Raw genomic sequence first — 114,354 nt, 5'->3', positions numbered from 1 at the left:
AGGGACAAACCCTGAACGCGAGCCAGACCGCGCCGTTGCTTATGCGCATTGCCAATCTGAGCACCATGCGGGTGCGGGCCCAGGTGTCCGAGGCCGACGTTGGCAAGCTGCAACCGGGCATGCGGGTTTACTTCACCACACTCGGCGATGCCGAGCATAAGCTCTACGGAGAGTTGCAGTACATTGAGCCAACTCCCGAAGTAACCAACAACGTGGTGCTCTACAACGCCCTGTTTACGGTGGATAACCAGGAGGGACGGTTGCTGCCCCAGATGACCGCCCAGGTGTTCTTTATTCAGGATGAAGCGCTGGACGTATTGCGGGTGCCAGTCAGTGCGGTGGCGAGAAACCAGGTCAAGGTCCTGGATGCAAAGGGGCAGCCACAGATTCGGGACATCGAAACCGGCATCAGCAACCGGGTATACGTGGAGGTTCGGTCGGGATTGAATGAGGGTGATCAGGTGGTTCTCGCAAACCGGGATCCACGGGCCGCTCAGGGTGAGGGCAAGGCTGCCTTTCGGGGTATGCTGAGATGAGCCCGCGACCGTTGATTGAGCTTCAGGGCATTACCCGATCCTTTGGAGAGGGCGAACTGGCGGTTCCTGTGCTCAAGGGCATTGATCTGAAAATCTGGCCCGGTGAGTTTGTGGCCATCATGGGGCCATCGGGCTCCGGCAAGTCTACCCTGATGAACATCCTTGGCTGTCTGGATCAGCCCAGCGCTGGCCAGTACCGATTCAATGGCAGGGACGTGTCTGCCCTGGACCGGGACGAACTGGCACGGCTTCGGCGCGATGCCTTCGGTTTTGTGTTCCAGAGCTATAACCTGCTGGCCGGGATGACAGCTCGTGAGAATGTGGAGATCCCCGCCATTTACGCCGGAATGGCACCGGCCGAACGGCACGCAAGGGCGGAACGGTTGCTCACCGGGCTCGGGCTGGGCGAGCGTCTGTCGCACAGGCCGGCACAGCTATCGGGTGGTCAGCAACAGCGAGTGTCTATTGCCCGGGCCTTGATGAACGGCGGCCAGTTGATCTTCGCAGACGAACCGACTGGTGCTCTGGACAGCAAGAGCAGCCAGGAGGTGATCCGGCTGTTAACCGATCTTTCTGAGCAGGGCCACACCATTATCCTGATCACCCACGACCCCGATGTGGCAACTGTGGCTCGTCGGCAGATTCGCATTGCCGATGGCGAGATTGTTGAGGACACCGGCGCAGAAGTGCCTTCAGTCACGATTCAGCCAACCGACCAGAATGCCCGTCGTCGTTCCCGCCTTGGCGACTGGCACGAAGCCCTGAAAAGCGCGGTGCGTTCCCTGCACAGCAACCTGTTTCGGACGACGCTGACTCTGCTTGGCATCGTGATCGGGGTGGCCTCAGTGATCACCATGCTGGCGATCGGGGAGGGGGCCCGAAAGGATGTCGTCGACCGAATCAGCACCATGGGCAGTGATCTGCTGCTGGTGCGCCCGGGTGGTCCCGATCAGCGGGGTGGGCGCTGGAGCGTGACCACACTGGTACCATCTGACTTTAAAGCAATCAATGAGATAAGGGGTGTTCTTGCAGCAATACCTGAGCTGACTGGCGGACAGACGCTGCGATATTCCAACCGGGATCACTCGGCCGAGATCAATGCTACCTCCTTCCGCTTCCCGGTGGCCCGCCAGTGGCCTGTGGTTGAAGGTACCTTCTTCAGCGCCGAGGATGAAGCCAGCTACGCAGCCGTGGCGGTACTTGGCAAAACCACCGCCAACGCCCTGTTTCCCGACGAAAGCCCTCTCGGCAAACACTTGATGGTTAACAACGTGCTGTTTCAGGTGATTGGTGTGATGGATGAAAAAGGCGCCTCTCCCATGGGGCAGGACCAGGACGATGTGGTGTTTGTTCCCTACACCACGGGCAGCCTGCGCATCTTCGGGCAAACACACCTGCGCAACATCACCGTGGCTGTGGCGGATATCGATCGTATGGATGAGATCGAAGCCCTCATCCACGACACTCTGATGTCCCGCCATGGCATTGAGGACTTTACTATCCGCAACATGGCTTCATTGATTGAAACCGTTTCGGAAACCCAGAATACGCTCACCTGGCTGCTGGGCTCTATTGCAGCAATTTCCCTGCTTGTGGGTGGTATCGGGGTTATGAATATCATGCTGGTGAGCGTCACCGAACGTACCCGCGAGATCGGTATTCGCATGGCCACCGGTGCCCGTGCATGGAATATCCTGCAGCAGTTTCTGACTGAGGCCTGGCTGGTATCGGCCATTGGTGGGTTGATTGGTGTTGTCATCGGCATTGCGGCAACCCGGATTATTGGCTCACTGGGAACACCTATTCACATGACGCTGCTACCCATGGCCCTGGCCTTCGGTTGCGCTTTCGCCACAGGCCTGCTGTTCGGGTTTCTGCCCGCCCGCAAGGCTGCCCATCTGGACCCGGTTCATGCCCTGGCCTCGGAGTAATCTTATGAGCATTCGCCATATTGCACTGTTGTCGGTGTTGTTGACTGGATGCGGGAGCTTTCAGTCGCAACCCATTGAGCAGCCAGTGAATCCTCCAGCGCAGTGGCACATCGGGGCTGGCTCCGGCGAAGCTGTTGGTTCGCGTTGGTGGTATGCCTTCGGTGACGAAGAGCTCAACCGTTTGGTCGACCGGGCGCTCTCGAATAATCCAGACCTGGCCGCCACCGCTCAGGCAGTGATTCAGGCAGACTTGCAGTTGCGCAACGCCGGAGCTGCCTTGCTGCCGACCCTTGGTGCGTCGGGAAGCACGGGTAAACAGGCAAGCGAGGCCTCCGGCCAGGATCGTGTCACCAGTGGTTCGAGTAGCCTCGGGCTGTCGGTTGACTACGAGCTGGATCTCTGGGGTCGCCTGTCCGCCGCGGAAGCCGGGGCTCTCGCGGGTTTCCAGGCTTCGGAGTATGACTATGACGCCGCCCGAATGACGCTGGTGGCCTCGGTAGCCAGTACCTGGTTCGAATGGCAGGAGTTGCAGCAGCGCGTGGATATTGCGCGTCGGAATCTGGAACTGGGTGAAAAGACACTGGCCCTGGTTGAGGCCCGATATCGTAATGGCGTGGCTGATCGTTCGGAATTGTCCCGCCAGCAAACTTCCGTACTGAACCTCAAGAATGCGGTGCCGCCACTGGAGTATCAGGCCCGGCAACGGTTAGCGGCCTTGCGTCTACTGACCGGGGATTATCCGTTTACGGAAGACATTCCGGAGGCTGGGCTACTTGCGGTTCAAGTGCCGGAGATCAACCCGGAAACGCCGGCTAGCCTGGTTACCCGAAGACCGGACCTGGCGGCTGAGGAGGCTCGGCTGATGGCCGCCAGTGCGGACGTCGAGCAGGCCAGGGCGGCCTTGATGCCATCGGTGTCGCTCAGTGGTGCGGTTCGCTTCTCTACCAACAGCTTTTTAAGCCTGGCAGACCCACTGCAAACCGCCAATGGCCTGCTTGCCCTCAGCCAGACTCTGTTTGATGGAGGCCAGCGTCGCAACAATGTGGCCATTTCGGAATCCCGGCGGGTGGCTTTGTTGGAGAATTACCGTGCCAGCCTGCTCTCGGCATTCCAGGAAGTAGGGGATGCACTCGACAGAGAAGCGCTGTATCTGGACCAGGAGCAGCGGTTACAGAGTATTCTCGCTCAGGCGGAAGAGACCTTACGGTTGACCGAAGTGCGCTATCGGGAAGGGGCAGATGACTTGCTCACCCTGCTGGAAAGCCAGCGAACGGTGTTTGATGCCCGGCAGCAGCTCAGCCAGGTGCGGTTGAATCGGCTGATTGCAGCGGTGGATCTGTACAAGGCGCTGGGAGGCGGCTGGCAGACCGATCTTCAGGAGAGAGAAACGGCAGAAGCTACGGCGCCGGCTGAGGCAGTTCGCCCTCTATCAGAAACTGGTCCAGGCTGAATTCGTAAACCTGCTTGCTGCCATCCGGCTCCGACAGGCTCATGGACACCTGGCTGGGCGACGTCACGGCAATCAGTTTTTGATAACTTCTGGGGGCGGCGTCCCGGAACACACTGGCATTGAACAAAGCTACATTGACGCCTTCGACGCCGTTGTCCGGATGGACGGGGAGCTCATAGAGGCCTGCCTGCAGAGCGCGGGCTGAGAGAAACTGGAAGGCGCCCACTTGCAGGCTGCGCATGTCGGTACCCAAGGCCTGGCTTTCCCGGTAGCTGACTGGATCTGCCAGCGTATGATGCAGATCCTGCCAGTGTTCAGACTGCAGCCGAACACCTCGTTCCGTGCGGAATCGGGCGCTGAACACCGTATGCAAGGTGGTTAACGGGCGCTTGAACGGGACTTTCAGATGGCTCATGAATACAAACCGATAAAACGCGGTTTCCGCCAGAGCCGTGGGAATGCTCATGGCTCCGTAAAACAGACTGGGTTCGAAACTGCGGCCAAAACGTGAGCCGTATTTCAGGGGCGGGTAGCGGAACGGGGTGGTCAGCAGGTAATGGCGTTTTCGGGCCGTGCCGGGCACCGGTGGTTTGTTGCTTTCCAGCAGTTCCTCCAGTCGATTCTGTTCCTGCATACTGTCTACGATGCGTGCCGTCGCGATGTCTTCCTGACTTTCCACCACCCGAAACAGGTTGCCTTGCAGCGGTGTGATGGACTGGGCAATCCGTTCCCGATAGTTCAAATCCGCCCCCGCATGGCGTCCAGGTAGTGAACCACCCGAACCAGGCCTTCCGTGCTCTGGATCATTTGTCTGGGTGTATCCTCAAAATAGTGGTTGGGCGTGTTCAGCCAATGGGTCATGGCCTCCCGTTCACCGCCGGTCAGTGCATAGACGCTGCGGTAAAGCCGGATAAACAACAGTGCCAGTTCACCCGACTTACTGGCCGGATCAATGCCGTCGCGGGTCAAACCTGTGCGGTTGCGGCCAACCACGGCCGCGATTTCCGCTTGTGGCAAACCAAAGGCTTTGGCTGCGTTCAGCAGGGCTTTGGACAGCAGAGCTTTATCGCTGGTTTCCGGTGCTGCACTAACAGCTTCTGGCATGCCCTGGCCTCCGTTGATGAATTTTCATCATTATAGGCTCCTCTGAATAAAAAGTCACCAAAAGGGCTAGCGCGGATAGCCGGTAATCTCCCGGATCTTTTTGTACAGTGGTTGCAGGCGAGGATACATATCCTGATAAACCTCCCGGTAGAGACGTTGATAAAGCGCAGATGCTTCCGGGTTGGGCTCGAATACCCGGCCGGTTCTGGTCATAGCCGTGACCGCCGTGTCGAAATCCGGGTGTAATCCCAGCCCCACGGCGGCATCAATAGCCGCTCCCAGTCCGGAGGTTTCATAGGTATGCGGGCGTTCCGCCGGCAATCCAAATATATCAGCCGTCAATTGCATGGCCGCATCACTCTGGGACCCGCCGCCTGCCACTCGAAGCCGCTTGATAGCCTGGCCGCTGCGTTTCTCGATGCGTTCCTTGCCTTCCTTCAAGGCGTAGGCCAGCCCTTCCAGTATGGCCCGATAGACGTGAGCTCGTGTGTGCACGTCGCCAAAGCCGATAATGGACCCCTTGGCTTCCGGGCCAGGTTGGCGCACGCCGGGGCTCCAGTAGGGCTGTAGCATCAAACCCATGGAGCCTGGCGGCACCGCATTCACCAGTTCGTCAAACAGGGCTTCGGGTTCAATGCCTTTCTGTTCTGCCAGCTTTTGCTCACGCAGCCCGAATTCCCGCTTGAACCAGCTCACCATCCAGAAACCCCGATAGATCATGACTTCGGTGGAGTAGTGGCCGGGCAGGGCAGACGGATACGGCGGCATGAACCGGGTGGGTTCCACATAGCGGGCATTGGTGGTGTTGATGGTGGCCGTGGTTCCATAGCTCATGCAGCCGGTCTCCGGAGACAGACCGCCGGAGCCGAGAATTTCGCAGGCTTTGTCTGATGCCGCGGCGATGACGGGCAGTCCACCCGGCAGGCCAAGGTGCGCCGCCGCCTCAGGCAGCAGGGTTCCGATCTGTTCACCAGGCGGTATCAGTTCAGGCAGCATACCCGGGGTCACCGGCATCACCTGCCATTTGAAATCCCGGGGCCCCGCCCAACGCTGGCGTTTATAATCAAAGGGCAGGTAGCCCACCTGACTGCCGGTGGAATCGCGGTATTCACCGGTCAATCGGTAATTCAAATAGCCTGATAACAGCAGGTACTTGTGGGTTTTCGCCCAGATGTCCGGCTGATTCTGCGCGATCCAGTTCGCCTGGGTTTTTTCCCGGAAGCGGCCAATGGTCTCCTCCAGGCGGGCAAGCTTGAACAGCCAGCCCCAGGGGCCTTTCACCGCCCCGTCTACCCGTGCATGGCGCTGATCCAGCCAGATGATGGCGGGCCGCAGGGGCTTGCCCCCACGATCGAGGTTGACCACCGTGCCGCGTTGCGTGGTGACGGTCACGCCCACCACCTGCTCCGGGCGGGCGCTGGTGGTTTGCCAGAGTTGCTGGCAAGCAATGCCAAGGTTGTCCCAGAAGTACTCCGGGTGCTGTTCTGCCCAGCCGGGTTGCTCGGAAAAGTAAGGCTCGATTTCCTGCTTGCCCTTACCCAACAAGTTACCCTGGGTGTCAAACAGCAGGGCGCGGATGCTCTGGGTGCCGTTGTCTATCGCCAGTATCAGTGGGGTCTCAGGCATCCCGGGCATCCTCGCCCATCGGCAGTTGGTAGGCCTTACGGTAGGTTGCCAGATACCGCTCTTGCTCCTGATCCCAGCGGGCATCATTCCAGCCAAGCAGGCTCTGGCATCGGTTGCGGATTTCAGGAAGTAAGCTGGCCGCCCCGTCAGGCAGGATCAGCCCCAGGCGGGTACGCCGCAGCATCAGATCATCCAGATGCTGAACCTGTTCATGGCGACAGGCCCATTCCAATTCGGCCCAGAGCAAACCGGTGTCCGGGATTTCGGTCGCGTCACCCTGGTTCAGAATAGACTGGCGGTGCGGGCCGTAATAGCCGCCCAGCCGATGCCAGGCCAGCGTCGGAATATCATCGGGTTTACGGTCGTTTGGCGTGGCCGTGAATACCCGTTGCTCGTCGCTACGAAGCCGGTCTTCATGCTGATCACCCAGGGCCATGGCCAACGCCTGTCGTGCCATCTGGCGGAAGGTGGTGAGCTTCCCGCCGGCGATGCTGATCAGGCCCTTGTCGTACCGAATGGCGTGTTCCCGATTCTCCCGGGACGGAGCTTTACCTCCGCCGTCGGTGACCACAGGTCGAACGCCCGCCCAGGTGGACAGCACGTCGGCCCGTTCAATGGTCGCACCGGGGAATAAACGGGTGGCAATTTGCAGCAGATAATTTACTTCCCCACCGGTGATGGCCGGCTCCTCGTTCAGATCTTTGGCGTGTTCGAGATCGGTTGTTCCCAGAACCGTGGCACCTGCCCAGGGGAAGGCAAATACAGGCCTTCGGTCATCCGGGTGCATCAGAGAAACCGCGCAGGTCACCGGCAGCTTGTGCCACGGAATGACCAGGTGACTGCCTCTCAGCGGTCGGATGGTGAGCGGGTGATCTGTCGCTGATTGTTTCTGCAACCGATCGGCCCAGGCGCCGGTAGCGTTAATAACGCATCGGGTATTGACCGTGATGGCGCTCTGCTCTGCATTCTCTTCGGCAGTCAGTCTTAATCCGCAGACAGTTCCGTTATCATCCCGATCGACGGCGGTCGCGGCGACATAGTTCAGGCACATGGCGCCGTCGTGGGAGGCTTCGGCAATCAGCCTTTGGACCAGGCGGGCATCGTCTGTCACCGCATCGGTAAAACGACTGGTGGCGCGCAGGTTGGTAGTATCGAGCCCCGGGGCCCAGTTCAGGGTTTCCGCTGGCGTATATTTCTGATGGCTGCGGGTGCCGGCCAGGCGGTCGTACATGGCCAGCAGCATCTGGAACAGCCCGGGGCCCGGGAAACTGCCTTTGTAGTGGGGCATCAGGAAAGGCAGTGGATCGACCAGTCCAGGCGCTTCCAGCAACATGCGTTCGCGTTCCCGGACAGCATCGCGGGTTAACCCGATGTGTCCGCTGGCCAGATAGCGAAGTCCGCCATGGACCATCTTGGAAGAGCGGCTGGAGGTGCCCCAGGCGAAATCTTTCTGCTCCACCAGCAGCGTCTTCAATCCGCTGCCCGCGGCTTCGCGGGCAACGCCGGCGCCGGTAATGCCGCCGCCCACCACTACCACATCGAAGGTCTGCGTTTCGCCCTTCAGGTTTTCCAATATCTGTTGTCGATCCATGATCACTTCAATCCAGCAGAGTTTTGGGATTCAGGCGCTGGTCCGGATCAAAGCTCTGGGTCAGCGAACGAATTGCACGCATACCCAGCTCTCCCTTTTCGACAGGGAGGAAGGGGGCATGGTCCTTGCCTACGCCATGCTGATGGCTGATGGTGCCCCGGTTCCGCACGATCAGGTCTGAGGTGGTGTTTTTCAGATGTTGCCAGCGGCTCAGGGTCTCGTCATAGCTATCCGCAACCCGGAAAACATAGGTTGTATAGATGGAACAACCCTGGCCGTAAAAGTGGGACAGGTGGGTAAATACGTGGGTTCGCTCGTTCTTGTCTGCCAGACCTTCCCTGAGGTTGGTTTCAATCCGGTTCATCAGGGTATCAACGTTGTCCCAGTCGGTGGCGGTTTCCAGGGTGTCCACGGCATAGCCCATTTGCCACAGGGCTTCGCGCAGGTAGGGCATGGTGAAGCGCTTCTCCGCCCACTTCGCGCCAAGTTTTGTGCCGGTATAGACACCTTTGTAGTCACTGCAGAGTTTGCGGGCCTCCGTAAGTGCTCCCCGGCACTGGGCTTTGCTGCCGGTTACGCCAAAGGTCATCATGCATTTGCCGTCTTCCGCACCGCGGAAAGCCAGAAAACGTTCCAGTAGCCCGATCAGTTTCGGATGCCCGGCCAGCGCCAGCTGGGTTTCGGTTTCAATGGCGTTGCTCAGTCGTAGCATGGAAAGCTGAACCCGGTTCTGAACCAGCTTGCGAGCGGCGGTTCGGGCCTTGTCCCAGTCCGGGAAGAACACCACGTGAAAGCTTTCCTGTTCAGGCAGACGGCTGATCCGGGCTTTGACCTCGGTAATCAGGCCCAGCCGGCCCTCCGAACCGAGGATCATTTCCCTGACATCCGGGCCGGCGCTGGAGGCCGGAATGGTGGGGATTGTCAGGGTGCCTTGCAGGGTTTCAATCCGGCCGCCGGCAAACAGCTGTTCTATGCGGCCGTACCGCAGTGACTGCTGGCCACTGGAGCGGGATGCCACCCAGCCGCCAATCGTGGAGAGCTCGAACGACTGAGGGAAGTGTCCCAGGGTATAGCCATGGGCTCTTAACTGGGATTCCACCAGTGGGCCGGGGGTGCCTGCTCCGAAGGTGGCGATCTGGCTTTCCCGATCCAGGTCCATCAGGCGGTTAAGATTTGCAAGACTGACGGTCAGAACCGGTTTGCCCTGGTCTACCGGGTTGATGTGGCCAGCCACGCTGGTGCCACCCCCGTAGGGGATCAGTTGGATATCCTTGTCGTTAGCGTAATGGAGCAGGGCGCGAACATCGGTACTGGTGTTCGGGAAGGCCACGCCGTCCGGGAACTCGCCAATATCACCGCTGCGCATGGCCAGCCAGTCTGGCAGGCTTTGGCCCCGGGCGTGCCGGACCCGGGTTTCCGGGCTTCGGTCAATCAGATCGTCAACTCGGGCATCCGAGGGCAACCGGGATCCCGGAACCTGCTCACAAGCGGCATCCAGGGTGATATCCGCCAGCGGGGAGCCGCCTCCCACACGATCTGTGAGAAAGGCCTGACCTTGCTCCGGTAATTCCAGTGAGAACTGTTCGTCACCCCATCCATTCCAGCGTCGCATTCTGTACTGCTCCATCGTTTATCGAATTGCGGGCATTCTAACGGCTGGCCGGCCGTTACCAGTGTCAGAGAGCGACAAGCTCACTGTCATTTGCCGACAATCGGTATTCACAGCGCGTTCTTCTCAAGGGCGGAGGGCTTCGGTCAGCCTGTCGTTAAGATCCCGCCAATGCTCCAGCTTCCGGGCATCGCCAATTCTGGCATTGTCGCCGGATGTGCGATTCAGCCACAGGCCTTCACCGTTGAAGCTGTATACCGGTTCCAGATCGTTTCTCTGGGAAGCCGGTTTGATGTCATTGATCAGGTTGTCGAGAATCAACGGGTCGGAGCCCGGCGTTTTATACCAGGCCAGAACCATATGGGCCTGGTTCAACTCCAGTGCCTTGACGTAGATAATCCGGAGTTGGTCATCGGGGACGCCCATGGCCCTCAAGGTGAGGTACTTGGCGATGGAGAAATCTTCACAGTCACCGCCGTTGGTGGTGAGCAACTCCACCGGCGTGGCCCAGTAGTCTTCCTGGCCCCAGTGGCGGATGTCGCTGACAAACGTCACCCGGTTGAAGAAGGAATTAACCAGCCGAAGCTGGCGATCTGTCGGAGCGTTGGCAGCCAGCGCATGCAGGCGTTGCCAGTTCTCAAGCCGCTGGTGCGCGGCCTCGCCGAACTCTTCCAGCACATAGGTCATCAGGCGGCTGCTTAATTCAAGTGCGCTGACAACAGACACGGTAAGGATAAGGGGAAGCAACAGGGACTGGCGACGTGTAAGTCTGCTTGCCGCTTCCATGGCGGGCCTCAGTTGTTGTTCTGAAGCCGCTGGCGTAACTGTTCCAGCCGTTGACGGATTTCCTCTCGCCGCTGTTGCTGGTCGGCCGACGAGGCGCTGGTTTGGGGGCGTGCTCTTTGCACCTGAACCTCTTGCTGTGGGGGAGCTTCGTAGGCAGGCTCGTCATTGCTTGCGAAATCGACCCCGGAGCGATCTTCGGTCTCCGGGAAGTAGAGGTTTTCCAGTTTGCCGGATCGTTCAATGATGACCCGATTGGCAAACACAGTACGAAGCCTGGCATTTCCGGGCAGTTCATCACCCACCAGAAAGGCCTCGGTTTTGCCTTTGTCGTCTTCGATCAGGGCGCTGCCGGGGAAGTCGCCGTCTGCTGCCAGCACACCGCGCAAGGACAGGCGAAGGTTGGTTTCCGGCAGGTTCTCTGTGTTGGTGTCTTCATTTTGCGGGGTGGCAGTCGCCGAGCCGAACACTTCCAGATCCGACAACTGAACATCAGGCACGGTTCTGGCCTGATCTGCACCTGTTGAAGCTTCCCGGGTCGGTTGCGGCAGGGTACGTTGGGTTTCATTCTGCCAGAACTGATAGCCTTGCCAGCCGGTCAGCGCCAGCATGGCCGTTGCTGCTGCTATGGCCAGAAGCAGCGGAGTCCTTCGATCAATTGCAAGCATTGTCGTTCCTGAATGCATTGGGAAATCGTAAAAAGCTCACAGGTTATCAGACTGCAATGAATTAGTGGCAGTATAGTGTATAGAGTTGTTCAGTGGTTCCCATTCCTGTGGTAGCCTTTTTGCTTACGCTGACAACGTGGAGGGCCGTCGCAACGGGTGGCCCCATAAGAACAATCAGTGACCAGACGGATTTAACGAGGACGAGCTTGACCACCCAAACCGACATTCAGCCGCAGGATGCGCCGCTGGGCAGACTTCCCTTTACCTTCGCCAAGCGTAATGGAGTCATCCTTACCCGCAACGAAGAGGGCGAGCCGGTCATTCTCGTGCGCCCGGGGGCTTCCCACACCGCACTGGCCGAGGCAAACCGCGTGAGCGGTGGCCGGGCGAAGTTCTCTACCGTCGAACCGGACCGCTTCGACCAGGCCCTGAATGCCGCCTATCAGAATGATTCGGCGGAAGCCATGCAAATGGTGGAGGGGATCGGTGACGACATGGATCTGGCCTCTCTGGCTGATTCGGTTCCGGAAACGGAGGATCTGCTGGAGCAGGAGGACGACGCTCCCATTATCCGCCTCATTAACGCCATTCTTACCGAGGCGGTCAAAACCAACGCCTCGGACGTTCACATCGAAACCTATGAGAAACAGCTGATTGTCCGGTTCCGGATTGACGGCGTGTTGCGGGAAGTGGTCCAGCCCAAACGGGCGCTGGCACCATTATTGGTCTCGCGGATCAAGGTTATGGCAAAACTCGATATTGCAGAAAAACGGGTACCCCAGGACGGCCGCATTGCTTTGAGGGTGGCCGGCCGGGAAGTTGATATCCGGGTGTCGACCATGCCTTCGTCCAGTGGTGAACGGGTGGTACTGCGCCTGCTCGACAAACAGGCGGGCACCATTCGGCTGGAGTCACTCGGCATGGCCGGGCAGGATCTGAAAACCCTGCGCAAGCTGATCTATCGTCCGTACGGTATTCTGCTGGTGACCGGTCCCACAGGTTCCGGTAAATCCACCACGCTTTACGCCTCTCTGCAGGAAATCAATGATCGCAGCCGCAACATACTGACGGTCGAGGATCCGATCGAGTACAACCTGCCGGGCATTGGTCAGACCCAGGTGAACCCGAAAGTGGATATGACCTTTGCTCGGGGCCTGCGAGCCATTCTGCGCCAGGATCCGGATGTGGTGATGATCGGGGAGATCCGGGATCTGGAAACTGCGGAGATTGCCGTTCAGGCAAGTCTGACCGGGCACCTTGTGTTGTCTACCCTGCACACAAATACCGCCGTGGGTGCCATTACCCGTTTGATGGACATGGGTATCGAGCCTTTCCTGATCTCTTCCAGTCTTGTCGGTATCGTTGCGCAACGGCTGGTGCGGGTGCTCTGTACCCACTGTCGCGAGCCCTATATGCCTACCGAAGAGCATTGTGAGTTCCTGCAGCAGGACCCGGCCAATCCGCCCACCATCTTCCGCGCCAAAGGCTGTGAGCATTGTAACCAGTTGGGCTATCGAGGCCGGATTGGTATCTACGAGGTGGTCGAGATCACGGAAGAAATCAGCACCCTTATTCATAAACGCGCAGGGGAGCTGGATCTGGAACGGGAGGCCCGCCTGCACAGCCCGAGTATTCATGCCGATGGCGTTCAGAAGATTCTGGATGGCGTAACCACGGTGGAAGAAGTACTGCGTGTGACCCACCGGAGCCAGTAATCCATGCCGGCCTACGAATACAAAGCTCTGGATGCCAGAGGCAAGCAGAAACAGGGCGTGCTGGAAGCCGACGCGCCCAGAGCGGTGCGCCAGCAACTCCGGGAAAAGGGGCTGACCCCGCTGGCGGTAGAAGCGGCCGTAGAAAAACAGGCCCGTAGCAACCCACTGAGTAGCCGCGGCTCTCTGAGCGCAGCCGATCTAGCGCTGGTCACCCGACAGCTGGCCACGCTAATCCAGTCCGGGATTCCGGTCGAGCAGGCACTGAGTGCGGCCGCCCAGCAATCCACCAAGCCGCGGATTCGCAGCATGCTGATTGCTATCCGGGCCAAGGTGATGGAAGGCTACACACTGGCGGACAGCTTCGGTGAATTCCCCAAGGCCTTTCCCCGGCTCTACCGCTCCACGGTCGCTGCCGGTGAACATGCCGGGCATCTTGACCTGGTGCTGAACCGGCTGGCGGACTACACGGAAAGCCGCCAGGAAGCCCGCCAGAAGATTCAGCTGGCTGCCATTTACCCGATTATCCTGAGTGTCGTAGCTATTGCCATTGTGGTGTTCCTGCTCACCTATGTGGTGCCCGACATTATCGAAGTCTTTCTCAAGCAGGGGCAGGAGCTGCCCGCGCTGACGGTAGCTATGCTCTCGGTGTCGGAATTTCTCGGCAGTTTCGGAGTCTACCTTCTAGTGTTGCTGGTGGTGGCGATCATCGGGTTCCGTTTCGCGTTGACCAAGCCGGCGGTGCGTCTGAAGTTTCACAAGCGGCTACTTCACCTGCCGCTGTTTGCAGGCATGGTACGAGGCGTGAATACGGCTCGCTACGCCAGTACCCTGAGCATTCTGACCACCAGTGGTGTACCACTGGTTGAAGCCATGCGCATTGCAGGGGAGGTGCTTTCCAACGATTACCTCCGGCAGGAACTGCGGGAGGCTGCCCGGAAGGTCAGTGAAGGGGGATCGTTGCACCGTTCACTGGACCAGACCGGTTACTTCCCGCCAATGATGCTGCATATGATTGCCAGTGGCGAGGCCAGTGGCGAGCTGGACAGTATGCTTGAACGCACGGCCCGCATGCAGGAAAACACCCTGCAATCCAAGATCGCCGCTATTGTGGGGCTGTTTGAACCCATGATGCTGCTGTTCATGGGGGCGGTGGTGCTGATTATTGTTCTGGCGATCATGCTGCCGATTCTGAACATGAGCAACCTGGTGGGATGATGGCCCGCCGTCGGGCCAGCAAGGAAGCCAGAAAACTTTTCTGAAAGCGACGAGAAACAACGGACCCAAGATGAGTGAAACTATGAGCATGAACCAACCGAAAGCGCTGGCCCGGACCAAGGGCTTCACCCTGATCGAAATCATGGTAGTGATGGTCATTCTCGGCCTGTTGGTGGCAATTGTGGCGCCCAACATCATGGGGCGCAGTGATCAGGCCAAAGTGACGGTGGCCGAAACCCAGATCAGTAACATCGCCAACGCACTGGACCTGTATCGCCTGGACAACAGCCATTATCCCTCTACCCAGCAGGGCCTTGAAGCACTGGTCAACAAGCCCAGCGGCAGCCCTGAGCCGAAAAACTGGAACCCGGACGGCTACCTGAAAAATGTTCCCGAAGACCCCTGGGGTAACAACTACCAGTATGTCAGCCCTGGTGTAGACGGGCCGTACGATCTGTATTCCTATGGTTCTGACGGCCAGGAAGGTGGGGATGGCGATGCCGCTGATATCAGTGTCTGGGACAGCGGGAACTGATTGATTGTGGGCCGCAGGGCTGACCAAAACGGCTTTACGCTGATCGAGATTCTGGTAGTCCTGATCATCGTCGGACTGCTGGCGGCACTGGCGGTGTTCAATATGGCCGGCAGCTCCCAGCAGCGCGAGCTGGAAAGCCAGGTTCGGGAGCTTTACCTCCTGATGCAAACGGCACAGGAACAGGCGGTTCTCAATAACCTGGAAATGGGCTTGCTGCTGGAAGAAGACGGCTATCGGTTCGTGGCGTTTCAGGATAAGACAGGCGAGTGGAAATCCTCAGGTGAGCGCATATTCCACAAGCGAACCCTCCCGGAATGGTTGACCGTTACCCAGTATATCGAAAGTGACGCTCCGCGACTGGCCTCGGCCGAGGATCGGCTCAGGCCAGACGTGGTGTTCTTCTCCAGTGGTGAAACCACACCGTTTGAAATCGAATTCACCCTGGGCCGGGACACTGACCTGATGCACGTTGTTGCTTCAGATGGCGTCTCGCCGTTGGAATGGCGCAAACCTGGTTCCGGGGATGAGTCATGAGTCGGCCTCAGCGTGGTTTCACCCTGATTGAAGTCCTCGTCGCATTGCTTGTGTTCGGTCTGATTGCAACGGCCGCCGCCGAAGTGGGCGGGAATTACATCACCAGTTTTGAGCGCATACGTGACAAGACGCTGGCAGGCTGGGTGGCGGAAAACCGGATTAACGAACTACGGCTTCAGGATGAGCTGCCGGGGATTTCGGAGAATTCGGAAGATACCGACTTCGGAAATTTCCGCTGGCGGGTCACCACCGTTGTTGAGGCTACGGCAGAGCCCACGATGCGGCGGATTGAGGTAACCGTAGCCAAATACTCCGGGGCGCAATCAGAACCGTTTGCCGTTCATACCCTGGCTGCCTTCCTGGGAGAAACCTGATGGGCATGCCCGCGCGCAAGGTCAGGTTAGCCGGGGAGTCCGGTTTTACGCTGATGGAGGTACTGATTGCCGTCACTATCACAGCCGTGATCGGGCTGGGTGTTTGGCAGGTGGTGAGCAGTGTAATGAACTCCCGGGACCGGGTGGATGAGGTTGCCCAGGCGTTCGACGGCTTGCAGAAAACCATGTTGCTGCTGGAACGTGACATCACCCAGATCATCAACCGGCCCGCCCGGGATGTTTATGGTGATTATTCACCGTCCTTAACCTCAAGGGATGATGCGTTTGCGTTGATGCTGACCCGCCAGGGTTGGCGCAATCCGCTTGGTCTCCGGCGTAGCGGTCTGCAGCGCGTCGGCTGGGAATATACCGGAACTGAACTGCGCCGTCGGTATTGGCCTGTGGTGGATCAGGGGCAGGAAGACGAAAGCCTGGACATTCTGATGCTGGACGGGGTTCTGGAGTTTGAAATCCGGTTTCTGGATGAGAACGGTAACTGGCAGGAGCAATGGCCAGAAGATGATGCTCTGGCGCAGATGACGCCGGGAACCCGACCCGACATCTCTTTGCCTCGCGGGATTGAGATTACACTGGAACATGAACGCTTTGGTGAGTTGGTCCGCACGTTCAGTTTGCCGGATTTTGAACCGTCGCAGGCTCAGGCGGTGATCAATCAGCAACAGGAGACCCAGGCCGAGTCGGAAGATGACGCGACTGAAGACGGATCTGGCCAGGCCGCGGGCGGGGTGACCGGCAATGATTAAGTTTGCCGGGAGCAGGCAGCAGGGCGTCGCCCTGATCATGGTGCTGTTGGCGATGGCTCTGGTGGTATTGATGGCATCGGGCATGACCCGCCAGCAAAGCCTGCGGGTGTTCAAGGCTGGCCATTACCTGGCCCAGCAACAAGGCCAGAGTATTGCTCTGGGTGCCGAGCAATTTGCCAAGCGTATTCTGGTTCGGGACTACGAAGAGGATAAGGAAAACAGTGTGATGGTCGACAGTCCGGATGAGTTCTGGGCCATGCATGCTGCCATTCTGCCTCTGGACGACAGTGGTGTTGCCGAGGTCCAGATCGATGATCTTGGAGGTAGAATCAACCTGAACGATCTGGTTACCGCGAGCGGAGAAGTGGACCCCATCACCAAAGACCGGCTCACCCGGTTATTTCGTGCTCTGGGTATCACTGGCCTCACCGTAGACCCGCTCATTGACTGGATGGACGCCGACGACCAGGCCATCAGCGCTTATGGTGCCGAAGACGGCCAGTATCTGATGGCAGACCCTCCGTATCGCACTGGCAACCAGCCCTTTGTTTCCATTACCGAGTTGCGTCTGATTGAGGGCATGACCGAGGAAATCTATGCTGCGCTGCGGCCTCATCTGGTGGCGCTGCCAGTCTCCGGCGTCGGCATTAACGTGAATACCGCGACGGCCCAGGTTCTGATGAGTCTGCACGAGGATATGAATGAGGCTCAGGCGGAATCGATTATCGCCAAGCGCGAAGAAGAACGATTCGAAAACCTTCAGGATTTCCTGGCACTGCCGGAGTTCTCGGGGATGGGGCTGAAAGCCAACGGGTTAACGCTTCAGACCCGTTTTTTTGAAGTTGTCTCACGGATTACCTACGATAATCGTGTCGTCAATATGGTCAGCACCGTGTATAGAAACCCGGAGGGCGAAGTCCGGACGGTTCACAGGGATACCGGGCAGAAGAATCGCATTACCAAGGAACCTTACACTTTCTCAGAAGGATAACCATGTCTTACCGCCTTTTTGTCCGGCCGGTGCCTCCGTATGCGGACCCGGACCAGAGCCCCGATGCCCAGCTGTTCAGCTGGGTGCTCCAGGATGCCAGTGGCGATGCTCAGGCCAGAGGCACGGCTGATACACGGGAGCATATCGAGCAAACGCTGGCACAGAATGCGCTGGAGAAAGTGCTGCTGATCGGACTGATTCCCGGTGACGAGGCGGTTTTCTGTCTGGCGGATATACCGGCGAAACAGACCCGTTTTATTCAGCAGGCCTTGCCGTACGCCGTTGAGGAGCAGATAGCCCAGGACATTGACTCGGTTCATCTCGCGCTGGGGCCGCACACGCCTGAGGGCTACCGGGTTGCTGCCATCGATCGCGAGCAGATGGCTCGCTGGCGCCAACTGTTTTCTGGCTGGTACCACGCCCGTCTGGAGGCCGTCTATCCAGACGCTTCACTGTTGCCGGCGGCGGAATCCGGATGGGTCATCTGCCTGGATGCAGAGTCGGCACTTCTGCAGAGTCAGCGGGGAGAGTGGCTGCGCATGCAGGCAGATAATCTTCCGCTGCTTGCAGTGACACTTGCTGCGCCTTCGTCTGACGAAGTGGTGGCCGAAATTCCGGTGCAGCTATATGGCACCGAGGCAGATCTGGACGCGAGCCAGGCCCTGGTGAGCGAGCTTTCGGGAACCACCGGGCTTCTTCGTATCGAAAAGAAGCCGTTGGAATTTTCGGTAACCGAGTTCCTGGCCTGGTCGTACCACCATCACCTGAGCCAGCCCATTAATCTGTGCCAGGGGGCGTTCGCGTTCAAGGCGGAGGGCAGCAGCCCCCTGAAACCCTGGAAGCCGCTTATCGCCGTGGCATCACTCTGGTTCGTGATCCAGATGGGGCTGGAGATCGGTATGGGAATCTACCAGCAGCAGCAGGCGGAGCAGCTTGAAAGCCAGGCTATGGCGGTTTACCGGAATGCCTTTCCCTCGGACCGCCGAACCCATGCCGGAAACGTACGACGTGTTATCGAAGGCCAGTTACGGGTTGCTGGCTCCCAGGGCCCTGACGTGGATTTTATCACCCTGATGAAATACACCGGCGATCAGTACGGCCGCCTGCAGAATCCCGGAGCTGTTACCTTTAACTCGATTAACTACAGCCGGAGCCGGGGCGAACTCGTGGTGGATATCCGGGCCGACAGTTATGATCGGTTAAGCCGTCTGCGTAACGGACTCGCCAGCGAAGGGCTGCAGGCCCAGATCGGTTCCGTGGTCAACGAATCCAGCGGCGCCCGAGGCCGCCTCACGGTTTCAGGAGGATAAGCCCATGTGGTCACGCATCAAGGATCAACCGGCCGTGGGCAAACTGATTGCTCGCTATGATCAGTTACCCACCCGCGACCGTCAGGCATTGACTGCTCTGGGTATAGCCCTGTTGCTGGCATTGATTTATCTGCTGATCTGGCAGCCGGTGACTCAGTTTCATGACCGGGCTGCCTCGAGTCGTGAGAATGCCGCAGAACTCCTGGCCTGGATGCGGGCCAACGAGACGACCATTCAGCGCCTGGGCTCGGCTGGTGGCGCAGCGACAACTGCGGCAGGGGCTGACAAGCCTGAAGACGGGCGGGCATTGATGGCCCTGGTGACTCGTTCAGCCGGAGAGGCGGGGCTTTCTTTGCAACGCTTCGAGCCCAGCGGTGAGGGTGCCATCCGGGTCTGGCTTGAAAACGCCGCCTACGCTGATGTGGCAGCCTGGCTTGAGCGTTTGCACAGTAATCATGGCGTGGTGATTGACCAGGCCGCACTGGATCGGGGCAATGGGCCCGGGCAGGTATCCGTGAGGCTTACGCTGGCGATCTGACCGGCAAGCGTGACCCCACACTAGCGAGGGAGCAACACGATGGCAGACAACAACAATAATGCTGAAGCTGTTCTGGTTCGCCTGGACGAGACGGCACGAAACGAGGCCCAGTCGGTGCTTTTTCATGCCTATCGGGAGGAGCCGACATTCCAGTACCTGTTCGATCACCGGAAACCCGGTTACAGCCAGAGGGTGAGGGCGACCATCCGGGAATTGATCGACCTTTATCTGGAGCTGAATCAGGATGCCATCGGTGTGATGGTGGACGAAACACTGGTTGCTGTTGCGTTTGTGGGTGAGCCGGAACTCAGGCTGAATCTGGCAGACCAGCTTGGCTGGCGGGTGCGTATGGTTCTGACGGCGGGCTTTTCATCTACGCGCCGGTATCTGGAGTATCATCGCAGGATTCGCGACCTTTTGCCGCAGAGGCAGGCGCATCAGTTGCCGTTGATGGGAGTCAACCCAAAATACCAGCACAAGGGGTATGGTCGGATGTTGCTGCAGGCAGTGGAGCGCCTGTGTGAGGAAAACCCCCGGGGCAGTGGATTGGTGCTCGATACCGGGAACAGCCGTTACCTGCCGTTTTATGAATCCGAGGGGTTCCGAAGCCTGGGCAAGATCCGGCTTGGTGATTTTGAAGACCACGTGTTGTTCCGGGAAGTGCTCGCAGACGAAGATCAGTCGAGTGAGCCCCGGCAACAGCAATCTTGAAGTAAACAGGAGAAACAGTGTCTGAGAGCCATGATTTTGATCTGATCGTTATCGGGGCCGGTTCCGGCGGTGTCCGGCTCGCCCGCATGTCGGCCCAGCGCGGTGCGCGGGTGGCGGTGGTTGAATCCCGTTATCTGGGAGGAACCTGCGTTAACGTGGGTTGTGTTCCGAAAAAACTCTTTGTTTATGGAGCGCACGTCAGGGAAGAGCTCGAAGATGCACACGGATATGGCTGGTCTGTGCCAACAGACGATGTCTCGTTTGACTGGCCAACGCTGGTCGCCAACAAGAATGCCGAGATAGAGCGCTTGAATGGCATTTATGGCCGATTGCTCGAGAATGCCGGCGTCACCATCATTGAGGGTACGGCCAGTCTCCGCGACCCTCACACGGTGATCGTTGGTGATAGAGCTTTTTCGGCAGCGCACATCACAGTTGCCACGGGCAGCTGGCCAGTGGTTCCGGATGTTCCCGGCAAGGAATTTCTGCTCACCTCCAATGAGATGTTTTACCTGCCACAGTTACCGCGCCACGCCGTGGTCTGGGGCGGTGGTTACATTGCCGTCGAGTTCGCCGGCATTCTGGCGGGGCTTGGTGTGGAGACCACGCTGCTGTACCGGGGCGAGCTGTTCCTGCGAGGGTTTGACGAGGATATCCGCAAGTTCACGGAACAGGAGATGCGCAAGAAAGGCGTGGATCTGCGGTTCAATGTCACGATTGAATCTGTCGAGCAGTTGAATGCTCACTACCAGGTGAATCTGAGCGATGGCAGCAGCATGGAGACCGGGCTGGTTATGGCTGCAACAGGTCGCCGCGCGCTCGTAGACGGACTCGGGCTCACCGATCTGGGAGTGGAACTCAATGCTTCGGGTCATGTTGAGGTGAACGATCATTTCCAGACGGCGGTACCGTCCATCTCCGCCCTTGGTGATGTCATCGGAACGCCGCAGCTAACGCCGGTTGCGCTGGCGCAGGCCATGGTGCTGTCCCGGCGGCTGTTTGGTGATGGCCAGGGTGATATGGACTACAGCGCCATACCGACCGCTGTCTTCTGTCAGCCTAATATCGGAACGGTCGGGTTAACCGAGAAAGAAGCGCGGGACGCGGGACATTCGCTGCGGATTTACCGTTCCGAGTTTCGCCCCATGAAGTACACCCTGAGCGGCCGTGATGAGCGCTGTTTGATGAAGCTGATTGTGGATGATAGTTCAGACAAGGTACTGGGCGCCCATATGGTTGGGCCGGATGCCGGTGAAATCATCCAGGGGCTGGCGGTGGCTATTAAAGCCGGTGCCACCAAGGCCCAGTTTGACGCTACGATGGGCATTCACCCGACATCCGCTGAAGAGTTTGTCACCATGCGAGAGCCGGTGGCCTGACAGGGTGGATAGCGCCGGAGTGCAAAGCCTGCCAGCTCCGGCGCTCGTTGTTACACGCGAATCCAGCGAGAGAGTACCTCCCGGAGCGTATCCCTGCGCACGGGCTTGGTCAGATAGTCGTTCATACCTGCTTCTTTGCAGGCTTTCTCAGTATCCTCAGACACATCGGCGGTCAGTGCGATAATGGGTACGCCGCTCTGACCATTTCCCTGTTCCCAGTCGCGGATCATGCGGGTGGCATCATAGCCATCCATCACTGGCATCTGGCAGTCCATCAGAATGACATCATAACCTTCGTGGTCATTTTTGATCCTTCTAACAGCATCGGTGCCATTGGTCACGCATTCGGTCTGGAACCCGAACTTCCGCAACAGCGCTTCCGTTACTTTCTGATTCACCAGATTATCCTCGACCACCAGGGCCCGGGCGGTACCGGTGACCTGTTCCCGTGGCTCATCGGTTGGAGGATTCTGATAGGCTAGCTCGAAAGGAAGCTCGAACCGGAATGAGGAACCCTGGCCGATATCGGACTCCACCTGCACATGCCCGCCCATCAATTCGACCAGGCGCTGGACCAGCGACAGCCCAAGCCCTGTGCCACCGTGAGCCCGGTTATCGCCGGTGTCGAGCTGCTCAAAGCTGTTGAAGACACTTTGCAGTCGTTCCGCAGGAATACCAGAGCCTGAATCCTTAACCGAGCATTGGACGAGTACGCAGTGGTTTTCAAGCTCAAGCCAGTTCACCCGGATGCCGACGAATCCTTCGCTGGTGAACTTCAGTGAGTTGTCGATCAGCCCGGCAAGAATCTGCCTCACCCGCGGCGCATCTCCAAGCACGGCAGGATGCCGTGGCCATTCACCGAGGAACTGGAGATCCAGGCTCAGCCCCTGCTTTTGTGCGGCGTGACGGTAAGAGGCGACGCAGTTGGTAAACAGGCTCTGAAGATCGAAAGCCTGCTGATCCAATACCAGATTGCCATTGTCCATTCTGGCATAGTCCAGGATATCGGAGATCACGGTCAGCAGGTCTTCCGTGGATTGCCGGGCCGTGGTCAGGTAGTCGCTCTGACGCTTGGTCAATGGCTCTTCATGAATCAGGTCAACCATGCCGAGCACGCCGTTCAGAGGAGTCCGAAGTTCGTGACTCATGGTAGCGAGAAACTCTGACTTGGCCTGGCTGGCGTGTTCAGCTTTCTCCCGGGCACTTTCAGAAATCGCCAGTGTCTGGTCTCGGGCAGATCGAAGTTGTTCCAGGTGAACTGCGAGTTCGTTCAATTGTTGCTGTATCTCCGCAATTTCCCGGGCACTGCCCTTGCTCGAGACCGGTTGCGTGGTGTAGTCACCAACAATCAGCTTGCCAACGCGGCTGGATAGTTGTCGCATGGGCTGAAGGATATTGTTCAGGAAATGGTTTGCCAGCAGCAGGCTGAACACCAGCAAGGCAAAGCCCACGGTCAGTGAGCTCCAGAGAATATCCTGCCTTCGGGTTTCCAGAACGTCGGGGTTCACCCCGACTTGCACCAGTCCTACCCGAAGCGATCCGGAATTGAAGTTCCAGCCGCCGGTAAACCAGTCACCCGCTCCTCCGGAACCGATCTCTAGCGGTTCCTGAAGAATCTCGGCCTCATAGATGTCGAAGATCCCGGTTTCTGTGTGTTCCGATTCAACACCTCGGCTGACAAAACCGAGCTCTTCACCAACAACGTCGGTCACGCGAATCCAGTCTGCTTTGCTGCGTTTCAGGGACTGCCCGAGGACCTGCTCCAGAGCCGTTGAGTTACCGGAGACCACGGCATACTCAAGTGCTGGGGCGAGGCTGTCAGCAAGCATCTGACTGCTCTGGGCCAGGTCCAGACGGGCATCTTCGAGACGGGCTGAGGTAAAGAAAACCATCAATGCCACAAAAATCACAACCGCGGGCAGGGCGCCAAGCAGGAGAAGACGCCGCGAGAGCGACATGCCGGGAGTGTTGGCTGTGGTGTTCATTGGCCTGCCTCCTGGTTGTTCTCGCTAATCATGTTTTGTACCGCCTGGGCAATCCACTCCCGTTCTGGCAGCGGGATGTTCAGGGATCGCGCAACCTGCTGGTTTACTTCAACCCGATATTCGTCAGGGTAGGTTGGCGCCGGGAAGGTGCCTGAGTCGAAATAGGTTGTCAGGTGACTGGCTGCAAGCTCAGCCATCTCAATGAATGGCGCATAACTGGAGGCGAGGGCGCCGGCCTTGACATAGGCCTGGCTCGGGCCGATCAGGATCTTGTTCCTGCGATAGGCGGTCAGCAGAATGTGTTTGATATTGCGTGGGTTGTAAATGGCATCATCCTGCCCGGCAAGCAGAAAATCACCGAAGCTGAGGGCTCGAATCAGGCTTGGGATAAGTTGATCCTCGGTATCGGCAATAAACACCTTGGCTTCCAGGCCATAGGGGGCCAGTTGATCAATCAGGGGCTCATAAAGCTCCACGCTTTCGGTCGTGGCAAGCATGGCCACGCGGGTTGCCTGAGGCAAAATGACCTTGCCGGTCAGTGCTTGACGCAACAAAGGTACGTCGTAATACACCGCAGAAACCTGGCCGGCAGAGCGCGTGGCATAGCTTTCGATAAAATCCCTCTCAACCAATAATGCCAGTACTGGCAAATCCCTGTTGGCCTGTCGCACCCGTGAAAATGCGGCAGGCCCGATCGCGATAACCGGTTTATCCTTCAGGATAGCGATCTGACTTTCAATCAATGGTTCCAGTGCTATCTGGTCGCCCAGCTGTTCTGATAAAAGGCGGGTAACATGATCATCCAGCGCAGCGTTTCCCGAACCCGCGATATAGGCGAACTTTGTGCTCGCTTGCTGTGCCAGAGCGAGACCGGAATTAACGAACAACAAAGCCACCAGCCAGATCAGCGCAAAGGTCAATCTGGCAAAATCGGATACACGGCCCGTTGTACCGTTACCGTTGGAGTTGAGCATCGTCAGACAGCTGGTCCATTCCATTGACTGTTTAGTTTCCCGCCCTGCACACCGTCAAAAGCGAATACCGGCTTCAACAAAAAACTGATTATGATCTTCGATGTTGTTGTCTGAGCTTAGCTCAGGTTCCCGGTTCAGGTAGTGCTGCATGGATAGCGCGATTTCAGCCGTATACCGTGGCTGAAAAATCTGTTTCACCAGCCGGGTGTCAAAGCGTTCAAACTGGGTGTTGAATTCGTCGGCCCAGTAAAATGCGCCAGACCATTTAAACCCGGCGGGGAGGTCCTGAATAACGGCCAGACTGCCTGAGTGTCGGACTGACATTCGCGTGAGCAATTCCGCGTTATAGCGCTCGGTGCCGAAGTCCCTGTCGCCATTGGCGTCGAAAATAGGCTCCCCGTCATACCAGGTGTCCTGATCAAGGTAGCCGTAGCTGGCCCTCAAGGTCGTACCGGGATAGTCCAGAGTTGCCTCCACCTCAAATCCTTTCTGATCTACTGCAACGTTATTATCGATAGTCCATTCTTTTAACTGAATGACGCCACTGATCATATCCCTGAGTTCATCCTGGAATGCCCGGACTTCAAGAGAGAACAGGGCAGTGTTCAGGGGAAACTGACCAAAGTAACTCACTTCGCGAGAGGTAATGGTTTCCTCTTTCAGGGGTGTTCCAAGGGTAAGCAGAGCGGTTTCTTCTGCTGCATCGAAAATGTCGACGCGTCGGCCTTCAAGGTCGGAATAAATAGCGGGCCGGACATTGCGCAGCGTATAACCCAAGTCCGGGTCTTGCTCAAAACCATCCGGAGTTCGTACCGCTCTGGAGAATACGAACCTGAGGGCATGGTTGTTGTTGAGAACGAAGTTGGTTGCCACCCGTGGTGAAAAATAACTCTCGTCGGTGGTGCTGGTTCGTTCCCAGTTTCCTCCGGCATTAAAAGTAACCCACTGCCAGGGGCTGTATTCCACATTGCCGAACAGGCGGGACTGGTAATTGTTTCCTCGCCCGTTGAAGTAGGTTTCTGAGCGGAAGATATCCTTTCGGAATCCGGCCCCGGTAACAAACTTCAGGCTTTCGCTGACAATCAGAGTGTCCTGCGCTTCCAGTTCAAGCCGGGTGTCTTCGGAATCTGCATCCACCTCCGCAAAGGCGTTGGGTCCGCCTTGAGTTATGAAGCAGCGCCTTTCGCGGCCATCGTCGGTGTAAGTGTACTCGTACAAGGGTGTGTTGTTGCGCAGGCACTCCGCCGTGCTGTCCGGAAAACTGATGGCATATTCCTGGCGGCGATTAAAGTTCTCGACACTGGCCTGCAGGTGGACGAAGTGCTGGCTGGAAAAACTGTGGTTGAGCTTGCTGTGCAGATAGTAGTCCCGTACGTCGATGTCCGGATGGTCCAGAGGGTTCAGTTCTCCGCTTTTGTCCTTGTCCTGATATTTGGTGCCATCGACCACACCGGCGTGAAGCTCCAGATTGGTCTGTGGTGTAAACGTCAGACGCGAATCGTAGATAAATGAATTGATATCGTGGCCATCATTAAATGGAAAGAGTTCATCGTCATCGACCTGATAATCAAATCCGTCGAACTTGCGTTTCTCGAAACTCAGGCGCCAGTCGTAACTTGAATCGGCATTGCCGGTGGAAGCAAACGTGCGAAGGTAGCCCCGAGACCCACTGGTCACCGTGGTCTCGAGATTGGCGCTGTCAGCAGGGTCCCGGGTAATGATATTGATGGTCCCCAGAAAAGCGTTAATGCCGTAGGCGGCCGAATTTGGCCCCCGGGCCACCTCAATGCGCTCAATCAGCTCCAGAGGCACGGGCATGGTTTCCCAGTCCATGTCGGACAGGGTTGCCCGGTGAGCCGTCCGGCCGTCTACCAGCACCTGCATTCTGCGCTGTTCGTAGTGGACTGTGCCGTGGTAGGTAACTACGGGTTGATGGCTGCCAACAAAGTTCACCACCATGCCTGGCACCAGGCGGAAGACTTCATACAGGCTTCTGATACCCAGGTCCCGAATCAGGTCTCCGGCAATCACCGTCGTACTGCCGGGCACTCGGGTTTTGGGCTGCCGCAGTCTGGTGGTGGTCAGCACTTCCGGTATCGCGGCGTTCAAGCCGGGAATACTGTCCTCGAAACCGGAATCGAGAGTTTGTGCGGTGCCGGGTAATGCCGTCCCGCTCAGGGCCGCAGAGAGAGAAACCGACAACCATATGCGTCCTTGCAAGCGATGAAGAGAGCGTTGCTTTGCAAACAGGTAATTCGTAATGGCCATGTGTGTCGTTCTATAATTTGCCGAGATGAAAATATTGTTATGGTTCTCAACTAATCCTAAGTGAGAGAGCCCCGTTTGTCTCCATAAAGAATACAGATTTTCCATTATCGGAGTTGCTGTTGTATGAACTGTTGGGATCTTCTCGGAATTGAGCCGACTGGCGACCAGGATCGGATACGCCAGGCCTACGAGCGTCAGTTGAAGTTTGCGTCAGGCGATGAGGCCCGGGCCCTGGAGCGGGCCTACCGTGAAGCGACCGGTGGCGCGGAGCCCCAATCGACGGCCAATGCGCCGGACGGAGTCCCGTCATCAAGCCCGACAGACAATGATTCCGGACAACTCCGCTATGAAGACGCTGATTCCCGGGCGCTGACGTCCGAAGAGGCCCAGGTTACCCGGGAAGTCATTATCCAGATCAGGGCGTTGATGAACGATAATTACCGCCAGCAGGATGTTGCTATCTGGAAGGCCATCCTGTGTGAACCCCCGGCAGATCGTGTTGATGTTCGCCGGGAGATTGGTCGCCAGTTGGAGCCCCAGGTTCGCCCGCTGGCAGAAAACGGCGCGCTTCCGGCTCCGGTCGCGCGCTTTCTGGGGGACTGGTTCGAGTGGTTCAGCCTGAAAGATGTTGTTGAAGAGCCGGATCCACGGACTTACCCGGAGTCGGATATGCTATCTGGCCGAGGCATGGGGGAGGGGGAAAGCGATTCCGCCGACCAGCCTCCACAGATGGTGAATTTCTGGCCGGCGGTTATTGGCTGGATTGTGGGTTTAGCGATTCTGGCAACCATTTTCGGAGGCATGGGCGGGGGCTGATTTTGCCTGTTGAATTTTCTCACGATACTTCTGCGCAAGAATGGCTCCGACAATCACCTGGATCTGGTTGTAGCACATAATCGGCAACACGATCATGCCAAACCCCGGATGGCCAGAGAACAGCACTTTGGCCATCGGCAAGCCAGATGCCAGGCTCTTCTTCGAACCACAGAAAACCACCGCGGCTTCATCCTCCAGACTGAACCCCAGCTTTCGCACCATCAATCGAGCGATCAGCATAAACAGCCCCAACAAGCCGAAGCAGATTAGGATCGCCAGGACGATGGCCTGTACCGGAAGGTTCTGCCACAACCCGCTGACCACGGAGTGAGAGAAGGCGGAGTATACGATGATCCAGATCACACACTGGTCATAGCGCGCCATCAGTGACTCATTGCGTGACAGGTAGCCGCCGAGCCAGGGGCGCAGGGCATGGCCAATCGCAAATGGCAGCAGTAGCTGAAGTACGATGTCTTTCAGTGCCTCGGCAACCGAGAACTCTCCGGCGCCCGAGGTGGATACCAGGAGCAGCAACAAAAACGGTGTCAGCATCATGCCGAACACATTGGATGCGGCCGCACTGCAGATGGCAGCCGGTACGTTGCCCCGGGCCATGGCGGTGTAGGCAATCGAAGAAGATACAGCGGATGGAAGCACGCCCAGATACAGAAAACCCAGCCCCAGGTCTTTGGGCATCCACTCGGGCGCAATAGTGCTCAGTTCATTGACCGGCAGTACGGCAAGGGGGAAAAACACGAAGGTGAGGGCGGTAATCAGGATGTGCAGCCGCCAATGGGTGGCGCCGTCGATGATCTGCTGTCTGGACAGGGCTGCGCCATGAAAGAAAAACAGTAAGGCCACCGCGATGGTGCCTGCGGTGCCGAGCGCTTCTGCCGCCTGTCCCGTTACCGGCAGGAACGAGGCGAGAACAATGGCGCCAAGTAACAGCAGGGTAAAGGTGTCTATCCGGAATTTCACAGCTTACTCCTTACCACTGAGGGCATTGAGGCTTGGTGTCAGAAGCGCCCTCGATAGTGCCTCCGCTTTATCGGAATCTTTCCGGCGAATGGCTGCCAACAGCAGTTCGTGGTCTTCCTGGCTGGGTTCCGGGAGATCTGAATCCATTTCGGTTCGCTCGATGGTCTGGCTAACCGCGTGAGAGAAATAGTCGTAGAGCTCAATCAGGGCAGAATTGTGAGATGCTCGCACCAACGAGTGATGAAACCGCTCGTCGTGCCGTATACGTTCGGCAATGACCTCTCCGGCCGCCGCTCGCGCATCCAGGGCCTCGGTCATGGCTTTAAGGTCCGCTTCGTTGCGGCGTCTCGCTGCCAGGCGTGCCGCTTCCGTCTCCAGCGTAATCCGGACCTCAATCTGTTCTGCCAGTCGGCTTCGGGCAATTCTCCGAAGTGTTTCTCCGGCGTCCCTGTTTGCGCGCACGTAGGTCCCGTCTCCCTGTCGGGTTTCCAGCATGCCAACGTGCACCAGAACCCTTACGGCTTCGCGAATCGTGTTGCGACTGATACCCAAAGCCTCGGACAACTCTGCCTCGACGGGTAAGCGAGTACCTACCGGCCATTCCCCGCTCTCAATCGTTTTCCGGAGACTTTCAATGGCGGTTTCGACCAGCGAACCTTTGCGGATTGGTGTCAGCATAATGGATCATCCCTCTATATGGTGACCCAATCATCCTATGTTTAAGTGCCTGATTCAACCCTGGCTTAAAACTCATGAGAAACCTCGGCGGGGCGGTTCCGTGCTGCCGGGCTCAGGCGTTCACCGGGTCAAGAAACTGGTAGTCGGCGGTATCCACTGACCGGGTCGCAAACCGGTAACTGAAGGTGAAGCCGGGCCAGTTCACGGTGTTTCGCCCATGCTCGTCCAGATACCAGGAGCTGCAGCCAGCATCCCATACACTGCCTTCCAGGCCGCGCTGGACCACCTGGCAGTATCGGCTCTGGCGATCCTCCCGCACATCCATGGCCGCGCCGGGGTAGCGGGAGAGGGCGTCCAGGGCACTTAACACGTACCGGTACTGAGATTCGAGCATGCACAGTATCGAATTGTGGGCCAGGTTGGTATTCGGGCCATAGAGCATGAAAAGATTGGGGAATCCGCTGACTGAGATGCCTTTGAAGGCTTTGCTGCCGTTGGTCCACGCGTCATTCAGCGTCAGACCCTCACGGCCGGCAATGTGGATGGGCGAGAGAAACTCGCTGGCCCGGAAGCCAGTACCGAAGATGATGATGTCGGCAGGCCGGTGCTCGCCTGTTTCAGACACAATCCCGGTCTCATCTATTCGGGCGATGCCGCCTGTGAGCAGGTTGACGTGGGGCTGATTGACCGCTCGGTACCAGTCGTTGGAGATCAGGATTCGCTTGCAGCCAATGCGGTAATCGGGGATCAAATGGTGGAGTTTATCCGGGTCTGTTACCCAGCGGCGGGCTTCTTTTCGGGCCTGATGGGCGAACAGATCCAGAATCCACGAGAAACGGGTAAATGCCAGAGCCCGGGATTCGTTCTTCCAGTAAATGAGGCCCCGGTAGAGGCGGTCCCACAGTGGCAGCTTTTTAAACAGTGCTTGCTCAAACTGGTGAAACGGCCGGTCCGGCTTGGGCAATACCCAGGCGGCTGAGCGCTGGTAAAGGTCCAGTTGCCCGACCAGTGGCGTAATTTCGGGCACAAACTGAATCGCGCTGGCGCCGGTTCCTATTACCGCAACGCGCTTGTTGTGAAGCTCGGTATGGTGCTGCCATTGGGCGGAATGAAAGCAGGCGCCCCGGAATGTCTCGAGCCCTGGAATGTTCGGCATGGCTGGCCGGTTCAACTGGCCAGTGGCGGTGATTAACACGTCGGCGTTGAATGTGTCGCCGGTTTCGGTCACCACGCGCCACTGGTTGCTGTGATCGTCAAATGTTGCGGACGTTACCGCCTGATTGAACTGGATGTGAGGCTCCAGTTGGTATTTGGTAACACAGGCTTCCATGTATTCGAGGATTTCAGGCTGAGCTCCGAATTTCCGGCTCCAGTCGTGTTTGGGCTCGAACGAGTAGGAGTAGAGGTGGGACTGAACATCGCAGGCCGCGCCGGGGTATGTGTTGTCACGCCAGGTTCCGCCCACACCGCCGGATTTTTCCAGCAGAGTCAGGTCCGTAAATCCTGCCTGTTTGAGTTTGATGGCCATACCGATTCCGCCGAATCCGGTACCGATAATCAGAACAGAAGGTTTTCGGGTACGAGCGTGGGCCATGGATAATCCTTGTTATTGTTGTACACCAACGACTATAACGGCCCGTTTGCGTAATACATAGGCCGAATCAACCAGATTGATTGTCCGAAAAGGTCAGTAACTCCTCGGCTTTCTGAGCCATCAACTCCCGCAATACCGGCGACTCAAACTGGCGCCGGATACGAATGGCGTAAAACTCTTCGAATACGCCGGGCAGGGCGCCGTAGTCCTTCAACTCGCCGTTTCTCAGCTCATCCCGGACCACCACCGGCGGCAGTATGGCGTAGTGGCCGCTGTCCCGGGTCAGCAAACGCATCATGGCCATGTCGTCAACTTCAGCGATGATTACAGGGTGAATGTGGTGGTGATCACAGAGCTGATCGAAGGCCTGCCGGATGTTGTTGTCAGGCCCGGGCAGAATCAGAGGTCGGTCGCGCAGAATATCGGGAAACCCGGGGGCATCCTGGCTGCCCGGTGGCCCGATTACGCTGACCGACTGGCGGGCTATACGGCGTGAGCGCCAGGGCGTTTCTTCGTCACCTTGTACTGGCTGATTCGACAGAATGAGATCGAGTCGGTGCGCTGATAAACGGCGAAGAAGGTCGTCAAGGCTCCCGCTTTGCAGCTTGAGCTCCAGATCTTTTCGTCCCAGCAGGGGCCGCAGGAAGCCTTCCTGAAAGTTTCTGGAGAGGGTTGCGACCGCACCGACTTTCAGAGTTTCCCGGTTGGCCTGACGCCCGGTACGAAACAGCGCCTCCAGTTCCTCCCCCTGGCGGAAAATCTCTTCAGCGTAGGTAAAGGCTACCCGCCCGGCCTCCGATAGTCGCAGTCGCCGCCCCTCCCGGACAAAAAGATCGTAGCCAAGGCTTTCCTCCAGCTTTCGTATCTGGCCGGACAGTGCGGACTGGGAGATATGAAGTGATTCGGCCGCCCGGGTGAGGTGTCCGGTTCGAGCCACAGTCCAGAAATAGTAGAGGTGATGGTAGTTCAGACGCATGGTGGTCTCTTGTCTGTTCTTTAAAAGTGAACGATTTAATCTTTATAAACCATTTTATGTATGAGTGCATTAACGGCAAAGTAGGCGTGAACCTGAAGGAGCCCAACATGACAACACTTACCACGACTGCTTCGCTCGTGCTGTTGATGGCCTGGCTGGCCCTGCCTGTTGCCTTGCTGGCGCTGGCTGGATTCGCCAACTGGACGAAAAACCCTCTCAAACTGGCTCATTGCTGGCGCCTGGCGGAAAGCGGTTTCAGGCTGTTGCTGCTGGCAGCCGCCACGATTGGTGCAGTCCTGTTGTTTGACCGGCTGGTGTTCGATACCGGTCTGCCGGAGCTCGGCATTCGACTGGGGCTGTACCCGGACGGATTGGCGGTATGGATGGCGCTGATGGTCTGTTTCATTGCCTGGGTCATTCTTCGTTATACCCGGGACTACCTGCGTGGCGACCCGGCTTATAATTCGTTTTTGCCCTGGTTCCTCACTACAGTGGTCAGTGTACTGGTGCTGGTGTTTACCGATCACTTGCTGGTGCTGGCCGGTGCCTGGGTGGGGGTAAGCCTCTCATTGCACCAGCTGCTGACGTTGTACGCAGAACGGCCACAGGCTCGCCTCGCGGCAGCTCAGAAATTTATTGCCAGCCGGCTTGGCGATGCCGCCATTCTGGCAGCCGTACTGTTAATCTGGAATCACTACGGCAGCTTCCGCATCCCTGAAATCTATGCTTTGGGCGAACACCTGGGCCGTGAATCGCAGTCGCTGACCATCGCTTCTGTGTTGCTGGCGGTGGCTGCTGCGCTTAAATGTGCCCAGCTCCCGTTCCACGGTTGGCTGATCCGGGTGATGGAAGCTCCCACCCCTGTGTCAGCACTTCTGCATGCGGGCGTAGTTAACCTGGGCGGTTTCCTTTGGCTGCGACTGTTCCCGGTGTTTGAAGGCTTCACGGCAGGGCACATGATCCTGCTGGTTGTTGGCGGGGCAACCGCCATCGTCGCCGTGTTCACCATGATGACCCAGAATTCAGCGAAACATGGCCTGGTCTGGTCCACCAATGCCCAGATGGGCTTCATGCTGTTCGAGATTGCGCTGGGCGCCTACACGCTGGCACTACTGCACCTGCTGGCTCACTCCCTGTACAAGGCGCACTCGTTCCTGGCCGTTGGCCGTACCGTCAAAGTCTCCCGGATTGCGTTTTCAGAGCAAATCAGCAAGTCGCAAGCCGGTCTCGCTCTGCTGGCCTCTGGCCTGGCCGCCGCCCTGCTGTGGCAGGCCCCACAACTGGTGGCCCACAAGCCGGTACTAGCGGCCTTGCTGGTGTTCGCGGTTGGCGCTGCCGTTCTGGGTACACCGGGAGCAAGCCAAAAAGGCGCCCGTGTCGTCGTGTTGCTGCTGGCCGTTGCTCTGGTCCCCCTGTACGGGGTGCTTAACTGGCTGCTGAGCACCGCTTTGCCTCAGATCGCGCACACAGCCTTGCCGGTTGGCGCGGAGTGGTTCGCCTGGGTAGTTCTGGCCGTGCTGTTTATGTTGTCGCTGGTGCTATTCGCCCGCCCGCAGGGCGTGCTGGCGCAGAAGCTCCACTGGCACTTCAGCCAAGGACTCTATCTCGACAAGCCTTTCGAAAAGCTTACCAGCCGCTGGGCACAAACCTGGCTCAATGCCCACGGTAAACCGGCCGACATGCGACTGCGGCACGGGGCTCTGACTGGAGAAAGATCATGAACGCACCTGTTACGAATTCTGTTTCCTGTGAACAGGTCATTCCGGAGCTTGTTAATGAAGCCTGCGAACGAATTGCGCCCATCTGGCCGTTAGATCGCTGGATCGCAGTTAACCCCTGGTGGGGCAGCAGGACTGGACCTGTCGAAAAGGTTTCCCGAGAACTGGACAACCTGTTCGGGGCAGGGTTGTTGATGCCTTCGGCTTTCTACCGGGAAGCCTGGGATGGCGGTCGTATTCAGCGTCCGCACCTTGAGGAAGCTGCCCGCGAAGCGGGCTTGAAAGATGATAGCCAGTCGCTCCTGGCCCAGCTTTCCCGGGCGGCATCAAATCAGCCCGGGTTTGTGTCGGCTCTTGGTTACACCCGCCGTGGTCAACAGGAACCGTCCCTCGAGGAGGTCCGGGAAGAGATCGGACGCGCCTGTGCGCACTACTTCGACCTGCGCCAGAATCGCTGGCGGGTTTCTGGTACAAAACAGGATCTGTATCAGTTCTGGCTTAGTCAGTCCGGACGCTCACTGGCCCGGAAAGCCAGCATGGAAATGTTGCTGAAGCCTGACTGGCAGGAAGCCGCTACAACGGTAGCCCGTGAGTTGCCTTACAGCACCCGCCAACTGCCCCTGGTGATCCACCACCTGCTCGGCCATTTGCTGGGCTGGGCATCCTGGTGCAGAGGTGTGGACTGGCGAGCAGCACTGGGCGATCCTCATGAAAGCGGTACCGAACACTTCTGCGCGCAATTCGCGACCATCTGGCTCATTCATGAGGCCCATGCGCTGATCAATATGACTGAGGCAGAGCGTGAGAGCTGGCAGAATCGTTACGTCAATGCGTTCGATCTGGCGCCGGCCTCCGCTAATGAACAGGCACTCTGGATATGGCATCGGGCCTATGAGCTGGCCTGGCAGTCCCGTTTCCTTGACGATATCCGCTCCAGTGGGCGGAGCTCGCTGGCGGAACCGGATCCTGTGGCGAAAGTGCAGGCCGCCTTCTGCATAGACGTAAGGTCTGAAGTCATTCGTCGACAGCTGGAGAAGGTATACCCTGAAATCAGAACGCTGGGAGTGGCGGGTTTTTTCGGCATGCCCATTGTTCATCACAGGCATGGTCCAACCGATGACGAAGCCCGGTTGCCAGGTCTGCTGGCGCCGGTGTATCGGTACTCGGAAACCCTGGGCAGTCCGTCAGAAGACCGGGAGCTGGACCGGAAACTGGACAGCCGCGAACAGGTTCGGGAGTCCGTACGCCGGGCCAAATACTCCAGCCTGTCTACATTCACACTGGTCGAAACCACTGGCCTTGCCTGGGCCTGGAAGCTGGTTCGCGACAGCCTGAACAGAAACTCTTCAAAAGCAGAGGCGGTGGAACCCGGCAGGCTCCACCACAGCGTGGACGGCTATCCTTTGTCAGACCCTGAGCGGGTAAATCTGGCGGAAGGGCTTTTGCGGGCGATGTCCCTGACCAAAGGCTTCGCCAGCGTGTTGTTGCTGGTGGGCCATGGTGCCCATACGGACAACAACCCCAACGAAGCTGGTCTGGCCTGCGGAGCCTGTGGCGGCAAAAATGGAGGGGTAAATGCCAGAGTGGCTGCCGAGCTGCTGAATGACCGGCAGGTGAGGGCGGGCCTGGCAGAGCGCGGCATTGTTATGCCCGAGAGCACCATTGCTCTGGCGGCTGAGCATTGCACGATCACAGACAGAATAACCATTTACGGGCGGGACCAGGTACCCGACAGCCATCAGCGGGTACTGAATACGCTGGTTGAGAAGCTTGAGGCTGCTGGCCAGGCCTGTCGCAGAGAGAGGGCCACCAGTCTTGGGCTTAATGGCAAGAACGATGACGACCTGCTTGCCGAACTCAAACGCCGGACGCGCAACTGGGCGGAAGTGCGGCCTGAGTGGGGCCTGGCCAACAATGCCGGGATGGTGATCGGCTCCCGTTCACTTACTCGCTCACTGGATCTCGGGGGGCGCTGCTTCCTGCACGACTATGATCCGTCGCAGGACCCGTCCGGAGAGGTTCTGACCCTGCTGATGTCTGCGCCCATGGTGGTGGCAAACTGGATTAATCTGCAGTACTTCGGTTCGGTTGCCAGGCCGGATATCTTCGGTGCCGGCAACAAACTGCTGCACTCGGTGGTTGGCGGCAACCTGGGTGTCATCGAGGGGAATGGGGTCGATCTCAGGATCGGACTTCCGTTGCAGTCAGTATTCGACGGTGAGCACTGGCGCCATGAGCCAATGCGCCTTGCGGTGGTGATCGATGCACCGGCGGAACGTATTGAAGCGGTCATCCGGGGTAACGCGGATGTCCGGGCTCTGGTGGAAAACCGCTGGCTCTGGCTGCACCGAGTGGAGGGCGACCAGACGCTGCGTTACGACGACGGCAGGTGGGTAACCACCTGACCGCCGATCACATATTGCTGGCGTTGGCTGCCTCGGTGTATTGCCAGTCGATTGTTCTCGGTTGAACGCTGTCGGCGACAAAGAGGTGGCCAACGTTTGGTACCGCGTACCAGAGTTCACCACGGGTGGGGTTCTGGCGCGCAAACTCCGCATGACTCATGCCGATTTCCCAGATTTCATCGCTCTGCCAGCCTTCCGGGGCAAGTTCAATACGCACTTCCGAGCCGATCAGGCTGATGGCTTCAATGCGCAGGGGCAGGCGGGCCTTGGCCGCGGGGGATCGGGACAGCTGAACTTCGTGGGGGCGCAGGTAGAGCTGGGCTTCCTGATCCTGGCGAATCCCCGGCAAGGATACCCAGGCATCGCCCTGAACCAGTTTCTGACCTTTCACCAAGCCCGACAACACGTTGACGTGGCCCAGGAAGTCGAAAACGAACCGGCTTTCTGGCCGGGCATACAGTCCGGTCGGTGAATTCACCTGTTCCACCTGACCCTGGCTCATAACCACCACCTGGTCTGACAGCTCCAGCGCTTCTTCCTGATCGTGGGTCACGAAAATGCTGGTGAAGTGGTACTCGTCATGCAACGCTCGCAGCCAGCGGCGCAAATCCTTTCGGACTTTGGCATCCAGGGCGCCGAAGGGCTCATCCAGCAGCAGAATACGAGGCTGAGTTGCCAGCGCGCGAGCCAGAGCAACACGCTGTTTCTGCCCACCAGATAGCTGTGCCGGATAGCGTTTGGCCAGTTCCGGCAACTGAATCATTTCCAGCAGCTTGGCCACCCGTTGGCGAATCTGCTGCTTTGAGGGGCGCTGCTTTTTGGGGAGCGACTCCAGGCCGAACGCGATGTTCTCGGCAACGGTCAGGTGCCGGAACAGGGCGTAATGCTGAAACACAAACCCGATGTTTCGGTCGCGAACGTGTAACTGGCTGACATCGTCACCACCGAACAGGATCCGGCCGGAATCCGAAGACTCCAGCCCGGCAATAATCCGGAGCAGGGTGGTTTTGCCGGAGCCAGAAGGGCCGAGAAGAGCGGTGAGCTGGCCTTCGGGGATATCCAGAGAGACATTCTTCAGCGCCTGAAAGCCGCCGAAGTGCTTGTTGATCTGGTCAATGGTGATACTCATGTCACGCACCTCCTTCTTCGGGCGTCGCGTGTTCAGCTCGGGACTGACGCCATTCGACAAATGCTTTTGCAATCAGTGTCAGGATGGCGATACCGGCCAGCAGCGAAGCGCTGGCAAAGGCCCCGACAATATTGTAATCCTGATAAAGCAGTTCAACATGCAGCGGTAAGGTATTGGTTTCTCCGCGAACATTGCCGGATACCACCGAGACCGCGCCGAATTCACCCACGGCCCGGGCGTTGGTCAGCACCACACCGTAGATCAATGCCCACTTGATATTAGGCAGTGTGATCTTGCGAAAAATCCGCCAGCCGGAAGCGCCCAGCACCACGCCGGCTTCTTCCTCCTCGCTGCCTTGTTGCTGCATCAAGGGGATCAGCTCCCTGGCCACAAACGGACAGGTTACGAATACGGTGACCATCACGATGCCAGGCCAGGAGAACATCAACTGAACGTCGTAGTTGCTCAGCCAACTGCCCAGCCAGCCGTTCCGGCCATAGAGCAGCAGGTACAGCAGACCGGCAACAACCGGTGATACCGCAAATGGAATATCGATCAGGGTGATCAACAGCTTGCGCCCGGGAAAACGGAACCGAGTAACCGACCAGGCGAGGGCTGTCCCGAAAACCAGGTTAAGCGGCACCGTGAGTGCGGCCACAAACAGAGTCAGGCCGATGGCATCCAGGGTGTATTCATCCAGGACATTGCCGGCAAAAGCGCTCCAGCCTGTGCTCAGTGCTTGCGTAAAGATCACCACTACGGGAATCACCAGAATGATCAGAGTAATTGCGAGGGCCAGCCCGATCAGGCTGCGGCGCACCCAGGGTTGGTCACCAATACGGCGGTTTTGTGCAGCCATCTATCGACCCTCCAGCCTGCGCAGGTAGCGACCCTGCCAGAGGTTGATGGAGAACAGCAGAATCAGCGACGCCAGCAATACCAGCGAGGCAATGGCACTGGCGGCCGCGTAGTCATACTCCTGCAGACGGATGAAGATCATCAGGCTGGTGACTTCGCTGACGTAGGGCGTGTTGCCGGCGATAAAGATAATCGCACCAAATTCGCCCAGGCTGCGGGTGAAAGACAGGGCGATTCCGGTCACCAGGGCTGGCCACAGCGAAGGAAAGATAACTTTGCGGAACACACGCCCGTCAGATGCCCCCAGGCTAACAGCAGCTTCTTCATCGGCTGGCGACAGCTCCTCAAGCACTGGCTGCACCGTACGCACCACAAACGGGATGCTGGTAAATGCCATGGCTACAACGATGCCCAGGGGTGTAAACGCAACCTCCACACCGATTTTGGCCAGCCATTGGCCGTACCAGCCATTCTGAGAAAACAGCGTTGCCAGGGTGATGCCGGCGACAGCAGTTGGCAAGGCAAAGGGCAGGTCGACCACGGCGTCGACAATACGCTTGCCCGGAAACTCATAGCGAACCAGCACCCAGGCCAACAGCAACCCGAACAGGCCATTGAACAGTGACGCTGCAAGGGCCGTCCATAAGGTAACCTTGTACGACTCCACCACGCGCGGATCGGTGATGGTGAACCAGAACTGGTCCCAGGTCATGCCGGAGGTTTCAACGACCAGCCCGGTCATCGGCAGCAGCAAAACCAGGCTGACAAAAAACAGCGAAATGCCGAGGCTCAGACCGAACCCCGGCAATACCCGTTTGTTACGACGACCAAGGCGCCGCACGGGGGCGACGCCTGCTTGAGCGGAGGTGGGCATAGCTTGCTCTTACCGGCGCCGCTGCAACTGGTCCAGCTTGCCGCCACTGCTGAAATGGGTGCTCATGGCGTTTTCCCAGCCACCGGCAATCTCTTCGATGGACAGCAGTTTCAGTTCCGGGAAGCGATCGGCATTCTCGGCTTTCACGGCGTCGTTGTGAACACGGTAGTTGAAGCCTGCCAGCAGGCGCTGGGAGTCTTCGGTATAGAGGTGCTCCAGGTACTCCTTGGCCAGCTCGGCGGTGCCATTCTGTTCAACGTAGTCGTCAATCCAGGTCACCGGGAATTCGGCCAGGAAGCTTACCTTCGGCGTAACAGCCACGTATTCACCGTTCTCGAAACGGTCTGCAATGTTCAGAACCTCCGACTCGAAGGTCAGCAGGACATCACCGATGCCGCGCTCAACGAATGTGGTGGTGGCACCACGACCGCCGCTGTCAAAAACGCGTACCTGACCGAGCAGGTCCGCCATGAACTGATCAATTTTTTCCTGATCGTCGCCAAACTGGTCCTGGGCGTAGCCCAGAGCGGCAAGGTAGGTGTAACGACCGTTTCCAGAGGTCTTAGGGTTCGGCATCACCAGTTGAACGTCTTCGCGAACAAGATCGTCCCAGTTCTCGATATTCTTTGGGTTACCCTCGCGTACCAGGAACGCCATGGTTGAGTAATAAGGCGAGCTGTTGTTCGGCAGGCGATCGGCCCAGTCTTCAGGAATCAGGCGACCGCGCTGGTGCAGGATGTCGATGTCGGTTACCTGATTGAACGTCGCAACATCCGCTTTCAGGCCCTGGATAATGGCCTGCGCCTGCTTGGATGAACCTGCGTGGGACTGTTTGATTTCGACCGTTTCGCCGGTTTTTTCCTGCCAGTGCTTTTTGAACTCTTCGTTGTAGGCAGCGAACAGTTCGCGAGCGATGTCGTAAGAGGTGTTGAGCAGCTCCCGGTCTGCAGCCAGTACCGGTTGGGCGGAGAGCAGGGCGGCGCCGAGCGCGATTCCCTTGAACAGTTGCTTCATAACGAGCTCCTCAGAATTATGGTTCTAATCTGAGGAGCAATCTAACAAAATGTTTTAAGAACGAAAAATATTAAAAATAAATATTAAAAGGCTTGTTTGGCATATAGGGGCCTGTAATTAATAGCGTAGCAGTGCCGACCCCCAGGTGAAGCCGCCGCCAAAGGCTTCCAGCAGAACTACCTGCCCACGCTGGATTCGACCATCGCGGACGGCTTCATCAAGCGCCAACGGGATGGATGCCGCCGACGTATTGCCATGACGATTGACAGTCACCACCACCTGATCCATCGGCATGTACAGCTTGCGGGCCGTGGCAGCGATAATCCGTAAGTTGGCCTGGTGCGGAACCAGCCAGTCGATCTCGGATTTCTGCATCTGGTTGGCTTCCAGGGTTTCATCGACAATCCGGCCGAGCGTGTTCACCGCCACCTTGAAGACTTCGTTGCCTTTCATTTCCACAAACGCCTGGCCGGCTTTTACCGCATCGAAATCGTTAGCAATGCCGCAGGGGACGTGCAGTAACTCTTCATACCGGCCATCGGCGTGCAGATGAGTAGACAGAATGCCGGTCTCCTCACTGGCCTCAAGCACAACCGCACCGGCGCCGTCGCCAAAAAGCACGCAAGTGGTGCGGTCTTCCCAGTTCAGAATCCTGGAAAACACCTCAGCGCCAATCACCAGCGCCTTCTTGCTTGAACCGGTGCGGATGAACTTCTCTGCCGTGGCCAGGGCATAGACGAAGCCGCTGCATACCGCCTGGATATCAAAGGCAGGGCAGCCCTGAATACCCAGCCGGGCCTGCAGGATGCAGGCGCAACTGGGGAACACCTTGTCTGGCGTGGTGGTGGCAAAAACAATCAGATCAATATCGGTGGTTTCAATACCGGCGGCTTCAATGGCGTTCAGGGCCGCTTGCTCAGCAAGATCCACCGTGCTTTGTCCGGGCAGGGCAATATGCCGTTGCTCGATACCGGTTCGTTCGCGAATCCACTGGTCAGAGGTTTCCACCTTCTGTTCCAGGTCGCGATTGGTAACGATGTTGTCCGGCAGATAGGAACCGGTTCCGGCAATGCGTGCAAAGGTCATGGACAATTTCCAGGGGTTTATAGGGTAACGATAGACCCATGCTAAACCTTTGCAACCGGATTGGTTATTAGCGGATTGTCAAAGACTGCCCGGGCGACACATTGGGCACCCGGGCAAGGGGAGGGAGACTAGCCTTCTTTCAACGTTTTCATATCAATGACGAAGCGGTACTTCACATCGCCTTTCTTCATGCGAACGTAGGCTTCGTTGATGTTTCGGATATCCAGCATCTCGATATCGCAGGTAATGTCGTGCTCAGCGCAGAAATCCAGAACTTCCTGGGTTTCCGGCATACCACCAATGAGAGAACCGGCCACCACACGGCGCTTGGTCACCAGCAGGCCGGCCTGAAGGGCGGGCTCAATTGGTGTGAGCAAACCCACGAGGATATGCGTGCCGTCGTACTTGAGGCATTTCAGGTACGGATTGAGATCGTGGGCCACCGGAATGGTGTCGAGCAGAAAATCGAAAGAATCGGCGGCGGCTTTCATCTGCTCCTTGTCGGTGGAGATGATGACGTGGTCCGCACCCTGTTTCTTCGCTTCCGCCACCTTCGCTTCTGAGCGAGTGAAAATTGTGACTTCGGCGCCCAGCGCTTTGGCAAATTTTACGCCCATGTGGCCGAGGCCACCCATACCGAGCACGCCAACCTTGTGACCTTTGCCCACCTTGAAGTGCTTGAGTGGAGAATAGGTGGTGATGCCCGCGCACAGAATGGGAGACGCACTGGCCGGGTCGAGCTTTTCCGGCACCCGGACGACAAAGCGTTCGCTGACAACAGTCCGCTCGGAATAGCCGCCGTGAGTGACCGAGCCATCGTGGCGGTCCAGGCTGCCGTAGGTCATGGTGGAGCCTTCAATACAGTACTGCTCCAGGCCGGAGTCGCAGGCGGAACAACTGCGACAGCTGTCCACCATGCAGCCTACACCTACCAGGTCACCGGCTTTGAAGTGACTGACCTCGGGCCCAACGGCGGTGACCCGGCCAACAATTTCGTGGCCCGGAATGACCGGATATTTTGAGCCGCCCCAGTCATTTTCAACGGTGTGGAGGTCACTGTGGCAGACACCGCAGTAGTCGATCTCGATCGCAACGTCGTCTGCACGGAGCTCCCGGCGATCAATGGCGTAGGGGGCCAGGCCGGAATCCGGTGCAGTGGCGGCGTATGCTTTGGTATTGGCCATTCGTTCACTCCTTTTCAGTTTTAGAACAAGGATCACGGTTCTGCCGCGGCAGGACGGTTACCTTGTGTAACTCAGCACATTTCAATTGTAACCTACGTATTCCACTCCATCAGGGATGACCAGATGACAAACACGCAATCTCTTAAAGCTGTGTGGCTGGTGAGCGCAATCGCGCTGGGCTCGGGCCTGGTCAGCGGTTGTATGCCGGGCACCATTGCCACCGGCGTGGGCACCGGCTTTGTGTATGAACAGAAGCAGGACCATAAGCATCGCCATGAAGTGGAGCGGGCGGTGGACCAGTATGTTGAGGACCACGCCAATTCTCCGTGCACGCACGGTGAGGACCGGGTAATGGAGTCTGCGGCGGAGATCCTCAAAGAATACCGGTTAACCGGCTTGAAGGAAGTGCTGGGCCGACTGGATAAGATCTATCAGGATGAAAGCCAGCCGGATCGCATCCGGGCCGGTGCCCTGTACAACATGGCAGTCCTGCAGTCGCGCCGCAAGGAGCCCAACAAGGTGCTCGCGCGGGAGTACTTCAAGCGCCTGTATGTGGAATTTCCCAACGAGTATCGCTGCATTTTTGAAGAATCAGACTGGCGGGATTCGATGATCGAACAGCAATTACTGCTGCCCGGAGAGACGGTTGAATCCTTCTTGAGAGATGCGAAAGCTGATGTGGAGCGCATGAAGCGGCAGGACTGAGCCTGCCGCCTTCAAAATCAGGCTATCCAGCCGAAAAAGAAATCAAATAGCCAGGAGAAGAAACCGCCGCTGCTCTGTGGGCGCGGTTCGGCCTTTGCTTCCTGGTTAGCAACCGGCTTGCTGGCGTTTGCCACTGGCGCATCAATAATCACGGGTTCCGGTTCTTCTTCAACGGCGAGCGGCTCGTCCGGGCCCGCTGCGGTGGGCTCGGTAGGTAATTGGGCGATCAGCTCTTCGTTATCACCAGTGACCACCTCGACAACTTCTGCCGGCTCCTGATCTGCGGTGACTGGCGTTCGATAACTTTCGGAAACGGATGAAGAAAGCTCCATAACATGCTGTTCTGGCGTGTTTTCATCCGGATTTGGTTCAGGGTTTTCTGCGGGGAGCGATTGTTCTGCCAGCTCCACGGCCGCCACCTGATTTTCTCGCGGTTCCGTAGTATCCACGACCTCCGGCTCGACGGTTTCTGGTTCCGGCTCCTGAATTTCGGGGGCCGGTTCCGGCTTGGGCTCAGATGCGACAGCGGCCACGGAGCGGGCGGGAGGCCGAGAGTTTGCGGCAAGTCCGAGCTGATCGCGAGCGGCAGACCGGGAAGCGACAGAATTGCTCTGGATCGTCAGGGTCGGAGCCGCCTCCACACCAAGGGATTTGAGCGTGGCTGAATCCAGATTTCCGCTTGCTGAGAGTTCTGGGCGATCGGACTGATACTGACGAATGGCAGTTCGCAGCTTGGAGTCTATCCAGCCGTCGGCCGTGCCGATATCGTAACCGGACCCATAAAGCGCATTTTCCGCAGCAAAGACGGTATGGGTGGGAGAGGCTGCCTGGGCCCAGCCACAGATGGCTATGCTTGAGATAAGGGCCATGCCTTGCACGGTAGTTTTGCAGCGTCCCTGCAACGGTGAGCGTTTCATGGCGAATCCCTCCAGAGGCTCTTTGGTATTGTTGTTTACATATTGTTACCGAGTGCCTTCAAGGTATCAGGGATTAATAGTTGCGCCTATGAAGTGGTTAACAAGTTGGCGCAAGGTGCCCGTAGGATGTTGCGGAGGTTGCTGGTACTGTCACAACCCATCAGGCACAGAACGGGCAGAGCATCCCCGGCAGTTTTGGCAGACCAAGCATGCAGAATCTCGATTATCGCGTTATACAGCAGGCCATTGACTGGCTGGAGCAGGGGCACACGATCTGGCTGTGCACCGTGCTCTCCACGTTCGGCTCTTCCCCCCGGGAACCCGGAGCGATGATGGTAGCGAAAGCCGACGGAGCGCATGTGGGCTCATTGTCCGGCGGCTGTGTTGAAGAGGATTTCCTGGATCGACTGATGCAGGGGGAATATACCTTGTCATCCGTTGTCATTAGATATGGTGGCGCCAGCGAGGAAAACCGCAATCCAAGCGTAAAGCTGCCCTGTGGGGGTGCATTGGAAGTACTGGTGGAAAAGCGATCTCCGGAGTCACCTTTTGTCGATCAGCTGCGGACCCTGTTGAATGGGCTTTCAAATGGTGAAGCCCTGGAGCGGGAAGTAGACCTGGCTCGTGGTAGCGCCAGCCTCAACCCTGTCGATGATCACGGCAGCCGAGTCGTTTGGGAGCAGGGAAGCGAGACCATAAAGATTGTCGTCGCACCCGTCGCACAATTGATCCTGGCCGGATATTCAACAGTAGCGGACGCCTGCGCCCGGTTTGCTCTGGGTCTGGGTTATGAGGTGGTGCTTTGCGACCCACGGGAAGACATTGCAGGCACACTCGATTTGCCCGAAGGTGTCGAGTTTATTGCTCAGCTGCCCTCCGTATACCTCGGCAAAGACGGTGTCTGTACGCCCTCGACGGCCGTAGTGGCCACCACGCACGATCCAAGGATTGATGATCTGGCGATGATGGCCGCGGTCAAAACGCCAGCGGGCTATATCGGCGTCATGGGCTCAATGCGCACGTCGAAAGCCCGGGCGGAACGGTTGAGACGCAGTGGTGGGCTCACTGAGGCCGAGATTCAGCGTATTCATATGCCGGTGGGGCTGGATATCGGCAGCAAGACACCGGCCGAGATTGCCCTGTCGATTATGGCAGATGTGGTTCGTGCCCGGCGCCAGCTTTTCCGGGCGGTCAGTTAACGCTCTCGGCTCGCGGGTTTCGAGGGTAGTACCGGTCGGGCAGCCGCTCGATGTGCGGAAAGAACCGGGTGTCTTTGTAGGGCATTTTCATATACCCGGACACGCCAAGCCCGGTGATCTGCTCCACCGCAGACAGGATCTCGTCCAGCAGCTCCCGGAATTCCGGTTCCCGCTCGGGGTCCAGCAGCCGGTAATGGCTGTGGATCTTCAGGTGCCGGGGCAGGGCTTCGAAGATGATCATGCCGGTGTGGTGGATGTCGTTCAGACGTTCCAGTGCCCGGATAATCGTCTCGGGCAATACCAGGAATTCTTCCGGGTCTGGTCCATCCTCAAAATAGGAATGCACGCGGCTTTCATCTTCCACTTCCGGTGCTGCGCTCACTTCGTAGTGCAGATTCATGCCGGGGGAGACGAGAAACGGCTTGCCCGGATCTTCACGATCAATGTGCAGGGTGTTACGGGCGTTGAACAGGCAGCTTTTGAATATCCCTTTGCGGTAGATGGCCTGGGCCAGGTATACCATGTTATTGACGGCCTGGACAAAGGCCGATTTCAACGTCGGATCATGCAGGTTCAGAGAGGTATCGATATAGATACCGTCGGTTTCCCAGCGTACCGCCAGGCCTCCTTCCACAGGGTAGCGCCCGAGCCGACTGACCGCCGCCAGAAACGCTTTCTCGGTTTCCCCCATGCCCTGCATGAAGTTTTTGTAGTAGCGGTCGAGTTGGACGTCGTTCACATCACTCAGGGTCTCCGGGGCACCTTCCTCCCGCAAAAACGACTTCCGGGAACTGTATACCACGGTATCAATTTCCTGCCCGGACGCCCGCACCCATACCGGCACCTGCGGAGTGGTCGGCCGTGCCGGCAGGTCAATCATCACCGTGCGGGCCATTCGGGGCATTTCCCGCAAGTAGTAATCACCAGCCTTGCGGCGAGTCTCCGGGTCGGGCGACAGCATGCCATCAAGCATTCGGGCAAATTCCATGGGAAGCCCCAGAGACGCAGCTGGAATCGCCCGGTGCCCAAACCGACAGGATTGGGCAGAGGCGAGGGCATACAGGGTTCCGGCAGCCCCCTGTTCATCAAAGCGGGGCGAGGAGAGCCCGCCGTTCAGCTGCTCCTCGCCGATAAAATAGACATCGCCCAGTCTGGCATTGGTTTGCTGCAGGTTATCCGACATCAGTTCCATCACATTGGCGGTGACGAACTGTTGATTGGCATCCAGCTGGGCGAACACCGAGGACCCCCAGTCAATCAAGGCAATGTTCTCGGTGCGGGCGTCAAACACCAGGTTGGACGGTTTGATGTCACCATGAACAATCGGACGGCCGGCGGGCCCGGTTTCCCGGCGCAGGCAGCGCAGAATATCCGCCAACTGGTCCGCTATCCGAATAATAAGCCGGGGCTTCAGACGGCCTTCCTGCAGCGAGACTTCCTCCAGATTGAGCCCTGCGGCTCGTTCCATGACCAGGATAGGTTGGTTGTTGGCGCGCTGGAAAGCGATTAGTCGCGGTACTCTGGGGTGATGCACCTGCTCCAGAATGAAGGCTTCGTCTTCCAGACGATCCTGCAGGTGCTGGGGCAGGTTGATGCGGGTAAACTTGAACACATGTTCCGGCCCCGGCGTATCCAGGCCGGGAAACCGGCCGGCAAACACAAAGCCATAGGCGCCCTTGCCAATCAGTTCAACGTCCCGGTAACCCAGTTGCCGGAGCTGGGCAACGCAAAGCGCCACCCAGTCCTTGAGCTTCTTGGCATCATCGTGGCTGAGCAGGTAGATCGACTGCTCTTCCGGTATATAGAATTGCTGAAGATGCTTTTCCTGCTCCATCACTGCCCGTCAGCCCATATGTAACAGCATGGTCTGGGGCGACTCCAGGTAGCTCTTCCAGAGGTTGCAGAACCGCGCGATGGTACCGCCGTCAATAATGCGGTGATCGCCGGCCCAGCTGATCGTCATGATCGCCCGCTCAACCACCTGACCATTGGCATCGAAACGCGGTAGCTTCTGGGTGCGGCCCAGCGCCACAATCGCCACTTCCGGTGCGTTGATGATGGGCGCTGCGTAGGTGCCGCCCAATGCGCCGATATTGGAAATGGTGATGGTGCCGTCTTTGAGATCATCCTGGCTGACACGTCCGGAACGGGCGGCCTCAGTCAACCGGGCGATTTCCTCGGCGATACCCAGCAGGGTGAGCTGTTCAACGTGCTTGACGTTGGGCACCACCAGGCCAGCTTTGCCATCTACCGCCATGCCAATGTTGCAGTGGGGCAGGTAGTGGATTTCGGTCACGTCCTCGTTCAACTGACTGTTCAATACCGGGTATTCCTGAACAGCCAGGGCCATGGCCTTCATGAAGAATGGCATGAGCGTTAGCCGGGTGCCTTTGGCTTCAGCCTCCGGCTTCAGCTGTTCCCGAAGCCTGAGCAAGTCGGTTACATCAATATCCTCACTGTAGATAAAGTGAGGGATGGTGGTTGCCGACTGAACCATCGCCTTGGCCATGGCCGCTTTCATGCCTTTGATCGGTTCCACGCGGATTTGCTGATCACCTTCGGCGTGGCGGCGAGGCGCCGTGCCGGGGTCAACCTGACGTTCGGTGGCGCTGGGCTCTGATTTGGGCTGTTCCAAATGCGCCAGAACATCTGCCTTAAGCACCCGGCCATCCTTGCCGGAACCGGCAATGTCGCCCAGGTTCAGCTCGTGCTCGCGCACCAACCGACGGACCGCCGGGCTTGCTGGAATCCGGGCCCGGGCGCCGGTTGCCACCGGTGTCGCTTTTGTGGGCGCGGCGTCCGCCGACGGCCTGGATTCACTCTTTGGCTGAGGAGCCTCTTCACGATCCCGCGGGATGAAGGCAAACAGCGGTGAATGCACCCGCGCCATGGATTGCTGCTCGTGGTAGAGCTTGGTGATTCGGCCGGCCTTGGGGGCGGTGATCTCAACCATGGCCTTATCGGTCATCACGTCCACCACCGGCTGATCTTCTTCGATTTCGTCGCCCTCGGCGACGCGCCATTCAACCACCTCGCACTCGACAATCCCTTCACCGATGTCGGGCAAAATAAAGTCTTCAGTCGCGTTATCGTCCCCGCCTTGTGCGGGTTCCGCTTTGGCTACAGCTTCCGGGGCAGCGTCTACCTGCGACGACTCTTCAGCGCTTGCTGGTGCCGGCGCCCCGGCCTCACCATTCTCATCCACCAACTCGAACAGTGGCGCATGCACCTTCGCGATATCGCCTTCCTGGTAATAGAGACGGGTAACCCGGCCCTTGTAGGGTGCTGGTATTTCAACCAGTGCCTTATCGGTCATTACTTCAGCCACCGGCTGGTCTTCCTCGATGACGTCGCCTTCGGCTACCAGCCATTTGACCAGTTCACATTCCACGATACCTTCGCCGATATCGGGCAGAATAAAATCACTCATGCTTGTTCTCCTGTCCTGATATCCGCCTAGAATTCCACGCTTTCCCTGATGGCCTCGTAGACCTTCAGGTGATTCGGCAAGTGCTCCTTCTCAAGCACCAGCGGGAAGGGGGTGTCTATCCCGGTTACCCGCGCAATGGGAGATTCCAGGTACAGGAAGCAGCGCTCCTGAATGGTCGCTGCAATTTCGCCGGCAAAGCCGCCAGTGAGAGGAGCTTCGTGGGTAATCACAAGGCGCCCGGTTTTGAGCACGGAATTGGCCACGGTTTCCACATCCCAGGGCAGGATCGACCGGAGGTCAATCACCTCGCAGGAAATGCCTTCCTTCTCAGCGCGCTCAACCGCCTGGTCTATCACGTCCATCTGGGCGCCCCAGCCAAGAATGGTCACGTCAGTGCCTTCCTTGGTGATCTCGGCTTCACCCAGAGGCAGGCGATAATCTTCATCTGGCACCTCGCCCACAGACGCGCGGTACAGGCGCTTGGGTTCAAAGAACAGTACCGGGTTGGGGTCGTGGATGGCAGCCAACAGCAAGCCCTTGGCCTGATGGGGGTTGCGGGGCACCACGATTTTGAGGCCCGGGGTGTGTGCGAAATAGGCTTCCGGGGATTGCGAATGATAAAGGCCGCCGGCAATGCCACCACCGTAGGGTGCACGAATGGTCAGGCCACCGACGTTAAAGAGGTTGCCGGAGCGATAGCGGTATTTTGCCGATTCGTTCACGATCTGATCGAAGGCCGGGAAGATGTAGTCGGCAAACTGGATTTCCGCCACCGGCACAGAGCCCTGGGCGGCCAGACCGTTGGCAAAACCGATGATGCCCTGTTCCACCAGCGGTGTGTTGAAACAGCGGGACTTGCCGTATTTCTGTTGAAGATTACTGGTAGCGCGGAACACGCCGCCAAAAACGCCCACGTCCTCGCCGAAACACAACACTTTGTCATCGGCCGCCATGGCGGTATCCAGGGCATTGTTGATGGCCTGGAGCATATTCATCTTGGTCATCTCACGCTCCTCCCTTAACGTGTTCGGCGCTCTTTGGGTACTCATCCGGATATCGACGTATGTGAGCCTTCAGTTTCTCAAACTGCTCGGCCAGCATGGGAGGTACTTCGTCGTAGACATCGGTAACCAGAGTTTCGAGGGCTGGTGGCGGACGCTTCTGGGCCCGCTTCATGGTTTCCAGCACTTCCCGGCGCATGGTTTCCTGGAACTGTTTTTCGTCGTCCTCACTCCACCATTTCTTGCTTTCCAGCCACAGGCGCATGCGCAGGATCGGGTCTTTCTCGCGCCATACCGCTTCCTCGTCTTTGCTGCGATAACCGGACGGGTCGTCGGAGGAGGAGTGGGCCGCAAGGCGGTAGCTCATGGCCTCGATCAATACCGGTCGATTGTGTTTGACGGCCAGCTCCCGGGCGGCTCTGGTGGCTTCATACATGGCCAGTACGTCGTTACCGTCTACCCGGATAACGTCCATCTTGTAGCCATAGGCTCTGGGTGCTACGCCATCGGCTGCGAACTGTTCGGCTGCGGGGGTGGAAATGGCATAACCGTTGTTCCGGCACAGGAAGATGACGGGTACGCGATGGACTGCAGCCATGTTCAGGGCCGCGTGAAAGTCACCCTCGGACGCGGCGCCTTCGCCAAAATAGGTGATGGTGCAGTGGCCGTCTCCCGCCAGCTTCTGGCCATAGGCATAGCCGGTGGCCTGGGGAATCTGGGTGGCCAGGGGCGAAGAGATGGTCATGTAATTCAGCTTTTTCGAGCCGTAGTGCACGGGCATTTGCCGGCCCTTACCGTAATCAAGCTCATTGCCGAAAAGCTGGTTCATGAATTCGTCGATGGAAAAACCGCGGTAGGCGAGGGCGCCTTGCTCCCGGTACTGCGCCATGATCATGTCGTTATCATCCAGCGCGGCGGCGCTGCCGATCACGGCGGCTTCTTCACCGGTACACTGCATGTAGAAGCTCAGACGCCCCTGGCGCTGGGCAGCAAGCATACGCTCATCGAGAATCCGGGTGGTGACCATGGCCCGGTAGATGCGAAGGGCTTTCTCTTTTTCAAGATCCGGCGCTTTGGCGCTCTTATAGAGCTTGCCATCCTGCTTAAGGAGCTTGAACGTGGGAATACTGAATTCCGCACCATCGGTGAACGAGGGGGAATACACAACTTTCGATTTTGTTGTTGTCATAGTCCTCTTCCTGGGGTGTTGGCCTGAGGAAACAAAACACGCCTTGTGGGCGTGTCGTTAATGTCATTGTAGACAACCTGGGGAAATCTGGTGTGGATCATTCCAGGCTTGCCTTTACCTTAACGTAAACTGCATCCGTCGGGTAGACCCAGAATGCGGATTTTTATTTAACTGTGCCACACCGATGAATTTCCCGTGTTGGCCGCAAGCATGCTAACGTCAATACAGGTACTCTATTGAATAGCTTCATTAAACGGACTCTGGTGGGCAGGCATATGAATGTGATCGTGATCGGCGCAGGAATAATGGGAACCACTTTTGCCACCCTGGCGAAGGAACTGGCGCCCGAACTGGATATCACCATTCTGGAGCGACTGGACAGCCCGGGCGCAGGCAACTCCTGGTCTTTCAACAATGCCGGCACGGGCCACGAGGCCAACTGCGAGCTTAACTATACGCCGGTGGATGGCGAGGTAATCTCGGTGGAGAAAGCCTTGAAAATCCATGCCCAGTTCAACGTTGCCAAGCAGTTCTGGGCCTACCTTGTTCGAAAAGGTGCGATAAAAGAGCCCACTAGCTTCATCAACCAGACCCGCCATTGCACCCTGGTCTCCGAGCCGTCCATCGAGGAACTCAAGCTACGCTTCAAGGAAATGTCCGCTCACCATTTTTTTGAGCGCATGCGCTTTTCCGAGGAGTTTGACGAGATCAAGAGCTGGATTCCCTACACCATGGACGGCCGGCCCCGGAACGAAAAAATGGCAGCGACCGTTGTGGAAACGGGAACCGATGTGAATTTTGGTGCCCTGACTGAACAGATGGCGGAATACGCGACGAAGGAGCTGGGCGTAAAAATTGAGTATGGCGTCCATGTAAAGCGGGTGCACCGAAACCCGGCGGGGAGCTGGCTGGTAGAAACGCAAACCCGGGGTGCTGCCGTTCAACACCGGGCCGACATACTGTTTGTTGGCGCTGGCGGGGGTGCGTTCCCCATTCTGAAGAAAAGTCATTTACCGTTTGCCCGGCGGTTCACCGGTTTTCCGGTGGGCGGGCGTTTTCTGCAGGCGGAAATTACCGAAGAGCAGGCCCGCCAATATCGCGCAAAAACCTACGGCAAGGCGGAGGTTGGCGCACCTCCAATGTCCGTGCCGCATCTGGACCTGCGGGTGGCTGATGGTAAGCATTATTTGCTGTTCGGCCCATTTGCCTCATTCAAGCCCGTTCTGGAAAAAGGGCGCGGATTCATTGATTATCTGAAGGCCATGCGCCTGCACGATATCCCCGGGTTGCTGAGCGTCGCGATAGAGCATTTCGCTCTGGTGAAATACCTGGTTTCTGAGACCTTCAAAGGCGAGAAAAGCATGCTGGAGTCGCTGGAGAAATTCGCTCCGGGCCTGAGCTCAAGGTTTGACTGGAAGCCTATTGAGGCGGGCCAGCGGGTTCAGATTATCAAGGATGGGGATCTGCAGATGGGCACAGAGATTATCGTTTCGAAGGATAGAACCTACGGCACAATACTTGGGGCGTCGCCTGGCGCCTCGGTGTCACCTGAGGTGATGCTGCGTGCGCTGGAGCAATTGTTCCCGGCGGTATTTGCCGGAGAATCCGCCAGATCCAAGCTGAAAGAGATGTTCCCTGAGGACAATCTGGATACACTGATCAGCAATCCGGAGCGATATCGCGAGATTCGGGACGCCGTAAACTCAGCCTTGGGCATCCATTCAGACATACCAGCGTAGCCAAACGTTCTCAGGGACGAACACAAATAGTGAAAGCACTTGAACTCAAGGTTCCACCCGTTGTTCTGGTTATCCTTTTCGGGGCGGCCATGTGGGCTATTTCGAGGCTGTTGCCGTCTGGCTACTTTGCCGTCCCGGGCAGGCTCATCCTTTGCACAGCGGTGTTGCTGGCAGGGGCCGGTATTGCCCTGGCAGGTGTTCTGGCGTTTCGCTCGGCAGGCACCACCGTGGATCCTCGTACACCCCATCAGTCTGCCAGTCTGGTGGTTGACGGGGTTTACCGTTACACCAGAAACCCCATGTACCTCGGCTTTCTGCTGATGCTGATTGCCTGGAGTCTGTACCTGGGCAGTGTATTTGCCGCTCTGTTACTGCCACTGTTCATGCTGTACATGAATCGCTTCCAGATCAAACCCGAGGAACGACACATGCGGGCGTTATTCGGTGACGACTACACCCAGTACGCCTCACGGGTTGGGCGATGGTTCTAGCCAGGTAACGGGATATAGTCTTCTTCATCGCCAGGCACGATGGGAAAACGCCGGTTCTGCCAGTCATCCTTGGCCTGTTCGATACGCTCCTTACGGCTGGACACAAAATTCCATTCAATAAACCGTCGACCCAGTGGTTCGCCGCCAACAAGGGCGAGCCGGGTATCTTCAATCGCCTCAACCGTAACGCCCTCGTGAGCCGCCAAAACGGCCATGGAATATTCATGCACCTCCGTTCCGCCTGCCCGCAGCTTCCCTTTGGCAACGTACAATCCTCGTTCCTCGGCATCAGGCAGAGTCAGTTTTTGCCCCGGTTTCAGCCATGCCTCAATGTATAGGGTATCGGCAAAGGTCTTGACCGGCGACGCGGCACCGAAAGCGGTTCCCATCATTACCCGTACCTGAACGCCATCCACGGAAACTGATGGCACGGTGTCGCCGGGATAATGATAGAACGCCGGTTCTGTTTCTTCGTATGTCTCGGGCAGCGCCAGCCACAATTGCAATCCGTGGAGCGTGTGGTCGGAGGCTTTGATTTCCGGGCGCTCCCGCTCCGAGTGGACAATTCCGCGCCCGGCCACCATCAGGTTAATATCGCCGGGGCGAATCGGTTGCAGGCTGCCCAACGAATCACGGTGCAGGATTTCACCTTCAAACAGGTAGGTGACGGTCGCAATGCCAATATGGGGGTGAGGGCGCACGTTAATGCCATCCCCGGCCGCAAAATGGGCCGGCCCCATATGATCAAAAAAGATCCATGGTCCGATCATTTTCCGGCCAATTACCGGCAGAACCCGCCTTACCGAAAAGCCCCCGAGGTCACGGTTTCTGGGCTGAAGGAGCTGGGCTATGGCGCCACATTCATCGGTGATGGGGCAATCCATTTCAGTGTCGGGCGCGAGATTGCTCATGGTCAGCTCCGGACTTGAGTTCAATTAAGTGGTGCTCTTGGAGCTTGGTGCCAGCATGGGAAAGTGTCAAATGGGAACGATGGCTATGCCAGAGTTTGGCTTGGCTCAATACTTGTGCCAACAGCTGGCATCGCTATAATTGGCGCCCGCTCCGGCGTGCCCAGGCTACGCCAGAAACTGGCACCGTCGGAAGCTCGTGCCACTTGTTGGCATGACGCACCCAGAGAGTCTATGTACCGCGATTTCAAGACCACCCTTGAGCTCATTACCACTGTGCTGGATAACGCTGATCTGACTTCAGATGAGATCCGAAAGCGCTATTCCAACATGCCTGACCGGACATTTAAGCGACACATGGCGATTGCCCGCAAACACGGCGCACAGATGGAATGTGTCTCTGATCCTGCCGGCCGCTATACCTGGATTTGTCGCAACAGAAATCAGATAGAGAGCCGAGTCCGAACCTGGCTGATCTTTGAGCGCGAACGAACACTGGTGGGCGATTCCCAGCTCGACCTTTTGCATCAGTCGCTGTAGTGGCTGTCGCCACCATTGCCTCGATTTTGCTAAGCTTTCAGAGAGTAGGGAGAAGATGCAATGGCCTTCCATAACCCGGATCCGAAAATCCGTGAAATCGAACGTGACAATGCCCGACTACGTGCCAGATTTTTTGCCGAACTGTTTGGCGGTGCCTGGCGTGTGTTTCGCCGGGTTTTGTTGCGCTGTCGGGTCCGCCAGCCGCGCGTTTGTTGCATGAAAACGGAGTGCGCACCCCACGAAAATTCTGATCAGCGAAGTGCAAGCTGCTCACAGGTACCGCGATGACGTTTGCCCCGTATACCTGGCGAACAACGACGAGATTACATTTTTTGGCTGCGGCAACCGAAAGTGAGCTTCGGAGTAACCGATATAAGGAGATCGCTCGGGAGGCTTACGCGTTGCTTCGAAACCAAAAACGCACCGTCCCTGGTGCCAAGACGCAAATGAAACTTCTAACGCTTAACCGTGGCTTTTGGACTTCACTTCGCCGCGGATAACAACCTGTCCGCTATAGGGGGCCGGCTGAGGGGCTTCGACGCCCGGTTCATCGGATTTGCGATCTGCCAGAGTCGCGTGGGCAGGAATAGCCGCTACCGCGATGAGTGAGGCGAGGGTTACCAGTGCAACTTTACGCATAACATCTTCTCCTGAGTTTGAATGAGTCAACGCTTTCATCGGAACTGCCTGGGTGGTCGGCAGTTGATGGGGAGAAGTATGGGGCTGGGGAGACGATCTGAATAATTCCGAAACAATATGGAACATATCATCTCAAATTATAATAAAGCGTTTTTTGCTGCCGAAACGTTCACCAGAACGTTTTAGGACTCCGAGATTAAAAATAAAAAATATTTATAGATCATTAGTTAAGGTGTGGTTTCTATAATTATTCTTAGAAGGGAGACTCAGGGAATTAGCCTGAAAAAGGCGGTATAAGCACCTATGCATCACTATCTGTGATGTTGAGGATGCCATCTCTTGATTAGTCTGCCGCGCCCGTCATCCGAAAAATAGCCGCCAACTTGATTCACACAATTGAAGCACTGGAGTTGGCCATGCGTTCCCTTTCACTCGCTCTTGCACTCGGTTTTGCTGTGGCGTCGTCTGTCAGCCTGGCTGGTGAGTCCGCTTCCGCCATTGCACTGTCTATTGATTCAGTGCCAATGATCTAAATGCGCTGCTAGCGGAAGTCTGGGCCGGTTACACCTACACGCTCTGGGACAACATGGAGCTGAGCTACGTGTTGCGTGTGCAGAGCTCCGAAATCAAGAGCGGTACCGGTGATCGCACCCTGGTCTGGGGCGGACTGGTGCTGAGCAAGCGCTTTGGCAGTCACTGACAAACGGTGTACATCACCCTGGGAAATACCATGTATACCGCTGAACAATTGGTTTTCAGCAAGAGCAGGGCGCATGGTTAGACTCAGGCATTACTGGAAACGGAGAAAAGATATGAGCAACATCGTTGAAGTAAACGACAGCAATTTTGATGCGGCCGTTGGTCGTAACGACAAGCCGGTCCTGGTCGATTTCTGGGCACCCTGGTGCGGCCCCTGCAAGACCGTTGGCCCCATGCTTGAAGAAATCGCCGATGAACTGGGCGATGACCTGGTAGTGGCCAAGGTCAACGTGGATGACAGCCCGGAAACGGCGGCTCGCATGGGAATCCGCAGCATTCCGACCCTGGCGCTGTTCCGCGAGGGCGGCGTGGTGGCCCGGCAGACCGGTGCCGGCACCTTGGGCCAGTTGCGGGCCTTCGTCAAAGGCAACCTGTAACTCCGGCTCGAATCAACACCCTCCTGCTATGGGAGGGTGTTTTGTGTGCCGGTTGCACTGCCCGCCAATGCTGGTCAGACTTATCCGGGCCCACTGCCATCATTCAGGTACCCCACGATGAAAACCCAGGAGCTGCAACTCCTCTATATTTTCGACGCCATCATGACCGAGCGCTCGGTGACCCGAGCCGCCGAGCGTCTGGCCATGACCCAGCCGGCGGTATCCAACGCAATTTCCCGGATGCGCCAGATCTGGAGCGACCCGCTGTTTGTCCGCAAAGGTCGTAACATCGAGCCAACGTCTTATGCCTTGAGCCTGTGGGACCAGGTAGGCGGGCCCATGTACGCGCTAACCAACGCGGTTTCAGCCACTCAGTTCGACCCCGCCAATTCCAAACGGAAGTTTCGCATCGCCGCTAACGACGTGATCGTTGAGATGGTCTGGCGCCAGTTAATCGAATTGCTGGAGCGGGAGGCGCCCGGTGTCGACCTGCACGCGGTCCCGTACACGCCCGATGGCACCTACGACGATCTGCGCGAAGCCCACGTGGACCTGGCGGTTGGCGTTCTGAACCAGCACGACCACAGCCTGCGGAGCACCTGGTTGTTTGAGGGTGGCTACGTGCTGGCGATGCGCGAAGGACATCCGCTGGCGGGTAAGCCGATCACCATGGAGGAATTCCTGGAGGCCCGGCATTTGCTGGTGTCCATGTCGGGCGACGCCCATGGTTTCGTGGACAGCTACCTGGACCAGAAGGGACAAAGCCGCCGGATTGCCGCCACCGTCAACCATTTCTCCATTGTGCCGCAGGTGCTTCGGGAGACAAACCTGATTGCGGCGGTGCCGGAACTCATCAGTCAGGACTGCGGTTTTGTGAACGGGCTCTGGATGGGAGAGCTGCCCTTTGAGGTTGATCCCACCAGCATGTACCTGGTCTGGCACGCCCGCCATGACCGGGATCCCGGCATTGTCTGGATTCGGGACCACCTCGAGCGCCTGCTGCGGGATCGCTGGCACGAAATCATGACCACCTCGCCCTGCGGGCGGCACCTGAAAGCGGTCTAACCGGCCAGAGAAGTCGCCGCCACAGATGGGACACTAGGGCCTCAGACTGGAAGAAACAAGAAAGGAGATCGCGCTTTCAAAGGTCATGTGTTCTGCGCAACGAAAAAGGGGGCTAACAGCCCCCCCTCTCGACATTATGCTTCAGCTAACTCTTTCAAGGTAAGGGTAGTCAATATACCCTTCCGCACCCTGGGAGTAAAAAGTCGCCGGATCTGCTTCGTTGAGCTCGGCGCCAAGCTTCAGGCGCTCCGGGAGGTCCGGGTTGGCAATGAAGGGCACGCCAAAGGCGACAGCGTCGGCCAGTCCGGATTCGATGGCTTGTTCTGCTTCTTCACCGGTGTAGCCCATGTTGAGGATCAACTTGCCCTTGAAGTGTTCGCGGACCGGAGTAATGACGTCCGCTTGCTGTTCCCCGAAAAAGTCGCCGCGCATCAAATGAACAAAGGCCAGGCCGTAGTCGTTCAGGCGCTTGGCGAGCCAGGTAACCAGACCGACCGGATCACTGTCCTTCATGCTCTGGAAGCTGTTGAGGGGGCTCAGTCGAACACCGACGTTCTCGGAACCGAACACTCCGGATACGGCTTCAATCACCTCCAGCAGAAGTCGGGTGCGATTTTCGATCGGGCCACCGTAGGGGCCTTCTCGATGGTTGGAGCTATCACGCAGGAACTGGTCCAGCAGATAGCCGTTGGCGCCATGAACCTCAACACCGTCAAAGCCGGCGCGCTTGGCATTCTCGGCGGCGGTGCGGAAACCGTCGATGATGGCCGGGATTTCGCTGTCGGCCAGTGCGCGGGGAACCGTGTAGGACTTCTTACCTTCCGGTGTGTGCACTTCATCGCTGGTGATGGCAATGGCGCTGGGCGCTACCGGATCCTTGCCGTTGTTTAACACCGGGTGGCAGGCGCGGCCACCGTGAAAGATTTGCAGATAAATCTTGCCACCTTTGGCGTGTACCGCATCAGTGACTTTCTTCCAGCCTTCAACTTGCGCCTCGGAATAGATACCGGGCTCGCGCCAGAAGGCCGAATTGCCTTCAATAGCCATGGTCGCTTCAGTGATGATCAGGCCGGCAGAGGCACGCTGGGCGTAATACTCAACCATCATATCCGTGGGAACGTGATCAGCGTCGGCACGGACGCGGGTGAGGGGGGCCATGAAGACCCGATTGGCCAATTCACGGGCGCCCATTTTCAGGGGAGTAAAAAGTGTGTTCATAGCATCCTCGGGAAATTTTGTGTACAAGAGCTGACAGTATATTCGCCCGTTGGCCGGGCGGACTAATTCGCACGAGACATATCAATCATCATCCTAACTGATGCGACACGCTGTTCATCGGTTCCGCTTTCACGAGTTCGTCCTGTAGAAGATACGGAACCACACCGGTAAGCCCGGCGGCTTCTTCCTCGGCGTTCCCGCTGTGTTTTTCCCGTTTACCCGAATGTAAACGGCGACCATACTGTGCGCTACTCGAAAATCATTGCGGAGACAGATAATGAAAGCTGTTGGATATCGGGAATCTCTTCCTATCGAAAACCCTGATGCGCTGCAAAATGTTGAGATGGAACGTCCCGTCGCAAAAGGCCGGGACCTGTTGGTCAGAGTCAAAGCCATCGCCGTGAACCCCGTTGACTTCAAGGTACGCCAGCAGGCAGAGCCCGAACCAGGCCAGATCAAAGTACTTGGATGGGATGCCGTTGGAGAGGTAGTGGCAATAGGCGAGGGCGCTTCACTCTTCAAAGAAGGTGACACCGTATTTTATGCCGGTGACGTTACCCGTCAGGGCAGCAACGCTGAATACCAGGTTGTCGATGAGCGTCTGGTTGGTCGGAAGCCTGCCAGCCTGTCCGACGCCGATGCTGCGGCGTTGCCCCTGACCACGATAACAGCATGGGAAATGCTGTTTGACCACCTGCAACTTGAGCGACAGTTGGCTGGGTCCATCACTCCAAGCGACGATGTGGTGCTTGTGATTGGCGCCGCAGGAGGCGTGGGTTCAATTCTAGTCCAATTGATCAAACAGCTGACAGGCGCGAAAGTACTCGCTACGGCATCTCGCCCGGAATCGAAGGCCTGGGTTGAATCATTGGGTGCGGATTTTGTTTTGAATCACCGTGAACCCTTGCAGCCCCAGATCGAAACACTGGTGTCTGCCGGCAAAATTGGTTCTGTGACCCATGTGGCCAGTCTTAACGCCACAGATCAATACTTCGATGATTATGTGGCGGTGCTTAGGCCGTTTGGAAAGATTGCCATGATCGACGATCCTGCAAGTCTGGACGTAATGAAGATCAAGCCGAAGAGTCTGTCATTACACATTGAATTCATGTTCGCCCGCTCAATGCACCAGGCGGATGATATGCAGGTTCAGCACGACTTGTTGAATGAGGTCTCACGGCTTGTAGATCAAGGCTTCATCCGCACAACTGCAGGGAAGCACCTCGGAGCGATCAACGCTGAGAATCTACGTGCCGCACACGCCGAACTGGAATCAGGAACCGCCGTTGGCAAGATTGTGCTGGAGGGTTTTGGCTAACGGGTTCTACCCCGTTACTGCGGACATTCCTAAACAAAGCTATGCCCCGGAATTCAAAGCTGACGTGGTAGAGTGGAGGTATCAGGTTCAGCCGTTGGACTCCAAGCCTTCCAGAATATGCGGCCAGCAGGCTTTGCATCGGCTGCGCAGCAGGTCGCTGTGGCCGATTTCTTTCAGGCCAAAACTGCCTGGTTCCAAAAAATGTTTTTTTATCTGGGCGTTGGGCAGCAGGCGCAGAAAGTCTTCCACGTTTGCAGGCACGGCAATGTGGTCATCTGTTGCGGTTAGCGACAGCACGGGGGCTTTTATATCCGCATAGTGATGCTGCCTTATTTCCTCTCCAAAACTATTTTCTACGTACCCTGGCGAACGGCACCACTGTCGCCATTGCCTGGCGACACCGGCGGGAAGATCCTCACCGAAACCGATGATTTTGGTCGGCCAGTAACCTTTGACTGCAACGGAGAGCGGTTGCCAACCGTGGAACAGTAGTTTGGCGGCCAGCTTTGTTTTCAGTTTCAAGTTATCGAAATGGCCTGACGATGCTGCAATCAGAACGTAGCTGTCTATTTGAGCGAAGTTGGGCATTAAACCGATCAACTGCGCACCGGCGCTATGGCCAACAAGGCTTACCGGCAGGCCTGGTGCAAGAGCGACGAGTTTTTCTAGCGCTGCCGGCAGGTCCAGCGTACCCCAGTCGACCAGGTCGCTAGAGATCTCTGCTAGAGGAATACCGTTGCGAGAATCCCCAATGCCTCTATTGGAAAACGTCAGCACTGCGAAGCCTTGCTCGCTCAGCCAGGTAGCAAAACTGAAATAGACTTGATGTCGAAACCCGGTGGCAGGGGCGATGAGAACGGCACCGGGAGGAACGTCTGTTGCTGGTCTGAAAAAATGCCCGGTGAGCCGATAGCCGTCGTCACAGGTTATTATGGTTTTTTCCATCATTTACCCAATTAGTAAGCCGCTGTTGCCAAAACAATTCGGCAGTTGTGGAATAAAAGAACAATATTCGGTAAAAGAAGATTATTCTGGTTTTGCCGAAGCTGTCAAACGGTAGAATGAAGGTCACGGCTAGTTCAAACAGGCTAATATCGATTTGATGAACCCATTCCATATTTTAGAAAACAAGTTTCCGGGCCGCAGGGCTGCGCTGAAAAGGGACATCCTGGAACAGGCGCTCTATTGTTTTATTGAGCTTGGGGTGGAGGCCACCACCATCGAAGCCATCAAAGCCCGCTGCGAAACGAGTGTAGGGGCGATCTATCACCACTTTGGCAACAAGGAGGGTATTTTAAGCGCACTCTTTTTTGCAGCTCAGGATGATCAGCGACAACATCTGGACCGGGAGTTAGCCAACACCAACAGCCTTCGCGAGGCTGTGTATTCAGTTATCTGTAGTTATCTCGACTGGGTTGTCGCCAATCCCGAATGGGCAAGGTTCCTGTATCAGGCGCGATCAGCAGTCGCCAAAGGGCCATTTCAGGAGGAGCTGAAAGATAGGAATGCGAAAGGCTTCCGGGAACTCAAAGCAAAGTTGCTTGGCTTCGGTAACGAAAGTAACAGCATTGTTCAGCCGTTCGAGATCGTAATCTCTCTGATCGTCGGCCCGTCGGAAAATTACTGCAAAGCCTGGCTGGCTGGCCGAGTACAGACTTCGCCTCGGGATTATCGGGAAGAATTCGCGGAATCCGCATGGCGATCGCTTCAGAGGTGATCCAGCTGAAAATATTTGCCTCGCGTTGTTCCTGGATCATATTCCGCCACAATGGGTGTACCGCCTATAATGTTTCCGATCAGCACTGGAGATATGTGGTAGAGCAGGGCGGTAAAGATAGTCATTTCTCCATTCACCACCAGAGCAAAAATTTCGTTGGCCCCGGCGATGACATGCGTAAAATCACCCGCCGCTATCAGCCAGGACCTATACGGACACAACCTGTCTAATCGGTGCTACGCTATTTATAGCGTGTGTTTTACCGCTTGAGTAAGCACGGTTTATCCCGGTTCCCTAAAAGAAATTGGAGTCCAAGATGACCAGCAACTTAACCAAGAAAATGCTCGATGATTGGGAGCAACGTTCAACCCATGTGAAAGAGCAAATAAGTACAGAGGTTGTTCTCAACAAGGCGGACCTGATCAAGATAGAAGCGCTTGCCGAGACTTACGACCTGCCTGCCAGTGACTTGTTAGCCAATCTCATCAACACTGCTTTGCTGGAGATAGAAGAGCAGATGCCCTATGTGCCTGGCGATAAAGTGATTCGAGTTGAAGAGGGTGAGCCCATATACGAAGACGCAGGGCGCACGCCTGAGTATATGGCGGCAAAAGCCAAGTTGGAAAAAAGCCATAAAAATTGACCGTTAACACGAGCGCTACGCGTCGCCACATCGGAGTTGCGCCCTCTCATTCTAGAACTACCCTTTTCGAAGGGAAATTGCCTGCGTAGCATGAAAAGCTAGCTAATTATGGAGCTTGTCGAATGATTATATTCACTATTGTTTTGTTACTACTAGGCATAGTGCTACTGGCCGGTGGTGTGTGGCTGGTTTCTCTGGGAGGCAGCCTTTATTACGCCATCGCCGGTATAGCACTCATCGTTGCTGGGTTGGCATCTAAAGGGCGCAGACCCGTTGCTCGTTGGGTATACGCTGCGTTTCTGGCGGGTACCGCAATCTGGGCGCTGTGGGAGTCCGGCCATGATTGGTGGCCTTTGGCTTCACGGCTAGGGGTGTTCCTGCTGCTTGCGATCCCGCTCCTGTTTCCTGGGCCAAAAGCTCAGCGAGGCGGCGTCATGGTTTTGGCTCCGGTATGGGTGGTCGTTGGTCTCATCACGGTTTCAAGTCTTGCCTTTGATCGGCATCAGATTCATGGGCAGCTCAATGAGGAGGTCGTCTCTGCTGATCCCGAAATGGGCGACATTTCAGATGAAAGCTGGCATGCCTACGGAAGAAGCAACTTGGGGCAGCGGTATTCACCACTGGATCAGATTACCGTCGAGAACGTCGGCAAGCTCGAAAAGGCATGGCAGTATCAGACGGGTGATCTGCAAATGCCAGAAGACATTGGTGAGATCACCTACGAAGCTACACCGATAAAGGTGGGTAACAGTCTATTCCTGTGTACACCGCATAATTGGTTGGTGGCGTTGGATGCAGATACAGGCGAGAAGCAGTGGGTTTATGATGCGAAAGTGCCCATGGAAAGCCAGCGGCAGCACCAGACCTGCCGGGGCGTGTCATATCTGCCGCCGTCGGAGGGTGATCCCAACGGGATAGAGGTTCAGTTGATCAAAGAACCTGCAGAGGATCTGGCCAGTGTTCAGTGTGACGCTCAGCTCTTTATGCCGACATCGGATGCGCGTCTCTTGGCGGTTGATCCGGAAACAGGCGCACGTTGCAGTGGATTTGCCGAAGACGGCTCTCTCAATTTGATGCATAACATGCCGTTCAAACAGGCCGGTTTTTATTATTCAACGTCGCCGCCCGTGGTTGCTAATGGCTTGGTGGTTGTAGCCGGTGCGGTAAACGATAACTACGATATTAATTCACCCTCCGGTGTGATTCGCGCGTACGACGTTAAAACCGGCGAGTTGCAGTGGAACTGGGATCCCGGTAATCCTGAAAAAACTGCGCCGATTGCTGCGGGTGAAACCTACAGTACCAGCACACCCAACAGCTGGGCGGTTGCAAGTGCAGATGAGGAACTCGGCCTTATCTATTTCCCGATGGGAAATCGGGTGCCTGACCAGCTGGGCATGTATCGGACTGAAAATGACGAGAAGTATGCCTCGTCGGTGGTGGCTCTGAGCATAGAAACCGGGGAGGTTGCTTGGGTGCAGCAATTTGTTCACCACGATTTGTGGGACATGGATACCCCAGCCCAGCCCAGCCTTTTGGATTTAGACACCGAAAATGGCAAAGAGCCTGCGCTGGTTGTTCCAACCAAACAAGGCGACGTTTATGTTCTTAATCGGGAAACTGGAGAGCCCATCATTCCGATTTCTGAACTGAAAGCGCCGCAGGGTACCATTGAAGGTGATTATGCTGCCGAAACTCAGCCGATATCCGGCCTTAGCTTCCGGCCGCCGGAGTTAACCGAAGCGGATATGTGGGGTGCAAGTGCGGTAGACCAGATGATCTGCCGTATCAAATTCCGATCTCTGCGCTATGAAGGCCAGTACACGCCGCCCTCAGAGCAGGGCACTATCGTCTATCCGGGTAACTTTGGGGTCTTTAACTGGGGCAGTATTGCCGTAGACCCTGAGCGGCAGGTGATGTTCGGTATGCCGTTGTATTTGGCGTTTACGTCTAAGCTAGTGCCCAAAGATGGAACTGATCTTGGCGAGACCAATCAGGGTGAACAGGGTGTGAACGAAAACGCCGGGGCGCCTTACGCTGTGGAGATGAAACCATTCCTGTCTCCCATGGGTATCCCTTGTCAGCAGCCACCTTGGGGCTATGTGGCAGGTGCGGATCTGCGTACTGGCGAGGTGGTTTGGAAGCGTAAAAATGGCACGATTTACGATATGACCCCACTGCCACTGCCTATCGAAATGGGTGTGCCGGGCATTGGTGGGCCCATTATCACCGCTGGTGGTGTGGCCTTTATGGCTGCGTCGGTGGATGATTATCTGAGGGCCTATGACCTGACAACCGGTAAACAGCTCTGGGAAGCGCGCTTGCCCGCAGGCGGACAAGCAACGCCCATGACTTATCTAAACAGTAAAGGGGAACAGATGGTGGTTCTCGTCGCCGGTGGTCATGGTTCGGTTGGAACCACCTTCGGTGATTATGTGATTGCCTATAAGTTACCTTGATTTGAGCCAACAAGCCCTGCCCGAGGGCAGGGCTAAAGCTTTAGAAAGTAAACTCGAGCCCGGCGTACCAAGTGCGCCCGGATTCGGGCTCAAAGTTACGGTCATTACTGGCGTTTATACGAACATTGGCGAAATGATTTCGGTCCGTCAGGTTGCGTATGCCCGCAAAACCCTTCAGTAGAAGATTCTGACCGGCGTACAAGTTGGTTCCGCCTCGCACGTTCAGCAACCAGTAATCGTCGACTTTTACATCATTCCTGTCATCGGCAACCATGTCGCCGACATAGAGCGCTTCCAGTCCCGCAAAAACACCCCCCAGCCCCTGCCATTGTAGGCGATTGTTCCAGGTCTCCTCGGGCAGACCAGGTAATCGGTTACCGTCATACCCTTCGCCCCCGGAGCGGTAGTCGTCAAACTTATAGCTCGCCAACGTCAGAGCGCTGTCTAGGCGCAAGCTCGGAGTTAATAGCCAGCCAATGGAAGCCTCCATGCCTTTTCGCGTTGTATCTCCGGCATTGCGATAGAAGGTCCGGTCATCCGGTCCCGCCAACTCATAAGGAATTAGTTCGTCTCGAACGTCTACCCAGAAAAGCGAAAGGTCGTAATCAATGCCGTTATCGAACGCACCACGTAAACCCAGTTCATGATTCAGAGATTTTTGAGGTTCGGTCTCGGGGTTCAATCCGCCCACCCCTGATGGATTGGCAAACTCCGAGAACGTCGGTGTTTCAAACGCGGTGCTGATATTTGCGTAGGTCTGGTGAGTATTTAGGTAGTGATAGCTCAGTCCTGCAGAGCCGCTCCATTCACGAAACGTCCGCTTCCCGCTTTGGTTGCCGTCCGATGCAAAATCGTCATCCACCTTCATTCGAATTCGGTCGAACCGGCCTCCCACGGACAGCAGCAATTGATCTGTAACATTTAGGTCGCCTTGTGCAAACACGCCTAACGCCGTTGCTGTTTGCAATTCGTCTGCAGTTAGGTCTTGTAGATTACCGCTGAAACTCATCTCTCTGCGAATGCGGTCATCCCGTTGTTCCCGTGCTTCTACCCCGGCTACGTAGCGAAAAGGTAATCCACTTAATTCAAGGGACTGCCGGTAATCAGCTCTGGCCCCAAAATAGTCACGGTCGTAATCTATTCGACTATCACCAGGGTAGGGCAGCTGCTGCTCGAAATTCCGACGTATGTAAAAAGTATTTACGCGCAGTTCGCCGGGCCCCGCGGATAGGTCCTGATATTGCAAACCAAGTACTTGCTGATCGACAGTTTGCCCGGTATCGAACTTCTCGGTGAATTTGCCAGCCTGGGACTTGTCTTCTCTCCCTTGCTCTGCGGTCAATGCCCCCGGATCTTCCGAGCGAGGGTTCTGTAGCAGGTTGATGATAGCGGTCAAAGAGCGATCATCGCCTAGTTCACGGCGCAGCTTAGTATTGAGCAAGTATTTTTCAACTTTCGCCTGATCACGATAACCTTCATAGTTAAGTGCGGAGGCGCTTATGCTGTGTGACCAAGCACCATCCTGGCCGCTATTGGTTACTGAAAGTTTGCCGAAGTCATGGCTGCCGCCTGTCATACGAACCGATGTTTGGTCTGGCTGAGAACGGCCATCGGCTGTTGTTACACTGATTACGCCTCCCGCCGCATTACCATACAAAACCGACGCAGGTCCTCTGATTACTTCAATTCGCTCAGCGGTATCAAGGTCGATTGCGTCTAGTTGTGCCTGTCCGTCCGGGAGGGTGTATGGAATGCCATCAACCATAATGGTAATGCCGCGAACTCCAAACGGTGCTCGGGCCCCAAACCCGCGTATCGCGATGCGTTCACCTTGAGCAAAGTTCTCTTGATTTTGTATATAGAGGCCGGGTACTTGGGTAAGGCTTTCATTGAGCTTTAATCGCGGTTGACCTTCCCGGATGGGGGCCTGTCGAACGACCGATAAGGCAGCTGGGGTTTCACGCAGGGAACGCTCCAATATCGGTGAGGTAACCACTATATCGGCAGGCGCCTGAGCGTAAACTGTGGGTGTGATAGTGGGAGCAAGTAGCCCATTTATGAGAACAGAGGGATATTTGAGAGTTTTCATAAGGCTAGTGTAGACAGGTATGATTTAAAGTCCCAGCCGGACATTGCTTGAAGTGGACCCCGGATAAACCCTCGCGTTCTGCGGTGCGCTTCTTGAGCATTTCTTTTTCGGCGCGATTCATCGTTTTCTCCCTGTTCAGTTCAACTCCGATAATTCTAGAGCAGAAAGGCGACATTCTGCCACGAGCCCTCGGCTCACCAATGTCAGGAGACCAAAGGATATCGATACCATCGAGGTGAACGGCATAATGATGGTCGTTGCCAACGGCAAGGGGGTTTCCTTGTCTACCAAGCAAAGGCTTGATTCTACTCCGATGTCTGGTTGGGTATGGAAGATTCCTAGGAATACCATAGTCCCGCCAGGGCTAAAGCTGATCAATGATCGCCCAGGCCATTACAGTGTGTGCCCAGCTTTTAACATGCCACTTGATGAATTCAAAGGGCTTCTCGCCAAGCTGGCACTGAAGTGCCAGAAAGTGTTCAAAAAGCAGGTGGTGTGATGAGTACCCTCAGAGAGCTAAAAATATCCTTGTTGGACTGGGAAACTCGAGCAATCCTTGAATCGCTTTCAAAAGAAATCGAGAGGCTAAAGGGAGTTGCGGAAACATCTGAAGATGAAGATGAAGCTGCTGATGCGGGGAACGATTGCCTTGAACTCGTTGGACTCAAAGAGCGGCTTGAGTCAGAAGCTGTAGCCGTTTTCGGTAGTCAGATTAATAATTTTAGCAGCGAAGTAGTGTAGCTTTAACCAATCGGTCAACCGGACGCCAAAAGCTAGCAGCTTTTGGTTCCCTCCGCTGCGCTCCGGCGCCGGTTACCATCAGCGTTAAATTTCAGGAAATCACTTTGCAGGAAGCGAGAAAATTTGAAGACTGCCTAACCGAACGACCCAGGCCGAAGGGGATTGACGTACTTTGCGGCTTGAGGCACTTCGCAATAATTACGTATGCAGTTCCCGCCGAGAGATTTAGTGGGATATTTCCAGATAGGTTCCAGTTAGACACTATTGAAGTTGATGGACGAACGCTGGGATTGATTTCGGTTGTGCCATTCATCGATGTCGATTTTACGTCGGCGGTTTTTCCGTTTCCAAAGTTCAATATGGGCCAAACCAACTATCGCATTTACATCATAGATAGGGTCACAGGTGAGAGATGCGTTTGGTTTCTCGGCACTACGCTTGATTCTTGGACCCTAGTAGTCCCAAGGTATTTATGGAATCTACCCTGGCATGCAGGGAAGGTGAAATTTGATTGCCGCCTTAACCAATCGACAGGTTTGTACAAAAAGTATGAAATGACCACCGAGTCCAGCTGGGCAGAAGCGGCTGTTGAATTGCAACAATCAGAAGAAGACACTTTTAATTTACCAGGATTTCCTGACACAGAGTCAGCTCTGCTTTACCTGACGCATCCTCTTGCTGGTTTTTATTATCGTAGAGACGGCAAGCTCGGTACCTATAGGGTTTGGCACAAGGAATTATTGGTAAAGCCAGCGACTCTCAAGTCGGCAAAGTTTGGACTTTTATCTAGGCTTGGAATTGTTTCAGAGTCTGAGCAACTCAATCCATATAGTGTGCTTATCGAGCCTTTGAATGAATTTACCATCTATTTGCCGCCAACTGTCGTCGGCTGAATATTTCAAGTCGCGCAAGGCGGACGTCCCTAACGGGCCGCCGCTTCGCTTGGCGTTACCCCTAGTCTGAATGTTCGCTTTGCGACCAAACCCAACTTCGCTTTTCAGTCACTGGGGTATGCTATTAGGCATGAAATCCACGTTGGGTGGGCCGGAGTAGTCAAATTAGTCGATCTCGAGGGGGCAGGGCAGCTACCTGTATACGGCCCTATCAACAAGTTTATTCCAAGGTAGGTGAAAATTTTAACCGGTCATGTACGCAAACCAAGGGCATTCGAGGCGTTTGGATACTAATAACGACCGTGCTTTAAATGTTATTCGGGTGCTGGACTAACCAACATATTCGTAGCCAACATCCTGCAACGCTTCCTTCAACGACTCCTCAGGAGGTTCTTCGTAGATAAGCGTTGTTGAAGGTGACACATGGCCAGCAATCTTTTGAGCGACCTTAACGGACTTCTTTTGTTCATGAATGATATTCGTCATTAACGTCCTCCGACCACTGTGGGAGCTGGCTCGCTCAATACCTGTCCACTGCCGCTGCATGAGAGCGAAGTGTTCCTGGAGAGTATTGGGAGAATAGGGGCCTCCTTTTTGAGTCAGGAATAGGGGATCGGTCTTATTCACCGAAGGTTGCGCCGCCAAGCGGATCGCAAGGTAATTTTCGATAGCTTTTCTCAGCGCGATGTCATCCATTGGAAGATCACGCGATCTACCACGATGTTTTTTGACCTCAGGATAAAAATCCTTCGGTTTGATCTCGGCGCCGGCCTTGGCCATGATTTCAATTCGCTGAACAAGATGGTGGAAATCGTGAACACCAAAACTGATTCGACGCGGCTGATACGTGGATTTGGACCGCTTCAACGCATCGGCACACTTAATGTAAGCCGAAGGCAACGCAAGGATTTCCGTAAGTTTGAAAGAGCGCTGACCAGAATCCGTACTCACAGGGCCAAGCTCGGCGACGTCTTTTATCTGGAGAAGCGCGACATCCTGGACTCGTAGTCCGAGCTTGAAGCTGATACGAGTCGGCGCCGTGTTCTTTTTCGGGTATCGATGCTTCTGGATAATGCCTAACAGGTGGGCGAACTGTTCGGGAGTAAGCGCGGGTGGCTGGCCGGTTTGCTCATCGGCTAAGCTCCTGGTAAGCCGCTAGGATGCAAGGAGAGAATGCAAAGATAGAATCCGTAATGCTGTTATTTGAACGGATACCAGACTGCGCATAATGTATATTATGTTAAATATGATATTCACCGCTGAAGACCTAACCTCCCAATAACCTCTGCGCAAAATGCCCAGCACCAAATGCCAGCCCCGCAGCGGCCGTACCCATGCTCAATGTTCGGAGTCCTGATCGCACTACCGGTAAGCCATATACGATACTCTTAAGCATTCCGATACCGAGGAAGACGACTCCTGCCAATCCAAGACTGATCATGAACTGAATCCGACTCTCCAACCCCGGGATCGCATAAGGAAGCAACGGTAAAGCACCGACCGACAAAAATGCAGCGAACGTTGTCAGCGCAGCTCGACGTGGGCTAATTCCGGCACCCGAAAGTCCGTACTCTTCCCGCAACATGGTTGCCACCCAAACATCGGGATTACGACTAATGACATCTACAACTTGCTCCAGCAATTCACCGTCAAAGCCCTTCGCCTGAAAGAGCTGGCGAATTTCCTCGCGTTCACCTTCTGGCACAGCAGTTATATGTTCCCGTTCTGTGCGCTCAGCAAACTTGATTTGATTCAACTGCACCTGACCCGCTTCATAATTACTCACGGCCATGCTGAACCCGTCTGCAATCAGATTTGCAAAACCAAGCACCAGCGCGACCTGGGGCGAGAAGCCAGCACCGAAGGCCCCCGATACAACCGCAAACGTTGTGACGCAGCCATCGATGCCGCCAAGCACAGCATCTGGTAGCGTCGAGGCCTTAACGGGACCAGCAAGCCGTGCACGAACGGCATTAGGCTGGTGCTCGCTGAGCAGTCTTTCATTTTCTGTGGATGGCATCTTTCAGCTTCCTGTTCAGGACGCGATTTGGTGCTTTGGGATTATAGGCTCAGTTCGACTTTGTCACTTTATCTGTCAATATACATCTTCAAGATAACGTCCCTGGCCTCTCAGAGTTTCAATATCGATGTGCAAGGGTTTGAGAATGTCTTCTATAACCTGCCGCACAGCCGCCGCCATATCCCGGCCACCACAGACCAGTATCTGCGCACCGGTGTTAACCATCTGTCGCACGGCTAATTCATCCTGTTTGAGCTTATCCTGCACGTAGGCGCGCTCGTCTGTTCTTGAGAAGGCTGTGTTCAGCCCGCTCAGTCGATGATCCTCAAGATAGCGCCCAAGCTCAGGTTGGTAGAGAAAATCTGACCTGGCATCGCGACCGCCCCAGTACAGATACATAGGGTTGCATCTGGTATTGTTTCTGATGAAACCGGTTAACGGACCAATCCCGGCACCTGCACCGACAAGAATCACTGGTCGGTTACCGGTAGCTGGCCGAAAGCCTGGATTGGGGCGGATGAAGCCATCGATACAATCACCCGGCTTGAGGTCATGCAAATAACCGGAGCAAAGACCGCCGGCCTGCTTACGGACGCATATCTCAACAATTTCGTCATTTGCCGAGGACGCGAGCGAGTAGAACCGCGGGGGTTGACCGTGTGGGGGAATAACCCCCAAAAGGTCTCCCGCCTCGAACGGTGGCAGCGCTTTAAATCTTCTTGGAGAAGCCGTTAGCCATCCGCCCTGCTCCGCCGGTTTGAACCGGAAGATACTGGTGGGCGCCTGAACCGCAATCCCGTAATCCGCCCTTTCTACCAGTTCCAGTTTGACCGTTGCTGGCTGCAATGCACAGTAGTTCAAGAAAAGCGGAGTACCGATAACCTCACCAACCCGGTTTCCCCACTCACTGAATTGCGAGGCAGAACACCGATCAATCAGTTCAATGGCGTGCAAACGGCTGACGCCTTTACCGGCGAGCGCAGCATCCACCGACAAGGCAAACTGACAGAAGTTCGGAAACTGCCGGTCACCAAAACCCAGTACCGTGTATCGCAGGTTCTTCTCAGCCCGGAATTCTTTGAGCCTGGCCATAAACTGCCGGGCCGATGCGGGTGCATCACCATCGCCGTATGTCGAAGTCAGCACGAACAGCCTGGAAGCCTGCGGATACTGCTTAGCCAGGGCATTCATCTCGCTGCAATGCACGCGGAAACCGGCCTTATTCAGGCTGCTATGGAGTTCCCGGGCAAATCCCCAGGTGGCATTACCTTCGGAGCCGACCAGAATAATTGTATCCGCCTGAGCGGCATCGGCGTTGTCAGGAAGCTGCCCTGAAGACCGGCGACGCTGCCACCAGATGGTTGCACCTGTTATCGAGAGGGCTGGCACAGTCAGTGCCGCAGCGCCAAGAATCAGGCCAAGCCACCATAGGCCTTCACCGGTGTGCAAACGTACAATCCAGTCCTGTAATACGCCGCTGTCAGAGCGCGGCTGGAACTGCAGCAACTCGCCCGTAGCCTGGTCCACGAATCCGGAGCCGCCGGCGGTTGACAGCGAATAGACGTCCTGCGGATCACCGGGATAGGGAAACACCAGTTCCCGGAGCTCGCCAAGATCGAAATTGCCTAGCGCTTTTAAGGTGCCCACAGGCGATGGTTGCCCGCCCGAGACCTCAGCCGGAAACCCTGGCCCTGTGTCAGGCGCTTCCGGCAGCAAACCAAAGCGCTGTGCCGACATATAGCTACCGGTCAGTGCGGATAACAGTAGGCCGAGCACGGCAAACCGGGCCAGCTCGGCATGGATTCGTTTCCCGCCTGAGCCGGAAAGCGGTCTTAGTATATTCTTCCAACCCCCGGTACGCCGGGCTATCAACAATATTCCCGAAAGACACAGAAGTACCATCAAAGCAGCTAATACGCCGGCCAGCGCTCTACCGGCATCATCCAGCATAAACGCACGGTGCAGGTCCTTGACCCAGCCAAAAAATGCGGAAGGTTCGTAGGGTGCGGTGCCCTCACCTGTTACCGGATTCACCAGATCCGCACCGGCCTGGCCGTCATGGCTGTAATACACAATGACCTTGCCAGAAGGTTCTCGCACGATCTGTTCAGTCCCGGGATAGTGAGCAACGATCCGGTCAGCCAGCTCGGCGATACTGATTTCACCGGAAGCCGGAATGACCGCTGAGGCTCTTTCCAGCACCGGCGCCAAAGCCAACACAGCACCCGTGACTGAGAGAACCATCAGAAGCAAACCAGCAAGCAGGCCCGGTAAGCTGTGGAACTTGCGCAACATAGCCGACGCTCCCGGTGGATTATTGAAGCTCGTAGGTAAGAGCGCGCACGTAACCGCGCCCGGAAACCGGCTTCCCGGAACCTTCAGTGGTCAGGGGGGCTATGACATCAGCTCGAATATCGCGCATATCCTCAACGGCAGAGTCGACCCGAACCTCATAACCGTTGTCGATCAGCGAATCATCTAGGTTAAGAGTGATTTTCAACGTGCGGCCACTGGTGACACTGGCACCGGTCAAGCCATCGTACTCTGCCGGATCAAGCCGACTGCCACGGGCCCAGCCTCCCAAGTGTTTGTAGTATTTAGATTTCTTCCCGGAAACCCAAAGGGTACCCTGATATTCCCCGGCGGCATCCGTAAGATACAGAGCCAGATAGGCTCCATCGCCACCGTAATTCTGTAGTTCCGTAGTGAAGGTCACGTCGCGGGCCTGGGCGAATGCCGGTATAACCAGGGCTGCAAAAAGGCTGCAAGTGAGAACAAACGTTTTCATAAATGGTCTCCGAAAACCTGATGAGCGTTAAATGAACAGGCCAAATTCAATCAGTTACTCAACGGTAACCGTGGGGCGACCCTTGACGATGCCGTTGCGTTGCGCCTGACTTTTGGGATTGTCCTGTCCATTTTTCCTGTTGCCGTGGTCCCTCTCCTCATAGTCACTGTCTTCACGCTCCCATTTCATCATGATCAGTGAAGCGGGCGCGAAGGAGGCTTCTGCCCTGACCCCATCGGCATCGAGGCCCCTGACTTCATAACAACCGTCGTCAACCTTTATTCGGTGAACTGTCCAGCCTTCGGCTTCCAGTTTTTCCCGCAGATTTTCACGGGGCTGCCAATTCGCCACCGGATCATTGCAGTCGTCATCGGCAAGTGCGGTGCCACTGAGAAGCAATAAAGACAGGCTCAAAAGAATGGGTTTGGTCTTCATGGTGTCTCTCCTGCTGGTTGTGTTAAATCCACTTTAAGACGCTAACCTGACAATGCCCTGAACAAACCAGACATTATCAGCGGAACTGGAAGGCTTCTTTATGGAAGCGAGTCAGGCGGAACGGTGCTGCCCGCAAGCCGTTTCTAATGGCTTCCCCCAGCCCTGCCGGGCCGCAGAACCAGACCTCTGCGCCTGCTGCCGAGCGTCCGTTGGTAGACAACGTCTCGGCAGACAACCCCTGCCCGTTGCTGCTGTCATGAATCTCGAGGTGTATCCCGGGAAAGCCATCGCAAAGCGCCCGAAGTCGATCCACCATGGGATCCTGGCCGGCGTTGCGCGTGCAGTAATGCAGATCGGCTTCAGGCACGGTGGCGTCGGTGGCGCTGCTTAGAGCTTCGAGCCAGGCCAGAAACGGCGTGATCCCGATGCCACCGGCTATCCAGATCTGGTGGGATTTGCGGTTGCGGCGCTCGAAGTTAAAGCAGCCGTAAGGGCCTTCTATCTTCACGGTTTGCCCCACTCTGATTTTTTGGCTCAGATTGCGGGTGAAGTCGCCGAGCGATTTAATGATGAACGTAACCGTGCCATTTTCCCTATCGGCACTGGCAATCGTGAACGGGTGCGCGCCCTCTAGTCGGTCGAAGGTAACAAAGGCAAATTGCCCCGCACGGTGACCGGGCCATGCCGGCCCCATGTGGCAGGTAACTTCGGTGACGTCCCGGTCTGGTGTTTTGATCGCGGTGACCATGCCGCGAACCTGGCGACGACGACCAACTCTGCCGGTCAGGGATAGCCCGCTGGCGATGCTGCCGCCAAAGAGCAAAATGGCCATCAGCACACCGATTGGCTGCTGCCACCATTGCAGCGGAGTAAGCCACGCCGCGTGGAAAGCGAGCAACAGATAAAGCACCGGCATGCCGCGATGCAAATAGCGCCAGTATTTGTAGGGGAACTTGCGCAACAAGCTGATCAGCAGCATGGCGAACAGCAGATAGATGGCGAACTCCCCTACCTCTTCCGCAGCATCGCGCATGGTTTCGATGAACCCGGAATAATCCTGATCGTGCAGCTTGCCGGCTTTTCCGAACACCGACTCTATTACATCGTCACCCATTTCAATCAGCCAATGGGCGGCGGCGAATACCACGGCCAGAATGCCTGCCCATTTGTGGGTGCGATAGATCTGATCCAGCCCACCCATCGGTCTCTCCAGCCAGGCTGGGCGCAGTGCCAACATCATGGCTAGTGACATCAGAGCAATGGATAACAGCCCACTGAGCAGCAGGCTCTGGTCATAGACTGCCCAGGGAGAACCGGCCCCAGGGCCTGCAAAAAGGCTCCAGGCCCATAGGCCCGAAACCAACACAACGAAAGGAAAGATCATCCGCATCATCACATCTCCTGCGATCGGTACCTGGAATATTTCCTCGAAGGCTAGCGTCCAAACCTGACAGCCAGCTGAAGGCCGGTGCAGAGAGATCGAAGCGTTATTGACCATTCAGGCTGTTGTCAGGTTTGAGCTGTAGTATCTTGGTTCCAGGGCTGGGTCAGAGGTGAACGATGCGGGTACTTTTGGTGGAGGATACGGCGGGATTGGGCGAGGCGGTCCGGGATCAGATTGCGGACGACGGCCACGCTGTGGACTGGGTGCAAACGCTGGGCTTTGCCGAGGCGAGTGTCAGGACCACACCCTACGACTTGATTCTGCTGGACCTGATGCTCCCCGACGGTCATGGCTTGGGCTTTTTGCGAACACTCCGGGCTACCGGAAAAACAACACCGGTGATCATTCTTACGGCCAGGGATCAGGTGTCTGACCGGATTGAAGGATTAAATGCCGGTGCTGACGACTACCTGGTCAAACCCTTTGATCTTTCGGAGCTGTCGGCCCGCGTGGCCGCGGTGGCTCGCCGGTATCGGGGCGATCCAAGCCCGATCATCCAAGTGGGCGAACTGGTGATTGATCTTGGTGATCATCGCATCAGTCGCAACGGCTTGCCGGTAGAACTGACGGCACGGGAGTGGGCCTTGTTTGAGGGCTTTATCCAGCGACCAGGAATGCTGTTATCGCGATCGCAACTGGAGGATCGTCTTTACGCCTTTGGGGCCGAAATCGAAAGTAACACCATCGAAGTTTATGTCAGCCGTCTGCGTAAAAAGCTGGGGCGGGACGCCATCGTAACCGTCAGGGGAATGGGCTATCGCCTGGAAACACATGGCCACTAGAACCAGTCTGCAAAAAACACTCGGTATCGGCCTGACGCTCGGCGTCACCCTCCTCTGGCTGCTGGGCGTGACCGCTTCGGGACTGGTGGCGCAGCACGAAATGAACGAGGTCTTCGACAGTGCCCTGGAAGAAACCGCCCAGAGAATACTGCCACTGGCGGTCACCGACATCCTGAACCGGGAGAACGGAGCGGGCAATCAAAAGGCCCCGGCCCTGAAAGACCATGACGAATATCTGACTTATCTGGTACGGGATGAATACGGAAATATTCTGCTCCAGTCCCACGATGCAGACTCTGGCGTGTTTAGCAGAACCCCCGCGGAAGGGTTTTCAGATACGCTGACCCACCGGCTATACGGCGTATCTGCAGTCAGCAATACCATCTATCTTGAAGTGGCCGAACCCCTGGCGCACCGGCGTGAATCCGCTCTGGAGGCGGGGTTAGCCTTACTGTTGCCTTTACTGGTGCTGATTCCAGTCAGCCTGTTGAGTGTCTGGTGGATTGTCCGGCTTTCCCTTCGCAAGGTGGTCGATTTTCAGCAAGACATTGAATCCCGAGGTGCAGGAGACCTTACCCCTGTTGCAGAGGGCCAGCTACCCAATGAATTTGAACCAATCGCTGTTGCCGTCAACCGGCTGCTTGAGCGATTACACCGTGCGCTTGAATCGGAACGGAGCTTTACGGCCAACAGTGCCCATGAACTGCGGACACCTCTCGCAACAGCACTGGCTAAAGTGCAGCGGCTTAAAACCAGAGTGCCCTATGATCACCTGAAGAACGATATTGCGGAAATTGAAGAAGCGTTACGCAGTCTGTCAGTGCTGTCCGGAAAACTGCTCGAATTGGCAAAAGCCGAAGGCGGCGGTGCACTTTCACAAAGCCAGAAGGATCTTGCCCCCATCCTCGCGATGATAGTCCGGGATTTTGAGGCCCATGCGCCCGGGCGATTTGTTTTATCGCTGCCGGAGAACGACGTGAACTCCTTTCTTGATCCGGACGCCTTCGCCATCCTGGTGCGTAACCTGATCGAGAATGCGCATAAGCATGGCTCCCGTAGCGAGCCGGTGGAGATCAACCTGAACGATAGTGGCGTTCTAAGAATCTCCAATGGTGGTGAAAGGGTGCCACCTGAACAGCTCGCTCTTTTAAGAAACCGGTTTGCAAGGGCCAAAACAGAGGCAGCAGGTTCTGGCCTGGGCCTCGCAATTGCCGATGCGATTGCTGAAGGTGCCGGCATGACCTTGCATCTCAGATCGCCGGCAACAGGACGGCAGGATGGTTTTGAAGCGGAGCTGAATCTGGCATGTATCTGACACTCACCGACATTGTGCTGCTGACGAGCATCATTCAATCGCTGGCTCTTGCTGTTTTTCTCCTACTTCCATCCAACATAGGGCTGATATCTAACCGACTCCTGGTTGCCACCCTTGTATTCTTTGCCGCCGGGTTGGGAGAGATCTTCCTCTATGGCAGCGGGCTTGCGTTCCAGCACCCAAACTTCGCCTACCTCGGGACACTCATCGGGCTTCTGCAAGCAGGCACGCTCTATCTATATGCGCAATCGCTGATGTATCAGAACTTCCGGTTACGCGGGAAGCATCTCATGCACACGTTGCTATTCTGGGTTGTCGGCGCAATTTTTCTGGTTGAGTATTATTTGCAGCCGAGCGAGACCAAAATTCAGATTCTGCTTGAACGGGACCACCCGGGCGTACTTACCTCTCCCCTTCTTGCAGTCGCTATTCACGCGGTCTTTCTGGGCTACCTGTGCACGACGATTCGAGCGATCAACCGTTTCGGCCTTGGTATTCGACAGATTTTCTCGAGTATTGAAAACAAACAACTTGCCTGGTTACGGGCGCTTCTGATCGGCTATGCAGTGGCCTGGACCGTCAGCATGTTGTACTGCCTTACGGCGCATGTGTTCAGAAGCGCGCCCGGAACCGAGTGGGTGGCCGGCGCTGGCGCTGTAACGGGCTTCATTTTCATCAATTTTCTGATGATAAATTCTCTTCGCCAACCCGTTGTTTTCTCTGGATTGGCAGCAGACCAGGCCGCCTTGCTGGAAGAAGAGCCCGCACCGCAGTTTGATCACGCATTAAAGGTCAGGCTCGAACAGTTAGTGCACCAGGAAAAGCCTCACTTGCACCCCAACCTCACTCTGGAACAACTTTCACGGAAATTGGACGCCCCTTCAAGAGAGGTTTCACGAGCCATTAACCAAGGCTTTGGCTGCAATTTCTTTGAGTTCGTCAGTCGCTATCGCATCGACGAGGCGAAATCGCGACTGGCCGATGCAGCCAATCAGGAAAATATTCTGCAGATTATGTATGAATCTGGTTTCAACTCGAAGTCCGTATTCAATACTGCTTTCAAGAAAGAGACAGGATTTACCCCCAGTGAATATCGCCGACGAGCCCTGCAGGGCGATATTCGCCCCGAGCCTCAATCCTGAACCTGGCAATCAGACGTTCGAGTACGCTCCCACCCGATACTGAAACCTCTAACTAACTGAATCGTTTATTTTTATTTCTAAACCATGGAATCGGTTCGGTTTCGTACTTGCGAACGATTCTTTGGCCTGCCTTCCGTACTCTGGTTGCCAAGCGTCACCAAACCCGGTGCTCGTGAAGCTCAACGCAATATGAGGAGGTTATGTATGAAAACCAAATTAAGCAAAACCGCTGTTTCTGCAGTGGCCGCAGCAATCTTAAGCCTGATATTTGCCGGTAGCGCCCAAGCTCATTGTGATGCTCTGGACGGTCCGGTGATTACCGAAGCCCGTGCGGCGCTGGAGTCAGGCAATGTTAAACCCTTGCTCAAATGGGTGCCGGCAAAGGATGAGGCAGAAATCAAAAGGGTATTCGCCGATGTGCGACAAGTCCGCGGGCAAAGCGAAACTGCGAAACACATTGCCGATCAGCATTTGTTCTCGACGCTCGTTGAGGTTCATCGTGCATCCGAAGGCGCACCCTTTACCGGCATCAAGCCTTCCGGCCAGATCGATCCGGGTTTAATGGCGGCGGATGCGGCGTTGGAAAACGGGCAAATTGACCGCCTCGTGGGAAATATAACCCGCAAGATCGAGGATGGCATTCGTGAGCGTTATCATGAGGCTCAGCGTGCAAGGGCCATGGTTGATCAAAGCGTTGATATGGGGCGTGCCTTCGTCGCTGACTACGTCAATTACATTCACTTCATAGAGGGAGTGCATGGCGCCGCTGGAGCGCAAGGCCACTGATTTTTACTTGGGAGCAGATGCAAAACAGGCTGACGGCCTGCTTTGCACTTTCTGTGCTCTGGATGCGCGCCAGCAGTAAACTTAATCTCGCTTCGGCCGCTTAAGGCACGGTTTAAGTCGTTTTTGGCGTTACTGGTTTCCCTGGCGCTGAATCTGAAGCATCTGCTCCATCATCAACTGCATCTGGTCCATGCGCTGTTCCATGCGTTGCAGTCGCTGATCTTCGCTCATGGCCGGGTTGCCTTGCCGCATTCCCTGTCCGCTGTTGCCAGGCCCCTGATTCTTCATCTGGCCCTGCCCTGGGTTTCGGTTACCCATGCCAGGATCCTGGCCGTTCATTCCCATGCCCTGACCCATCATGCTAGGCCCCATTCCGGACTCTCGCATAATCTGCAGGTGTTCCTGCATGTGCTCCATATGTTCCTGGCGCAGGCGCTGGCGTTCTTCTTTGGTCGTTGCATTCTGCATTTGCTGCATGGTCTGGTTCATTCGATCCATGTTCTGCTGCATTTGTTGAATCCGTTCCTGGTTCATCATTCCAGCCTGGCTCCCCTGTCCGGGCCCGCCCTGGGCAAAGGTGGCGAGTGGCAGCGAAATCAGGCTGGCACAGACCAGCGTTCTCAAACTATGTTTCATGACTTTCTCTCCCCGTTGTGACTTTTCCATCAATAACAGAAAGAGCGAATGCCCTTTTGATGTACGTCAGATTCAAGTATAGGCAGTGTTCCGTAGTTTACTAACCTTGGAGGCTCCCGCTAATGGGTTTAGAATCGCTGCCTAATCTTCCCCGGGGTTCAGGATTCCACAATGCCGATTCTTGAAGCTGTTCTGATTGCTGTTGCCGTCCTGGCGCTGCTCGGCGTCATCTTTGAAGAGGTCATTCACGTCAACAAGGCGAAAACCACGCTGTTCTTTGGCACGCTCAGTTGGGTTCTACTGTTTCTGTTCAGTTCCGGTGCCGACGAAACCGCGGCGGTTTCCACTGGTCTGTCGGAGAGCATTGCCGAGATCGCCGGGTTATGGCTATTTCTGGTAGCGGCGATGACGTTTGTGGCCTATCTGAACAAGAAAGGCATGATTGAGAACATGATCTATCTGATCATGCCTCGGCAGGTCACCGAGCGGCGCTTACTGTTTCTGACCGGCCTGTTCTGCTTCGTGTTTTCTTCTCTGGCGGACAATATCACGGCAACGCTGGTTTCCTGCTCTCTGATTCTGTCCTTAAACCTGGAGCTGAAGAAGCGGCTGCAGTTCATTGTTTTAGTTGTGTTTGCGGTCAACTCCGGCGGTGTTTCACTAATCACCGGGGATGTCACCACGTTGATGATCTTCCTGGCAGACAAGGTAGAAATCCTGACGCTGCTGACACTCGCCATCCCCGCTTCAATCACGGTATTTCTGCTGGCCGTGCTTCTTTCAGGCGGTTTGTCCGGCACTGTTACTCTGAAAGCCAGTTCCAACGAAGTCCGAACCGTGGACGCGGTGATCGCAGGCCTCTTTCTGGTCACAATCATTGCCACCATCACCGGCAACGCGCTGTTCAGCATTCCACCGGTGCTTACCTTCCTTTTCGGGCTTTCCATCATGTTCCTGGTGTCTCGCTTCATGAGCGACGATTCGGATCTGGACCCGATTCTCGAATACATTCGGGTTATCGAGTTTGAAACCCTGCTGTTCTTCCTGGGTATCCTGCTGCTGGTGGGCATGCTCAAGGAGATTCATGCTCTGGATTCGTTGGTGGCAATTTATAATGTGATGCCGCCGGTATACGCCAACTATCTGATGGGCATCTTCTCCGCAGTCATCGACAACGTGCCTTTAACGGCTGCGCTTCTAAAATCCGGCATCAATATGAGCCCGGCGGAGTGGATGGGGTTAACCTATGCCGTTGGTGTGGGCGGTTCGTTGTTGGTAATCGGCTCTGCGGCGGGAATTGTAGCCATGAGCAAAATCGACGGGCTCACCTTCGCGGCTTATCTAAAGTACGCGTTACACCTTCTGGCCGCGTATACGGTGGGTTATGCCGGGGTCATTCTGCTTGGCTCTGTGATGAACGGCTAAAGTCGAAAAAGCCTGCGAGGTTCCACGCCGCAGGCTGTGGCTATCTTACTGTCAGAAGTTAACCTGAACACCCAGGCCGATGCCGTCTACGGTAATGTCATCGTCATCGTAATAGCGCATGTATTCGAGGTTGCCTGAGAGGTTCTGGGCAAACTTCACGTTCACGCCGGCACCGTACGAGAAATCCGAATCGTCGTCTTCCACTGAGCCAGCTTCGGCCTCAATGCGCGTGAAGCCGAAAACAGCGTAGGGTGTTACCGGGCTCTCATTAACCACGTTCACCGTGCCGTAGCCACCGAAGAAGTTATCGATTTTTACGTCAACACCGCCGATTCGGTCATCATCCACGCCAAAGCCCGCCCGGGCTTCAACACCGAAATAGTCCGTGGCCATCACGCCGACCTTGCCAGACAAGGTGCCGGTGTCGGCTTCTGCCAGGCCATCGAAATCGGTTTCCATGAAGGTGTAATTCAGGCCGGCGTAGAGCCCGCCAACACCGGATTTATACATGTCCTGGGCAGAAGCAAGCCCCGCCAGGGCCAGCCCGGCGAAGGCAGTTGATGCAACAAGAACCTTTCTTGTGGTCTTCATAATCTTTCTCCCTGTTCATACAGGCCTTCACGGCCTGACAGTAAACGTGCATCAGTCCGACGATTCCCGCCATAGGTGGGTTCCGTATTTACCCGTTTTTTACGCCGATTTAATTCCGGGTTAATACTTCTGTCCGGGGCCTGTTTCCTTGCGGTTGAGCAAGCCCGCGGGTATGCTGACGCCGTCTTTTTGTCAGCTGGCTTGAGCGTGCCTTGAGAAACCTAGCCCCTGTCGTCTTCATTGTCAGCGTCATGTTTATACTTCTGAGTGTTTTCATGACGTTACCGGTATTGCTGTTGGCTGCCACCCCTTCCGGTGCACCCAATGCCATCGCGTTTGCCGAATCGGCGGCTATTGTTTGCGTGCTTGGTGTTCTGGGGCTGTTGCTGACCTACCGTGAACCCCGCGAACTGAAACCGCGCTATATGTTCGTGCTCACGGTCTCCAGCTGGTTTGTCATCGCCCTTCTATCTGCCCTTCCCTTTTACCTGAGCGATAACGACATCTCGGCGGCAGATGCGTTTTTTGAGGGCACTTCCGGTATCACCACCACGGGGGCTACGGTGTTCACCGGCCTGGACACGATGGACAAGGATCTGCTGCTCTGGCGCTCGATCCTTCAGTGGCTGGGCGGTATCGGGATTATCGGCATGTTCGTTGCCGTACTGCCTTTCCTGCGAGTGGGCGGGATGAGACTGTTCGCCACGGAATCGTCTGAATGGACTGACAAAGCCCTCCCAAGGATGAAAACCTTGAGCCGTGGCCTGCTCTTCGTTTATTTAGTGTTTTCCGTTACGGCGGTCGTGACCTATTGGCTATCCGGTATGTCGTTATTCGATGCCTTTAATCACGGGTTGACCAGTATCGCTACCGGGGGCTTCTCAACGTCAGATCAGTCGATGGGCAAGTTCAGCGATCTTATATTGATGGAAGCCTCTCTGTTCATGATTCTTGGCAGTCTTCCCTTCTTTCTTTTTGTCAGAGAGATGCACGGCCAGCGCGGGGTTCTGTTTCGGGATCAACAGGTACGACTGTTTCTGGCACTGCTCCTTTTCGTTCCCGCATTGCTGACCTTGTATCGTTGGTGGGTATCGCCGGTTCCGTTCGATCCGCTCCACAATTATGCTGCCACCCTGTTCAACGTTACGTCGGTTGTGAGTACCTCAGGTTATGCATCTGAAGACTATTCCGCCTGGGGCCCACTGGCCTTTGTGGTGTTTTTCTTTTTGATGTTTGTGGGTGGCTGTTCGGGTTCCACAGCGGGAGGCATGAAGATTTTCCGATTCCAGCTTTCGTTGATTATCCTGCGCGAGCAGTTGATGCGGCTGTTGCACCCTCGGGCTGTTTTCACCCGTAATTACAACGGCCGTGCCGTCAGCGACGAAATCATCTCGTCAATGATTGCCTACACCTTCATTTTCCTTTTGTCTCTGCTGGTCATTACTGTTCTGTTGGCTTCGCTCCAATTGGACTTTGTCACCTCACTATCAGGTGCTCTGACGGCGTTGACCAACGTCGGACCGGGGCTCGGCGATATTATTGGTCCTGCCGGAAACTTCGGCCCATTGCCCGATGCCGCCAAGTGGATTCTGTCCGTAGGCATGTTGATGGGTCGACTGGAAATCCTGAGCGTGGTGATTGTGCTCTCACCGGGCTTCTGGCGTGGCTGATCAGCGCAACCAGAGAATGTGAGCGTCTTCCAAGGGCAGATTCAGGCTTGGCTCGTGACTGCGGATGCGAGGTGTGTAGTGTTCACGGGGGCGTGCTGGCACGGAGCAGTAGTAACGGTAAGTCTGTTCGGCTTCCGGTAGCGGCCCGGTAAGTGCCATAGGCTGCACCAGGCGCGGGCCGAAGGTTGAGGCCTCTGCCACCAGTTCCACGGCCACCAGTTCCGGGCTCAGGCCATCCAGATACACATCCAGATCAACACGCAGCTCTTGCCCTTCCTCCCGGGCGTCCATTGCACCAAATCTCAGGCGAGGCCAGTGTCGGGCTATGGTTTCCTTCACTGAAACAAGTTTGCCGGCCCCTTCCGCGGTGCGCTCAGCGCCCTGCGCTACCATGGGCAGATAGAATTCCGTGACATACTCCCGCACCATGCGGTTGGCTGAGTATTGTGCCGTTAATTCGTTCATGCTGGCTCGGATTCTGGCCAGCCAGTTAGCCGGTAATCCCTGTTCATTGCGTTGATAGAATTCGGGTACCACTTGCTCTTCCAGCAACTGATAAAGTTCTTCAGCATCAGCCTCGTCGTGTTTATCCGTCTGGCTCAATTCCTCAAAGGTGGCGCCCGGCCGAATGGCCCACCCCAGCTCCGGCTGCCAGGCTTCGGCCCACCAGCCATCGTACTGCGAAAGGTTCAAGCCACCATTAACCAGCACCTTCATGCCACTGGTACCGCAGGCCTCCCAGGGGTGTCTCGGGCAATTCAGCCACACATCCACGCCCTGAATAAGTTCACTGGCAACGGCCATATCGTAGTCTTCAATGAACACCACGCGCCCTTCCACCTCTGGCAACCGGGTGAATTGCTTCCAACGCTTGATGATGGCCTTGCCTTCGCTGTCGTGGGGGTGGGCCTTGCCCGCCAATACAATCTGCAGCGGCCGGTCCCGGTTGCTGAGGAGTCGAATCAGTCGTTCCGGATCTGCCAGCAGCAAGTCCGGGCGTTTGTAATCCGTAAAGCGGCGGGCAAAGCCCAGGGTCAGGGATTCTGTATCCAGAAGTAAGCCACAGGCCGCTTCCCGGCTGTTGCCGTAGTTGTGTTCGCAGTGCTGGCTCTGCAGTCGCTCTCGCAGGTAATAAACCAGCCGATGCCGCTGGTTTCTACGCATCTGCCAGAGATCGTGGTCCCTGGTATCTCGCAGTGGGCACAGGTCCGTCATGGGCTGTCGCCACCGGTCCTGGCCACAGGCCGACGTCCATAATTCGTCCGCCTCCGGGGAGTCCCAACTGGGGGTATGCACGCCGTTGGTCACGTATTCTGCCGGCACATCAGCGGCCGGCCAGCGCCCGAACCAGGGCTGAAAAATGGATTGGGTAACCTGTTTGTGAATCTGGCTGACCCCGTTGAAACGCCCGCTCATGCCCAACGCAAGGCCAGACATGTTCAGATCGCATTCGCCACCATTGGCAACGCTCAATATTGTCTCCAGAGAGTGGCCAATTTCCTGCAGCCAGGGTTCCAGATACAGCCGGGCGAGTTTGGCCGGGAACCGGTCAAAGCCGGCAGCTACAGAAGTGTGGGTGGTGAACAGGTTGGTAGCCCGGGTTGCCAGTCGCGCCACCTCAAAGCTGGTCTGATTCTGGTGTTGCCAGTGTACGGCACGCTCAACCAGCGCCAACGCACTGTGGCCTTCGTTGATATGGCACAGAGCAGGTTCGCGCCCCAACAGTTCCAGCAGGCGCCAGCCACCGATCCCCAACACCATTTCCTGTTGCAGGCGTTTTTCCGGGTCGCCGCTGTAGAGTTCACTGGTGATACCCCGGTCTCCGGGCTCATTACGGGGGTCGTTGCTGTCGAGCAGCAACAATTCACAGCGCCCCACCTGGCCTTTCCAGGCTCTCAGGCGAACCGTGCGGCCGGGAAACGGCACGTTTACCCTCGCCCATTCTCCAGCGTTGTCCCGTAACGGGGTAACCGGCAGCATGGTTGGGTCGTTATAGGGGTGAAATTCCAGCTGTTCGCCCTCGGCGTTCAGGGCCTGGCGAAAGTATCCCTGTTGATAAAGCAAGCCCACGGCGGTGACCGGCACGCCGAGATCGCTGGAAGCCTTGAGAAAGTCTCCGGCCAGCACGCCCAGGCCACCGCTGTATAGCGGCAGGGATTCCGACACCCCGTACTCCATGCAAAACCAGGCGACGCCACCGGCCAGCTGGTTACTGCAATTTTTGGAATACCAGGTCGGGCACTGGTTGAATGCCTCATGGCGGTTCAGCTGCTGCTGATATTGGGTCAGAAATTCCGGGTCTTCGGCCAGTTGTTGCAGCCGTTCTGCCGAGGCGCTGTTCAACACCAGCCAGGCATTATGCGTTGCCTCCCAGATTTCTTCATCCAGCTGTCGCCACAACTGATCACATCCATGGTGCCAGCTCCACTGCAAATCCAGTGCAATGGCCATCAGCCCTGACAGCTGTGCTGGCAGGGCCCTCATGGTATACGCGGCCAGAGTCATGGGGCGTCAGCCGTCAATGTGCGGTATAACCGCCGTCGATAACCAGTTCGCTCCCGGTCATGAATTTGGATTCATCGGATGCGAGAAAGACGATGCCCCAGGCAATGTCGTCCGGTTCGCCCATATGGCCAAGGGGATGCAGTGCGGCGGTCGCCTGTTTGGCGGCTTCAAGATCCTGGCCGGTGGTTTTCAAATGGTTCTCAACCATCGGGGTCCAGATAAAGCCGGGATGGACGGAATTTACCCGTATGTTGTCCGGGGCGTAAATCATCGCATCGGTCTTGGTCATCAACCGGATCGCCCCCTTGGATGCGTGGTACGGCGGCGCATCCGGCGCACCGACCAGCCCGTAAATGGATGACAGATTAATGATGCTCCCACCACCGGCCTTTTTCATATGGGGAATGGCGTGCTTGGTGCAGAAGAACACCCCTTTTACGTTGACGGCCTGCACCTTGTCCCATTCTTCTTCGGTCACTTCGTGGGTCGGTTTGTTGGCGCCGGAAATACCGGCATTGCTAACCACAACGTTCAGCGATCCGAAGTGCCCCGCCACGCCATCAAGAGCGGATTTTACCTGTTGTTCATTGGTCACATCGCAATGCCAGTAACCAACCTTGTAGCCTTTGTCGCTGAGAAATTTGGCGAGGGCCTCGCCTTCGCTATCCAGGCAATCAAGAATGCCGACTGCGGCGCCCTCTTCTGCCATCCGTTCAACCGCCGCTTTGCCAATGCCCAGTGCGCCGCCGGTTACTGCAGCCACTTTTCCTTCAAGTCGTGCCATGACAGTTTTCCTTTCCAAAGTCCGTTTTATTCACTTGTGATCAGTGCATATGTTCGCGAAATCTCCCCGCCAGGAAGTCAGTCGACGCCTGTTCCTGCAAGTACGCAATCAGTTCAGCAATGGTAGGCCCGTCATTCTCAACACCCTCAAAGTCCACACCCAGACCGCCATCATCGGTCCGCACAACATGGGCGCTGAGGGTGCAGTGGCCCTTCTGGGAGCGCTCCGGAAACCGGAACGCAAGTTCAATGGTCTGGTTAAGCCGCACATCCGAATAATCAGTGGCGATGAAAAGGCCACGCCTGGATGCGTCCCGGATCATGCCTGTCGCTACTGGCATGCCGCGTTTATAAACGAGAATGGGCAACCCGCCTTCTACTCGTTGGCTCAGCCGATGCTCCATGCCGCTTCCTCCTGTGAGCTTGCCGAATGGATATCAGTACTCCCTCACTTTACAACTGATCAAATAGTGATCATCTTGATTCTGATCAAGAGGTGACAACTCGGCTATCGACCGTACAGATTCACAATAGTTCTCAGCCCAGGTAAGTCGATCTTCGATCGGTAATTTTCCGGCAAGGTCCAGACCCAGTTGCCCTGAGTGGTGCCGGGTGTATTGAACCTGGCCTCCGAACCCAGGGCCAGCAGATCCTGAATCGGCACAATAACCAGTCGTGATACCGAGCCCATCGCAGCCTGTATCACGGGCCATGGCATATCCGGGCCGTTAATTCTCAGATACCGGTTAACATGCTCCCGGGTTCGCTCATCCAGGCTCTGGTACCAGCCCAGTGTGGTGTCATTGTCGTGGGTGCCGGTATAGACCAGATCCCATTCCTTGTGGTTATGCAATAGATGGGGGTTGGCGGCGCTGCCATCAAAACCGAATTGTATGACGGTCATACCCGGTAGCCGGAAACGGTGTCGAAGGGCTTCCACATCTTCCCCGATGATGCCGAGGTTCTCGGCAACCAGTGGCAAACGGGGTAACTCCCGGAAGCAGGTTTCCAGAAAATCATCGGCCGGGCCCGGCACCCAGCAGCCATCGACCGGGCGCGAATTCTCCGCCGGAATCTCCCAGTAAGCCTGCAGCCCCCGGAAATGGTCAATTCTAAGGAGATCGAACCGTTCCTGCTGGCTGGCCAGGCGCTGCACCCACCAGTGGTATCGGTCCTCCGCCATTCGCTGCCAGTCGAATAGCGGGTTTCCCCAGTGCTGACCCTCGGGGGAGAAATAGTCCGGGGGCACCCCGGCAACCACTCTGGGCTTACCTTCACCATCAAGCTTGTACAGGTGGGGTGCGGCCCAGACATCAGCGCTGTCGTGAGCGACGAAAATGGGGATGTCGCCAAATAGCCAGATGCCCCGTTCGGCCGCGTAATGACGCACCGCTGTCCATTGTATGAAAAACAGGTACTGCTCCAGGCACACCCGTTGCAATGTACTTTGGTGGGACTCTCTCAGGGCTTCCAGGGCTGTCGGCTTGTGATCGCGCAGGTCTTCCGGCCAGTCCAGCCAGTTCACACCTGGAAACGCCTCTCTGGCTGTCATGAACAGCGCAAAATCATCCAGCCACTGATGAAGCTCCAGAAAATTCTGGTAAGCCTGTGCGTTGAGGGCTTCTGACTCACGATAGCAACCGGCATGGAATCGCTGGCTGGCATGTTCCAGGGCTTCGGTACGGGTAAAGGCGGTAAGTTCCTGGCTGTCGAGAAGACCGGGCGCCACCAGTTCCTCAAGGTCGATCAGAACGGGGTTCCCGGCATGGGCCGAGAGCGACTGGTACGGCGAAAGGTCTGCATGAGTGGGCCCCAATGGCAGTGTCTGCCACACCGTGATGCCTGCCTCGGCCAGAACATCCACAAACTGCCGGGCAGCGGCGCCCAGCTTGCCGGAAACGCCAGGTAATGCGGTCGGGTGCAACAGCACACCGGCACGCCGCCTTGCCAGAACCGGATTGGATGGCATTTCTACAGTCATGAATCGGCCTCATGCCCCGGCCGCATGGCACCGCCCTTGGCGGGCTCCCCTCCACCCTGGCTCAGGGGCTGGAACAGGCTGGACGGCGCCGGGTAGCCAATACGCTCATACAGGTTGGCCAGGTGCCGGCGATACAGCTGCTCGAAATCCCGAACCACCGCTGCCGGGTTGTAATCGCCAAACCACCAGAACCAGTCCGAGCCCTCACACAATCCGAGCTGATGTGAGGCCGCCTGCTTCTGGTCCGTGTTGAGGGAGCCATTATCCAGCGCCCGGTCAAAATGCTGCTTGGCCTCGCACAGCAGGTCCCAGGCCCGGTTTTTGTCGGGATCGCCTATCCAGGTGGAAAAGGTTCCATAAATCCAGCTTCCAGCCACCAGTTCCGGGAGTTGCACAGGCTCTGTGTAATGCTCTTCCTGAAGGGTCGAATAAGTGGTCAGTCGCAGTTTCGGGTGTTTCTCAAGCACACGGTACAGCTCGTCAAGAAAATGGAAGCCGTTCTCCGGGTAGTACTCCCAGGCATTCTCGCCGTCCAGAATCACTGAGATCACCGGTTTCTTGTCTTCTCTGGCGATGTTTTCCATGTGATGCACCAGGTCGCCAACCGCGTCCCTGGCGTGCCAGTCGGCATAGGTAAAACCAATCAGATCCGATAATCCATCGTCACGAAAAAAAGCGGTTACATTGGCATCGTTAAACCGGTACGGATGATGGATGCTGGCATCTTCAGGCAAGGATTTGTTCGTCCTGGCCTTGTTGATGCTGTTATTGATGACTGAATCACCGGAAGCGGTCCATCGAAAGCCTTGCTCGCCAAGCAACAGCAGCGTGGCCTGGCTCAACCCACCTTCAGAGGCCCAACAACCCGCTGGTTCGGTGCCAAAGAAGCGCTTGAAGGCTCGCCTGCCCTCGGCCAGATGCCAGATGGCCCGCTCTTTCCCTCCTGGATAGTAGTCATGTTCCGGAAGCGCAATGTCTGGCATCGCTTCTCGGGCGGCACTGAAATCCAGCAACAGGGGCACGATGGGATGGGCCCAGGGGCTCATGGCCAGTTCCACCTGGCCGGTATGCGCCAGGTGGCGGTAGCGCGGACCTATGCTGGCCATCAATTCTGCAATCACGTCCAGCAATGCCGTGCGATCGTCCAGTGTGAACTGATGGGCCTTTTCCTGCAGGCTTTGTACCACTCCATGTTTGCGGCGCGCGGTTTCCGCCATCCAGCCCAGGTGGTACCACACCAGCAGATCGGCAAGAAACTGTGTAGAAAGATAGCGCTGAATGTCGGGCCGGGTTCGGTATAGTTCGGCCACTTCCGCCAACCGGGCATAGGCGGGAAAACGCTTGATAATCCGCTCGGCGTTCGCCCTCAGGCACTTTTCCATCAAATCCAGAAATGCCGGTGAGCCGGGTTCCGGCAGCGACGGATCAACCAGAGCCGCAAGCAGAGGATCGCCGATGGTTTGCCCTCCATGGCGCCATCGCTCAATGTGGTACAGATAGGTCTCAATCTGTTCCAGTAGCACCGGCGCGAAGTTCACCACCGCACGGGCATCCGGGTGGGCTTCCAGGTGCGCAGCCATGTCCACGTAATCCTTGATGCAGTGCAGATAGACCCAGGGGAACAGGAATTGCCCATTGCTGTGATCCTGATAATCCGGCTGGTGCATATGCCAGCAAAGTACCACCGGAGTGCGGCTGTCAGAGGCCATGGGGATAATCCTGCCCGAGCATCTCGGGAGTGATCAGCACAACACCTTTAGACGACACGTGGAAGCGTTTTTCGTCTGCTGTCCGATCAAAGCCAACCCGGGTGCCCTCCGGAATCCGACAGCCGCGGTCAATCACCGCTTTGCGAATGTGGCAATCGCGTCCAATGTCCACGTCCGGGAAGATTACAGCGTCCTCCACCTCACTGAAGGAATGCACCCGTACCTGGGAGAACAACAGCGAGTGGCGAACGTGAGCGCCAGAAACGATGCAGCCGCCGGCCACCATGGAATCGACGGCCGTGCCCCGACGGTTGTCATCATCGAACACGAACTTGGCCGGCGGTAACTGTTCCTGATAAGTCCAGATCGGCCAGTCCGAATCGTACAGATTCAGTTCCGGGCTGATACCGATCAGTTCCAGGTTGGCCTGCCACAGGGAGTCGATGGTTCCGACATCTCGCCAGTATGCTACCTTGTTGTTGACTGGATCCCGGAACGGGAAAGCCGTAACCCGAAGGCGCTTGATCACCAAGGGAATAATATCCTTGCCGAAATCATGGGAAGAGTTACCGTCCATCTTGTGATCCCGCAGCAGTTCATCAAACAGAACTTTCGTGCTGAACACGTAAATACCCATCGACACTAGCGCTGTCCCCGGTTTACCCGGCATAGCCTTGGGGTGGGCCGGCTTTTCCTCGAATTCGGTAATGCGTAAATCTTCATCCACCGACATCACCCCGAACGCCGAAGCTTCTTCGACGGGCACCTCAATACAGCCCACGGTAATATCCGCCTCCTGCTCCACGTGGGCAGCCAGCATGGTGCCGTAATCCATTTTGTAGACATGGTCACCTGCCAGAATCAACACGTACTCCGGCTGGTGGCTGCGAATGATGTCCAGGTTCTGCAGTACGGCGTCTGCTGTGCCCTCGTACCAGGAGGTCTCAATGCGCTGCTGGGCTGGCAACAGTTCCACAAATTCGTCCAGCTCCCCCCGCAGGAATCCCCAGCCGCGCTGAATGTGACGGATCAGTGAGTGGGATTTGTACTGGGTAATGACGCCTACCTGGCCAATGCCGGAGTTGATGCAGTTGGACAACGGGAAATCGATAATCCTGAACTTACCCCCGAAGGGAACGGCGGGCTTGGCTCGCCATTTGGTGAGGTCGTGAAGCCGTGAGCCCCTGCCGCCAGCCAGCACCAGGGCCAGGGTTTGACGAGTAAGACGACTGACGAAACGCTTGGCGGTTTGCATAGCAGCTTCCCTGTTTAAACCGGATACGCGCCGACACAAATTTGACGTTTGCTCTTGCAGAAAAACACTATCATTGAATTATGACGCACAATTGTCTTAGGTCATATTTTATACAAACGCAAAAACGATTGATGGTCTAACCTCTGGTTTCCACTTTTGTTCAGGAATCTGTGGTCTATGGAAAGCCCCGCCCTGAGTGAGTTCGACCTGCACCTGTTTGCCGAAGGCAGGCACTGGCATATCTACAATGTGCTGGGTGCCCACCTTGGGAATCAGCGAGGAATCGAAGGCGCCCGTTTTGCCGTTTGGGCACCCAACGCCCAGGCCGTGAGTGTGATCGGCGACTTCAACGACTGGGACAGCAGCCGTCATCCCATGGCGGTTAACAAAGATTATGGTGTCTGGTCGGTATTCGTTGGGGGAGTAAAGCCGGGAGACCTTTACAAGTTTGCCATCACAACCCGAAACGGCCACGACATCACCAAAACCGATCCCTACGGTCAGGCCTTTGAGCACCGGCCTTCCAATGCCGCAGTAGTAACCGAGCGGGGGAAATACGCCTGGGGCGACGGCGACTGGCTTGAGTGCAGAAACCGGTTCGACTGGCAGCGGAGCCCTATTTCTGTCTATGAGGTACACCCTGGCTCCTGGCGCCATCACGGTTCCGGGCGCTGGCTGACCTATCGGGAGCTGGCCGATCAGTTGGTGCCCTACGTGTTGGAAACCGGCTTTACGCATATTGAGCTACTCCCGATTACCGAGCACCCGCTGGACGAATCCTGGGGTTACCAGACTACCGGCTATTACGCCCCCACCAGCCGTTATGGCAGCCCGGATGATCTTCGATATCTGGTCGACCTGTGTCATCAGAACAACATCGGCGTGATTCTCGATTGGGTGCCGGGGCATTTCCCCGATGACGAGTTCGCCCTCGCCGAATTTGATGGCACGGCACTCTATGAACATGAAGATCCCCGCCGCGGGCGTCACCAGGATTGGGGTACGCTCATCTACAACTACGGTCGCCACGAAGTCCGGAACTTTCTCATAGGCAGTGCGCTTTTCTGGCTGGATACCTTTCACATGGACGGGCTACGGGTGGATGCCGTTGCCTCCATGCTGTACCTGAACTACTCCCGGAATGAGGGTGAATGGCTGCCGAACGAACATGGCGGCCATGAGAATCTGGAGGCGATCCGTTTCCTCCAGGATCTGAACCGGGTCTGCCAGAGCCGGTTTCCGGGTGTACTGATGATGGCGGAAGAGTCCACGTCCTGGCCCAGGGTGACCCGGCCTCCGGAAATTGGCGGGCTCGGTTTCAACCTGAAATGGAACATGGGATGGATGCACGACACCCTGCATTACCTGCAACAGGATCCGGTGTATCGCCAGTATCACCATGACAAGCTCACCTTTGGTTTGCTTTACGCTTTTTCGGAAAATTTCGTGCTGCCGCTATCCCACGACGAAGTCGTACACGGCAAATCCAGCCTGATTCAGAAAATGCCGGGAGATGACTGGCAGCAGAGGGCCTCGCTGCGCCTGCTGTTCAGCTACATGTTTGCCTACCCCGGCGCGAAGCTGCTGTTCATGGGGGGTGAATTCGGCCAGCGCCAGGAGTGGAGCGAACGCCGTGAGCTGGACTGGTATCTGCTGCAATATCCGGAGCACCAGGGGCTGCGAAAACTGGTTCAGGACCTCAACGGCCTCTATCGCTTTTACCCGGCCCTGCACCGAAAGAACTTTACCGGCGAAGGGTTCGAGTGGATTGACTGCCACGATTCCACTCAATCCGTGATCAGTTTTCTGCGAAACCCCGGCACGCCCGACCATGGGCCGCTGGTAATTGTTGCCAACTTTACCCCCATACCCAGGCATCACTACCGCATTGGCGTGCCAACAGGAGGTAACTGGCAGGAAATTTTTAATTCAGACTCCACCTGGTATGGCGGCAGTAACCTCGGCAATCCTCTACTCTTGCAAGCTGAGCCCACACCCTGGATGGCCCGCCCGTGTTCCGTGGAGCTTACGGTACCGCCCCTGGGCCTGGTTATGCTGAGGCCAGCGACATGACCCGGGTACTGTTTGCCACCAGTGAAGTCTTTCCTCTGGTGAAAACCGGGGGCCTTGCGGATGTTTCGGCAAGCCTTCCTGAAGCACTCTGCCGCCTTGGCTACGATTGTCAGATACTGCTCCCCGGCTACCCTGCAGCGCTGAAGGCTGCGCGGGAGGCCGGATCCCGCCGGAAAACCCGATTTCGCTACGGCCAGTATGATGTTTCCCTGTGGCAAACCAGATTGCCGGGCACCGCCGTTACCCTCTGGCTTGTGGATTGCCCAGCCCTGTTCGACCGTGCTGGCGACAGCCCTTATCAGAACGAAGAAGGCGAAGACTGGTGGGACAACGCTCACCGGTTTCACCTGTTCGGACGAATTGGTGCCATGTTGGCGCTCGGGCAGCTGGGCCTGGCCTGGCGGCCGGACATCGTGCACTGTAACGACTGGCAATCCGCACTGATCCCGGTGTTTCTGGCAGATAGTCAGGACGCCCCGAAAACCGTGTTCACCATCCATAATCTCGCTTACCAGGGGCTGTTTTCCCACGAAACCTTTCGCGCCCTGGGCCTGCCGGACTCACTGTGGCGATACGAGTTCCTGGAGTTTCACGACCAACTGTCCTTTATCAAAGGCGGACTGGTGTTCAGTGATGCCATCACCACCGTCAGCCCCAGCTACGCAGATGAAATTCAGACACCCTGGTTCGGTAACGGTCTGGACGGTTTGCTGCGCCACAAGGCCTCCAGGCTACATGGCATTCTCAATGGCATTGATACCCGTCAATGGAACCCGGAAGACGACCCGCATCTGGAGTTCCACTATGGTGCGGACTATCCCGCCAACAAATCGCAGTGCCAGGCAAGGCTACAGCAGGAACTCGGACTGGAGGTTTGCGGTGCACCGTTGCTTGGGTTCGTCGGGCGACTGGTGGAACAGAAAGGGCTGGACTGGCTACTCGGAGTCATCAAGCCATTGCTGGAACGAGGATGCCAGTTTGCCCTGCTCGGCTCCGGCGAACACCACTACCAGGAAAGCCTGAAAGCCCTGGTTCGTGAATGGCCCGGGCAATGTTCACTCACCCTGGGTTACAACGAGGGCCTGGCACACCGGATAACCGCCGGGGCCGATATCTTCCTTATGCCTTCCCGGTTTGAGCCCTGCGGCCTGAACCAGATGTACAGCCTGCGCTACGGCACCGTACCTGTGGTGCATGGTGTCGGCGGCCTGAACGATACGGTGTTCGACCCGAATGAGGAACCGCTGGAGAAAGCCAATGGTTTTGTGTTTCGTGAGGCGACACCCGACGCGTTTATTAACGCCATTACCCGAGCACTGAAAGCCAGGGAGAACCGGAAAACCTGGCGCAAGCTGCAGGAAAACGGAATGAAAGGCGACTATTCCTGGAAGAATCGGGCCGGCGAATACGCGGCCTTGTACCGGAACCTGATCACCGGCAATGGCCGGATACATGACGACTGACACGGTGCCCGTGGCCTAAGGAGGTCATCACCATGCACAAGGCAACTGAATTCCGGCTGGAAGCCCGCCCCAGGCTCCCCGAAGCTCTGGAGCGGCTTGATGTCCTGGCCAATGACCTGTTCTACAGCTGGGATCATGGCGTGCGCAGCCTGTTCGCGCGGATTGATCTTCGTCTCTGGCAAAAGGTTGAGCACAACCCGAAATTGTTCCTGCGCCGGGTGGCCCAGGCCCGGCTGGATCAGGCGTCGGAAGACCGCGCTTTCCTGGCTGAATACCGACGAGTGTTGTCCGCCTACGACGCCTATCTGGAATCCGAACCCGGCTCTGAAGTGCTGGAGGTGCTTAATCCGAAGGATAGCCTGGTGGCCTACTTCTGCGCCGAATTCGGGTTTCACGAGAGTTTCCCGATCTATTCCGGTGGGCTTGGCATACTGGCTGGCGACCATTGCAAGGCGGCCAGCGACTTGGGGCTGCCCTTTGTTGCCGTCGGACTACTGTACCAGCAGGGCTATTTTATCCAGACTATTGATGCCCAGGGGCACCAGATTGCCCGCTATCAGTGCCACTCCAGCGATGAACTGCCGATCACACCCGTGGAGAAGGATGGCAAGCCCTTGACCGTTTCGGTGCCCTTCCCCGGGCGTGAAGTACATGCGAGCGTCTGGTTGGCCCGGGTCGGGCATATCTCCTTATACCTGCTCGATGCCAACACTGCGGAAAATAATGACGAAGACCGGGAGCTGACACTCCAGCTTTATGGCGGCGATTCCGCTACACGTATCAGCCAGGAAATGCTGCTGGGCATTGGTGGTACCCGGGTTCTGGCGGCTCTGGGTATTCAGCCTACGGTGTGGCATATCAACGAGGGTCACGCCGCCTTCCAGATCCTGGAACGTTGCCGCATGGCCATGGCTGACGACCTGTCCTTTGGTGCTGCCCTGGAATCGGTGGCCGGGTGCACACTGTTTACCACCCACACCCCGGTGCCGGCCGGCCACGATATCTTCCCCAGGGATCTGGTGGAGCATTTTCTATCGCCCTATCTGGAGCATTCCGGGCTGGAATTCGATGCCGTTTTCGGGTTAGGCAGCAAGAACGGCGAACATAGTTTCAACATGACCAGTCTGGGGCTTCGGGGCTCCCGGTTTCATAACGGCGTGAGCCGGATTCACGGCGGCGTGGCCGCGCGGATGGAAGGCGATATCTGGCCGCAGATACCGGCGGCCGAGAACCCTCTTGGCTACATTACCAATGGTGTTCACGTGCCAACGTTCCTGGCGCCGGAATGGGCAAGTCTGTTCGATATCCAGGCGCCGACCTGGAAAAGTGAACTGCGAAACCCGACATTCTGGCAGTTCATCGACAAGATCCCGGACTACCATTACTGGAGCGTTCACAAGGCCCTGAAACAGCAGATGGCCGAGTTCATCGTGCGGCGCCTGAAACGCCAGCACAAGCGCAATGGCACGGGCCATTCGGTCACCGAGCGTATGGCCCGCAAGCTGGTATCGCCCGAAAAAGATGCACTGGTGATCGGCTTCGCCCGCCGCTTTGCTACCTATAAGCGGGCCACGCTGATCTTCTCCGACCTGGCCCGCCTGGAACGGCTGCTCACCAATCCGGATCAACCGGTTGTGCTGGTATTCGCTGGCAAGGCCCACCCCCAGGACAAACCCGGACAACAGCTGATCAAGGTCATCCACGACCTCTCCATGCAGCCCAACCTGATGGGGCACATTATCCTGCTCGAAGATTATGATCAGGCGATGGCGCGCCGGCTGTTGAGCGGCGTCGATGTCTGGCTGAACACCCCGGAATATCCCAAGGAAGCCAGCGGTACCTCGGGCGAGAAAGCGGCCGTTAATGGCGCGCTGAACCTGAGTGTGCTGGATGGCTGGTGGGGCGAGGGCTACGACAAAACCAACGGCTGGGCGATTACGCCGCGGGACACCGAACTGGATGTGGAGTTTCGCAACCGCGAGGAAGCCCGAGACCTGCTGGACTTGCTCGAACGGGAAGTGATTCCGCTCTACTACAATCGAGCCTCCCAGGGCTACTCAAGGGACTGGGTAACGCGCTCGAAAGCGTCCATGAAAACCATTACGCCCCGCTTCAATGCCCAGCGCATGGTGATGGATTATGTTCGCAACTATTATCAGCCCGCCACGCGGCAGGGCGTACGGTTACTGGAGAACAATGCCGCACTGGCGCAGGAGTTGGCCGAGTGGAAAGCTCGAGTGCGTGAGGCCTGGAACGGTGTGTCCATCCATGTGGACGGCTGTGTGTCCGATCGCTGCCACTGGGACGAATCCGTGGAACTGAAAGTTTCAGTGAACCTGAACGGCCTGGCGCCCGAAGATGTCCGGGTGGAATGCCTGGTCGAGCCTGAGTGCACCGGCACTCACACCGGGCCGGGGCCAGACGCGTTTGTGCTGGAAGCCAGCGGAGAGAAAGACGGTAAAACCCGGTTCAAGACCCGGGTTCAGCCGCCCTACCCAGGTTTGCAAACACTGCGATTGCGCATGTACCCGCACCACAAGGCGCTGACCCACCCTCTGGAGATGGGTGCCATGCTCTGGGCGTGATTTACTCGGTGGTCGGGTTCAGCGGTTGCTCATTGTTATTGGCGGCCAGTGCGTTGACCACCGGGTTAGCGTACATGTCCAGCAAATAGGGGCGGATCGCCGGGTCGCAGGCGTCCAGTCGGCGTTCCATTTCTGCTGTGGCGGCTTCCATGTCGGCCGGAGACCAGGTCTCGGCGGTCACGACACTCTCGCTGACACTGCCCGGAGTTTCATGGGTATCCGGATGCACGCCCCGCATCTGGTAGGCCACCAGATTGGAGGCGTGCAGGTGGTAATTGGCGTGCATTTCATGGTCAATGCGTGCGGCCAGTGCTTTCGGGTTGTCCGGTGAATCGGCAATCGGGGCCCCGAAATGAACATGAACGTGGCCTTTAAAGCCCGTCAGCCCTTTAACGATCTGGTCTGTGTCTTCGCCTTCGGTCTTCTGATAGGCGCCGGTCCGGGCTCGCACTTCCAGTTCTCTGGCCTTGTCGGCATCGCAGGGGTCGTATTCGTAGGCAATAGATACCGGCACGATGTGAAGACGGTTCATGGCCTCATCGAACGCCAGCCCGGATTTTTTCCGGCTCATGTAGAACATCTTGATGATGGCCGGGTCCGTAGCGTCAATGCCGTCTTTGGCGCGGCCTTCGCGCTGAGCAATCCAGATGCTGTGATTGGTATCAATGCTGTGATTGATGAAGCCGGAAAGCGTAAGGTAGGCATCACGCATTTCCCTTGGGCTGGTCATGTTACGGCGCACCACAAAACTCTTGTTCAACCGCATCATTTCCGCAAACACTCGATTGGAGAGCAGGTTGTCGCCAATGGCAATCCGGGTTGTGTGGAAGCCGTTCTGGAACAGCAGATAGTTGACCACCATCGGGTCAAAAACAATGTCCCGGTGATTGGAAATAAACAGATGGGCGCTGTTCTTGCTGAGATTTTCCAGGCCGCTGTGGGTGACACGGCTGGTAGTATTTTCCACCAGTTCTCCCACGTATTTCGAAACTCCGGCCTGCATATCATCCACCCGGGTGTAATGCCCGAAATGGCCGACCAACCAGCGGCGAGTGAACATCCTCAGAACGCCAGGCGCCCATTTTGCGAGAGTTGGCGACTTGAATCGCCCCACCATATCCAGGAATTCCCGGTCGTTAACCAACCTCTGGATGGTTGGCGCGGTTTCTTCATCCGAATAGGGACGGATTGCGTCAAATTCCTGCATGCAAGCCCTGTTGTTGTTCGCAGCGTTGATCACAGTGTACGAAAGGGTCGCTATTGTATCCTTTCTCTTGTCGGTTTGCCTCCACCCGAATGGCCAGTTGACCAAACAACCAGAAGGATCTGGTAGAATCGCGCTGCTTAATCACACCGCTACGGGCCGACCACTGAATGTACATGGACCAGGACTTCGACCAACTCGCCACTGAACCACCCACCGCTGCGGGCCGAAATCCGGAGCAGGTTCTGCACGAGGTATTTGGTTACGAGAGTTTTCGGCCACTGCAGGGGGATATTGTCCGGGAAGTGGTCAACGGCGGTGATGCCCTTGTGTTGATGCCCACCGGGGGTGGTAAATCCCTGTGTTATCAGGTGCCCGCTCTGGTTCGGCCCGGCACCGCTATTGTTATCTCACCGCTGATCGCGCTTATGCAGGATCAGGTGGCGGCGTTGCGGGAGCTTGGAGTGAAAGCGGCGTTCCTGAATTCCACCATGGATTTCGAACAGGCCCGTGCCACCGAATACGCCCTGGCGACCGGCGAGCTGGACCTGCTCTATTGCGCGCCGGAGCGGCTGATTCAGCCGCGAACCATTGAGCTGCTGCATAACGCGTCCCTGTCGTTGTTTGCCATAGACGAGGCTCACTGCGTCTCCCAGTGGGGGCACGATTTCCGGTCCGACTACCTTCAACTGAGCATGCTGGCCCAGGAATTTCCCGGCATCCCCCGTATCGCACTGACAGCGACCGCTGATGAGCGCACGCGAAAAGAGATTGCGGAACGGCTGTCGCTGACCACCGCCCGGCATTTCATCAGTGGCTTTGATCGCCCCAACATTCAGTATCGGATTACACCAAAGACCAACGCAAACAAACAGTTGTTGGATTTTATTAAAGCAGAGCATGAGGGTGATTGCGGTATTGTCTATTGCCTGTCCCGAAACAAGGTCGATGCCACCGCCCGATTACTGAGCAGCAAGGGCTATACCGCACTGCCCTACCATGCCGGGCTTAGCGCCGAAGACCGGGCCCGCAATCAGGAGCGTTTTCTCAGGGAAGACGGCGTTATTGTGGTGGCAACCATTGCCTTTGGTATGGGCATCGATAAACCTGATGTGCGTTTTGTCGCCCACCTGGACCTCCCCAAAAGCCTGGAAGCCTACTACCAGGAAACCGGGCGGGCGGGCCGGGATGGCAAACCTTCGACTGCCTGGATGGTGTATGGGCTGCAGGATGTGATCAAACTCCGGCAGATGCTGGAGGCCTCTCAGGGCAATGATCAGTTCAAGCGCGTTGAGCGACAAAAGCTGGATGCCATGCTTGGGCTGTGCGAAGTCACCCAATGCCGGCGCCAGGTGTTGTTGCACTATTTCGGCGACAACCTGGAGACTCCCTGCGGAAACTGCGATACCTGCCTGAACCCACCGGAAACCTGGGATGGCACGGTGGCGGTGCAGAAGGCCCTGTCCTGTGTCTATCGCACCGGCCAGCGTTTTGGCGTTAACTATGTCATCGATGTGCTTCGGGGCTCAGAGAATGAGCGAATCCTGCAATCCGGCCATCAGGCGATCACCACCTATGGCATCGGCCAGGAACTCTCCGCTAACGAATGGAAATCGGTATTCCGACAACTGGTGGCGAATGGCTACCTGCGGGCAGACCCGGAAGGCTATGGCGCACTTCAGCTAACCGAGCGCTGCCGGCCGCTTCTCAAGGGTGAACAGGCGATTGAGCTTCGGAAAGACCCGGTTGCCCGTAAAACCGCTGGTGGTAAATCATCAAGCAGCCGCCGTAGCGGCCAGAATGTGCGGGATCAGATTACCGACCACGCCGGCTGGGATGCGTTGCGGGCCTGCCGCAAAGAGCTGGCGGACAAACAGGGCGTGCCACCCTACGTGATCTTCCACGACACCACCCTGTTTGACATGCTCGAACGCCGCCCAGCTACCCTGGAGGAGCTCGCCGAGGTCAGCGGCGTGGGTGCCGCCAAGCTGGAAAAATATGGCGAAGTCTTCCTGCAGGCGCTACGCTCGATCAATCCTGAGGCTTGAACCCCTTTTTGCGCACCCGGTAATGGGCAATGGAGGTGGCAACGTGATTGCCTTCTTCATCCCTCAGAATGCCTTCCAGAGTGAATTTTGCCCTTCCGGTGGCGTCTGCATCGGCGAGGATGGCAGCCACCGCCTCAGGTGGCAGTTCAAATTCCACGGTCACATCAGAATTGGCCGGCTGCAGAAACTCCAGAGTCATTTCCTTCAGGATTGGCGTGTAGGCAGGGCCAAGGTCGAACAGGGTTAACACTCCACCGGGAATCTCCGCCACCAGGAAATAGGCGCCGGCATACAGACTGCCAAAGTGGTTTTTGTTGCCCTTCAGTCGCACTCGGGCTTTGACGTAGCCGGGGCGAAGCTCCTCAACACTGAAGTGATTACGGGGCGCAAACGGTATCGCCATACCAATAATTCGGTTCACCGCCGTATAACTGCCGGTTTTCTTGAGCCATTCCAGTGGTTGCAGCAGAGTTGCTTTGGGGTCGCTGGTGCTTACCCATTGGCCAGCGGTGCCAATCAGAGAATCAATAAGAGCCATAAAACCATATCCTGAAATACAGAAAACGCGATCTTTACAGCCAGATAAGGCTACTTCAAGAATCTTTTACAGTTTTTTTGAAACCTGTACGTTTCGATTAACGGTTTCTGATCTAAGCTGTAGCCAATGTCTGCAACGTTACCGTTGCTTGCAGCCGGATAGCAGGGAAAGGGCACGCAGTTGTACACATTCAATAAAATGATAACGCGCCTCTGGTCAGCTCTGGCTCTGGCGGCGTGCTTTCAGGTTCAGCCAGCGGCTGCGTCAGAACCCGAAACGGTTCTCACCCGGGACTACATACTCTGGTATCGCAACTACGATAACCCGGCCATTCGTAACCTGGTTGAACTCGCCCTGCACAAAACCTCAGAGTACGGTGAGTTTCGGATTATCCGAAGTGAAGAAATAAGCCAGGGGCGCGCCCTGAGAGAATTGGGCAACCCTCAGAGCCGGATTCTGGACATTGCCAACGTTGCAACGTCGGAGGAGCGGGAAACGTTTCTGAACGCCATTCCGGTGCCCGTGGACGGCGGCTTGCTCGGGTTCAGGGTATGCCTGGTGTTGCCGGAACAGCTCAGCCTGTTTGAAGGGGTGTCCAGCCTGGACGACCTGCGCAAGCGAGACATCCGGATTGGCCAGGGCGCACATTGGCCAGACACCCCGATCCTCGAAGCTAACGGCATCAACGTAATCACCCATACCCGCTATGAAATCCTGTTTGGCATGCTGCGCAACAAGCGCTTCGACTGCTACGCCCGCGGCGTGAGCGAGGTGCTGTTCGACTTGCAGCACAATAAGGTCGAGGATCTGGTGATTGAGCCGAACATACTGCTGGCCTACGCCATGCCATCCTATCTGTTCGTGGCGCCAGAAGATCACGAAACCGCGCAACGGCTGCAACTGGGCCTGGAACGAGCCATCAAGGACGGCAGCTTCGCGGTGTATCTGAAAAACTGGTTTGGCAGAGCGGTATCATCACTGGGGCTGGATCGGCGCTCGGTCATCACCCTGGAGAACCCGTATCTTAGTGAAGAATCCAGATACGTTGGGCGACGGACCCTGGAAAACCTTGAGCGGCGAGTCGAGCTCCTGAGCGTCGGGGACTAGCGGGCCTTCCCTGGCCAGCACGGATTAAACCCGGAAACGGGTTACCTTGTCGTTCAGCGCACTACCAATGGTCTCGATGTGGCCACTGTAAACATCGTTCTCGCTGGCTGCCTTGGCAGCTTCCTGGCCCTGGTCAGCAATGCGGGTGATGGACGCATTCAGCTCTTCAGTCACCGATGTCTGTTCCTCGGAGGCGGTGGCGATCTGTGAGGTCATCTGACTGATGGCCGTAATCGCCTCCACAATCCGGTTCAGCGACTCCATGGCATCCTGTGCTTTTTCCATGCTCACATTGGATACCGCCGTCGAAGCTTTCATCACATCTACGGCATCGTTGGCGCCTTTCTGCAGTCGTTCGATCATATTGTTGATTTCTTCCGTAGAAGACTGGGTACGCTGAGCCAGGTTCCGGACTTCATCAGCCACCACCGCAAAACCACGACCTGCATCCCCTGCCCGCGCCGCCTCAATGGCCGCATTCAGTGCCAGCAGGTTGGTCTGCTCGGCAATACCCTGAATGACTTCAAGTACTGTCGTAATCGACGAAACATCCTTGCCAAGTGTGTCGATAACCTCAGCGGCAGCGTTGATCTCACCGACGAGCTTCTGCACCGCATCCCGGGACGAAGTGACAGTCTCCAGGGAGCCGCGGCTTTCCTGGTCCGCATTCTCTGCGGCTTCTGCGGTTTGCTGGGCATTCTGGGCAATCTCACCAGCCGCCGCCGACATTTCATTGATTGCCGTGGCGATCATGTCGATCTCATGCTGCTGGTTTTCAACGCTGGAGCGACTGTCGCTGGAGGTCTGGCGGAGCGATTTTACGTTTTCCTCCAGCTCATCGCTTCCCTCTTTTACTTCTCTTACAACCTGCTGGATGTTGGCGACGAAGGTATTGAAACTTGCCGCGAGCTTGCCAAATTCATCGGTAGCCGAGCCATCCAGCCGCTGGGTGAGATCTGCATCGCCTGAGGCAATATCCGACATCGCCTGGTTCAGGCGGCGCACAGGTGCCATCAGAGCTCGAATGCCAAAATGGAGAATGGCCAACGCAATCAACAGCCCGACAATGGCTATTGTTATTCCTGTTGCACGGGCGGCAACAACGGGCTCGTGAATCTTGTCCCAGTTCACAACCGAGCCCATGTACCAGTCGACGCTGCGGGCATCGGAGATCGGGAAGAACGCTACGCTCCAGGTGGTGTCTTCGCGGTTGAACTGTGCCGGCACACCATCCAGTGACGGTGCGAAACCAAGCAGATCATCAATGTTCTCACCGATCAGTGACTTGTCCGGGTGGAAAAGAATGGTGCCTTCCCGGGTCATCAGGACTGCATAGCCGGAATCGCCTAAGGTAATCGTTGCGAGCAGATCCTGAATGGCGTTCAGGGTGATATCCATTCCAGCCACCCCCTGAAAGGTACCGGAAGAAACCGGAGCAATAGCCGAGAACACGGTCTCGCCGGTCTGGGCATCCTGGTAGGTTTCCGTAAACGATGCCCTGCCTTCATTCATGGCTTGCTGGTACCAGGGGCGCTGACGGGGATCAAAACCGGCCGGTAGTGCCTGCTCTGTTTCAACTGTACGCATCATCATGCGGCCATCCGTCGTGCCGACATAGACATCCTTTGCGCCGCTACCACGGGTCATGCCATCCAGCAGGTTACGCGCCATGTTATCGGTGCGAATGTTCCGCAGTGATGACGCCGCAGCTTCCGTCATATCCAGCCGCGTATTGAGCCAATCCGCGACGCTCGCCGTACTCTGCTTGACGGCATCATCAAGCATTGCCGTCACGTAAGTTTCGGTAGTGTTTTGAAGGCGCTGATCCGCTGTAAATGTAAATACAGACATGATCACGACGATAAGAACGCCTACTGCGACAAGCAGTTTCTGGCCAAAAGATAGCTGCACGATGGGAACTCCTCCTGAAGAAGGTGGGCCATGATAATGATCACGGTTGCTCTGCGCTGTTACTGTTTGTTTCGGCCGAAAATGAAAAGTCTTTAATTCCTGTGATGTGGTTAGCCGAAGGAACGGCTCGTTTGAGGGCGAGAGCTAAAGCAGCCTGTCTGCTAGAATGCTCGAAACAGCCCCGCACTACTGCCAAAGCTAATTGATGGAGAGTTTGTTAATGGCTCACGAAGAATTGCACCTCAATCTACGTAACCTGACCCTTGATGACTACGGCCAGTTGCAAGAGTTGATGGATCGGGTTTACGACGACATTGGTGGCGCGTGGCCAAAAGAAACCATCAAGGCTCTGGTGGAACAATTCCCGGATGGCCAGATCTGTATTGAAGACAGCGGCCAGCTGATAGCCGTGGCCCTCACGGTTTGCGTGAAATACGAAAGATTCAGCAACCCCCATGCCTACGACGACCTTATTCTGCGGAACGAGAAGATCTGGCACAACCCGAATGGCGATTCGCTTTACGGCCTGGATGTGTTCATAGACCCGGAATACCGTGGCTATCGACTGGGCCGCCGTCTGTATGAGGCCAGAAAAGAGCTTTGCCGCTCCATGAATCTGCGAGCCATCCTCGCGGGCGGCCGTATTCCCAATTACTTCAAGTATTCTGAGCAATACACCCCGGAAGAATACATCCAGAGAGTGGATCGCAAAGAAATCTACGATCCGATCCTGACATTCCAACTCTCCAACGATTTCCAGGTCACCCGGCTGATGCACAAATACCTGCCGGAAGACCAGAAATCCCTGGGCTACGCCACGCTGCTGGAATGGCGAAACATTCTTTATACGCCGCCGTCTCCCGTACTGAGCGTCAAAAAAACCCAGGTGCGCATGGGTGCGGTGCAGTGGCAGATGCGGGAATTCACCTCGGTGGAGGAAGTGCTCAAGCAGGTCGAGTACTTCGTGGACGCACTGTCGGATTATAAAAGTGACTTTGCCCTGTTCCCGGAATTTTTCAACGCGCCGTTGATGGGACTGACCGACCAGATGGATCAGACCCGGGCCATTCGGTTCCTGGCCGGCTTTACCGAACAGTTCCGCAACGAAATGTCGGAAATGGCCGTCAGTTACAACATCAACATTATCACCGGCTCCATGCCGCTGATTGAAGACGACCGGGTCTACAACGTTTCGTACCTGTGCCATCGGGATGGCCGTGTGGACGAGCAGCGCAAGGTGCACATCACCCCCCACGAACGCCGCGACTGGGTTATTGAGGGTGGTGATAAATTCCAGGTGTTCGATACCGATGCCGGCCGTGTCGCCATCATGATCTGCTACGACATCGAATTTCCGGAACTGGGCCGTATCGCCGCCAGTCAGGATGTGGACATTATCTGTGTCCCCTTCTGGACCGATACCAAGAACGGCTATTTGCGCGTGCGCCATTGTGCCCAGGCCCGGGCCATCGAAAACGAATGCTACGTGGTGATCACCGGCAGTGTGGGCAACCTGCCGAAAGTGGAAAACCTGGATGTTCAGTACGCCCAGTCTTCGGTATTCTCGCCGTCGGATTTCGCATTTCCACATGATGCAGTGATGGCAGAAACCACACCGAACACCGAAATGATCATGTTTTCAGACATGGATCTGGAAAAGCTCAAACTGGTCAGAAACGAAGGTTCTGTCACCAACCTGAAAGATCGACGTGTTGACCTTTACGAGCTGAAAACCCGGTAATGGGCAGATTTGGCCCCGCACAGGGGGCCAAATCCTGATTATTTCCATGAACGGGCTGCGGTAGATAGCTGACGGCATTGCCAAAAGTTTCTGGCCCGTCTATTGTTTAATTAATGTTCAGCATATATCTGGCCGATCTCAATAGCAGAGCAAGCGTTCCATGAACGAAGAACTACCGGACCTGGTCGCGCGTTTCCGAATCCGACACGGCATTTTCCGAAAGGAAACCGTGGAAGCGCGACTTTATGAACTCGACAGCTACGGCTGCGTGATGAAAACGGACAAATTGTTTGAACCCGGAGATACCGTGGTTCTCGATCTTGTTATGGATATGCCGTTTGAAGAAATCCGAGCCGAAGGCCTTACCGGCCTGGTCACCGAGAAGAGAAAGCACTGTAGCAACTTCTTCTACTCACTTGATTTTGTTGAGCTAAGCGCCCGAGATGAGTCGCCTTTGTCCGACAAGCTGCGGCGCATAAGAGAAGTCGTTCTCAAGAAACAGAGTCTGAAATCCCGGCGTGGGTCCAGTCCCGCTTCCGGTATGCGACAAATGGCCTGATGCCCGTTCACTTCACCCGCACTTCCCTTCCGTAAGGAGACACTCCATGGCAAAGAAAGCCAAGCCAAGCGTTGATAAGATCGTCAAGAAAGTAAACAAAGAGTTCGAGAAAACATCCGCCCAGATCGAAGGGCTGATTAACGACGCACTGAAGCAGTTCGACAACCTGCAGAACCAGGTTCAGGAGCCGGTACGCAAGCTCCTGAAAGACATGGATGAGCTGCGTGATCGTGAAATGAAGCGCTTTAACGACGAATTTGAGCGCCGCATGAATGAATTCCACGAACTGCAGTCGGCATTGCTGGAGCGCCTGGGTATCGCTTCCAGGGAAACTGGCAAGTCAGTGTCAAAGTCCAGCGAATCAACCTCGAAGGCCAGTGCTACCAAGAAAGCGGCCCCGGCAAAGAAAGCCACCGCTGCCAAGCCCGCCGCCAAGAAAGCGAGCACCGCCAAGCCCAAAACCGCAGCTCCGAAAAAAGCGGCCAAGCCGGCAGACAACTCTGATCTTACTCGTGTGAAGGGCATTGGCCCGGCAACCGCGAAGAAAATGAAAGAGGCTGGTATTACCTCCATTGAGCAGATTGCCAATCCCAGTGATGCTGACAAGCAGAAACTGGAGGCGTTCAAGAGCCTGAAAGGGTTCAGTGAGCTGTCTGCCGAAGCGAAAAAGGTGCTCTGAAACCTGTTTCGCAGGTAAGTGCCTTGTAATCAAGGGTAGGCCATCGGCCTACCCTTTTTTACATCTGGCCAGCGCCCGTTCCAGGCTTTCCAGTTCGCGCTCCGGGGTAAACGTGGACGCAAGAGCGGTTACCTTCGACCGCAATTCCGCGAGAAATTCCGCGTCGGTTTCCGCACGTAACATCAGACTCGCCAGAGCTTCATCGTTTTTGACCGGAAAATAGCCAGGATAGTCATCGCCCAGCAAACCGCGGTTGCCGGGAATATCAGAGGCCAGAATCGGTAAGCCCGCCCGACAGGCTTCCGACACCACATTCGCCCCACCCTCCATGATGGAGCTAATCACCATAAGATTACTCACGGCCATCAGGTGCTCCAGCTTAGGCTTGTCCAACTCACCCAGATAATGAAACTGAGGATTGGATCGGCTTTCTTCCAGCGCCTTTTCCCGCCAGGACTCGTTGTGAGCCTTGCCGGCGCAGGAAACCACGATGCGGGATTGCTCAGGAAGGTGGTAGCACGCCCAGGCAGCACGCAGAGAGTCCTTTTCTTCACGCAGATGGCCAATAACGCAAACGTGGAACTGGTCCTTTTCTGCCCGGGCGCTGCCCGCCACTGACGGCTTGGGCGCGGATTGCCGCAGGCACAGCAATTTGTCGTGGTAGCGTTCGGGAATATCCTCGGCCACCAGATCATGCAGCCCGATCAACAGATCAGCGGCGTCCATGGAGGCCCATGTGATGTCCGGAAACTCGTGCTGAAAGCGGTATATGTCTGTGCCGGTAAGTACCACGATCAAAGGTTTATCGGGCCATGTTTCCCGGTACCGCTTAACCGCGTCAGCACTTCGCCAGGCGTGCAGGGCAATCAGGCAGTCCGTTTCCTGGCCCTGATATTCTGTCACCACTTCCACCTGATGACTGGCTGCTTCCATCAGACTCTGCCAGCGCAGTGCGGTGGCCCGATTACCTGCTTTCGAAGCCGAGCCGGCTGGAGTTACTATGGTCAATCGCATAGCGGTCACTTGTTCTGTTTTTGAAAAATTCTGCCCGTGGCATTGCGCCAGGTAAAGCCTTCCCGCGTATACCGGTTCAGACTTGATAGAAATCACGGTATCCTGTCCGGGTTTTCAAGTACATGGCAACGTTTTTCACCAAACCCCACCTCGCAAAGGAATGATTCATGATGGCAATCAGCAACCTCAGAAAATGGTTGGCGACGGGCCTGCTTTCGCTGGCAGCGGCAACCACCGTTCAGGCAGACACTTTCGTATTCACCGCCATTCCGGATGAAGATGAAACCAAACTGGTCGAGCGCTTTCGTGGCGTGGCTGACTATCTTCAGGAGCAACTGGATGTTGAGGTGCGTTACATCCCGGTGAAATCCTACGCCGCTGCGGTATCGGCCTTCCGCAACAACCAGGTACAACTGGCGTGGTTTGGGGGCTTGTCTGGTGTTCAGGCCCGTCAACTGGTTCCGGGTTCCGAAGCCATTGCTCAAGGCGTTGAAGACGAAGCCTTCGAGACCTACTTTATCGCCAACACCAGCACTGGAATTCAGCCGGCCGACAGCCTGGATGAGCTGGAAGACGAGCTGCGCGGAAAAACCTTTACCTTCGGTTCAAAAGGTTCGACCTCGGGCCGCCTGATGCCGGAGTTCTACATTCGGGATGTCTTCAATGAAGCGCCGGATTCCCTGTTCTCCCGGGTTGGTTTCAGTGGCAACCATACCCGTACCCTTCGCCTGGTGGAGGCCGGAACCTATGAAGTGGGCGCCCTGAACTTCCAGGTTTGGGAAAAAGAACTGGAAAACGGCAACATCGATACTGATTCCGTTCAGGTAATCTGGAAAACACCTTCCTACCCGGATTATCAGTGGACCATCCGTGGCGATGTCGACGAGCGTTTTGGTGATGGCTTCAAGCAGAAGGTCACCGAAGCCCTGCTGAAGCTGGACGATCCTGCCTTGCTGGAGAGCTTCCCCCGCTCCGGCTTCATTCCGGCGTCCAATGACGACTACGAGCCCATTCGTGCAACAGCGGAAAACATCGGAATTCTCGATTGATGTCAGGCTTTGATTTCCATGGCCTGACCGCCAGTTTCGATGGAGAGCGGGTTATCGGCCCGCTCTCCTTCCGAATCAATGAAGGGGAACACGTTGGTCTGGTGGGCAAGAGTGGTGCCGGCAAATCCACTCTAATTCGCCTGCTGTACGATCGGCTCGATGGCAAAGCTTCGCTGGTGCCTCAGGGCCTGGGATTGGTCAATGCGCTCCCCGTCTTCCACAATGTGTTTATGGGGCAACTTGACCAGCATGGCACCTGGTACAACACGCTCACGCTGATCCGCCCGTTCCGGCGGGACAAAGACGCCATCCGGGCGCTACTGACCGAGCTGGGCATACCCGAAAAACTCTGGATTCCGGCGGCGGCATTGTCTGGCGGGCAACGGCAACGGGTGGCCATTGCGCGGGCGCTTTATCGGCAGGCACCGACGCTGTTGGCGGATGAGCCCATTTCCGCCCTGGACGGGCCAATGGCCCAGCAGGTGATGACGATGCTTACCAATCAATTCACCACCAGTATTGTTGCGCTGCATGATGTGGAGATGGCACTGGCACACTGTACCCGCATCATCGGTATTCAGGATGGCCACATTGCCCTGGACCAGCCTGCCAGCGAGCTGACAGCCGCTGACATTTCCGTTCTCTACTGACAGGCACCCACTCTCAGCATGTTCGCCTACCCAACCGTACGAGCCAGCTTTATTTTTCTTGCCGTTGCGCTGCTCGGGCTGCTGGTTGCGGACATTGCCATTACCACAGCCAACCCCTGGCAGGATCTTGGCCGCTTCTTTCTGGGCGTGGCCACACCGAATTTCTTCAGTACCGAAGGCTTGCTCACCGCCCTGCTGCGTACCGTGGCCTTTGCCTTTGTAGGCGTAACCCTCGGGAGTATCTGCGGCTTCCTGCTGGCGCTGGTGTACCGTTTCCTACCGGTACGAATCTTCTGCGCCTTTATCCGCGCCATCCATGAGCTGTTCTGGGCGCTGATCTTCCTTCAGTTTTTCGGTTTCCACCCGCTCACGGGTGTGCTGGCCATTGCCATTCCCTATTCCGGCATCTTCGCCAAGGTCTATTCGGAAATCCTGGAAGAGGCAGACCCGGAACCGGGCCGTCTGCTGCCACCGGGTACCTCATCCATTGCCGCCTTTCTGTATGCCCGTATCCCCGATTGCTGGGTTCAGATGCGCACCTATACGGCCTACCGGCTCGAGTGTGGCCTGCGTTCCTCTGCCATTCTGGGCTTTGTGGGACTCCCGACTCTGGGTTTCTACCTGGAATCCTCATTCTCCCAGGGTCTGTACTCAGATGCCGGCGCCATGCTGATTCTGTTCTATGTGTTGATAGCCACCATGCCCTTATGGGTTCGCCCCAAACTACTGCCGATCTATATTCTTGCAGCGCCTTTTTTTCTTGGGGACGGTCTACCCATTGTCTGGGGCAACGTGGAACGCTTCTTTACTGAGGACATCATTCCTTCACCCATCCGGGATGGCGAAGGGCTTGCGGCTATCTGGGCGTGGTTATCCGATGTGATGATAACGGAAGCTTTGCCAGGCATCTGGAACACCGTGGTATTGACGCAGATAGCGCTGGTGGCCACCGGCATTCTGTCCCTGCTGGCCTTCCCCCTGATCTCGAATCATTTCGGTGGCCCGGTGCGGCGTACCTCCGGCCATGTTCTCCTGGTGATCGCCCGGTCCACGCCGGAATACATTCTTGCTTACATTCTGCTGCAGCTGTGGGGGCCTTCCATGCTGCCGGCGGTGGTAGCTCTGGCCCTGCATAACGGTGGCATCATCGGCCACCTGATCGGCCGGCAGACCAACACCATCCACCTGCGCCCGGACGCCCCGGTGGGCTTTTCCCGCTACAGCTGGGAACTGGTGCCTCGCATCTACCGCTCATTCCTGGCATTCCTGTTCTATCGCTGGGAAATCATCATGCGCGAAACGGCGATACTGGGCATCCTTGGCATTTACACCCTCGGCTTTTACGTCGACAGCGCCATCCAGAACATCCAGTTTGATCGTGCGATGGTCCTGATCCTGATTACCGCCCTGCTGAACATTGGTGTTGACGCTCTGGGCCGGTTTATCCGCCGCAAACTGGCCCTTCAAACCATGCCCACCTGCTGAGCCCCTGGGACTGGCATCACATTTTTCAAAGCTAAACCGGTCTTCAGTGCCATTTTCGGGGTTTGCCCACTGCCCTACCGGTTACACAACGTTACAATTACCCGATAATTCAGCTTGTCGCTCCGTTTTCAGAGGAACACCACGATGGTCAATGGATTGGTCACAATGACAGAACTGGGGCTGATTGCCCTGCTGGCGCTGTTAGCCGCACGGATGATTACCCTGTCCCGGACAGAATCCTTCGTTCCGGCCGGCGCTGCAGGCGCCCAGCCGCAAGCCGATAGTTCCGGGACTCCGGCGCGCCGGATCGCCAGTTCAGGCAAAGATGCCGGTCGCTACAAAGGCATGAGCACGCCGGATCGAACTGAACTCTTTACCCAATTGCACATTTTGGCGGGATTGCAGGAGCGGGATTGCCGGGTGAAAGGCCTGGTACTGTCAGAATCGCCAGAGGCGGTTCGTACTTATGCTGCCGCCTGGCTCTACGGTGCCAGCTGCGCCCTGAGCCCGAAACCCGTTCGCCACTCAGAGGCGCTGGCAGGTATGGTTGCGGGCATTGTCAGCCGGAAGACAGGTATTCGGCAGCCGGAGGCGCTGCAGGCCATTTCAACGCTTACCGGTAGCAGCGTTCTGATGGCCTGTTACCGTGCCGGGCTGGAAGGTGCGGAATTCTGGCAAGCCAACCATTATGTGCCTGCCAACTCGAGCCTCTACGAGGCGGTGACCAGTAACGCGTTTATTTAGTGGTTTCCAGAGTCCAGTCGCTGCCCAGGTTAACGGTCTCCCGGCAGGAATCATCGTTGGCAGGTGAGCCGGTAATGACAGGTTTGGTGAATTCGCCATCATCGGTGTAAGCCATGGACTCCACATCCACCGCCCGCACTACCCAGGACTGGCCATTGGCTGAAACCGTAGCCCGGTGGGTCAGCCCGAACACGAAGCGACAGTAATCCAGCTTGAGCTGAACGAGATCCTGCTCGGCCTTGCGGATTTTGCGCAATAGCACCTTCTGAACGCTTTCCCCGTAATCCATCACTGTTCCCTGGAAGTCATCGAAATTTGACGGGATTTAACTATTTCTCAGCCCGGAACACCAGTGCCCAGGGCACATTTTCCATTACTTTCTGGCCATCCTGCAGGTCAATGCGCCAGATCATCTCAGCACCCGTGGTGCAGAACGGCGCCGTAAACGTTGCCTCATAGCTCAGGGGCTGCTGACGCTCCATGGGCACCGGATATTCGCCCATATACATAGACTGCCCTCTCAGTACCGCCAGAAAGCGGTCCGGCGCCTCCGGCACGGTAATCGCCAACCGGTATTCCATGCCCTGATCGCCTTCTTCGAGGGTTTTCAGCTCCACTTGCCACGTGCCTTCGTCGGTCTCCCAGGTACAGGCGCGGGAAAGCAGGTCGCATTCTGGTCGTTCCTCGGCGGTGCCGGCAGTTTCCAGCCATTGTGGGCCAAACGCCAGAGCCACAATTGCAGCCAACACTAAACCCGGAACCACGATGGTTCGTACCATACCCTGCCTCACAACCAGATCCGAAACCGGCATTATGGGGATAATTCCCGACATAGCAAAGGTTTCTAAACTGCTGCCAGCATGAGAAAATGTGCGGCTTTCTGGTCTACCACCAACAGAACAGGACACGCCCGTGCAACCGGACATATCCGTCAAGCACCTGAACAAGATCTACGAAGACGGCTTCCAGGCCCTCAAAGACGTTAACCTGGAAATCTACCCCGGCGAGATCTTCGCGCTGCTCGGCCCCAACGGTGCTGGTAAAACCACCCTGATCTCTATCATCTGCGGCATCGTCAACAAAAGCGATGGCGAGGTAAAAGCCGCCGGTCACGACATCGTAAAGCAATACCGCAAAGCCCGGGAGGCTATCGGTCTGGTGCCCCAGGAGCTCAATACCGACTCCTTTGAAACCGTTTGGGATGCGGTATCCTTCAGTCGCGGCCTGTTCGGCAAAGCACCAAAGCCTGCCCATATCGAAAAGGTTCTGAAAGACCTCTCCCTCTGGGACAAGCGCAACAACCGGATCATGTCGCTGTCTGGCGGCATGAAACGCCGGGTGATGATTGCCAAGGCGCTGTCCCACGAACCGCGCATCCTGTTCCTGGACGAACCCACCGCCGGGGTGGATGTGGAGCTGCGGCGGGATATGTGGGAGATGGTGCGCAAACTCCGCGAGAACGGCACCACCATCATTCTGACCACCCACTACATTGAAGAAGCGGAAGAAATGGCCGACCGCATCGGCGTTATCCGCCAGGGCGAGATCATTCTTGTCGAAGACAAGAACCGCCTGATGTCCAAGCTGGGCAAAAAAGAACTGCGCCTGCAGCTTCAGCAAAAACTGGACAATCTGCCCGGGGAACTGACCCTGGAGCCAATCGAGCTGTCAGACGACGGCTACGAGCTGATCTATACCTTCGACTCTCAGCAACAACAGGCCGGCGTGGCCCGACTGCTACGCACCCTGGGAGATCTGGACATTGAGTACCGTGATCTGCAAACCCGGGAGAGTTCCCTGGAAGAGATATTCGTGGGCCTGGTGCACGAGTAGCCACCCGCCCGAACGGTCCTCACGGAGAGAACAATGAATCTTTACGGTGTAAAAGCAATCTACAAGTTCGAGATGGCACGCATGAAACGCACGGTCATGCAAAGCGTGCTGTCGCCCGTTATCTCCACCTGCCTGTACTTTGTGGTATTCGGCTCGGCCATCGGATCCCGCATGGGCGACATCGACAACATCAGCTACGGGGCCTACATCATTCCCGGCCTGGTGATGCTGTCACTGTTGATGCAGAGCATCTCCAACGCCTCCTTTGGCATCTACATGCCGAAATTCTCCGGTACCATCTATGAGGTGCTGTCTGCGCCGGTATCCTACGTGGAAATCGTGCTGGGTTATGTGGGTGCCGCAACCACCAAGGCCGTGATATTGGGTCTGATCATTCTGGCCACCGCGAAGCTGTTCGTTGACTACTCAATACTCCATCCTTTCTGGATGTTTTCGTTCCTGGTGC

Annotated in this window: 102 protein-coding genes (2 of these 102 running past the window's edge); 52 read left to right on the top strand and 50 right to left on the bottom strand. The window is 56.5% G+C overall.

Annotation, left to right across the window (positions count from 1 at the left end; all coding sequences use genetic code 11):
* The 3 genes in view from ACF8YQ_RS09335 to ACF8YQ_RS09325 are tightly spaced (at most 4 nt apart) and all read left to right on the top strand, a layout consistent with a single transcriptional unit that may run on beyond the window.
* A protein-coding gene (locus ACF8YQ_RS09335; RefSeq protein WP_396621218.1) for an efflux RND transporter periplasmic adaptor subunit crosses the window boundary here: on the top strand, positions 1-536 show its end. 619 nt of this gene lie to the left of the window's left edge; 536 of the gene's 1,155 nt are visible here — the last part of the coding sequence; its start codon lies off the left edge, out of view; the stop codon is at positions 534-536.
* Positions 533-2,467, top strand: coding sequence for a MacB family efflux pump subunit (locus tag ACF8YQ_RS09330; RefSeq protein WP_396621217.1), 1,935 nt, complete (start codon positions 533-535; stop codon positions 2,465-2,467). The genes ACF8YQ_RS09335 and ACF8YQ_RS09330 overlap by 4 nt, the downstream gene beginning before the upstream one ends.
* Positions 2,468-2,471: 4 nt before the next feature.
* Positions 2,472-3,917: an efflux transporter outer membrane subunit gene (locus ACF8YQ_RS09325; RefSeq protein WP_396621216.1), complete on the top strand. Its 1,446-nt coding sequence runs from the start codon at positions 2,472-2,474 to the stop codon at positions 3,915-3,917.
* On the opposite strand, the gene ACF8YQ_RS09320 is transcribed toward ACF8YQ_RS09325, so the two are convergent.
* The 7 genes from ACF8YQ_RS09320 to ACF8YQ_RS09290 form a co-directional block, all read right to left on the bottom strand.
* Complete coding sequence (locus tag ACF8YQ_RS09320; RefSeq protein ID WP_199452626.1) at positions 3,865-4,659, bottom strand: RES family NAD+ phosphorylase; 795 nt, start codon at positions 4,657-4,659, stop codon at positions 3,865-3,867. The genes ACF8YQ_RS09325 and ACF8YQ_RS09320 overlap by 53 nt on opposite strands.
* Complete coding sequence (locus tag ACF8YQ_RS09315; protein ID WP_011784835.1) at positions 4,656-5,021, bottom strand: MbcA/ParS/Xre antitoxin family protein; 366 nt, start codon at positions 5,019-5,021, stop codon at positions 4,656-4,658. Before ACF8YQ_RS09315 ends, ACF8YQ_RS09320 begins: the two co-directional genes overlap by 4 nt.
* 66 nt (positions 5,022-5,087) lie before the next feature.
* A complete protein-coding gene (locus ACF8YQ_RS09310; protein ID WP_396621215.1) occupies positions 5,088-6,647 on the bottom strand; it encodes an FGGY-family carbohydrate kinase in 1,560 nt (519 codons plus the stop codon).
* Positions 6,640-8,238, bottom strand: a complete 1,599-nt coding sequence (locus tag ACF8YQ_RS09305; RefSeq protein ID WP_396621214.1) for a glycerol-3-phosphate dehydrogenase/oxidase — start codon at positions 8,236-8,238, stop codon at positions 6,640-6,642. Before ACF8YQ_RS09305 ends, ACF8YQ_RS09310 begins: the two co-directional genes overlap by 8 nt.
* A 7-nt stretch (positions 8,239-8,245) precedes the next feature.
* Positions 8,246-9,850, bottom strand: coding sequence for an FAD-binding oxidoreductase (locus ACF8YQ_RS09300; protein ID WP_199452621.1), 1,605 nt, complete (start codon positions 9,848-9,850; stop codon positions 8,246-8,248).
* Between the two features lie 123 nt (positions 9,851-9,973).
* Positions 9,974-10,633, bottom strand: coding sequence for a transglutaminase-like cysteine peptidase (locus tag ACF8YQ_RS09295; protein ID WP_014421651.1), 660 nt, complete (start codon positions 10,631-10,633; stop codon positions 9,974-9,976).
* Between the two features lie 8 nt (positions 10,634-10,641).
* Complete coding sequence (locus ACF8YQ_RS09290; RefSeq protein ID WP_014421650.1) at positions 10,642-11,298, bottom strand: type II secretion system protein N; 657 nt, start codon at positions 11,296-11,298, stop codon at positions 10,642-10,644.
* A gap of 206 nt (positions 11,299-11,504) precedes the next feature.
* Here ACF8YQ_RS09290 and gspE point away from each other — a divergent pair, with 206 nt between their 5' ends.
* The 11 genes from gspE to gorA all read left to right on the top strand — a co-directional run bounded on the left by gspE (position 11,505) and on the right by gorA (position 21,364).
* Positions 11,505-13,013, top strand: coding sequence for a type II secretion system ATPase GspE (gene gspE / locus ACF8YQ_RS09285; protein ID WP_022992398.1), 1,509 nt, complete (start codon positions 11,505-11,507; stop codon positions 13,011-13,013).
* A 3-nt stretch (positions 13,014-13,016) separates the two neighbouring features.
* Positions 13,017-14,228 carry a type II secretion system inner membrane protein GspF gene (gene gspF / locus ACF8YQ_RS09280; RefSeq protein ID WP_014421648.1) on the top strand — a complete coding sequence of 404 codons (1,212 nt, stop codon included), beginning with the start codon at positions 13,017-13,019 and terminating at the stop codon, positions 14,226-14,228.
* Positions 14,229-14,316: 88 nt separating this feature from the next.
* Entirely contained in the window at positions 14,317-14,763 is a 447-nt protein-coding gene (gene gspG / locus ACF8YQ_RS09275) for a type II secretion system major pseudopilin GspG (RefSeq protein WP_031210904.1), read from the top strand.
* A gap of 6 nt (positions 14,764-14,769) precedes the next feature.
* Positions 14,770-15,297 carry a type II secretion system minor pseudopilin GspH gene (gene gspH / locus ACF8YQ_RS09270; protein ID WP_014421646.1) on the top strand — a complete coding sequence of 176 codons (528 nt, stop codon included), beginning with the start codon at positions 14,770-14,772 and terminating at the stop codon, positions 15,295-15,297.
* Positions 15,294-15,671 (top strand): type II secretion system minor pseudopilin GspI, encoded by a 378-nt coding sequence (gene gspI, locus ACF8YQ_RS09265; protein ID WP_011784845.1) that lies wholly within the window; start codon positions 15,294-15,296, stop codon positions 15,669-15,671. The genes gspH and gspI overlap by 4 nt, the downstream gene beginning before the upstream one ends.
* Positions 15,671-16,435, top strand: coding sequence for a type II secretion system minor pseudopilin GspJ (gene gspJ, locus ACF8YQ_RS09260; protein WP_396621213.1), 765 nt, complete (start codon positions 15,671-15,673; stop codon positions 16,433-16,435). Before gspI ends, gspJ begins: the two co-directional genes overlap by 1 nt.
* A complete protein-coding gene (gene gspK / locus ACF8YQ_RS09255; RefSeq protein WP_396621212.1) occupies positions 16,428-17,426 on the top strand; it encodes a type II secretion system minor pseudopilin GspK in 999 nt (332 codons plus the stop codon). The genes gspJ and gspK overlap by 8 nt, the downstream gene beginning before the upstream one ends.
* 2 nt (positions 17,427-17,428) lie before the next feature.
* Entirely contained in the window at positions 17,429-18,736 is a 1,308-nt protein-coding gene (gspL, locus tag ACF8YQ_RS09250; RefSeq protein WP_014421643.1) for a type II secretion system protein GspL, read from the top strand.
* A gap of 4 nt (positions 18,737-18,740) precedes the next feature.
* Positions 18,741-19,274, top strand: coding sequence for a type II secretion system protein GspM (gspM, locus tag ACF8YQ_RS09245; protein ID WP_011784849.1), 534 nt, complete (start codon positions 18,741-18,743; stop codon positions 19,272-19,274).
* 39 nt (positions 19,275-19,313) lie between these two features.
* Entirely contained in the window at positions 19,314-19,985 is a 672-nt protein-coding gene (locus ACF8YQ_RS09240; RefSeq protein WP_022992395.1) for a GNAT family N-acetyltransferase, read from the top strand.
* A 17-nt stretch (positions 19,986-20,002) separates the two neighbouring features.
* A complete protein-coding gene (gorA, locus tag ACF8YQ_RS09235) occupies positions 20,003-21,364 on the top strand; it encodes a glutathione-disulfide reductase (RefSeq protein ID WP_023010225.1) in 1,362 nt (453 codons plus the stop codon).
* 50 nt (positions 21,365-21,414) lie between these two features.
* Here the strand turns inward: gorA and ACF8YQ_RS09230 are convergent, their stop codons facing one another.
* The 3 genes from ACF8YQ_RS09230 to ACF8YQ_RS09220 are packed head-to-tail and all read right to left on the bottom strand — an operon-like array spanning position 21,415 to position 26,591.
* Complete coding sequence (locus tag ACF8YQ_RS09230) at positions 21,415-23,349, bottom strand: ATP-binding protein (RefSeq protein ID WP_396621211.1); 1,935 nt, start codon at positions 23,347-23,349, stop codon at positions 21,415-21,417.
* Positions 23,346-24,347: an ABC transporter substrate-binding protein gene (locus tag ACF8YQ_RS09225; protein ID WP_396621210.1), complete on the bottom strand. Its 1,002-nt coding sequence runs from the start codon at positions 24,345-24,347 to the stop codon at positions 23,346-23,348. The genes ACF8YQ_RS09230 and ACF8YQ_RS09225 overlap by 4 nt, the downstream gene beginning before the upstream one ends.
* Before the next feature lie 30 nt (positions 24,348-24,377).
* The gene (locus ACF8YQ_RS09220; protein ID WP_396621209.1) at positions 24,378-26,591 is read right to left on the bottom strand and encodes a TonB-dependent receptor plug domain-containing protein; all 2,214 of its coding nucleotides are present in this window, start codon (positions 26,589-26,591) and stop codon (positions 24,378-24,380) included.
* Positions 26,592-26,714: 123 nt separating this feature from the next.
* Here ACF8YQ_RS09220 and ACF8YQ_RS09215 point away from each other — a divergent pair, with 123 nt between their 5' ends.
* Positions 26,715-27,407 (top strand): J domain-containing protein, encoded by a 693-nt coding sequence (locus ACF8YQ_RS09215; RefSeq protein ID WP_303292679.1) that lies wholly within the window; start codon positions 26,715-26,717, stop codon positions 27,405-27,407.
* On the opposite strand, the gene ACF8YQ_RS09210 is transcribed toward ACF8YQ_RS09215, so the two are convergent.
* The 4 genes from ACF8YQ_RS09210 to ACF8YQ_RS09195 form a co-directional block, all read right to left on the bottom strand.
* On the bottom strand, positions 27,363-28,385 hold the full coding sequence (locus ACF8YQ_RS09210; RefSeq protein ID WP_396621208.1) for a bile acid:sodium symporter family protein: 1,023 nt from the start codon (positions 28,383-28,385) through the stop codon (positions 27,363-27,365). The genes ACF8YQ_RS09215 and ACF8YQ_RS09210 overlap by 45 nt on opposite strands.
* A gap of 3 nt (positions 28,386-28,388) precedes the next feature.
* Positions 28,389-29,063 carry a FadR/GntR family transcriptional regulator gene (locus tag ACF8YQ_RS09205; RefSeq protein ID WP_014421634.1) on the bottom strand — a complete coding sequence of 225 codons (675 nt, stop codon included), beginning with the start codon at positions 29,061-29,063 and terminating at the stop codon, positions 28,389-28,391.
* Between the two features lie 112 nt (positions 29,064-29,175).
* On the bottom strand, positions 29,176-30,657 hold the full coding sequence (locus ACF8YQ_RS09200) for a flavin-containing monooxygenase (RefSeq protein ID WP_396621207.1): 1,482 nt from the start codon (positions 30,655-30,657) through the stop codon (positions 29,176-29,178).
* A gap of 67 nt (positions 30,658-30,724) precedes the next feature.
* Positions 30,725-31,633 carry a LysR family transcriptional regulator gene (locus ACF8YQ_RS09195; protein WP_011784859.1) on the bottom strand — a complete coding sequence of 303 codons (909 nt, stop codon included), beginning with the start codon at positions 31,631-31,633 and terminating at the stop codon, positions 30,725-30,727.
* Between the two features lie 107 nt (positions 31,634-31,740).
* Between ACF8YQ_RS09195 and ACF8YQ_RS09190 the strand changes: the two genes are divergently transcribed.
* Both ACF8YQ_RS09190 and ACF8YQ_RS09185 read left to right on the top strand, forming a co-directional pair.
* On the top strand, positions 31,741-33,354 hold the full coding sequence (locus ACF8YQ_RS09190) for an NADH-quinone oxidoreductase subunit L (RefSeq protein WP_396621206.1): 1,614 nt from the start codon (positions 31,741-31,743) through the stop codon (positions 33,352-33,354).
* On the top strand, positions 33,351-35,756 hold the full coding sequence (locus ACF8YQ_RS09185; protein WP_396621205.1) for a YbcC family protein: 2,406 nt from the start codon (positions 33,351-33,353) through the stop codon (positions 35,754-35,756). The genes ACF8YQ_RS09190 and ACF8YQ_RS09185 overlap by 4 nt, the downstream gene beginning before the upstream one ends.
* A gap of 7 nt (positions 35,757-35,763) precedes the next feature.
* Here the strand turns inward: ACF8YQ_RS09185 and ACF8YQ_RS09180 are convergent, their stop codons facing one another.
* The 6 genes from ACF8YQ_RS09180 to ACF8YQ_RS09155 form a co-directional block, all read right to left on the bottom strand.
* Positions 35,764-36,885: a sulfate/molybdate ABC transporter ATP-binding protein gene (locus ACF8YQ_RS09180; protein WP_396621204.1), complete on the bottom strand. Its 1,122-nt coding sequence runs from the start codon at positions 36,883-36,885 to the stop codon at positions 35,764-35,766.
* 1 nt (position 36,886) lies between these two features.
* Positions 36,887-37,744, bottom strand: a complete 858-nt coding sequence (gene cysW, locus ACF8YQ_RS09175; protein ID WP_114435251.1) for a sulfate ABC transporter permease subunit CysW — start codon at positions 37,742-37,744, stop codon at positions 36,887-36,889.
* Positions 37,745-38,617, bottom strand: a complete 873-nt coding sequence (gene cysT / locus ACF8YQ_RS09170) for a sulfate/thiosulfate ABC transporter permease CysT (RefSeq protein ID WP_011784864.1) — start codon at positions 38,615-38,617, stop codon at positions 37,745-37,747. It lies immediately after the preceding gene.
* Positions 38,618-38,626: 9 nt separating this feature from the next.
* The gene (cysP, locus tag ACF8YQ_RS09165; protein WP_011784865.1) at positions 38,627-39,631 is read right to left on the bottom strand and encodes a thiosulfate ABC transporter substrate-binding protein CysP; all 1,005 of its coding nucleotides are present in this window, start codon (positions 39,629-39,631) and stop codon (positions 38,627-38,629) included.
* Between the two features lie 117 nt (positions 39,632-39,748).
* Entirely contained in the window at positions 39,749-40,717 is a 969-nt protein-coding gene (locus ACF8YQ_RS09160) for a beta-ketoacyl-ACP synthase III (RefSeq protein ID WP_396621203.1), read from the bottom strand.
* A gap of 128 nt (positions 40,718-40,845) precedes the next feature.
* Positions 40,846-41,901 (bottom strand): NAD(P)-dependent alcohol dehydrogenase, encoded by a 1,056-nt coding sequence (locus ACF8YQ_RS09155; protein WP_396621202.1) that lies wholly within the window; start codon positions 41,899-41,901, stop codon positions 40,846-40,848.
* 123 nt (positions 41,902-42,024) lie between these two features.
* Here ACF8YQ_RS09155 and ACF8YQ_RS09150 point away from each other — a divergent pair, with 123 nt between their 5' ends.
* Positions 42,025-42,606, top strand: a complete 582-nt coding sequence (locus ACF8YQ_RS09150) for a hypothetical protein (RefSeq protein WP_396621201.1) — start codon at positions 42,025-42,027, stop codon at positions 42,604-42,606.
* A 17-nt stretch (positions 42,607-42,623) separates the two neighbouring features.
* Here the strand turns inward: ACF8YQ_RS09150 and ACF8YQ_RS09145 are convergent, their stop codons facing one another.
* Complete coding sequence (locus tag ACF8YQ_RS09145) at positions 42,624-43,523, bottom strand: peptidoglycan-binding protein (protein WP_396621200.1); 900 nt, start codon at positions 43,521-43,523, stop codon at positions 42,624-42,626.
* A gap of 209 nt (positions 43,524-43,732) precedes the next feature.
* On the opposite strand from ACF8YQ_RS09145, the gene ACF8YQ_RS09140 reads away from it, so the two are divergent.
* Entirely contained in the window at positions 43,733-44,722 is a 990-nt protein-coding gene (locus tag ACF8YQ_RS09140) for an XdhC family protein (RefSeq protein ID WP_396621199.1), read from the top strand.
* On the opposite strand, the gene ACF8YQ_RS09135 is transcribed toward ACF8YQ_RS09140, so the two are convergent.
* From ACF8YQ_RS09135 to ACF8YQ_RS09120, 4 genes are read right to left on the bottom strand one after another with little or no spacing between them, the layout of a single operon-like run.
* Positions 44,715-46,556 carry a protein kinase gene (locus tag ACF8YQ_RS09135; RefSeq protein ID WP_396621198.1) on the bottom strand — a complete coding sequence of 614 codons (1,842 nt, stop codon included), beginning with the start codon at positions 46,554-46,556 and terminating at the stop codon, positions 44,715-44,717. The two genes, ACF8YQ_RS09140 and ACF8YQ_RS09135, sit on opposite strands and share 8 nt — an antisense overlap.
* 9 nt (positions 46,557-46,565) lie before the next feature.
* The gene (locus ACF8YQ_RS09130; RefSeq protein WP_396621197.1) at positions 46,566-48,152 is read right to left on the bottom strand and encodes a dihydrolipoyllysine-residue acetyltransferase; all 1,587 of its coding nucleotides are present in this window, start codon (positions 48,150-48,152) and stop codon (positions 46,566-46,568) included.
* A 26-nt stretch (positions 48,153-48,178) separates the two neighbouring features.
* Positions 48,179-49,156: an alpha-ketoacid dehydrogenase subunit beta gene (locus tag ACF8YQ_RS09125; RefSeq protein ID WP_279191762.1), complete on the bottom strand. Its 978-nt coding sequence runs from the start codon at positions 49,154-49,156 to the stop codon at positions 48,179-48,181.
* Between the two features lies 1 nt (position 49,157).
* Positions 49,158-50,342 (bottom strand): thiamine pyrophosphate-dependent dehydrogenase E1 component subunit alpha, encoded by a 1,185-nt coding sequence (locus tag ACF8YQ_RS09120; protein ID WP_396621196.1) that lies wholly within the window; start codon positions 50,340-50,342, stop codon positions 49,158-49,160.
* 275 nt (positions 50,343-50,617) lie between these two features.
* Between ACF8YQ_RS09120 and ACF8YQ_RS09115 the strand changes: the two genes are divergently transcribed.
* Positions 50,618-52,081, top strand: a complete 1,464-nt coding sequence (locus ACF8YQ_RS09115; protein ID WP_396623289.1) for a malate:quinone oxidoreductase — start codon at positions 50,618-50,620, stop codon at positions 52,079-52,081.
* 29 nt (positions 52,082-52,110) lie between these two features.
* Positions 52,111-52,572 (top strand): methyltransferase family protein, encoded by a 462-nt coding sequence (locus tag ACF8YQ_RS09110; protein ID WP_396621195.1) that lies wholly within the window; start codon positions 52,111-52,113, stop codon positions 52,570-52,572.
* Here the strand turns inward: ACF8YQ_RS09110 and ACF8YQ_RS09105 are convergent.
* Positions 52,569-53,483: a pirin family protein gene (locus tag ACF8YQ_RS09105; protein ID WP_396621194.1), complete on the bottom strand. Its 915-nt coding sequence runs from the start codon at positions 53,481-53,483 to the stop codon at positions 52,569-52,571. The genes ACF8YQ_RS09110 and ACF8YQ_RS09105 overlap by 4 nt on opposite strands.
* Before the next feature lie 231 nt (positions 53,484-53,714).
* Between ACF8YQ_RS09105 and ACF8YQ_RS09100 the strand changes: the two genes are divergently transcribed.
* A complete protein-coding gene (locus tag ACF8YQ_RS09100) occupies positions 53,715-54,020 on the top strand; it encodes a hypothetical protein (RefSeq protein ID WP_114435241.1) in 306 nt (101 codons plus the stop codon).
* Positions 54,021-54,482: 462 nt separating this feature from the next.
* Here the strand turns inward: ACF8YQ_RS09100 and ACF8YQ_RS09095 are convergent, their stop codons facing one another.
* Positions 54,483-54,659, bottom strand: a complete 177-nt coding sequence (locus ACF8YQ_RS09095; RefSeq protein WP_396621193.1) for a hypothetical protein — start codon at positions 54,657-54,659, stop codon at positions 54,483-54,485.
* An 812-nt stretch (positions 54,660-55,471) separates the two neighbouring features.
* On the opposite strand from ACF8YQ_RS09095, the gene trxA reads away from it, so the two are divergent.
* Positions 55,472-55,795, top strand: a complete 324-nt coding sequence (gene trxA / locus ACF8YQ_RS09090) for a thioredoxin (RefSeq protein ID WP_224848255.1) — start codon at positions 55,472-55,474, stop codon at positions 55,793-55,795.
* Between the two features lie 117 nt (positions 55,796-55,912).
* Entirely contained in the window at positions 55,913-56,860 is a 948-nt protein-coding gene (locus tag ACF8YQ_RS09085) for a LysR family transcriptional regulator (RefSeq protein ID WP_224848257.1), read from the top strand.
* A gap of 141 nt (positions 56,861-57,001) precedes the next feature.
* Here the strand turns inward: ACF8YQ_RS09085 and ACF8YQ_RS09080 are convergent, their stop codons facing one another.
* A complete protein-coding gene (locus ACF8YQ_RS09080; RefSeq protein WP_396623263.1) occupies positions 57,002-58,078 on the bottom strand; it encodes an alkene reductase in 1,077 nt (358 codons plus the stop codon).
* Positions 58,079-58,355: 277 nt separating this feature from the next.
* Here ACF8YQ_RS09080 and ACF8YQ_RS09075 point away from each other — a divergent pair, with 277 nt between their 5' ends.
* The gene (locus ACF8YQ_RS09075) at positions 58,356-59,396 is read left to right on the top strand and encodes a zinc-binding alcohol dehydrogenase family protein (RefSeq protein ID WP_153740089.1); all 1,041 of its coding nucleotides are present in this window, start codon (positions 58,356-58,358) and stop codon (positions 59,394-59,396) included.
* Positions 59,397-59,483: 87 nt separating this feature from the next.
* Here ACF8YQ_RS09075 and ACF8YQ_RS09070 read toward each other — a convergent pair whose 3' ends face one another.
* Positions 59,484-60,344, bottom strand: a complete 861-nt coding sequence (locus ACF8YQ_RS09070) for an alpha/beta fold hydrolase (RefSeq protein ID WP_396623262.1) — start codon at positions 60,342-60,344, stop codon at positions 59,484-59,486.
* A gap of 154 nt (positions 60,345-60,498) precedes the next feature.
* Between ACF8YQ_RS09070 and ACF8YQ_RS09065 the strand changes: the two genes are divergently transcribed.
* The 4 genes from ACF8YQ_RS09065 to ACF8YQ_RS09050 all read left to right on the top strand — a co-directional run bounded on the left by ACF8YQ_RS09065 (position 60,499) and on the right by ACF8YQ_RS09050 (position 64,215).
* The gene (locus tag ACF8YQ_RS09065; RefSeq protein WP_126813103.1) at positions 60,499-61,113 is read left to right on the top strand and encodes a TetR/AcrR family transcriptional regulator; all 615 of its coding nucleotides are present in this window, start codon (positions 60,499-60,501) and stop codon (positions 61,111-61,113) included.
* Positions 61,092-61,343, top strand: coding sequence for a hypothetical protein (locus ACF8YQ_RS09060; RefSeq protein ID WP_396623261.1), 252 nt, complete (start codon positions 61,092-61,094; stop codon positions 61,341-61,343). Before ACF8YQ_RS09065 ends, ACF8YQ_RS09060 begins: the two co-directional genes overlap by 22 nt.
* An 86-nt stretch (positions 61,344-61,429) precedes the next feature.
* On the top strand, positions 61,430-61,756 hold the full coding sequence (locus ACF8YQ_RS09055) for a hypothetical protein (RefSeq protein ID WP_224848268.1): 327 nt from the start codon (positions 61,430-61,432) through the stop codon (positions 61,754-61,756).
* Positions 61,757-61,878: 122 nt separating this feature from the next.
* On the top strand, positions 61,879-64,215 hold the full coding sequence (locus tag ACF8YQ_RS09050; protein ID WP_224848270.1) for a glucose/quinate/shikimate family membrane-bound PQQ-dependent dehydrogenase: 2,337 nt from the start codon (positions 61,879-61,881) through the stop codon (positions 64,213-64,215).
* Positions 64,216-64,255: 40 nt separating this feature from the next.
* Here the strand turns inward: ACF8YQ_RS09050 and ACF8YQ_RS09045 are convergent, their stop codons facing one another.
* Positions 64,256-66,193, bottom strand: a complete 1,938-nt coding sequence (locus ACF8YQ_RS09045; protein WP_396623260.1) for a TonB-dependent receptor family protein — start codon at positions 66,191-66,193, stop codon at positions 64,256-64,258.
* A gap of 358 nt (positions 66,194-66,551) precedes the next feature.
* Here ACF8YQ_RS09045 and ACF8YQ_RS09040 point away from each other — a divergent pair, with 358 nt between their 5' ends.
* The 3 genes from ACF8YQ_RS09040 to ACF8YQ_RS09030 all read left to right on the top strand — a co-directional run bounded on the left by ACF8YQ_RS09040 (position 66,552) and on the right by ACF8YQ_RS09030 (position 67,938).
* Positions 66,552-66,803 carry a hypothetical protein gene (locus ACF8YQ_RS09040; protein ID WP_396623259.1) on the top strand — a complete coding sequence of 84 codons (252 nt, stop codon included), beginning with the start codon at positions 66,552-66,554 and terminating at the stop codon, positions 66,801-66,803.
* The gene (locus ACF8YQ_RS09035; protein ID WP_224848274.1) at positions 66,803-67,045 is read left to right on the top strand and encodes a hypothetical protein; all 243 of its coding nucleotides are present in this window, start codon (positions 66,803-66,805) and stop codon (positions 67,043-67,045) included. The genes ACF8YQ_RS09040 and ACF8YQ_RS09035 overlap by 1 nt, the downstream gene beginning before the upstream one ends.
* A gap of 104 nt (positions 67,046-67,149) precedes the next feature.
* Positions 67,150-67,938: a DUF2071 domain-containing protein gene (locus ACF8YQ_RS09030; RefSeq protein ID WP_396623258.1), complete on the top strand. Its 789-nt coding sequence runs from the start codon at positions 67,150-67,152 to the stop codon at positions 67,936-67,938.
* Positions 67,939-68,268: 330 nt separating this feature from the next.
* On the opposite strand, the gene ACF8YQ_RS09025 is transcribed toward ACF8YQ_RS09030, so the two are convergent.
* The 6 genes from ACF8YQ_RS09025 to ACF8YQ_RS09000 form a co-directional block, all read right to left on the bottom strand.
* A complete protein-coding gene (locus tag ACF8YQ_RS09025; RefSeq protein WP_396623257.1) occupies positions 68,269-68,889 on the bottom strand; it encodes a tyrosine-type recombinase/integrase in 621 nt (206 codons plus the stop codon).
* 316 nt (positions 68,890-69,205) lie between these two features.
* The gene (locus tag ACF8YQ_RS09020; RefSeq protein WP_023010251.1) at positions 69,206-69,958 is read right to left on the bottom strand and encodes a VIT1/CCC1 transporter family protein; all 753 of its coding nucleotides are present in this window, start codon (positions 69,956-69,958) and stop codon (positions 69,206-69,208) included.
* A gap of 75 nt (positions 69,959-70,033) precedes the next feature.
* Complete coding sequence (locus ACF8YQ_RS09015) at positions 70,034-72,253, bottom strand: PepSY domain-containing protein (RefSeq protein ID WP_396623256.1); 2,220 nt, start codon at positions 72,251-72,253, stop codon at positions 70,034-70,036.
* 19 nt (positions 72,254-72,272) lie between these two features.
* A complete protein-coding gene (locus ACF8YQ_RS09010) occupies positions 72,273-72,746 on the bottom strand; it encodes a DUF2271 domain-containing protein (RefSeq protein WP_224848285.1) in 474 nt (157 codons plus the stop codon).
* Positions 72,747-72,800: 54 nt separating this feature from the next.
* Complete coding sequence (locus ACF8YQ_RS09005; RefSeq protein ID WP_224848287.1) at positions 72,801-73,181, bottom strand: PepSY domain-containing protein; 381 nt, start codon at positions 73,179-73,181, stop codon at positions 72,801-72,803.
* Between the two features lie 76 nt (positions 73,182-73,257).
* A complete protein-coding gene (locus ACF8YQ_RS09000) occupies positions 73,258-74,574 on the bottom strand; it encodes a ferric reductase-like transmembrane domain-containing protein (protein ID WP_288371625.1) in 1,317 nt (438 codons plus the stop codon).
* Positions 74,575-74,741: 167 nt separating this feature from the next.
* On the opposite strand from ACF8YQ_RS09000, the gene ACF8YQ_RS08995 reads away from it, so the two are divergent.
* The 4 genes from ACF8YQ_RS08995 to ACF8YQ_RS08980 all read left to right on the top strand — a co-directional run bounded on the left by ACF8YQ_RS08995 (position 74,742) and on the right by ACF8YQ_RS08980 (position 78,650).
* Positions 74,742-75,407, top strand: a complete 666-nt coding sequence (locus ACF8YQ_RS08995) for a response regulator (protein ID WP_396623255.1) — start codon at positions 74,742-74,744, stop codon at positions 75,405-75,407.
* On the top strand, positions 75,397-76,722 hold the full coding sequence (locus ACF8YQ_RS08990) for a sensor histidine kinase (protein ID WP_396623254.1): 1,326 nt from the start codon (positions 75,397-75,399) through the stop codon (positions 76,720-76,722). Before ACF8YQ_RS08995 ends, ACF8YQ_RS08990 begins: the two co-directional genes overlap by 11 nt.
* A complete protein-coding gene (locus tag ACF8YQ_RS08985) occupies positions 76,713-77,864 on the top strand; it encodes an AraC family transcriptional regulator (RefSeq protein ID WP_224848303.1) in 1,152 nt (383 codons plus the stop codon). Before ACF8YQ_RS08990 ends, ACF8YQ_RS08985 begins: the two co-directional genes overlap by 10 nt.
* Before the next feature lie 204 nt (positions 77,865-78,068).
* Positions 78,069-78,650 (top strand): DUF6448 family protein, encoded by a 582-nt coding sequence (locus tag ACF8YQ_RS08980; RefSeq protein WP_396623253.1) that lies wholly within the window; start codon positions 78,069-78,071, stop codon positions 78,648-78,650.
* A gap of 129 nt (positions 78,651-78,779) precedes the next feature.
* Here the strand turns inward: ACF8YQ_RS08980 and ACF8YQ_RS08975 are convergent, their stop codons facing one another.
* A complete protein-coding gene (locus ACF8YQ_RS08975) occupies positions 78,780-79,286 on the bottom strand; it encodes a hypothetical protein (RefSeq protein WP_396623252.1) in 507 nt (168 codons plus the stop codon).
* A 171-nt stretch (positions 79,287-79,457) separates the two neighbouring features.
* On the opposite strand from ACF8YQ_RS08975, the gene nhaD reads away from it, so the two are divergent.
* Entirely contained in the window at positions 79,458-80,711 is a 1,254-nt protein-coding gene (nhaD, locus tag ACF8YQ_RS08970; protein WP_224848311.1) for a sodium:proton antiporter NhaD, read from the top strand.
* Positions 80,712-80,762: 51 nt separating this feature from the next.
* Here nhaD and ACF8YQ_RS08965 read toward each other — a convergent pair whose 3' ends face one another.
* Positions 80,763-81,302 carry a porin family protein gene (locus tag ACF8YQ_RS08965; RefSeq protein ID WP_121206493.1) on the bottom strand — a complete coding sequence of 180 codons (540 nt, stop codon included), beginning with the start codon at positions 81,300-81,302 and terminating at the stop codon, positions 80,763-80,765.
* Between the two features lie 251 nt (positions 81,303-81,553).
* Between ACF8YQ_RS08965 and ACF8YQ_RS08960 the strand changes: the two genes are divergently transcribed.
* Positions 81,554-82,972 carry a TrkH family potassium uptake protein gene (locus tag ACF8YQ_RS08960; RefSeq protein WP_228285433.1) on the top strand — a complete coding sequence of 473 codons (1,419 nt, stop codon included), beginning with the start codon at positions 81,554-81,556 and terminating at the stop codon, positions 82,970-82,972.
* On the opposite strand, the gene glgP (ACF8YQ_RS08955) is transcribed toward ACF8YQ_RS08960, so the two are convergent.
* The 6 genes from glgP (ACF8YQ_RS08955) to glgC all read right to left on the bottom strand — a co-directional run bounded on the left by glgP (ACF8YQ_RS08955) (position 82,973) and on the right by glgC (position 91,205).
* Complete coding sequence (gene glgP, locus ACF8YQ_RS08955; protein WP_396623251.1) at positions 82,973-85,477, bottom strand: alpha-glucan family phosphorylase; 2,505 nt, start codon at positions 85,475-85,477, stop codon at positions 82,973-82,975.
* Positions 85,478-85,490: 13 nt separating this feature from the next.
* Complete coding sequence (locus ACF8YQ_RS08950) at positions 85,491-86,261, bottom strand: SDR family NAD(P)-dependent oxidoreductase (RefSeq protein WP_396623250.1); 771 nt, start codon at positions 86,259-86,261, stop codon at positions 85,491-85,493.
* A 40-nt stretch (positions 86,262-86,301) separates the two neighbouring features.
* The gene (locus ACF8YQ_RS08945) at positions 86,302-86,664 is read right to left on the bottom strand and encodes a PilZ domain-containing protein (protein WP_023010261.1); all 363 of its coding nucleotides are present in this window, start codon (positions 86,662-86,664) and stop codon (positions 86,302-86,304) included.
* Between the two features lie 104 nt (positions 86,665-86,768).
* Positions 86,769-88,241 carry a 4-alpha-glucanotransferase gene (gene malQ, locus ACF8YQ_RS08940; protein ID WP_396623249.1) on the bottom strand — a complete coding sequence of 491 codons (1,473 nt, stop codon included), beginning with the start codon at positions 88,239-88,241 and terminating at the stop codon, positions 86,769-86,771.
* The gene (locus ACF8YQ_RS08935; protein WP_396623248.1) at positions 88,238-89,950 is read right to left on the bottom strand and encodes a glycoside hydrolase; all 1,713 of its coding nucleotides are present in this window, start codon (positions 89,948-89,950) and stop codon (positions 88,238-88,240) included. Before ACF8YQ_RS08935 ends, malQ begins: the two co-directional genes overlap by 4 nt.
* Positions 89,940-91,205 (bottom strand): glucose-1-phosphate adenylyltransferase, encoded by a 1,266-nt coding sequence (gene glgC, locus ACF8YQ_RS08930; protein WP_396623247.1) that lies wholly within the window; start codon positions 91,203-91,205, stop codon positions 89,940-89,942. The genes ACF8YQ_RS08935 and glgC overlap by 11 nt, the downstream gene beginning before the upstream one ends.
* Positions 91,206-91,382: 177 nt before the next feature.
* On the opposite strand from glgC, the gene glgB reads away from it, so the two are divergent.
* Genes glgB through glgP (ACF8YQ_RS08915) form a run of 3 tightly spaced genes read left to right on the top strand, consistent with a single transcriptional unit; the run spans position 91,383 to position 97,326 of the window.
* Entirely contained in the window at positions 91,383-93,278 is a 1,896-nt protein-coding gene (gene glgB, locus ACF8YQ_RS08925) for a 1,4-alpha-glucan branching protein GlgB (protein WP_396623246.1), read from the top strand.
* A complete protein-coding gene (gene glgA, locus ACF8YQ_RS08920) occupies positions 93,275-94,741 on the top strand; it encodes a glycogen synthase GlgA (RefSeq protein WP_396623245.1) in 1,467 nt (488 codons plus the stop codon). The genes glgB and glgA overlap by 4 nt, the downstream gene beginning before the upstream one ends.
* A gap of 32 nt (positions 94,742-94,773) precedes the next feature.
* Positions 94,774-97,326, top strand: a complete 2,553-nt coding sequence (glgP, locus tag ACF8YQ_RS08915; RefSeq protein ID WP_396623244.1) for an alpha-glucan family phosphorylase — start codon at positions 94,774-94,776, stop codon at positions 97,324-97,326.
* Between the two features lies 1 nt (position 97,327).
* Here the strand turns inward: glgP (ACF8YQ_RS08915) and ACF8YQ_RS08910 are convergent, their stop codons facing one another.
* Positions 97,328-98,533 carry a 1-acyl-sn-glycerol-3-phosphate acyltransferase gene (locus ACF8YQ_RS08910; protein WP_396623243.1) on the bottom strand — a complete coding sequence of 402 codons (1,206 nt, stop codon included), beginning with the start codon at positions 98,531-98,533 and terminating at the stop codon, positions 97,328-97,330.
* Positions 98,534-98,700: 167 nt separating this feature from the next.
* On the opposite strand from ACF8YQ_RS08910, the gene recQ reads away from it, so the two are divergent.
* Positions 98,701-100,578 carry a DNA helicase RecQ gene (recQ, locus tag ACF8YQ_RS08905; RefSeq protein WP_396623242.1) on the top strand — a complete coding sequence of 626 codons (1,878 nt, stop codon included), beginning with the start codon at positions 98,701-98,703 and terminating at the stop codon, positions 100,576-100,578.
* Here recQ and ACF8YQ_RS08900 read toward each other — a convergent pair.
* Complete coding sequence (locus ACF8YQ_RS08900) at positions 100,562-101,116, bottom strand: YiiD C-terminal domain-containing protein (RefSeq protein ID WP_396623241.1); 555 nt, start codon at positions 101,114-101,116, stop codon at positions 100,562-100,564. The genes recQ and ACF8YQ_RS08900 overlap by 17 nt on opposite strands.
* A gap of 198 nt (positions 101,117-101,314) precedes the next feature.
* On the opposite strand from ACF8YQ_RS08900, the gene ACF8YQ_RS08895 reads away from it, so the two are divergent.
* On the top strand, positions 101,315-102,223 hold the full coding sequence (locus tag ACF8YQ_RS08895; protein ID WP_396623240.1) for a hypothetical protein: 909 nt from the start codon (positions 101,315-101,317) through the stop codon (positions 102,221-102,223).
* A 24-nt stretch (positions 102,224-102,247) separates the two neighbouring features.
* Here ACF8YQ_RS08895 and ACF8YQ_RS08890 read toward each other — a convergent pair whose 3' ends face one another.
* Positions 102,248-104,134 (bottom strand): methyl-accepting chemotaxis protein, encoded by a 1,887-nt coding sequence (locus tag ACF8YQ_RS08890; protein WP_396623239.1) that lies wholly within the window; start codon positions 104,132-104,134, stop codon positions 102,248-102,250.
* Positions 104,135-104,354: 220 nt separating this feature from the next.
* Here ACF8YQ_RS08890 and ACF8YQ_RS08885 point away from each other — a divergent pair, with 220 nt between their 5' ends.
* From ACF8YQ_RS08885 to ACF8YQ_RS08875, 3 genes are all read left to right on the top strand, one after another.
* Entirely contained in the window at positions 104,355-105,875 is a 1,521-nt protein-coding gene (locus ACF8YQ_RS08885) for a GNAT family N-acetyltransferase (RefSeq protein ID WP_396623238.1), read from the top strand.
* 160 nt (positions 105,876-106,035) lie between these two features.
* Positions 106,036-106,434, top strand: coding sequence for a hypothetical protein (locus tag ACF8YQ_RS08880; protein ID WP_153740059.1), 399 nt, complete (start codon positions 106,036-106,038; stop codon positions 106,432-106,434).
* A 46-nt stretch (positions 106,435-106,480) separates the two neighbouring features.
* A complete protein-coding gene (locus tag ACF8YQ_RS08875) occupies positions 106,481-107,113 on the top strand; it encodes a helix-hairpin-helix domain-containing protein (RefSeq protein ID WP_396623237.1) in 633 nt (210 codons plus the stop codon).
* Positions 107,114-107,161: 48 nt separating this feature from the next.
* On the opposite strand, the gene senB is transcribed toward ACF8YQ_RS08875, so the two are convergent.
* Complete coding sequence (gene senB / locus ACF8YQ_RS08870) at positions 107,162-108,127, bottom strand: selenoneine biosynthesis selenosugar synthase SenB (RefSeq protein ID WP_396623236.1); 966 nt, start codon at positions 108,125-108,127, stop codon at positions 107,162-107,164.
* Between the two features lie 167 nt (positions 108,128-108,294).
* On the opposite strand from senB, the gene ACF8YQ_RS08865 reads away from it, so the two are divergent.
* The 4 genes from ACF8YQ_RS08865 (at position 108,295) to ACF8YQ_RS08850 (ending at position 112,055) form a co-directional block, all read left to right on the top strand.
* Positions 108,295-109,176, top strand: a complete 882-nt coding sequence (locus ACF8YQ_RS08865) for a putative selenate ABC transporter substrate-binding protein (RefSeq protein ID WP_396623235.1) — start codon at positions 108,295-108,297, stop codon at positions 109,174-109,176.
* Positions 109,176-109,826: a phosphonate ABC transporter ATP-binding protein gene (locus tag ACF8YQ_RS08860; protein WP_396623234.1), complete on the top strand. Its 651-nt coding sequence runs from the start codon at positions 109,176-109,178 to the stop codon at positions 109,824-109,826. The genes ACF8YQ_RS08865 and ACF8YQ_RS08860 overlap by 1 nt, the downstream gene beginning before the upstream one ends.
* Positions 109,827-109,844: 18 nt before the next feature.
* Positions 109,845-111,311, top strand: a complete 1,467-nt coding sequence (locus ACF8YQ_RS08855) for a PhnE/PtxC family ABC transporter permease (RefSeq protein WP_396623233.1) — start codon at positions 109,845-109,847, stop codon at positions 111,309-111,311.
* A 165-nt stretch (positions 111,312-111,476) separates the two neighbouring features.
* Entirely contained in the window at positions 111,477-112,055 is a 579-nt protein-coding gene (locus ACF8YQ_RS08850) for a hypothetical protein (RefSeq protein WP_396623232.1), read from the top strand.
* Here the strand turns inward: ACF8YQ_RS08850 and ACF8YQ_RS08845 are convergent.
* Together ACF8YQ_RS08845 and ACF8YQ_RS08840 are read right to left on the bottom strand one after the other, a co-directional pair.
* Positions 112,048-112,344, bottom strand: a complete 297-nt coding sequence (locus ACF8YQ_RS08845) for a hypothetical protein (protein ID WP_041654698.1) — start codon at positions 112,342-112,344, stop codon at positions 112,048-112,050. The two genes, ACF8YQ_RS08850 and ACF8YQ_RS08845, sit on opposite strands and share 8 nt — an antisense overlap.
* A gap of 40 nt (positions 112,345-112,384) precedes the next feature.
* A complete protein-coding gene (locus ACF8YQ_RS08840; RefSeq protein WP_396623231.1) occupies positions 112,385-112,867 on the bottom strand; it encodes a hypothetical protein in 483 nt (160 codons plus the stop codon).
* Positions 112,868-112,967: 100 nt separating this feature from the next.
* Between ACF8YQ_RS08840 and ACF8YQ_RS08835 the strand changes: the two genes are divergently transcribed.
* Together ACF8YQ_RS08835 and ACF8YQ_RS08830 are read left to right on the top strand one after the other, a co-directional pair.
* The gene (locus tag ACF8YQ_RS08835) at positions 112,968-113,888 is read left to right on the top strand and encodes an ABC transporter ATP-binding protein (RefSeq protein ID WP_396623230.1); all 921 of its coding nucleotides are present in this window, start codon (positions 112,968-112,970) and stop codon (positions 113,886-113,888) included.
* 33 nt (positions 113,889-113,921) lie between these two features.
* Positions 113,922-114,354, top strand: the 5' portion of a protein-coding gene (locus ACF8YQ_RS08830) for an ABC transporter permease (protein WP_011784940.1). 329 nt of this gene lie beyond the right edge of the window; only the first 433 of its 762 coding nucleotides appear in the window; it begins with the start codon at positions 113,922-113,924; its stop codon lies off the right edge, out of view.

Source organism: Marinobacter sp. W-8, from assembly GCF_044342215.1.
GTDB classification, from domain to species: domain Bacteria; phylum Pseudomonadota; class Gammaproteobacteria; order Pseudomonadales; family Oleiphilaceae; genus Marinobacter; species Marinobacter nauticus.
This window is presented reverse-complemented; position numbering and strand designations above follow the sequence as displayed.

Excerpts from the sequence above, each read along its gene's own strand:
- ACF8YQ_RS09330 (WP_396621217.1), top strand. The coding sequence starts at position 533 with ATGAGCCCGCGACCGTTGATTGAGCTTCAGGGCATTACCCGATCCTTT.
- ACF8YQ_RS09325 (WP_396621216.1), top strand. The coding sequence starts at position 2,472 with ATGAGCATTCGCCATATTGCACTGTTGTCGGTGTTGTTGACTGGATGC.
- ACF8YQ_RS09315 (WP_011784835.1), bottom strand. The coding sequence starts at position 5,021 with ATGCCAGAAGCTGTTAGTGCAGCACCGGAAACCAGCGATAAAGCTCTG.
- ACF8YQ_RS09310 (WP_396621215.1), bottom strand. The coding sequence starts at position 6,647 with ATGCCTGAGACCCCACTGATACTGGCGATAGACAACGGCACCCAGAGC.
- ACF8YQ_RS09305 (WP_396621214.1), bottom strand. The coding sequence starts at position 8,238 with ATGGATCGACAACAGATATTGGAAAACCTGAAGGGCGAAACGCAGACC.
- ACF8YQ_RS09300 (WP_199452621.1), bottom strand. The coding sequence starts at position 9,850 with ATGCGACGCTGGAATGGATGGGGTGACGAACAGTTCTCACTGGAATTA.
- ACF8YQ_RS09295 (WP_014421651.1), bottom strand. The coding sequence starts at position 10,633 with ATGGAAGCGGCAAGCAGACTTACACGTCGCCAGTCCCTGTTGCTTCCC.
- ACF8YQ_RS09290 (WP_014421650.1), bottom strand. The coding sequence starts at position 11,298 with ATGCTTGCAATTGATCGAAGGACTCCGCTGCTTCTGGCCATAGCAGCA.
- gspF (WP_014421648.1), top strand. The coding sequence starts at position 13,017 with ATGCCGGCCTACGAATACAAAGCTCTGGATGCCAGAGGCAAGCAGAAA.
- gspG (WP_031210904.1), top strand. The coding sequence starts at position 14,317 with ATGAACCAACCGAAAGCGCTGGCCCGGACCAAGGGCTTCACCCTGATC.
- gspI (WP_011784845.1), top strand. The coding sequence starts at position 15,294 with ATGAGTCGGCCTCAGCGTGGTTTCACCCTGATTGAAGTCCTCGTCGCA.
- gspJ (WP_396621213.1), top strand. The coding sequence starts at position 15,671 with ATGGGCATGCCCGCGCGCAAGGTCAGGTTAGCCGGGGAGTCCGGTTTT.
- gspK (WP_396621212.1), top strand. The coding sequence starts at position 16,428 with ATGATTAAGTTTGCCGGGAGCAGGCAGCAGGGCGTCGCCCTGATCATG.
- gspL (WP_014421643.1), top strand. The coding sequence starts at position 17,429 with ATGTCTTACCGCCTTTTTGTCCGGCCGGTGCCTCCGTATGCGGACCCG.
- gspM (WP_011784849.1), top strand. The coding sequence starts at position 18,741 with ATGTGGTCACGCATCAAGGATCAACCGGCCGTGGGCAAACTGATTGCT.
- ACF8YQ_RS09240 (WP_022992395.1), top strand. The coding sequence starts at position 19,314 with ATGGCAGACAACAACAATAATGCTGAAGCTGTTCTGGTTCGCCTGGAC.
- ACF8YQ_RS09230 (WP_396621211.1), bottom strand. The coding sequence starts at position 23,349 with ATGAACACCACAGCCAACACTCCCGGCATGTCGCTCTCGCGGCGTCTT.
- ACF8YQ_RS09225 (WP_396621210.1), bottom strand. The coding sequence starts at position 24,347 with ATGGAATGGACCAGCTGTCTGACGATGCTCAACTCCAACGGTAACGGT.
- ACF8YQ_RS09220 (WP_396621209.1), bottom strand. The coding sequence starts at position 26,591 with ATGGCCATTACGAATTACCTGTTTGCAAAGCAACGCTCTCTTCATCGC.
- ACF8YQ_RS09215 (WP_303292679.1), top strand. The coding sequence starts at position 26,715 with ATGAACTGTTGGGATCTTCTCGGAATTGAGCCGACTGGCGACCAGGAT.
- ACF8YQ_RS09205 (WP_014421634.1), bottom strand. The coding sequence starts at position 29,063 with ATGCTGACACCAATCCGCAAAGGTTCGCTGGTCGAAACCGCCATTGAA.
- ACF8YQ_RS09200 (WP_396621207.1), bottom strand. The coding sequence starts at position 30,657 with ATGGCCCACGCTCGTACCCGAAAACCTTCTGTTCTGATTATCGGTACC.
- ACF8YQ_RS09195 (WP_011784859.1), bottom strand. The coding sequence starts at position 31,633 with ATGCGTCTGAACTACCATCACCTCTACTATTTCTGGACTGTGGCTCGA.
- ACF8YQ_RS09190 (WP_396621206.1), top strand. The coding sequence starts at position 31,741 with ATGACAACACTTACCACGACTGCTTCGCTCGTGCTGTTGATGGCCTGG.
- ACF8YQ_RS09185 (WP_396621205.1), top strand. The coding sequence starts at position 33,351 with ATGAACGCACCTGTTACGAATTCTGTTTCCTGTGAACAGGTCATTCCG.
- ACF8YQ_RS09180 (WP_396621204.1), bottom strand. The coding sequence starts at position 36,885 with ATGAGTATCACCATTGACCAGATCAACAAGCACTTCGGCGGCTTTCAG.
- cysW (WP_114435251.1), bottom strand. The coding sequence starts at position 37,744 with ATGGCTGCACAAAACCGCCGTATTGGTGACCAACCCTGGGTGCGCCGC.
- cysT (WP_011784864.1), bottom strand. The coding sequence starts at position 38,617 with ATGCCCACCTCCGCTCAAGCAGGCGTCGCCCCCGTGCGGCGCCTTGGT.
- cysP (WP_011784865.1), bottom strand. The coding sequence starts at position 39,631 with ATGAAGCAACTGTTCAAGGGAATCGCGCTCGGCGCCGCCCTGCTCTCC.
- ACF8YQ_RS09160 (WP_396621203.1), bottom strand. The coding sequence starts at position 40,717 with ATGACCTTTGCACGCATTGCCGGAACCGGTTCCTATCTGCCGGACAAC.
- ACF8YQ_RS09155 (WP_396621202.1), bottom strand. The coding sequence starts at position 41,901 with ATGGCCAATACCAAAGCATACGCCGCCACTGCACCGGATTCCGGCCTG.
- ACF8YQ_RS09150 (WP_396621201.1), top strand. The coding sequence starts at position 42,025 with ATGACAAACACGCAATCTCTTAAAGCTGTGTGGCTGGTGAGCGCAATC.
- ACF8YQ_RS09145 (WP_396621200.1), bottom strand. The coding sequence starts at position 43,523 with ATGAAACGCTCACCGTTGCAGGGACGCTGCAAAACTACCGTGCAAGGC.
- ACF8YQ_RS09140 (WP_396621199.1), top strand. The coding sequence starts at position 43,733 with ATGCAGAATCTCGATTATCGCGTTATACAGCAGGCCATTGACTGGCTG.
- ACF8YQ_RS09135 (WP_396621198.1), bottom strand. The coding sequence starts at position 46,556 with ATGGAGCAGGAAAAGCATCTTCAGCAATTCTATATACCGGAAGAGCAG.
- ACF8YQ_RS09130 (WP_396621197.1), bottom strand. The coding sequence starts at position 48,152 with ATGAGTGATTTTATTCTGCCCGATATCGGCGAAGGTATCGTGGAATGT.
- ACF8YQ_RS09125 (WP_279191762.1), bottom strand. The coding sequence starts at position 49,156 with ATGACCAAGATGAATATGCTCCAGGCCATCAACAATGCCCTGGATACC.
- ACF8YQ_RS09120 (WP_396621196.1), bottom strand. The coding sequence starts at position 50,342 with ATGACAACAACAAAATCGAAAGTTGTGTATTCCCCCTCGTTCACCGAT.
- ACF8YQ_RS09115 (WP_396623289.1), top strand. The coding sequence starts at position 50,618 with ATGAATGTGATCGTGATCGGCGCAGGAATAATGGGAACCACTTTTGCC.
- ACF8YQ_RS09105 (WP_396621194.1), bottom strand. The coding sequence starts at position 53,483 with ATGAGCAATCTCGCGCCCGACACTGAAATGGATTGCCCCATCACCGAT.
- ACF8YQ_RS09100 (WP_114435241.1), top strand. The coding sequence starts at position 53,715 with ATGTACCGCGATTTCAAGACCACCCTTGAGCTCATTACCACTGTGCTG.
- ACF8YQ_RS09095 (WP_396621193.1), bottom strand. The coding sequence starts at position 54,659 with ATGCGTAAAGTTGCACTGGTAACCCTCGCCTCACTCATCGCGGTAGCG.
- trxA (WP_224848255.1), top strand. The coding sequence starts at position 55,472 with ATGAGCAACATCGTTGAAGTAAACGACAGCAATTTTGATGCGGCCGTT.
- ACF8YQ_RS09085 (WP_224848257.1), top strand. The coding sequence starts at position 55,913 with ATGAAAACCCAGGAGCTGCAACTCCTCTATATTTTCGACGCCATCATG.
- ACF8YQ_RS09080 (WP_396623263.1), bottom strand. The coding sequence starts at position 58,078 with ATGAACACACTTTTTACTCCCCTGAAAATGGGCGCCCGTGAATTGGCC.
- ACF8YQ_RS09075 (WP_153740089.1), top strand. The coding sequence starts at position 58,356 with ATGAAAGCTGTTGGATATCGGGAATCTCTTCCTATCGAAAACCCTGAT.
- ACF8YQ_RS09070 (WP_396623262.1), bottom strand. The coding sequence starts at position 60,344 with ATGATGGAAAAAACCATAATAACCTGTGACGACGGCTATCGGCTCACC.
- ACF8YQ_RS09065 (WP_126813103.1), top strand. The coding sequence starts at position 60,499 with ATGAACCCATTCCATATTTTAGAAAACAAGTTTCCGGGCCGCAGGGCT.
- ACF8YQ_RS09060 (WP_396623261.1), top strand. The coding sequence starts at position 61,092 with ATGGCGATCGCTTCAGAGGTGATCCAGCTGAAAATATTTGCCTCGCGT.
- ACF8YQ_RS09055 (WP_224848268.1), top strand. The coding sequence starts at position 61,430 with ATGACCAGCAACTTAACCAAGAAAATGCTCGATGATTGGGAGCAACGT.
- ACF8YQ_RS09050 (WP_224848270.1), top strand. The coding sequence starts at position 61,879 with ATGATTATATTCACTATTGTTTTGTTACTACTAGGCATAGTGCTACTG.
- ACF8YQ_RS09040 (WP_396623259.1), top strand. The coding sequence starts at position 66,552 with ATGATGGTCGTTGCCAACGGCAAGGGGGTTTCCTTGTCTACCAAGCAA.
- ACF8YQ_RS09035 (WP_224848274.1), top strand. The coding sequence starts at position 66,803 with ATGAGTACCCTCAGAGAGCTAAAAATATCCTTGTTGGACTGGGAAACT.
- ACF8YQ_RS09020 (WP_023010251.1), bottom strand. The coding sequence starts at position 69,958 with ATGCCATCCACAGAAAATGAAAGACTGCTCAGCGAGCACCAGCCTAAT.
- ACF8YQ_RS09015 (WP_396623256.1), bottom strand. The coding sequence starts at position 72,253 with ATGTTGCGCAAGTTCCACAGCTTACCGGGCCTGCTTGCTGGTTTGCTT.
- ACF8YQ_RS09010 (WP_224848285.1), bottom strand. The coding sequence starts at position 72,746 with ATGAAAACGTTTGTTCTCACTTGCAGCCTTTTTGCAGCCCTGGTTATA.
- ACF8YQ_RS09005 (WP_224848287.1), bottom strand. The coding sequence starts at position 73,181 with ATGAAGACCAAACCCATTCTTTTGAGCCTGTCTTTATTGCTTCTCAGT.
- ACF8YQ_RS09000 (WP_288371625.1), bottom strand. The coding sequence starts at position 74,574 with ATGATGCGGATGATCTTTCCTTTCGTTGTGTTGGTTTCGGGCCTATGG.
- ACF8YQ_RS08995 (WP_396623255.1), top strand. The coding sequence starts at position 74,742 with ATGCGGGTACTTTTGGTGGAGGATACGGCGGGATTGGGCGAGGCGGTC.
- ACF8YQ_RS08990 (WP_396623254.1), top strand. The coding sequence starts at position 75,397 with ATGGCCACTAGAACCAGTCTGCAAAAAACACTCGGTATCGGCCTGACG.
- ACF8YQ_RS08985 (WP_224848303.1), top strand. The coding sequence starts at position 76,713 with ATGTATCTGACACTCACCGACATTGTGCTGCTGACGAGCATCATTCAA.
- ACF8YQ_RS08980 (WP_396623253.1), top strand. The coding sequence starts at position 78,069 with ATGAAAACCAAATTAAGCAAAACCGCTGTTTCTGCAGTGGCCGCAGCA.
- ACF8YQ_RS08975 (WP_396623252.1), bottom strand. The coding sequence starts at position 79,286 with ATGAAACATAGTTTGAGAACGCTGGTCTGTGCCAGCCTGATTTCGCTG.
- nhaD (WP_224848311.1), top strand. The coding sequence starts at position 79,458 with ATGCCGATTCTTGAAGCTGTTCTGATTGCTGTTGCCGTCCTGGCGCTG.
- ACF8YQ_RS08965 (WP_121206493.1), bottom strand. The coding sequence starts at position 81,302 with ATGAAGACCACAAGAAAGGTTCTTGTTGCATCAACTGCCTTCGCCGGG.
- ACF8YQ_RS08960 (WP_228285433.1), top strand. The coding sequence starts at position 81,554 with ATGTTTATACTTCTGAGTGTTTTCATGACGTTACCGGTATTGCTGTTG.
- glgP (WP_396623251.1), bottom strand. The coding sequence starts at position 85,477 with ATGACTCTGGCCGCGTATACCATGAGGGCCCTGCCAGCACAGCTGTCA.
- ACF8YQ_RS08950 (WP_396623250.1), bottom strand. The coding sequence starts at position 86,261 with ATGGCACGACTTGAAGGAAAAGTGGCTGCAGTAACCGGCGGCGCACTG.
- ACF8YQ_RS08945 (WP_023010261.1), bottom strand. The coding sequence starts at position 86,664 with ATGGAGCATCGGCTGAGCCAACGAGTAGAAGGCGGGTTGCCCATTCTC.
- malQ (WP_396623249.1), bottom strand. The coding sequence starts at position 88,241 with ATGACTGTAGAAATGCCATCCAATCCGGTTCTGGCAAGGCGGCGTGCC.
- ACF8YQ_RS08935 (WP_396623248.1), bottom strand. The coding sequence starts at position 89,950 with ATGGCCTCTGACAGCCGCACTCCGGTGGTACTTTGCTGGCATATGCAC.
- glgC (WP_396623247.1), bottom strand. The coding sequence starts at position 91,205 with ATGCAAACCGCCAAGCGTTTCGTCAGTCGTCTTACTCGTCAAACCCTG.
- glgB (WP_396623246.1), top strand. The coding sequence starts at position 91,383 with ATGGAAAGCCCCGCCCTGAGTGAGTTCGACCTGCACCTGTTTGCCGAA.
- glgA (WP_396623245.1), top strand. The coding sequence starts at position 93,275 with ATGACCCGGGTACTGTTTGCCACCAGTGAAGTCTTTCCTCTGGTGAAA.
- glgP (WP_396623244.1), top strand. The coding sequence starts at position 94,774 with ATGCACAAGGCAACTGAATTCCGGCTGGAAGCCCGCCCCAGGCTCCCC.
- ACF8YQ_RS08910 (WP_396623243.1), bottom strand. The coding sequence starts at position 98,533 with ATGCAGGAATTTGACGCAATCCGTCCCTATTCGGATGAAGAAACCGCG.
- recQ (WP_396623242.1), top strand. The coding sequence starts at position 98,701 with ATGTACATGGACCAGGACTTCGACCAACTCGCCACTGAACCACCCACC.
- ACF8YQ_RS08900 (WP_396623241.1), bottom strand. The coding sequence starts at position 101,116 with ATGGCTCTTATTGATTCTCTGATTGGCACCGCTGGCCAATGGGTAAGC.
- ACF8YQ_RS08895 (WP_396623240.1), top strand. The coding sequence starts at position 101,315 with ATGATAACGCGCCTCTGGTCAGCTCTGGCTCTGGCGGCGTGCTTTCAG.
- ACF8YQ_RS08885 (WP_396623238.1), top strand. The coding sequence starts at position 104,355 with ATGGCTCACGAAGAATTGCACCTCAATCTACGTAACCTGACCCTTGAT.
- ACF8YQ_RS08880 (WP_153740059.1), top strand. The coding sequence starts at position 106,036 with ATGAACGAAGAACTACCGGACCTGGTCGCGCGTTTCCGAATCCGACAC.
- ACF8YQ_RS08875 (WP_396623237.1), top strand. The coding sequence starts at position 106,481 with ATGGCAAAGAAAGCCAAGCCAAGCGTTGATAAGATCGTCAAGAAAGTA.
- senB (WP_396623236.1), bottom strand. The coding sequence starts at position 108,127 with ATGCGATTGACCATAGTAACTCCAGCCGGCTCGGCTTCGAAAGCAGGT.
- ACF8YQ_RS08865 (WP_396623235.1), top strand. The coding sequence starts at position 108,295 with ATGATGGCAATCAGCAACCTCAGAAAATGGTTGGCGACGGGCCTGCTT.
- ACF8YQ_RS08860 (WP_396623234.1), top strand. The coding sequence starts at position 109,176 with ATGTCAGGCTTTGATTTCCATGGCCTGACCGCCAGTTTCGATGGAGAG.
- ACF8YQ_RS08855 (WP_396623233.1), top strand. The coding sequence starts at position 109,845 with ATGTTCGCCTACCCAACCGTACGAGCCAGCTTTATTTTTCTTGCCGTT.
- ACF8YQ_RS08850 (WP_396623232.1), top strand. The coding sequence starts at position 111,477 with ATGACAGAACTGGGGCTGATTGCCCTGCTGGCGCTGTTAGCCGCACGG.
- ACF8YQ_RS08845 (WP_041654698.1), bottom strand. The coding sequence starts at position 112,344 with ATGGATTACGGGGAAAGCGTTCAGAAGGTGCTATTGCGCAAAATCCGC.
- ACF8YQ_RS08840 (WP_396623231.1), bottom strand. The coding sequence starts at position 112,867 with ATGCCGGTTTCGGATCTGGTTGTGAGGCAGGGTATGGTACGAACCATC.